Origin of the sequence: Luteimonas sp. 100069, assembly GCF_003813845.1 — a bacterium.
Classification (GTDB): Bacteria; Pseudomonadota; Gammaproteobacteria; order Xanthomonadales; family Xanthomonadaceae; genus Luteimonas; species Luteimonas chenhongjianii.
The window spans coordinates 1-112,188 of record NZ_RPFN01000005.1; the positions used below are offsets into that span (position 1 = coordinate 1).

At 69.5% G+C, this 112,188-nt stretch carries 103 protein-coding genes, 4 tRNA genes and 1 pseudogene (1 of these 108 only partly in view); 46 read left to right on the plus strand and 62 right to left on the minus strand.

Annotated elements, in window-relative coordinates; all coding sequences use genetic code 11:
• The 12 genes from EGK76_RS11375 to EGK76_RS11430 all read right to left on the minus strand — a co-directional run.
• Window positions 1–93, minus strand: a 93-nt coding sequence (locus EGK76_RS11375) for a GTP-binding protein (protein ID WP_005434227.1), incomplete at its 3' end; no start/stop codon positions are given.
• A gap of 77 nt (window positions 94–170) precedes the next feature.
• Window positions 171–246, minus strand: a tRNA-Thr gene (locus tag EGK76_RS11380).
• Window positions 247–282: 36 nt separating this feature from the next.
• A tRNA-Gly gene (locus EGK76_RS11385) sits at window positions 283–356 on the minus strand.
• Between the two features lie 63 nt (window positions 357–419).
• A tRNA-Tyr gene (locus EGK76_RS11390) sits at window positions 420–505 on the minus strand.
• A 325-nt stretch (window positions 506–830) separates the two neighbouring features.
• Window positions 831–1,922, minus strand: coding sequence for a redox-regulated ATPase YchF (ychF, locus tag EGK76_RS11395; protein WP_123832705.1), 1,092 nt, complete (start codon window positions 1,920–1,922; stop codon window positions 831–833).
• A 73-nt stretch (window positions 1,923–1,995) separates the two neighbouring features.
• Window positions 1,996–2,577, minus strand: a complete 582-nt coding sequence (gene pth / locus EGK76_RS11400; protein WP_096297395.1) for an aminoacyl-tRNA hydrolase — start codon at window positions 2,575–2,577, stop codon at window positions 1,996–1,998.
• A gap of 45 nt (window positions 2,578–2,622) precedes the next feature.
• Complete coding sequence (locus tag EGK76_RS11405; RefSeq protein WP_123832706.1) at window positions 2,623–3,267, minus strand: 50S ribosomal protein L25/general stress protein Ctc; 645 nt, start codon at window positions 3,265–3,267, stop codon at window positions 2,623–2,625.
• An 83-nt stretch (window positions 3,268–3,350) separates the two neighbouring features.
• Window positions 3,351–4,310: a ribose-phosphate diphosphokinase gene (locus EGK76_RS11410; protein ID WP_096297393.1), complete on the minus strand. Its 960-nt coding sequence runs from the start codon at window positions 4,308–4,310 to the stop codon at window positions 3,351–3,353.
• Window positions 4,311–4,389: 79 nt separating this feature from the next.
• Window positions 4,390–4,462: transfer RNA gene (locus EGK76_RS11415), tRNA-Gln, on the minus strand.
• Between the two features lie 69 nt (window positions 4,463–4,531).
• Complete coding sequence (gene ispE / locus EGK76_RS11420) at window positions 4,532–5,398, minus strand: 4-(cytidine 5'-diphospho)-2-C-methyl-D-erythritol kinase (protein WP_123832707.1); 867 nt, start codon at window positions 5,396–5,398, stop codon at window positions 4,532–4,534.
• Window positions 5,399–5,403: 5 nt separating this feature from the next.
• Entirely contained in the window at window positions 5,404–6,069 is a 666-nt protein-coding gene (lolB, locus tag EGK76_RS11425) for a lipoprotein insertase outer membrane protein LolB (RefSeq protein WP_123832708.1), read from the minus strand.
• A complete protein-coding gene (locus EGK76_RS11430) occupies window positions 6,066–7,763 on the minus strand; it encodes a tetratricopeptide repeat protein (protein WP_123832709.1) in 1,698 nt (565 codons plus the stop codon). Before EGK76_RS11430 ends, lolB begins: the two co-directional genes overlap by 4 nt.
• 92 nt (window positions 7,764–7,855) lie before the next feature.
• Between EGK76_RS11430 and hemA the strand changes: the two genes are divergently transcribed.
• The 4 genes from hemA to ppk2 all read left to right on the plus strand — a co-directional run bounded on the left by hemA (window position 7,856) and on the right by ppk2 (window position 11,806).
• Window positions 7,856–9,154 carry a glutamyl-tRNA reductase gene (gene hemA / locus EGK76_RS11435; RefSeq protein ID WP_123832710.1) on the plus strand — a complete coding sequence of 433 codons (1,299 nt, stop codon included), beginning with the start codon at window positions 7,856–7,858 and terminating at the stop codon, window positions 9,152–9,154.
• Window positions 9,132–10,214 (plus strand): peptide chain release factor 1, encoded by a 1,083-nt coding sequence (gene prfA / locus EGK76_RS11440; protein ID WP_096297388.1) that lies wholly within the window; start codon window positions 9,132–9,134, stop codon window positions 10,212–10,214. Before hemA ends, prfA begins: the two co-directional genes overlap by 23 nt.
• A 160-nt stretch (window positions 10,215–10,374) precedes the next feature.
• The gene (gene moaB / locus EGK76_RS11445) at window positions 10,375–10,893 is read left to right on the plus strand and encodes a molybdenum cofactor biosynthesis protein B (RefSeq protein ID WP_096297387.1); all 519 of its coding nucleotides are present in this window, start codon (window positions 10,375–10,377) and stop codon (window positions 10,891–10,893) included.
• Between the two features lie 136 nt (window positions 10,894–11,029).
• The gene (gene ppk2 / locus EGK76_RS11450; RefSeq protein ID WP_096297386.1) at window positions 11,030–11,806 is read left to right on the plus strand and encodes a polyphosphate kinase 2; all 777 of its coding nucleotides are present in this window, start codon (window positions 11,030–11,032) and stop codon (window positions 11,804–11,806) included.
• 33 nt (window positions 11,807–11,839) lie between these two features.
• Here the strand turns inward: ppk2 and EGK76_RS11455 are convergent, their stop codons facing one another.
• Together EGK76_RS11455 and EGK76_RS11460 are read right to left on the minus strand one after the other, a co-directional pair.
• Window positions 11,840–12,412 (minus strand): TlpA disulfide reductase family protein, encoded by a 573-nt coding sequence (locus EGK76_RS11455; protein ID WP_123832711.1) that lies wholly within the window; start codon window positions 12,410–12,412, stop codon window positions 11,840–11,842.
• The gene (locus tag EGK76_RS11460) at window positions 12,409–13,683 is read right to left on the minus strand and encodes a YihY family inner membrane protein (protein WP_096297384.1); all 1,275 of its coding nucleotides are present in this window, start codon (window positions 13,681–13,683) and stop codon (window positions 12,409–12,411) included. The genes EGK76_RS11455 and EGK76_RS11460 overlap by 4 nt, the downstream gene beginning before the upstream one ends.
• Before the next feature lie 332 nt (window positions 13,684–14,015).
• Between EGK76_RS11460 and wrbA the strand changes: the two genes are divergently transcribed.
• From wrbA to EGK76_RS11475, 3 genes are all read left to right on the plus strand, one after another.
• Complete coding sequence (wrbA, locus tag EGK76_RS11465) at window positions 14,016–14,609, plus strand: NAD(P)H:quinone oxidoreductase (protein ID WP_123832712.1); 594 nt, start codon at window positions 14,016–14,018, stop codon at window positions 14,607–14,609.
• A complete protein-coding gene (locus EGK76_RS11470; protein ID WP_123832713.1) occupies window positions 14,606–14,971 on the plus strand; it encodes a DUF2069 domain-containing protein in 366 nt (121 codons plus the stop codon). Before wrbA ends, EGK76_RS11470 begins: the two co-directional genes overlap by 4 nt.
• A gap of 64 nt (window positions 14,972–15,035) precedes the next feature.
• Entirely contained in the window at window positions 15,036–15,524 is a 489-nt protein-coding gene (locus EGK76_RS11475; protein WP_123832714.1) for an asparaginase domain-containing protein, read from the plus strand.
• A gap of 3 nt (window positions 15,525–15,527) precedes the next feature.
• Here EGK76_RS11475 and EGK76_RS11480 read toward each other — a convergent pair whose 3' ends face one another.
• The 4 genes from EGK76_RS11480 to sufT form a co-directional block, all read right to left on the minus strand.
• On the minus strand, window positions 15,528–15,977 hold the full coding sequence (locus tag EGK76_RS11480) for a hypothetical protein (RefSeq protein WP_096297381.1): 450 nt from the start codon (window positions 15,975–15,977) through the stop codon (window positions 15,528–15,530).
• An 84-nt stretch (window positions 15,978–16,061) separates the two neighbouring features.
• Complete coding sequence (locus tag EGK76_RS11485; protein WP_123832715.1) at window positions 16,062–18,380, minus strand: pre-peptidase C-terminal domain-containing protein; 2,319 nt, start codon at window positions 18,378–18,380, stop codon at window positions 16,062–16,064.
• A 125-nt stretch (window positions 18,381–18,505) separates the two neighbouring features.
• Window positions 18,506–20,239 (minus strand): S8 family peptidase, encoded by a 1,734-nt coding sequence (locus EGK76_RS11490; RefSeq protein WP_123832716.1) that lies wholly within the window; start codon window positions 20,237–20,239, stop codon window positions 18,506–18,508.
• 257 nt (window positions 20,240–20,496) lie between these two features.
• Window positions 20,497–21,048 carry a putative Fe-S cluster assembly protein SufT gene (gene sufT / locus EGK76_RS11495; RefSeq protein ID WP_096297378.1) on the minus strand — a complete coding sequence of 184 codons (552 nt, stop codon included), beginning with the start codon at window positions 21,046–21,048 and terminating at the stop codon, window positions 20,497–20,499.
• A 97-nt stretch (window positions 21,049–21,145) separates the two neighbouring features.
• Here sufT and EGK76_RS11500 point away from each other — a divergent pair, with 97 nt between their 5' ends.
• Window positions 21,146–21,568 carry a hypothetical protein gene (locus EGK76_RS11500; protein WP_123832717.1) on the plus strand — a complete coding sequence of 141 codons (423 nt, stop codon included), beginning with the start codon at window positions 21,146–21,148 and terminating at the stop codon, window positions 21,566–21,568.
• 4 nt (window positions 21,569–21,572) lie between these two features.
• Here EGK76_RS11500 and EGK76_RS11505 read toward each other — a convergent pair whose 3' ends face one another.
• Together EGK76_RS11505 and EGK76_RS11510 are read right to left on the minus strand one after the other, a co-directional pair.
• Complete coding sequence (locus tag EGK76_RS11505) at window positions 21,573–22,970, minus strand: NAD(P)(+) transhydrogenase (Re/Si-specific) subunit beta (protein WP_123832718.1); 1,398 nt, start codon at window positions 22,968–22,970, stop codon at window positions 21,573–21,575.
• Window positions 22,971–23,136: 166 nt separating this feature from the next.
• Entirely contained in the window at window positions 23,137–23,436 is a 300-nt protein-coding gene (locus EGK76_RS11510) for an NAD(P) transhydrogenase subunit alpha (RefSeq protein WP_096297375.1), read from the minus strand.
• A 204-nt stretch (window positions 23,437–23,640) separates the two neighbouring features.
• On the opposite strand from EGK76_RS11510, the gene EGK76_RS11515 reads away from it, so the two are divergent.
• From EGK76_RS11515 to EGK76_RS11525, 3 genes are read left to right on the plus strand one after another with little or no spacing between them, the layout of a single operon-like run.
• Window positions 23,641–24,192, plus strand: a complete 552-nt coding sequence (locus EGK76_RS11515; RefSeq protein ID WP_233580282.1) for an RNA polymerase sigma factor — start codon at window positions 23,641–23,643, stop codon at window positions 24,190–24,192.
• Complete coding sequence (locus EGK76_RS11520; RefSeq protein WP_123832720.1) at window positions 24,189–24,578, plus strand: hypothetical protein; 390 nt, start codon at window positions 24,189–24,191, stop codon at window positions 24,576–24,578. The genes EGK76_RS11515 and EGK76_RS11520 overlap by 4 nt, the downstream gene beginning before the upstream one ends.
• A 2-nt stretch (window positions 24,579–24,580) precedes the next feature.
• Window positions 24,581–25,021: a DUF3106 domain-containing protein gene (locus tag EGK76_RS11525; protein WP_096297372.1), complete on the plus strand. Its 441-nt coding sequence runs from the start codon at window positions 24,581–24,583 to the stop codon at window positions 25,019–25,021.
• A 103-nt stretch (window positions 25,022–25,124) separates the two neighbouring features.
• Here EGK76_RS11525 and EGK76_RS11530 read toward each other — a convergent pair whose 3' ends face one another.
• The 3 genes from EGK76_RS11530 to EGK76_RS11540 all read right to left on the minus strand — a co-directional run bounded on the left by EGK76_RS11530 (window position 25,125) and on the right by EGK76_RS11540 (window position 30,855).
• Window positions 25,125–26,234: an NAD(P) transhydrogenase subunit alpha gene (locus tag EGK76_RS11530; protein WP_123832721.1), complete on the minus strand. Its 1,110-nt coding sequence runs from the start codon at window positions 26,232–26,234 to the stop codon at window positions 25,125–25,127.
• A gap of 81 nt (window positions 26,235–26,315) precedes the next feature.
• The gene (locus EGK76_RS11535) at window positions 26,316–28,445 is read right to left on the minus strand and encodes a DUF1631 family protein (RefSeq protein ID WP_158613496.1); all 2,130 of its coding nucleotides are present in this window, start codon (window positions 28,443–28,445) and stop codon (window positions 26,316–26,318) included.
• 79 nt (window positions 28,446–28,524) lie between these two features.
• On the minus strand, window positions 28,525–30,855 hold the full coding sequence (locus tag EGK76_RS11540; protein ID WP_123832723.1) for a DUF1631 family protein: 2,331 nt from the start codon (window positions 30,853–30,855) through the stop codon (window positions 28,525–28,527).
• Between the two features lie 68 nt (window positions 30,856–30,923).
• Between EGK76_RS11540 and EGK76_RS11545 the strand changes: the two genes are divergently transcribed.
• From EGK76_RS11545 to EGK76_RS11555, 3 genes are read left to right on the plus strand one after another with little or no spacing between them, the layout of a single operon-like run.
• A complete protein-coding gene (locus EGK76_RS11545; protein WP_233580283.1) occupies window positions 30,924–31,520 on the plus strand; it encodes a nitroreductase in 597 nt (198 codons plus the stop codon).
• A gap of 11 nt (window positions 31,521–31,531) precedes the next feature.
• The gene (locus tag EGK76_RS11550; RefSeq protein WP_233580284.1) at window positions 31,532–32,452 is read left to right on the plus strand and encodes a 5'-3' exonuclease H3TH domain-containing protein; all 921 of its coding nucleotides are present in this window, start codon (window positions 31,532–31,534) and stop codon (window positions 32,450–32,452) included.
• Between the two features lie 40 nt (window positions 32,453–32,492).
• On the plus strand, window positions 32,493–33,053 hold the full coding sequence (locus tag EGK76_RS11555; protein ID WP_233580285.1) for an NUDIX hydrolase: 561 nt from the start codon (window positions 32,493–32,495) through the stop codon (window positions 33,051–33,053).
• Between the two features lie 13 nt (window positions 33,054–33,066).
• Here the strand turns inward: EGK76_RS11555 and EGK76_RS11560 are convergent, their stop codons facing one another.
• The 4 genes and pseudogenes from EGK76_RS11560 to prmC all read right to left on the minus strand — a co-directional run bounded on the left by EGK76_RS11560 (window position 33,067) and on the right by prmC (window position 35,996).
• On the minus strand, window positions 33,067–33,846 hold the full coding sequence (locus EGK76_RS11560; protein ID WP_199730905.1) for a class I SAM-dependent methyltransferase: 780 nt from the start codon (window positions 33,844–33,846) through the stop codon (window positions 33,067–33,069).
• A gap of 10 nt (window positions 33,847–33,856) precedes the next feature.
• Window positions 33,857–34,066, minus strand: a pseudogene (locus tag EGK76_RS11565) (alkylphosphonate utilization protein); the annotation flags it as partial.
• Between the two features lie 100 nt (window positions 34,067–34,166).
• Complete coding sequence (gene pip, locus EGK76_RS11570) at window positions 34,167–35,108, minus strand: prolyl aminopeptidase (RefSeq protein WP_123832726.1); 942 nt, start codon at window positions 35,106–35,108, stop codon at window positions 34,167–34,169.
• Between the two features lie 36 nt (window positions 35,109–35,144).
• Window positions 35,145–35,996, minus strand: a complete 852-nt coding sequence (gene prmC, locus EGK76_RS11575; RefSeq protein ID WP_123832727.1) for a peptide chain release factor N(5)-glutamine methyltransferase — start codon at window positions 35,994–35,996, stop codon at window positions 35,145–35,147.
• 61 nt (window positions 35,997–36,057) lie between these two features.
• On the opposite strand from prmC, the gene EGK76_RS11580 reads away from it, so the two are divergent.
• The 5 genes from EGK76_RS11580 (at window position 36,058) to rnk (ending at window position 41,118) form a co-directional block, all read left to right on the plus strand.
• Window positions 36,058–36,921 carry an alpha/beta hydrolase gene (locus EGK76_RS11580; protein WP_123832728.1) on the plus strand — a complete coding sequence of 288 codons (864 nt, stop codon included), beginning with the start codon at window positions 36,058–36,060 and terminating at the stop codon, window positions 36,919–36,921.
• Between the two features lie 317 nt (window positions 36,922–37,238).
• A complete protein-coding gene (gene ahpC, locus EGK76_RS11585; RefSeq protein WP_096297362.1) occupies window positions 37,239–37,802 on the plus strand; it encodes an alkyl hydroperoxide reductase subunit C in 564 nt (187 codons plus the stop codon).
• Between the two features lie 180 nt (window positions 37,803–37,982).
• On the plus strand, window positions 37,983–39,575 hold the full coding sequence (gene ahpF, locus EGK76_RS11590) for an alkyl hydroperoxide reductase subunit F (protein WP_096297361.1): 1,593 nt from the start codon (window positions 37,983–37,985) through the stop codon (window positions 39,573–39,575).
• A gap of 82 nt (window positions 39,576–39,657) precedes the next feature.
• Window positions 39,658–40,575 carry a DNA-binding transcriptional regulator OxyR gene (gene oxyR, locus EGK76_RS11595; protein WP_096297360.1) on the plus strand — a complete coding sequence of 306 codons (918 nt, stop codon included), beginning with the start codon at window positions 39,658–39,660 and terminating at the stop codon, window positions 40,573–40,575.
• A gap of 120 nt (window positions 40,576–40,695) precedes the next feature.
• Window positions 40,696–41,118: a nucleoside diphosphate kinase regulator gene (gene rnk / locus EGK76_RS11600; protein WP_096297359.1), complete on the plus strand. Its 423-nt coding sequence runs from the start codon at window positions 40,696–40,698 to the stop codon at window positions 41,116–41,118.
• Window positions 41,119–41,173: 55 nt separating this feature from the next.
• On the opposite strand, the gene msrA is transcribed toward rnk, so the two are convergent.
• Together msrA and EGK76_RS11610 are read right to left on the minus strand one after the other, a co-directional pair.
• The gene (msrA, locus tag EGK76_RS11605) at window positions 41,174–41,824 is read right to left on the minus strand and encodes a peptide-methionine (S)-S-oxide reductase MsrA (protein WP_096300356.1); all 651 of its coding nucleotides are present in this window, start codon (window positions 41,822–41,824) and stop codon (window positions 41,174–41,176) included.
• Window positions 41,825–42,053: 229 nt separating this feature from the next.
• Entirely contained in the window at window positions 42,054–44,231 is a 2,178-nt protein-coding gene (locus tag EGK76_RS11610) for a diguanylate cyclase (RefSeq protein WP_123832729.1), read from the minus strand.
• 219 nt (window positions 44,232–44,450) lie between these two features.
• Here EGK76_RS11610 and EGK76_RS11615 point away from each other — a divergent pair, with 219 nt between their 5' ends.
• The 6 genes from EGK76_RS11615 (at window position 44,451) to EGK76_RS11640 (ending at window position 49,764) form a co-directional block, all read left to right on the plus strand.
• A complete protein-coding gene (locus EGK76_RS11615) occupies window positions 44,451–46,223 on the plus strand; it encodes a glutamine--tRNA ligase/YqeY domain fusion protein (RefSeq protein ID WP_123832730.1) in 1,773 nt (590 codons plus the stop codon).
• Window positions 46,224–46,267: 44 nt separating this feature from the next.
• Window positions 46,268–46,672 (plus strand): hypothetical protein, encoded by a 405-nt coding sequence (locus tag EGK76_RS11620; protein WP_123832731.1) that lies wholly within the window; start codon window positions 46,268–46,270, stop codon window positions 46,670–46,672.
• A 38-nt stretch (window positions 46,673–46,710) separates the two neighbouring features.
• Window positions 46,711–47,268, plus strand: coding sequence for a nucleoside deaminase (locus tag EGK76_RS11625; protein WP_123832732.1), 558 nt, complete (start codon window positions 46,711–46,713; stop codon window positions 47,266–47,268).
• A gap of 97 nt (window positions 47,269–47,365) precedes the next feature.
• Window positions 47,366–48,415 (plus strand): 23S rRNA (cytidine(2498)-2'-O)-methyltransferase RlmM, encoded by a 1,050-nt coding sequence (gene rlmM, locus EGK76_RS11630; RefSeq protein WP_123832871.1) that lies wholly within the window; start codon window positions 47,366–47,368, stop codon window positions 48,413–48,415.
• A 16-nt stretch (window positions 48,416–48,431) separates the two neighbouring features.
• Entirely contained in the window at window positions 48,432–48,770 is a 339-nt protein-coding gene (locus tag EGK76_RS11635; RefSeq protein WP_123832733.1) for a hypothetical protein, read from the plus strand.
• A 58-nt stretch (window positions 48,771–48,828) separates the two neighbouring features.
• On the plus strand, window positions 48,829–49,764 hold the full coding sequence (locus tag EGK76_RS11640; protein WP_123832734.1) for a DUF808 domain-containing protein: 936 nt from the start codon (window positions 48,829–48,831) through the stop codon (window positions 49,762–49,764).
• Window positions 49,765–50,059: 295 nt separating this feature from the next.
• Here the strand turns inward: EGK76_RS11640 and EGK76_RS11645 are convergent, their stop codons facing one another.
• Window positions 50,060–51,238: an FAD-dependent oxidoreductase gene (locus tag EGK76_RS11645; protein ID WP_123832735.1), complete on the minus strand. Its 1,179-nt coding sequence runs from the start codon at window positions 51,236–51,238 to the stop codon at window positions 50,060–50,062.
• The gene (ubiH, locus tag EGK76_RS11650; RefSeq protein ID WP_123832736.1) at window positions 51,235–52,491 is read right to left on the minus strand and encodes a 2-octaprenyl-6-methoxyphenyl hydroxylase; all 1,257 of its coding nucleotides are present in this window, start codon (window positions 52,489–52,491) and stop codon (window positions 51,235–51,237) included. The genes EGK76_RS11645 and ubiH overlap by 4 nt, the downstream gene beginning before the upstream one ends.
• A 39-nt stretch (window positions 52,492–52,530) precedes the next feature.
• Here ubiH and EGK76_RS11655 point away from each other — a divergent pair, with 39 nt between their 5' ends.
• The 10 genes from EGK76_RS11655 (at window position 52,531) to EGK76_RS11700 (ending at window position 62,052) form a co-directional block, all read left to right on the plus strand.
• The gene (locus EGK76_RS11655; RefSeq protein WP_123832737.1) at window positions 52,531–53,127 is read left to right on the plus strand and encodes a DUF6580 family putative transport protein; all 597 of its coding nucleotides are present in this window, start codon (window positions 52,531–52,533) and stop codon (window positions 53,125–53,127) included.
• Window positions 53,128–53,180: 53 nt separating this feature from the next.
• On the plus strand, window positions 53,181–53,732 hold the full coding sequence (locus tag EGK76_RS11660) for a cob(I)yrinic acid a,c-diamide adenosyltransferase (RefSeq protein WP_096297348.1): 552 nt from the start codon (window positions 53,181–53,183) through the stop codon (window positions 53,730–53,732).
• A gap of 45 nt (window positions 53,733–53,777) precedes the next feature.
• Entirely contained in the window at window positions 53,778–54,689 is a 912-nt protein-coding gene (locus EGK76_RS11665) for a histone deacetylase family protein (protein WP_123832872.1), read from the plus strand.
• Window positions 54,690–54,833: 144 nt separating this feature from the next.
• Window positions 54,834–57,302 (plus strand): LPS-assembly protein LptD, encoded by a 2,469-nt coding sequence (gene lptD / locus EGK76_RS11670; protein ID WP_123832738.1) that lies wholly within the window; start codon window positions 54,834–54,836, stop codon window positions 57,300–57,302.
• Complete coding sequence (locus EGK76_RS11675; RefSeq protein ID WP_123832739.1) at window positions 57,299–58,612, plus strand: peptidylprolyl isomerase; 1,314 nt, start codon at window positions 57,299–57,301, stop codon at window positions 58,610–58,612. The genes lptD and EGK76_RS11675 overlap by 4 nt, the downstream gene beginning before the upstream one ends.
• Before the next feature lies 1 nt (window position 58,613).
• Complete coding sequence (gene pdxA, locus EGK76_RS11680; RefSeq protein WP_096297345.1) at window positions 58,614–59,597, plus strand: 4-hydroxythreonine-4-phosphate dehydrogenase PdxA; 984 nt, start codon at window positions 58,614–58,616, stop codon at window positions 59,595–59,597.
• Complete coding sequence (locus EGK76_RS11685; protein WP_096300349.1) at window positions 59,594–59,935, plus strand: tRNA-binding protein; 342 nt, start codon at window positions 59,594–59,596, stop codon at window positions 59,933–59,935. The genes pdxA and EGK76_RS11685 overlap by 4 nt, the downstream gene beginning before the upstream one ends.
• A gap of 34 nt (window positions 59,936–59,969) precedes the next feature.
• Entirely contained in the window at window positions 59,970–60,779 is an 810-nt protein-coding gene (rsmA, locus tag EGK76_RS11690; RefSeq protein WP_123832740.1) for a 16S rRNA (adenine(1518)-N(6)/adenine(1519)-N(6))-dimethyltransferase RsmA, read from the plus strand.
• Between the two features lie 38 nt (window positions 60,780–60,817).
• Window positions 60,818–61,201 carry a Co2+/Mg2+ efflux protein ApaG gene (apaG, locus tag EGK76_RS11695; protein ID WP_096300347.1) on the plus strand — a complete coding sequence of 128 codons (384 nt, stop codon included), beginning with the start codon at window positions 60,818–60,820 and terminating at the stop codon, window positions 61,199–61,201.
• A complete protein-coding gene (locus EGK76_RS11700) occupies window positions 61,201–62,052 on the plus strand; it encodes a symmetrical bis(5'-nucleosyl)-tetraphosphatase (RefSeq protein ID WP_096297343.1) in 852 nt (283 codons plus the stop codon). Before apaG ends, EGK76_RS11700 begins: the two co-directional genes overlap by 1 nt.
• A gap of 233 nt (window positions 62,053–62,285) precedes the next feature.
• On the opposite strand, the gene EGK76_RS11705 is transcribed toward EGK76_RS11700, so the two are convergent.
• Genes EGK76_RS11705 through EGK76_RS11725 form a run of 5 tightly spaced genes read right to left on the minus strand, consistent with a single transcriptional unit; the run spans window position 62,286 to window position 65,769 of the window.
• Entirely contained in the window at window positions 62,286–62,840 is a 555-nt protein-coding gene (locus tag EGK76_RS11705) for a dihydrofolate reductase (RefSeq protein ID WP_123832741.1), read from the minus strand.
• A 19-nt stretch (window positions 62,841–62,859) separates the two neighbouring features.
• Window positions 62,860–63,654, minus strand: coding sequence for a thymidylate synthase (locus tag EGK76_RS11710; protein ID WP_123832742.1), 795 nt, complete (start codon window positions 63,652–63,654; stop codon window positions 62,860–62,862).
• A 1-nt stretch (window position 63,655) separates the two neighbouring features.
• Window positions 63,656–64,552, minus strand: coding sequence for a prolipoprotein diacylglyceryl transferase (gene lgt, locus EGK76_RS11715; protein WP_123832743.1), 897 nt, complete (start codon window positions 64,550–64,552; stop codon window positions 63,656–63,658).
• A gap of 4 nt (window positions 64,553–64,556) precedes the next feature.
• Complete coding sequence (locus EGK76_RS11720; RefSeq protein WP_096297339.1) at window positions 64,557–65,336, minus strand: TerC family protein; 780 nt, start codon at window positions 65,334–65,336, stop codon at window positions 64,557–64,559.
• Window positions 65,337–65,388: 52 nt separating this feature from the next.
• Complete coding sequence (locus EGK76_RS11725; protein WP_123832744.1) at window positions 65,389–65,769, minus strand: diacylglycerol kinase; 381 nt, start codon at window positions 65,767–65,769, stop codon at window positions 65,389–65,391.
• A 213-nt stretch (window positions 65,770–65,982) separates the two neighbouring features.
• On the opposite strand from EGK76_RS11725, the gene EGK76_RS11730 reads away from it, so the two are divergent.
• The 3 genes from EGK76_RS11730 (at window position 65,983) to EGK76_RS11740 (ending at window position 69,061) form a co-directional block, all read left to right on the plus strand.
• On the plus strand, window positions 65,983–66,693 hold the full coding sequence (locus tag EGK76_RS11730; RefSeq protein WP_123832745.1) for an SGNH/GDSL hydrolase family protein: 711 nt from the start codon (window positions 65,983–65,985) through the stop codon (window positions 66,691–66,693).
• Between the two features lie 427 nt (window positions 66,694–67,120).
• Window positions 67,121–68,344 (plus strand): S8 family peptidase, encoded by a 1,224-nt coding sequence (locus tag EGK76_RS11735; protein WP_123832746.1) that lies wholly within the window; start codon window positions 67,121–67,123, stop codon window positions 68,342–68,344.
• A 222-nt stretch (window positions 68,345–68,566) separates the two neighbouring features.
• A complete protein-coding gene (locus EGK76_RS11740) occupies window positions 68,567–69,061 on the plus strand; it encodes a hypothetical protein (protein ID WP_123832747.1) in 495 nt (164 codons plus the stop codon).
• 55 nt (window positions 69,062–69,116) lie between these two features.
• Here EGK76_RS11740 and EGK76_RS11745 read toward each other — a convergent pair whose 3' ends face one another.
• From EGK76_RS11745 to EGK76_RS11770, 6 genes are all read right to left on the minus strand, one after another.
• On the minus strand, window positions 69,117–69,776 hold the full coding sequence (locus EGK76_RS11745; RefSeq protein ID WP_199730906.1) for a LysM peptidoglycan-binding domain-containing protein: 660 nt from the start codon (window positions 69,774–69,776) through the stop codon (window positions 69,117–69,119).
• A gap of 166 nt (window positions 69,777–69,942) precedes the next feature.
• Window positions 69,943–71,178, minus strand: a complete 1,236-nt coding sequence (locus EGK76_RS11750) for an ABC transporter permease (RefSeq protein ID WP_123832748.1) — start codon at window positions 71,176–71,178, stop codon at window positions 69,943–69,945.
• Entirely contained in the window at window positions 71,175–71,930 is a 756-nt protein-coding gene (locus EGK76_RS11755) for an ABC transporter ATP-binding protein (protein ID WP_096297332.1), read from the minus strand. Before EGK76_RS11755 ends, EGK76_RS11750 begins: the two co-directional genes overlap by 4 nt.
• Window positions 71,927–73,465 (minus strand): efflux RND transporter periplasmic adaptor subunit, encoded by a 1,539-nt coding sequence (locus EGK76_RS11760; RefSeq protein WP_123832749.1) that lies wholly within the window; start codon window positions 73,463–73,465, stop codon window positions 71,927–71,929. Before EGK76_RS11760 ends, EGK76_RS11755 begins: the two co-directional genes overlap by 4 nt.
• 107 nt (window positions 73,466–73,572) lie before the next feature.
• Window positions 73,573–74,886 carry a HAMP domain-containing sensor histidine kinase gene (locus EGK76_RS11765; protein WP_096297330.1) on the minus strand — a complete coding sequence of 438 codons (1,314 nt, stop codon included), beginning with the start codon at window positions 74,884–74,886 and terminating at the stop codon, window positions 73,573–73,575.
• A 19-nt stretch (window positions 74,887–74,905) separates the two neighbouring features.
• Complete coding sequence (locus tag EGK76_RS11770; protein ID WP_096297329.1) at window positions 74,906–75,619, minus strand: response regulator transcription factor; 714 nt, start codon at window positions 75,617–75,619, stop codon at window positions 74,906–74,908.
• A gap of 144 nt (window positions 75,620–75,763) precedes the next feature.
• Here EGK76_RS11770 and EGK76_RS11775 point away from each other — a divergent pair, with 144 nt between their 5' ends.
• Window positions 75,764–76,108: a DMT family protein gene (locus EGK76_RS11775; RefSeq protein ID WP_096297328.1), complete on the plus strand. Its 345-nt coding sequence runs from the start codon at window positions 75,764–75,766 to the stop codon at window positions 76,106–76,108.
• A gap of 64 nt (window positions 76,109–76,172) precedes the next feature.
• Here EGK76_RS11775 and EGK76_RS11780 read toward each other — a convergent pair whose 3' ends face one another.
• From EGK76_RS11780 to nudE, 5 genes are all read right to left on the minus strand, one after another.
• Window positions 76,173–76,475, minus strand: coding sequence for a DUF962 domain-containing protein (locus tag EGK76_RS11780; RefSeq protein ID WP_123832750.1), 303 nt, complete (start codon window positions 76,473–76,475; stop codon window positions 76,173–76,175).
• 61 nt (window positions 76,476–76,536) lie between these two features.
• Window positions 76,537–76,860 (minus strand): YnfA family protein, encoded by a 324-nt coding sequence (locus tag EGK76_RS11785; protein ID WP_123832751.1) that lies wholly within the window; start codon window positions 76,858–76,860, stop codon window positions 76,537–76,539.
• Window positions 76,857–77,684, minus strand: coding sequence for a nucleoside triphosphate pyrophosphohydrolase (gene mazG / locus EGK76_RS11790; RefSeq protein ID WP_123832752.1), 828 nt, complete (start codon window positions 77,682–77,684; stop codon window positions 76,857–76,859). The genes EGK76_RS11785 and mazG overlap by 4 nt, the downstream gene beginning before the upstream one ends.
• Before the next feature lie 89 nt (window positions 77,685–77,773).
• Window positions 77,774–78,598, minus strand: a complete 825-nt coding sequence (gene cysQ, locus EGK76_RS11795) for a 3'(2'),5'-bisphosphate nucleotidase CysQ (RefSeq protein WP_123832753.1) — start codon at window positions 78,596–78,598, stop codon at window positions 77,774–77,776.
• Entirely contained in the window at window positions 78,591–79,142 is a 552-nt protein-coding gene (gene nudE / locus EGK76_RS11800; RefSeq protein ID WP_233580286.1) for an ADP compounds hydrolase NudE, read from the minus strand. Before nudE ends, cysQ begins: the two co-directional genes overlap by 8 nt.
• Window positions 79,143–79,195: 53 nt before the next feature.
• On the opposite strand from nudE, the gene bioA reads away from it, so the two are divergent.
• Window positions 79,196–80,599, plus strand: a complete 1,404-nt coding sequence (bioA, locus tag EGK76_RS11805; RefSeq protein WP_096297323.1) for an adenosylmethionine--8-amino-7-oxononanoate transaminase — start codon at window positions 79,196–79,198, stop codon at window positions 80,597–80,599.
• Window positions 80,590–81,327 (plus strand): 16S rRNA (uracil(1498)-N(3))-methyltransferase, encoded by a 738-nt coding sequence (locus tag EGK76_RS11810; protein ID WP_123832754.1) that lies wholly within the window; start codon window positions 80,590–80,592, stop codon window positions 81,325–81,327. Before bioA ends, EGK76_RS11810 begins: the two co-directional genes overlap by 10 nt.
• Window positions 81,328–81,343: 16 nt before the next feature.
• Here the strand turns inward: EGK76_RS11810 and EGK76_RS11815 are convergent, their stop codons facing one another.
• The 7 genes from EGK76_RS11815 to pilG form a co-directional block, all read right to left on the minus strand.
• The gene (locus tag EGK76_RS11815) at window positions 81,344–81,814 is read right to left on the minus strand and encodes a chemotaxis protein CheW (RefSeq protein ID WP_123832755.1); all 471 of its coding nucleotides are present in this window, start codon (window positions 81,812–81,814) and stop codon (window positions 81,344–81,346) included.
• On the minus strand, window positions 81,811–83,325 hold the full coding sequence (locus EGK76_RS11820; protein ID WP_123832756.1) for a chemotaxis protein CheB: 1,515 nt from the start codon (window positions 83,323–83,325) through the stop codon (window positions 81,811–81,813). Before EGK76_RS11820 ends, EGK76_RS11815 begins: the two co-directional genes overlap by 4 nt.
• Window positions 83,318–89,824, minus strand: coding sequence for a response regulator (locus tag EGK76_RS11825; protein WP_123832757.1), 6,507 nt, complete (start codon window positions 89,822–89,824; stop codon window positions 83,318–83,320). Before EGK76_RS11825 ends, EGK76_RS11820 begins: the two co-directional genes overlap by 8 nt.
• Window positions 89,825–89,897: 73 nt before the next feature.
• Window positions 89,898–91,919, minus strand: coding sequence for a methyl-accepting chemotaxis protein (locus tag EGK76_RS11830; protein WP_096297318.1), 2,022 nt, complete (start codon window positions 91,917–91,919; stop codon window positions 89,898–89,900).
• A gap of 40 nt (window positions 91,920–91,959) precedes the next feature.
• A complete protein-coding gene (locus tag EGK76_RS11835; protein WP_096300343.1) occupies window positions 91,960–92,490 on the minus strand; it encodes a chemotaxis protein CheW in 531 nt (176 codons plus the stop codon).
• Window positions 92,491–92,516: 26 nt separating this feature from the next.
• Entirely contained in the window at window positions 92,517–92,882 is a 366-nt protein-coding gene (locus tag EGK76_RS11840) for a response regulator (RefSeq protein WP_096297317.1), read from the minus strand.
• Window positions 92,883–92,893: 11 nt separating this feature from the next.
• A complete protein-coding gene (gene pilG / locus EGK76_RS11845; protein WP_096297316.1) occupies window positions 92,894–93,298 on the minus strand; it encodes a twitching motility response regulator PilG in 405 nt (134 codons plus the stop codon).
• Between the two features lie 185 nt (window positions 93,299–93,483).
• Between pilG and gshB the strand changes: the two genes are divergently transcribed.
• Together gshB and EGK76_RS11855 are read left to right on the plus strand one after the other, a co-directional pair.
• Window positions 93,484–94,446 (plus strand): glutathione synthase, encoded by a 963-nt coding sequence (gshB, locus tag EGK76_RS11850; RefSeq protein ID WP_123832873.1) that lies wholly within the window; start codon window positions 93,484–93,486, stop codon window positions 94,444–94,446.
• A gap of 14 nt (window positions 94,447–94,460) precedes the next feature.
• The gene (locus tag EGK76_RS11855; protein ID WP_123832758.1) at window positions 94,461–95,333 is read left to right on the plus strand and encodes an energy transducer TonB; all 873 of its coding nucleotides are present in this window, start codon (window positions 94,461–94,463) and stop codon (window positions 95,331–95,333) included.
• Window positions 95,334–95,420: 87 nt separating this feature from the next.
• On the opposite strand, the gene lepB is transcribed toward EGK76_RS11855, so the two are convergent.
• Genes lepB through mrcB form a run of 5 tightly spaced genes read right to left on the minus strand, consistent with a single transcriptional unit; the run spans window position 95,421 to window position 101,945 of the window.
• Window positions 95,421–96,062 (minus strand): signal peptidase I, encoded by a 642-nt coding sequence (lepB, locus tag EGK76_RS11860; protein ID WP_123832759.1) that lies wholly within the window; start codon window positions 96,060–96,062, stop codon window positions 95,421–95,423.
• A 29-nt stretch (window positions 96,063–96,091) separates the two neighbouring features.
• Complete coding sequence (gene tsaB / locus EGK76_RS11865; RefSeq protein WP_123832760.1) at window positions 96,092–96,829, minus strand: tRNA (adenosine(37)-N6)-threonylcarbamoyltransferase complex dimerization subunit type 1 TsaB; 738 nt, start codon at window positions 96,827–96,829, stop codon at window positions 96,092–96,094.
• Window positions 96,826–98,922 carry an ATP-dependent DNA helicase gene (locus tag EGK76_RS11870; protein ID WP_123832761.1) on the minus strand — a complete coding sequence of 699 codons (2,097 nt, stop codon included), beginning with the start codon at window positions 98,920–98,922 and terminating at the stop codon, window positions 96,826–96,828. The genes tsaB and EGK76_RS11870 overlap by 4 nt, the downstream gene beginning before the upstream one ends.
• A 21-nt stretch (window positions 98,923–98,943) precedes the next feature.
• On the minus strand, window positions 98,944–99,477 hold the full coding sequence (locus EGK76_RS11875) for a hypothetical protein (RefSeq protein ID WP_123832762.1): 534 nt from the start codon (window positions 99,475–99,477) through the stop codon (window positions 98,944–98,946).
• Window positions 99,477–101,945, minus strand: a complete 2,469-nt coding sequence (gene mrcB, locus EGK76_RS11880) for a penicillin-binding protein 1B (protein ID WP_096297309.1) — start codon at window positions 101,943–101,945, stop codon at window positions 99,477–99,479. Before mrcB ends, EGK76_RS11875 begins: the two co-directional genes overlap by 1 nt.
• A 123-nt stretch (window positions 101,946–102,068) precedes the next feature.
• On the opposite strand from mrcB, the gene EGK76_RS11885 reads away from it, so the two are divergent.
• Window positions 102,069–104,183, plus strand: coding sequence for a glycosyltransferase (locus EGK76_RS11885; protein ID WP_123832763.1), 2,115 nt, complete (start codon window positions 102,069–102,071; stop codon window positions 104,181–104,183).
• Here EGK76_RS11885 and EGK76_RS11890 read toward each other — a convergent pair.
• Window positions 104,180–105,631: a hypothetical protein gene (locus EGK76_RS11890; protein WP_123832764.1), complete on the minus strand. Its 1,452-nt coding sequence runs from the start codon at window positions 105,629–105,631 to the stop codon at window positions 104,180–104,182. The genes EGK76_RS11885 and EGK76_RS11890 overlap by 4 nt on opposite strands.
• A 135-nt stretch (window positions 105,632–105,766) precedes the next feature.
• On the minus strand, window positions 105,767–107,923 hold the full coding sequence (locus EGK76_RS11895) for a bifunctional (p)ppGpp synthetase/guanosine-3',5'-bis(diphosphate) 3'-pyrophosphohydrolase (protein WP_123832765.1): 2,157 nt from the start codon (window positions 107,921–107,923) through the stop codon (window positions 105,767–105,769).
• A 61-nt stretch (window positions 107,924–107,984) separates the two neighbouring features.
• Between EGK76_RS11895 and EGK76_RS11900 the strand changes: the two genes are divergently transcribed.
• Window positions 107,985–108,518, plus strand: a complete 534-nt coding sequence (locus EGK76_RS11900) for a hypothetical protein (RefSeq protein WP_123832766.1) — start codon at window positions 107,985–107,987, stop codon at window positions 108,516–108,518.
• 115 nt (window positions 108,519–108,633) lie between these two features.
• Complete coding sequence (locus EGK76_RS11905) at window positions 108,634–109,038, plus strand: hypothetical protein (RefSeq protein WP_123832767.1); 405 nt, start codon at window positions 108,634–108,636, stop codon at window positions 109,036–109,038.
• Here EGK76_RS11905 and hrpA read toward each other — a convergent pair.
• Window positions 109,031–112,188 carry the 3' portion of an ATP-dependent RNA helicase HrpA gene (gene hrpA, locus EGK76_RS11910; RefSeq protein WP_123832874.1) on the minus strand. It continues 757 nt past the right edge of the window, so only the last 3,158 of its 3,915 coding nucleotides appear in the window; the start codon falls outside the window, past its right edge — the gene reads right to left on this strand; its stop codon occupies window positions 109,031–109,033. The two genes, EGK76_RS11905 and hrpA, sit on opposite strands and share 8 nt — an antisense overlap.

Consider the following 112,188-nt stretch of genomic DNA (forward strand, 5'->3'; position numbering starts at 1 on the left):
CGCCGCCGTCAGCGTCGTCTTGCCGTGGTCGACGTGACCGATCGTGCCCACGTTCACGTGGGGCTTGGTGCGCTCGAACTTACCCTTTGCCATGGCTGCCTGTCTCGAAATCTGATGAAAGTGGTGATTGCGTGCCGCGTCGGAACCGCTTCATGCGGGACCGCGGAGGATGGTGCTCACGAAAGGAATCGAACCTTCGACCTCCTCCTTACCAAGGAGGTGCTCTACCGACTGAGCTACGTGAGCAACGATGTGGAACGGGGAGCCGCGTGGAATGTTCAATGGAGCGGGAGACGGGAATCGAACCCGCACCATCAGCTTGGAAGGCTGAGGTTCTACCGTTGAACTACTCCCGCACCGGGACCCGCTTGCCGCATTACAACCTAATCGCACCGCAATTTGTTTCCACCAAGCCGAAATGGTGGAGGGAGGTGGATTCGAACCACCGAAGGCGTAAGCCAGCAGATTTACAGTCTGCCCCCGTTGGCCGCTTGGGTATCCCTCCGGCTTTCGTCTTGCCGGTGAAAACAGCCCGCGATTTTGGGGCCATTTCCCGATTCTGTCAACGCCGGATGACATTAATTTCATCGGACCGCCGCAGCCTGACCGCGACGTGCGACGGGCGCGCATCTTAACGTCTGCGGCGCGCGAACGCCATGGGTCTGACGCTGGATCGGCACTGAAATCGCGTTTCCGCATCCGGAGCGCGCGCGTTGCGGGAACGCCGCCGCCATCGACCAATCGCGTGACGCGCGCCCCCGACGGGCGGCAGCGACGCGTCGACACGAAAAAGGCGCCCTCGGGCGCCCTTCTCGACACGTCCGCGCAGATCAGACGTTGAAGCGGAAGTGCATCACATCACCGTCCTTGACGATGTACTCCTTGCCTTCGAGCCGCCACTTGCCGGCTTCCTTGGCCCCGCTCTCGCCGTTGTAGCGGATGAAGTCGTCATATCCGACAACTTCTGCGCGGATGAAGCCCTTCTCGAAATCGGTGTGGATGACCGCGGCCGCCTGGGGCGCGGTCGCACCGATCTTCACCGTCCATGCGCGCACTTCCTTGACGCCGGCGGTGAAGTAGGTCTGCAACGCCAGCAGGCCGTAGGCCGCGCGGATCACGCGGCTCAGGCCGGGCTCGTTCAGCCCCAGGTCGGTCAGAAACGCGTCGCGGTCGGCATCGTCGAGCTGCGAGAGCTCTTCCTCGATTGCCGCCGATACCGGCACGACCTCGGCGCCCTCGCCCGCCGCGCGGGCGCGCACGGCATCGAGATGCGGATTGTCCTCGAAGCCGTCCTCGAGCACGTTGGCGATGTACAGCACCGGCTTGGCGGTCAGCAGGAACAGGTCACGGATCACGGCCTGATCGTCATCCGACAGCTTGAGCGCGCGCACCGGCTGGCCATCCGCCAGACCCTTCTGCACGCGACCCAGCACCTCGGCGCGCACCTTGGCGTCCTTGTCGCCGGTCTTGGCCGAACGCTCGGCCCGCTGCAGCGCGCGCTCCACCGAGTCGAGATCGGCGAGCGCGAGCTCGGTATCGATGGTCTCGATGTCGGCGATCGGGTCGACCTTGTTGTTGACGTGGATGACGTCGGGGTTCTCGAAGCAGCGCACCACGTGGGTGATCGCATCGACCTCGCGGATGTGCGACAGGAACTTGTTGCCCAGCCCCTCGCCGCTGGCCGCACCGGCGACGAGGCCGGCGATGTCGACGAACTCGACCGCAGTCGGCAGCACCTTCTGCGGTTTGACGATGGCGGCCAGCGCAGCCAGGCGCAGGTCCGGCACCGGCACAATGCCGACGTTCGGCTCGATGGTGCAGAACGGGAAGTTGGCCGCGGCAATGCCCGCCTTGGTCAACGCGTTGAAAAGGGTCGACTTGCCGACGTTCGGCAGGCCGACGATGCCGCATTTGATGCCCATTGGCGATCCGTCATTCGTGACTCGCGACTGGCGACTCGCCCCTTGCGGGCAAATCGCCAGTCACCAGTCCCGGTCAGGGTTTCGCGGTGTGCAGGCGGGTCATCGCATCCATGAAATTGCCGTCCATCGCCAGCGGCAGCACGTCGATGGCATCGTCGATCGCGCGATCGATGAGGATGTCGTCCTCGGCACTGGGGCGCCCGAGCACCCAGGGCGTGACCTTGTCCTTGTGGCCCGGATGGCCGATGCCGATGCGCAGGCGGTGGAAGCCGCCATGGCCCAGCAGTTTCATCGTGTCGCGCAGCCCGTTCTGTCCGCCGTGCCCGCCGTCGAACTTGAGACGCGCGGTCCCGGGCGGCAGGTCCAGCTCGTCGTGGGCCAGCAGCGCCTGCTCGGGTTCGAACTTCCAGAACCGCAGCGCGGCGGTGACCGACTTGCCGCTGAGGTTCATGAAGGTCGCGGGCTTGAGCAGCCAGACCGACCGACCGGCGATGTCGATCTTCGCGGTCTCGCCGAAGAGCTTGCTGTCGAGCCGGAATGACGCGCCCGCCTTCGCGGCGAGTTCGTCGACAAAACGGAACCCGGCGTTGTGCCGGGTCCTTGCGTATTCGGGACCGGGATTGCCCAGCCCGACGATGAGTCGCAGTCCTGCCATTGCTACGGCGACGCGGGCGCGCCCGAAAGCGCGCCCGCGCGACGATTACTCGTCGGCCTTGGGGGCCGGAACGGCGGCGGAATCCTCGTCCCCGGCCGGCTCGGCCTCGACGCGACCGTGCTTGGCGACGACGACAGCGACGTCGTGATCCGCGCCCAGCGCCAGCTCGGGGATCTCGACGCCCTCGGGCAGCTTGATCTGCGAGAGGTGGACGATGTCGCCGAGGGCCAGCGACCCCAGGTCGACCTCGATGAATTCCGGCAGGTTGCCCGGCAGGCAGGTCACGGTGACTTCGTTGAGCTCGTGCGTGATCACGACGTCGGCAGCCTTGCCGGCCGGCGAGGCATCTTCGTTGATGAAGTGCAGCGGCACGGCGGTGCGGATGACCTCGTTCTCGTTCACGCGCTGGAAATCCAGATGCATGATCTGCTGCCTGAACGGGTGGCGCTGCATGTCACGCAGCAGGACCTTCTGGATTTCGCCGTTGAGGCTCAGCTCGAGGATCGAGGCGTAGAACCATTCGTGCTGGCTCGCGAGCCAGACGTCGTTGTGGCTCAGCTTGATGCTGACGGGCTTGAGGTCGCCGCCGTAGACGACGGCAGGTACTTCACCGGCATGACGGAGGCGGCGGCTCGCACCCTTCCCCTCGTCTTCCCGGCGCTGCACCTTGATTTCATGGGTGATGGCCATTTGCAATATTCACTTTTCTGGATTGAAACCGCCTCGCGGCGGTGATGCGTCTCGTCCGCGACCAGACGAGACGTTGCAGCAGGTCAGTCCACGTAGAGCGAACTGACCGATTCTCCGAATGCGATCCGGCGGATCGTCTCGGCCAGCAGCTCGGCGACGCTGAGCTGGCGGATGCGCGCGCAGTTGCGGGCGGCCTCCGACAGCGGAATGGTGTCGGTCACGACCATCTCGTCGAGCTGCGATTTTTCGATGTTGTCGATCGCCGCGCCCGAGAGCACGGCATGGGTGCAGTAGGCCACGACCTTCTCTGCCCCGTTCTTCTTCAGTGCGGCCGCTGCGGCGCACAGGGTGCCCGCAGTATCGACGATGTCGTCGACCAGCACGCAGGTCTTGCCCTGAACGTCGCCGATGATGTTCATCACCGTGGAGACGTTGGCGCGCGGACGGCGCTTGTCGATGATCGCCAGGTCCGCATCGTCGAGCCGCTTGGCGATCGCGCGGGCGCGCACCACGCCGCCGACGTCGGGCGAGACCACCACCATGTTGTCGGTGCCGTGCGCGCGCCAGATGTCGGCCAGCAGCAGCGGAGAGGCATAGACGTTGTCGACCGGAATGTCGAAGAAGCCCTGGATCTGGTCGGCGTGCAGGTCGATCGTCAGCACGCGGTCGGCGCCGGCGACGGTCACCATCTTCGCCGCGACCTTGGCCGTGATCGGCACCCGCGACGAGCGCAGACGGCGGTCCTGGCGCGAGTAGCCGAAGTACGGGATCACCGCGGTGACATTGGTCACCGACGCGCGCTTGAGCGCATCGATGAGCACCAGCAGCTCCATCAGGTTTTCGGCAGAGGGCGCGCAGGTGGGCTGCAGCACGAACACGTCCTGGCGGCGGACGTTCTCCTCGATCTCGACCTGTACCTCGCCGTCGGAGAACGTGGAGACCAGGGCCTTGCCCGGACGCACGCCCAGCTCGCGGCACACGGCCTTGGCCAGCGGGCGATTGGCGTTGCCGGCGAAGATCAGGAGGTTGCGTTCTTCTTTCATGTCTGCTGCTCCGCGTCGCTCTGACCGAGCGGATTGGGAAAGGGGCCGTGCGGAACCCGGAAGACCGGTACACGGGTATCAGGGGCGGCAGGATTCGAACCTGCGAATGCCGGGATCAAAACCCGGTGCCTTAACCACTTGGCGACGCCCCTAGAAAGCGGTGATTCGTGGCTGTCGACTCGGCGCACCACGCCCGAATCGACATCCACCAGCCACCGCTTTCAGCCTTCCGCCTCAAGCGCATCGAGCAAAGGCGACCGCGCCGCGCCGCCGACCACGCGGGTGGAGACCCGCGATGCGACCCGCACCTGCGCGGCTTCGGCGAGTTCGCGGGTCGCGAATTCGACGAAGCAACCGCTGCCCGTGCCGGTCAGGCGTGGCGTACCGATCTCGGCGAGCACCTGGAACACCGCCTCGACGGCGGGTTCCCGGCGCCGCAGGACCGGCTCGAACGCGTTGCCGAGCGATACACCTGAAACGAAGTCGACCATTGTCGCGGGCGCAGCATTTCGCGTCAATTCAGCGGATTGGAACAGCGCACCGGTATTCACGTGGACGCCGGGATCCGCAAGCAGGTACCAGGCGGGCGACAACGCGATCGGCCGCAAGGACTCGCCGACGCCTTCGGCCCAGGCGTTGTGGCCGCGCACGAATACCGGCACATCGGCGCCAAGGGCCAGGCCGAGGGCGGCAAGCCGCTCCACGCCCAGATCGAGTTGCCAGAGCCGGTCGAGCGCGCGCAGCACCGTCGCCGCATCCGAGGACCCCCCGCCCAGGCCAGCGCCCGACGGGATACGCTTATCGACGCTGATGTCGACACCTTGCGCGCTTTTGCCCTCTCGTTGCAGGAGATTGGCGGCGCGCACCACCAGATCCTCATGCTCTGGCAGGCCGGGGACGGATGCCCCCACTCGGCGAATGGCGCCATCGTCGCGCAGTCGCAGGTGGATGGTGTCGCCCCAATCGAGCAGCCGGAACACGGTCTGCAGTGCGTGGTAGCCATCGTCGCGGCGCCCCGTGACGAGAAGAAAGAGATTGAGCTTCGCCGGCGCCGGCCAGCTCGACCAGCCGTCCGCTTTCGCATCCACGCCACTCACGGCGCCGGCATCGCCGCGTCGGCGCTCCAGGCATCGACGATCAGACGCACCCGCGCGTCGCCGCGCTGGGCGTTGATGCGGGTCGGCAGCGCGACCGCGGCGTTGCCAGGTTCGGGCTGCCACTCGAGGTAATCGATGGTCCAGCCGTCCTGCTGCAGCCGCGCCAGCTGACCACCCGCGTCGAACCCCAGCTCCGCCGTGCCGGCGATCGCTTCGGGCGCGCGCGTGCCGGCGGCCCAGGCAGCGAGCGCCGCCACAGGAATCTCGAACCCTGTCGCCTGCCACAGCAGGGCGCCGACGTCGGCCCCCGCGCGGGGGCCGCCTTCGAGACCCTCGATGCGTGCACCGCCCGGCCCGCCACGCAGCTCCCAGCTCTGCCGGGTGACCGGTGCACTGAGGGTGACGTGGTAGTCGGCGCCGGTCTGCACCCATTCGATGCGCCCGCTGCCGCCATCGCGACCATTGGACATCGCCACGCGCCCGGTGAAGCCGAACGCGGGCATCGCGCGGACCGCAGCCTCGCGCGCGGCCAGGCGCGCCTGCGCCTGCGCCTGCGAATCCGCGTCGAGTTCGACCGTCTGCAGCGGCGCGCGCACCGGCACACTGGTGCACGCGGACAGCGCAATCGCGAGCAACGCGACCCAGGCGATCCGCGGCCTCATGCGCCGGTCTTCTCGAGCGCACGCAGCAGCGAACGGTTTTCCGGATCGATCGCGCGCGCCTCTTCGAAATACTTGCGCGCTTCGTCGCGCCGGCCCAGCGCCCACAGCACCTCGCCGATATGCGAGGCAACCTCGGCGTCCTTCATCATCGAGAACGCGCGGCGGAGCTCGACCAGCGCCTCCTCGTTGCGCCCGAGCCGATAGAGCACCCAACCATAGCTGTCGATGATCGCCGCGTTGTCCGGCTCGGCCACGCGGGCGCGGTCGATCAGTTCCAGCGCCTCGGTGTAGCGCGTGGTGCGGTCTGCGAGCGTATAGCCCAGCGCATTGAGCGCGGCGACGTTTTCCGGATCGGCCACCAGCACGCGGCGCAGATCGGCCTCGGCGCGGGGAATGTCGTCGCGACGCTCCCACATCAGCGCGCGGGCGTACAGCAACGCCGGATCGTCCGGCCGCGCAGCCAGGCCGCGGTTGTAGACGTCGAGTTCGCCGGCATCATCGCCCTGTTGCCGCAGCTCGGCCTCGAGCAGGTAGGCATTGAGACGCAGATCCTCGTCGGCGGTCGCATCGGACTGCAGCTCACGCAGGCGCGCCCAGGCTTCATCGCGCCGGTCGAGCTCGTGGAGCACGCGGGCGCCGCGCAGCCGCGCCTGGGCGCGCTCGGGGCCGCCCGGCACGGTCCGGTACCAGTCGAGCGCTTCCTCGTACTGCTCGAGGTATTCGGCCATCTGGCCCAGCAGAAGGCGCTGCGCGGGGTTCGGGGTCAGCGCGACCGCCTTGACTTCGTCGTAGAGGGCCGCGAGCGCGGCCTTGTTCTCCCCGCGCGCCAGCAGCGAGGCGCGCAGCACGTAGGTGCGGCCGTCCTGCGGCCCCATCGCAAGGGTGCGCTCGGCATCGGCGAGATCGCCGAGGGCGTCGTACTCGGCGGCGATGGCCATGCGCAGATCCGGCGCGATCAGGGCTGCATCGCCAAGTGCAACCAGCGCCTGGCGGGCCTCGTCGGCGCGCCCCGTCTCGCGCAACTGGCTGGCGCGCAGCAGGGCGACGCGGGGCTCGCCCGGAAACCGCGCGACGATGCGTTCGAGGATGCGATCGGTGAGATCGCTGCGATCAAGCCGCTGGGCGAGCCCGCCGAACGCCATCCAGGCCTGCAGCACGTCGGGGATCGCGCCACCATCGACGATCTGGCCGAGCAGGCGCCCCGCCTGCTCCTGATCGCGCGCGCCGCCGCCGAGCACATTGAAAGCATGACGCCAGCCGGCCGGGGAATCGCTGCGCAACAGGGCTTCGAGCTGGCGGCGCGCTGCGCGGTCGCGGCCGCCGCGCAGCGACAGCGTGGCTTCCGCCGCGCGCATCGGCAACGAATCGGGCGCCCCGCGACGCCACAGCTCCAGCGCCTGCGCGGACCGGCGGTCATCGCCGGCGAGCAGGGCGATGCGGGTCGCCCGCTCGGCCAGGCCGACATCGCCGCCGGATTGGCGGGCGGCGTCGAGATACCAGTTGGCGGCTTCGTCCAGGCGGCCGGCCTGCACGGCGAATTCGCCGGCCAGGGTGGCGCCCAGCAGGTCCTGGTGCAGTGGATCGGTGCGGTCGGTATCGCCGCGCTGCGCCTGGGCCACGCCGGCCAGGCCAAGCAGGGGCACCAGCAGCGCCACGCGCAGCTGCGCGGCCGAGGGCAGAGGGAAAACGGGCATCTGGGGCAACCGGGCCGTAAAATGGGCGCCTTCGTCGGAAGCTTATCGCAAGCGCCTGAACGGGATGACCGTCCTTTCCAGGCACCCAGCACATGAGTCTCTTCGCCCTCGGCATCAACCACCAGACCGCGCCGGTCGCCCTGCGCGAGCGTGTCGCGTTCGCCGGCGACGCACTCGGCGCGGCGCTGGCGCAGTTGCGGGCGTTGCCACCGGTGCGGGAAGTCGCATTGCTGTCGACCTGCAACCGCACCGAGCTCTATGCGGTCAGCGATGACGACGGCAGCGCGCTGGCGAACTGGCTGGCGACGCATCCGGGCGACGATGCCGCCGCGCAGGGCGGCACCCTGCACGCCTATCTCTATTGCCACCAGGGCGCCGAGGCGGTGCGACACCTGTTCCGGGTGGCGACGGGTCTGGACTCCCTGGTCCTCGGCGAGCCGCAGATCCTCGGCCAGGTGAAGCAGGCCTGGGCCACCGCGCGCCAGGCAGGCACGCTCGGCAACGAACTCGATCGGGTATTCCAGCACGCCTTCGTCACCGCCAAGCGCGCGCGCAGCGAGACCCGCATCGGCAACAGCCCGGTCTCGGTGGCTTCGCTCGCGGTGCGCCTGGCACAGGAATCCTTCGCCAGCCCCGCCGATTCGGTGGCCCTGCTGGTGGGCGCCGGCGAAACCATCGAGCTGGCCGCGCGGCACCTCGCCCAGGCCAACGTCAAGCGTCTGCTCATCGCCAACCGCACCTATGCCCATGCGCAGGAGCTCGCCGGTCGCCATGGCGGCATCGCGCTGCCGCTCGACGAACTCGACCGCCACCTGTTCCTGGCCGACGTGGTGTTCTCGGCGACCGCCAGTCGTGAGCCGGTGATCCGCCGCGAGCAGGTCGCCGCGGCGCTTTCGGCGCGCAAGCACCGGCCGATGCTGCTGATGGACCTCGCGGTGCCGCGCGACATCGCGCCGGATGTCGCCGACCTCAACGACGTGTTCCTCTATACCGTCGACGATCTGGAACGGACGCTCGACAGCAACCGGCGCGGCCGGCGCGAAGCTGCCAGCGATGCCGAGGCGATCATCGACCTGCAGGTGACCCGCTTCCGCGAGTCTGTCGCCGCCCGCGGACGGCTGGCCCCGGTCAAGCGCCTGCGTGCGCATGGCGAGGCGCTACGCGGCCAGGCACTGGCCCGCGCCCGGCAACAACTGGCCGCCGGGCAGTCGCCGGACTCGGTGCTCGAGCTCCTCGCGCACACCCTGACCAACCGGCTGTTGCACCTGCCGACCGCCGCGCTGCGCGAAGCCGCCCTGCGCGGCGACGACACCCTGGCCGACAGCCTCGATGCCCTGCTGCCGCCCGACCCTGCCCCCCGGACCCCCGATGCTGCCGACCCTGCGCCGTAAACTCGAGGCGCTGGCCGAACGCCGCGAAGAACTCGAACGCCTGCTCTCCGACCCGGCAACCGTCTCCGACCAGGCCCGGTTCCGCGCACTCTCGCGCGAGTTCGCCCAGCTCGAACCCCTGGCCACGGCCTTGGCCGAGGAGCGCAGCGCGCTCGACGATCGCGAGGCGGCGCGCTCGCTGCTCGGCGATGCCGACATGCGCGAGATGGCCGAGGAGGAAATCGCGGCCGCCGATGCCCGGCTGGCGGCGCTCGAGGCGGACCTGCTGGCATTGCTGGTGCCCCGCGACGCCCGGGACGACGGCGGCTTCTATCTCGAGATCCGCGCGGGCACCGGCGGCGACGAGGCGGCGATCTTCGCTGGCGACCTGTTCCGCATGTACAGCCGCTACGCCGAGCGCCAGGGCTGGCGCGTCGAGGTGGAATCGGCGAGCCCGGGCGAGCACGGCGGTTTTCGCGAAATCATTGCCGCCGTCGACGGCGCCGGCGCCTATGCGCGGCTCAAGTTCGAATCCGGCACGCATCGCGTCCAGCGCGTGCCCGAGACCGAATCGCAGGGCCGCATCCACACCTCGGCAGCCACCGTGGCGATCATTCCGATCGAGGATGCAGGCGAGCCGATCGAACTCAATCCCGCCGACCTCAAGGTCGACACCTTCCGCTCCTCCGGCGCCGGCGGCCAGCACGTCAACAAGACGGACTCGGCGATCCGCATCACCCATCTGCCGAGCGGGCTCGTCGTGGAATCGCAGACCGAGCGCAGCCAGCACGCGAACCGCGACAAGGCGATGAAACGCCTGCGCGCGATGCTGGCCGAGGCGGAGGCAGACCGCCGCGCCGCGGCGACCGCGGAAGTGCGCAAGCTGCAGGTCGGCAGTGGCGACCGCAGCCAGCGCATCCGCACCTACAACTATCCGCAGGGCCGGATCACCGACCACCGGATCGAAGGCCTCACCCTGTACGACCTGCCGAACGTGCTCGAAGGCAATCTCGACGGCCTGATCGCGCGGCTGTCGCAGGAACACCAGGCCGACGAACTGGCGCGCATGACCGCGCAGTAACCCGTCGCCCGCCCGCGACCTGCGGGCAGACGAAGCGAGACGACTGCCCGCGCCGGGCGCGCCCCCGTGACTCGGCGGACGCGCCCCGTCGCACTCCCACTGCCGCAGCGCGAACGCTCGGCGTGCCGCGCGCTTGAGGGCCGTGCGGTAACCTCGCCGGATGAGCAACCAGACCGATTTCATCCCCCTGCAGATCTGCGTGCTGACGGTCTCCGACAGCCGCAGCCTCGAAACCGACAGCTCCGGCGACTATCTGGTCGAGGCGTTGACCGGCGCCGGCCATCAGATCGCCGAGCGCGCGCTGCTGCCGGACGACCGCTACGCGATGCGCGCACTGGTTTCGAAGTGGATCGCCGATTCCGCGATCGACGGCGTGATCGTCACCGGCGGCACGGGCTTCACCGGCCGCGATTCGACGCCCGAGGCCCTGCTTCCGTTGCTGGACAAACAGATGCCCGGTTTCGGCGAGCTGTTCCGGGCCATCTCCTTCGACGAGATCGGCACGTCGTCGCTGCAATCGCGTGCGTTCGCCGGCCTCGCCAACGCGACCTTCCTGTTCGCCCTGCCGGGCTCCACCTCGGCCTGCCGCACGGCGTGGGAGAAGATCATCCACCAGCAGCTCGACGCGCGTACCAGGCCCTGCAATCTCGCGACGATCCGGCCGCGCCTGAAGGAATGACCGTGCGCGGGCCGTGCACGCCGTCCAGCGCCTGCGGCGAAATCCCGACGGTGGCGCGAGGCCGCGGGGCGCCGAGTTCCGAACGACATTCCGCCCCGCGCCGGCCTGCATCGTCTGAATCGGAAGCGAGCCCGCCATGACCCCGATGAAACGCAAGGACTACGAGGCCGCACTGGAGCCGATGCAGGTGGAGCTGGCAGCGGCCGCCCGCTGGCTCAAGCACGCCGGCACACGTCTGCTGGTGATCTTCGAAGGCCGCGACACCGCCGGCAAGGGCGGCGCCATCAAGGCGATCTCCGAGCATCTCAACCCGCGCCAGTGCCATGTCGCCGCCCTGCCCAGGCCCAGTGACCGCGAGGCGAGCCAGTGGTATTTCCAGCGTTACGTTCCGTACCTGCCATCCGCGGGCGAGATCGCCCTGTTCGATCGCAGCTGGTACAACCGCGCCGGCGTCGAGTCGGTCATGGGCTATGCCACGCCCGCGCAGGTCGCCGCGTTCCTGGCCCAGACACCAGCGTTCGAACGGCAGCTGGTGGACGACGGCATCCTGCTGTTCAAGTACTGGCTGGGCTGTGACCAGGCGCAGCAGGAAGCCCGGTTCGCCGAACGCCTGCGCAACCCGCTCAAGCGCTGGAAGCTGTCACCGGTCGATGTGGCGGCCCGCTCGCGTTACGGCGAATACACCCGCGCCCGCGACACGATGTTTGCCGCCACCCATACCGGGCATGCGCCCTGGACCGCGGTCGATTTCAACGACCAGCGCCGCGGGCGACTGACCCTGCTGCGCAATCTGCTCGATCGGCTGCCCGATACCCGTGTCGACGCGCCATACATCGAATTTCCACCGCTAGCGCAGGCGCCACTGCCCGAGCGCTACGACGTGATCACGCCACTGCCGCCCTTCCGCGACTGAGCACCGCACCGCGATTACCGGGTCGCCCCGTCCTCATCCAGCGATCGCCGGCCCACCGGCGCCGGCGATCAGGGTTTCCAGACGCTCGGCGGTGACCGGCCCGAGGATCTTCTCGACCACCTGTCCATCCGGGCCGATCAGGTAGGTCATCGGCAGGCCCGGTGGCGTGTCGAAGTCGGCCGGCGGATCGAAGGTGTCGATGATCGCGATCGGATAGACCACCGGATGCTTCTGCAGGAAGGCCCGCATGTCGTCGGGCTCGATTTCCTCGTAGGCCAGGCCCACGACCTGCACGTGCTCGCGCATTGCATCCAGCGCGGAAAGTTCGGGCATCTCCTTCAGGCACGGTGCGCACCAGGTTGCCCAGAAGTTCACCACCACCCATTGGCCGCGATGCGCGGCCAGATCGAAGGTGCCGCCGTCGAGCGTCTCCACGCTCAAGGCCGGATGCGTCTTCGAGACGTCCGGCGCCGCCGGCGTCGCAGCCGGTGCCGGGGCCGGTGCCGGGGCCGACGCGGGCGCATCGGGCGCGGCGGGCGTGTCCGCATCGGGCTTGCAGGCGGCAAGCAGCAGGGCAAGAGCGATACAGGGCGCGAGGCGCTTCATGCTGATGTCTCCGTCGAATCGTAGAGGCTGGCGACGCGGCGCTTGAGCAGGTCGCGCAGCGGAATGCGCAGATCGTCGAGCGCGCCCGCCGCGGCGACGCCGAGCGCGTCGTCACGGCACGGCAGGCGCGCCTCGGCAATGGGAATACGCAGGTCGCAGGCTTCGTAGAGCTCGCCCATGGTCAGGGTGTCGAGATCGCGCGCAAGCAGCCACTCGCCCGATTCGGCCCGGCGCACCAGGGCGATTTCCTCGAGCTGCGCGAGCATCTGCTGCACCAGGGCATCGGTCAGCATCGGCTCGCATGCCTGGATGTCGTCGATGTGCAGGCCCCGACCCTCGCTGCGCGCCTGCGCAAATCGGCCGAGCATGCGCAGCAGGCCGTAGAACTCGAAACCGCGCGGCAGCCGCATGTGCGCGGGCTGGTAGCGGAACGCCGAGATCGACGAGGCGAACGATGCGCCCAGCAGGATGGCCACCCAGCTCAGATACACCCACAGCAGGAAGATCGGCAGGAAGGCGATCTGCCCGTAGATGCGCGCGTAGGCGTCGAAACTGCCCAGGTACAGGCCGATCCCCCACTTGATGATCTCCGACAGCACGACCGCCAGTGCGGCGCCGGCCAGCGCGTGCCGCCACTGCACGGTCCGGTGTGGCACCACGCGGAAGATCGTCGTGATCGCGGCGAGCTCGATCAGCATCGGCGCCGCCCACAGCATCACGCCGCGCAGCAGGCGCCCCGAATCGGTGTTGAAGATCTCCAGCGCGAAGAACCGCGCCGAGACCGCCAGGCTGGCCGTGGCGAGCAGCGCGCCGAGCGTGAGCACGGTCCAGTAGACGAGAAAGCGGGCGAAGGTGGGCCGCGCGGACTTGACCCGCCAGATCCGGTTGAACGTGGTCTCGACGCTGAGCAGGGTCACCAGCACGGAGATCACCAGCGCGATCACGCCGATCGTCGTCAGCTGGCCGGTATTGCTCAGCAGCTGCATCAGTACCGACTCCACCGCGCGGGCCGAGTCGGGCACGAAGTTGGAGAAGATGTAGTCGCTGAGCTGGTCGCGCCATTGCCCGAATGCGGGAAACACCGACAGCACGCCGAACACCACCATCGACAGCGGCACCAGCGCGAACACCGTGGTGAAGGCCAGTGCGCCGGCGGCTTCGAACAGCCGGTCGTCGAGGAACCGCCGCCACAGGAAGCGCGCGAAGCTCAGCGCGCGCGCGCGGTCGGCCATCCGTTCAGTCCAGCGGTTGAAGGTGGCGAGTGGCTCCATCGCGGGCAGCGTAGCAAAAGCGGTTTGTGGAGGGATGCATCAAGGATGGCGGTCGCACCGTCCCATGGCCATGCCCCCCATGGCGGAAGCCGCGGTCCGGCGAGCGCCCGGCGATTGCGGTGCCGGACGCGGCCCGTGTTGCGACCGGTTGCGCCGCCGGGAATCTGCCGGATGGTTTCCCACTCCTGCAGCAAGGGCAGCCCACCTCGCCCACGCCATGCGGAGTGGGCGAGAATGCCGGAATGCGCGGATTCCGATAGTGCTGCGGATTCCGCAGACGAAACCCGCGCGGTTTCCACGCGCGCAGCCCCCCATCCACACAGAGGCTCTCCATGCCCGACATCCTCGTCCTCTACTACAGCCGCAACGGCTCGGTCGCCCGGCTCGCCCGCCAGATCGCCCGCGGCATCGGCGAGGTCGACGGCATGCAGGCCCGGCTGCGGACCGTGCCACCGGTCGCCGCGATCACCCAGCAGGCGGCGCCGCCGGTGCCTGACGACGGGGCGCCCTACGTGGACCGTGCGGACATTGCCGAATGCGCGGGACTGCTGCTCGGCAGTCCGACCCGCTTCGGCAACATGGCCGCGCCGCTCAAGCATTTCCTCGACGGGCTCGGCGCGGAGTGGGCCAGCGGCACCCTGGTCGGCAAGCCGGCGGCGGTGTTCACCTCGACCGCGACCCAGCACGGCGGCCAGGAAGCAACACTGCTGACGATGCTGGTGCCGCTGCTGCACCACGGTTGCGTCATCGCCGGCATCCCGTACACCGAACCGGCTTTGACGACGACACGTGGCGGCGGCACGCCGTATGGCGCCAGCCACGTCGCCGGCCAGCAGGACGATCCGCAGCCGACCGACGACGAGGCGGCGCTTGCGCGGGCACTCGGCCGCCGGATCGCCACGCTTGCCGCGAAGCTCGCCGCGTGAGCACCCAGAGGTCGCGGCCGGACGCCGCGCGCAGCGTACTGGCGTGCTCGCTTGCGCTGATCGCGGTCCTGTACCTGCTCTGGCACCGCGATGATCCGCACTTCGGCGCCGCACTGATCGTGTTCGTGCTGCCCCCGCTGGTGCTGCTCGCCGGGGTACTGCGCGGGTTGCGCGCCGCGCCGTTGTGGTCGGGCATCGCCGCGCTGTTCTGGTTCTCGCACGGTGTCATGTACGCCTGGTCACACCCCGAGCTCGGCGTCCGCCCGTGGGCGGGCATTGCGCTGTCGCTGGCGGTGGTGTTCTCCGCCAGCCTCCCCGGCCTGCGCGCGCGCTTCGGGCGCAGGTCCGCGTCGGCGGACTGAGCACGCCGCAACGACCGCGGCCGGTATCATGGCGGGCCAGGCCGACCCGCAGGACCGCAACACGATGGACGAGCTGCTGATCGTCACCACCGGTGGCACGATCGACAAGATCTACTTCGACGACAAGTCGGACTTCCAGGTCGGCGACCCGCAGATCGGCCGCATGCTCGAGGAGCTCGGAGTCGCGTTCCGTTACCGCGTGATCCCGATCATCCGCAAGGATTCGCTGCACATCACCGACGAGGATCGCGAGTTGATCCGCGCGACGATTGCCGCGCAGCCGGCCAGCCACGTACTGCTGACCCATGGCACCGATTCGATGGTGGAGACGGCGAAGGTCCTGGCCACGATTCCCGACAAGACCATCGTGCTGACCGGCGCACTGAGCCCGGCCCGATTCCGCGGCTCCGACGCGGAATTCAATATCGGGACCGCCGTCGGCGCCGTGCAGTCGAAGCCGCCGGGGGTCTACGTCGCGATGAACGGTCGCATCTGGGATCCGCTCAAGGTCCGCAAGAACGTCGAGGCCAACCGGTTCGAACCCCTGGGCTGAGGCTCAGTCGCTCCCGGGGCGCTTCGTCGGCATCACCGGCCCCGGGCCGATCGTCATGCGACCGTCCGGCTCGGCGTATTCGACGTCGGGTTCGGCCTCCAGTGCCTGCAGTAGACGCTGCGCCTGCGCGGCATCGAGCTCGGGATCGACCGAGACCACGTCGGCCCCCACCGCCAGCCGCCGCAGCCACGTCACCCTGGCGGGCACGCCCTTCGCATCCACCAGGCCCGCGGCGCGCGCCGTCTGCGCGATGCGGTCGGCGACCAGGCCAGGGTCCCGCTCCGGCGCGGTGCCCGGCGCGTAACGGACGATGAAACGCTGCTGCATCGGATCGATCTCGGTATTGGCGTCGGTCTGCGGATCGCCGCCCATGGCGCAGGCCGACAACAGCAGGGCTGGCAAAAAGAACGCGGCGCCGAAGCGCCGCGCGGGATTACGGGGAACCTGCAACATGACGGTCTCCGCCGGGAATGCGTGGGGCGCGGGACCGTGATGATGCCCGCACCCCGGGCGCGCCCGGGGTGAACGCCGCTTGCCTCACCAGGTGGCGGTCAACGTCGCACCGCTGAAGGTGGAGTAGGCATTGACCAGCACGTGATAGGTGCCGGCCTGCGGATTGGCGACCGTGCAGGTTTCGTTGTTGCCGCTCAGGAACGGGCGACAGTCGTAGGCGGTGGTGGTCGGCTGCGCGCCATAACGCAGGTAGAGATCGGCATCCCCCGTCCCGCCGGTCATCGCAACCCGCAGGCTGGCGGTACCGGCCGGCACCTGGATGGTCCAGAACTGCTGGGTCCCCGCCGCCCCGGCCAGACCGGTCACCGGCACACCATTGCGCAGGCTGCCTTCTCCGCCACCTTCGCTCGGCAGGTTGTGGCGCGCCTGCACGGTGACGTTGGCGAACGCCGACTGCCCGACGACCTTGATGTAGTAGATCCCGGCTTCGACGTCGGCGATCCGCACCACTTCGTTGTTGCCCGGACGCTGGGAGATGAAGTCGTAGGCATCGGCCTGCGGTTCCACATCGCGGCTCACGTACAGCGTCACGTTGCCGCTGCCACCGGAGGTGGTGATCGACAGCGGCCCGCTGACGTTCTCCGGCACTTCGATGCTGTAGAGCAGTTTGGTCCCGGCCGCGCCCGACTGCCCGGAGAGCGGTGTGCGATTGGTCAGTTCAATGGCATCCGGCGAGAGGTCGCCCACTTCCACCTGTCGGGTGCGGGTGTGGGTATTGCCGTCGTCGTCGGTGACCGTCAGCGAGACCGAGTACACGCCGGCCTCGGCGTAGGTCTTCACCGGGTTGGCTTCGCTCGAGGTGGTGCCATCACCGAAGGCCCATGCGCGGGAGACGATTTCGCCGTCGTCGCTGGAGGTGTCGGTGAAGCTCACCGTCAGGGTGTCGTTGTCTACGCTGAAGTCGAAACCGGCGACCGGATCGCCCGGCTCGGTGCCGCCATCGGCGCCGATGGTGTCGATGAACTCCGCGCCGGTGCCGGCTGCGTCGAGCCAGTCGCTCAGTCGCGTGGCCGCGGTCCCACCGCCACTCCACGAGGTGAACAGACGGCCGTACCAGTCGACGTGGTCGTCGCCGGTGGTCGAACACGAGGCATAACCGCCGTGCAGCTGTCCGATCACCCGGCCTTCGGGGCTGTAGATCGGCGACCCCGACGAACCACCCTCGGTGGTCCCGCGCTGGTTCCACTGCACCCACAGGTGGGTGGTGCCGCTGCCGCCCAGATATCCCTCGACACGCAAGGGATTGTCCGAATGGGTGATGCGCTTCTCGGCGACGCGCGGATGGTGGATGCCCGTCGCGCCCGCGGGGGCGAGATCGCGGCGGTCCCAGCCCGACCAGCTCAGGTTGAACGCGGGATCTGCCGCGTCGTCGAGCTCGAGCAGGGTGAAGTCGGACGCGGCGTAGGTCGCACGGACCACCGCGCCGGTCTGGTTCTGGGCCAGGCTGCCGTCACCGTTGGCGCCGCTCTCGGCGCTGCCCGGCGTGCGGCAGGTCGTGTTCTGGTAGTTCCAGTAGACGACGATGCTGGCCGCGGCATCGGCCGTGCCCATGCCGCAGTGGTTGGCGGTCAGGAAGTACATCTTCTGGTCGCCAGCGGTGTTGTTGACCAGAGAGCCGCTGCAATAGAACGTGCCGAAGCGGGAATACGCGCCGACGGACGGGATCTCGTCGCGGAACTCGTCGCCATCGGGGCACACCACGTCGACATTGCAACTGCCCGAGACCCCCTTGGTCTGTGCCAGCGCGCCTTCGCGGGCCAGTCGGCCGAAGCCGACATAGTCGTGGTTGACGCTGGTCAGGCGCAGCTTCAGTGCGGAGGCCTGCGACTTCGGCACGACTACTTCGATCAGCGCGTTGTCGCCCGGCACGATCGGCGTCCACAGGCTGCCGGAGGGCCTGTTGTCGGCGGCGGTGAAGGTGTGGATGGCCTCGGGATTGGCATTGCGGTCGAGGCCCTCGGGATAGACCAGCAGGCGCGCGCCTTCGGGCAGATGGAACTCGGAGAAGCCGAAGTTCAAGGACAGCGCGTCCTTCGATTCCACACGCAGCCGCCAGACCAGGTTGCCGCCGGCGATCTCGTCCCAGTCGCCGGCGTTGTTCGGCGTGAGGTCCACGGCGTGCGGCGTGGCGAAGCGGATCGGCCGGAGGCCGAGCGCACGATCCTGCCTGGCGTCTTCAGCGCGCAGGCGCGCGATGTCGACCGCCGGCATGCGCTTGAGCTCGACGGTGTGTTCGGCCGGAAGCCGGTGGTCGAAGGCGGCCGGGCGCGCGTCCCGCCCTGCAGCTGCGGCAGCACCGACCGACAGCGTGCCGGCGGTGATGCATGCGATGAGTGTCTTCATCCTGATGTCTACCCCTCGTTGGTGACCCGCATGGAACGGCGCACGCCGCAGCGGCCTGCCCCGCCGGCACCGGGTCCCGCGACGCGGTGCCTGATGCCTGCCTGATTCCCTGGAGCGCCCTGCGGTCAGTTGTGGCTGGCGCGCAACGTGACCCCGGAGAACGACGTGTAGCCGCGGACCAGCACGTGCCAGGTGCCGGCCTGCGGTGTGGCGAACGAACAGCTCTCGGCGTTGCCGGACCGGTACGGGCGGCAGTCGTAGGTCGATGTCGTCGGGGCGCTGCCGCGGCGCACGTAGAGATCGGCATCGCCGCTGCCGCCGGAGATCGCGATCACCAGATTGCGCGCGCCAGCGGGCACCGTGAACGTCCAGCGCTGGGCGCTGCCCGCGGCGCCCGACACGCCGGTGACCGGCACTCCGTTCTGCAGCCCGCCATCGCCGGGATCGGGCTCCGGATCCGGTGTCGGACCGGTGCCACCCGTGGCCGCCGCGACCGCGGCGGCGGCGTCGACGATGCCGGCGCCGATCGGCTGCGAGGGTGTGGACGGGAACGCGCGCGCGGTGCTCGTCAGCAGCGTCTTGATCTGGGCCGGCGTCCGCGCCGGATTCGACACCGACTGGATCAGCGCGACCACGCCCGCCACGTGCGGCGCCGCCATCGACGTGCCGTCATAGGACGCGTAGCTCTCGCTGCCGGGCGTGGTCCGGCCGCTGTTGAGCGTGGAGACGATGCCCGAGCCCGGCGCCGAGATCGTGATGCCGCCGCCGTAGTTGGAGAAGCTCGACCGAGCTCCGGTGCTCGTATTGGAGGCCACCGCGATCACGTTGCTGCAGTTGGCGGGGGAGAATCCGGAGACGTTGGCGTTGCTGTTGCCCGCCGCGATCACCAGCGTCGTCCCGCGCCCGACCGCACCGTTGATCGCGCTCTGCATCGCATTGCCGCAGGCGCCGCTGCCGCCGAGACTTAGGTTGATGACCTCGGCCGGATTCTGGTTTGCGGGTACGCCGGTGACGCTGCCGCCCGAGGCCCACACCACCGCATCGGCGATATCGGAGTCGTAGCCGCCGCCCCGGCCGAGCACGCGGACCGGCACCACCCTGGCTTCGGGCGCGGTGCCGGCGACCCCGACCCCGTTGTTGCTTACCGCCGCCACCGTGCCGGCGACGTGGGTCCCGTGCCAGCTGGAGCTGCGGCCGCCGTAGAAATCGCCCGGATCGCTGGGGTCGGCATCGCGCCCGCCGCCATCGCCCGCCACCGTGGCATCGATGATGAAGTCGTAGCCCGGCAGGATGTTGGCATTGAGGTCGCTATGGCTGGCGATGCCGGTATCGAGCACTGCGACCACGGCGCCGGCGCCCCGGGTGACGTCCCAGGCCTGGGTGGCGCGGATGCCGCCCGGCCCGGTCCCGAAGCCGTACTGGCTGCTGAAGCGCGGATCGTTCGGCGTCCAGAACGCCTGGTTGAGCTTGTCGACCTCGACGTACTCCACATCGGGATCGTCGGCGATCTGCCGCATCAGCGACTCGGCATCGGCGCGATCGAGCTTGCGGCTGGTGCGTACGACGTCCGCGCCCTGGGTCATGCGACGCAGGTGCTCGACACGCAGTTGTTGGCCGGCACCGACCGCGATACGCGCAGCCGGCGCGCGAAGCGCGCTGGCAACCGCCGCGGGGCTGGTCTGCGCCGCCGAGCCTTCACGGTATTTGACGATGAACCGGTCATGGGCCTCGGCCGACTGCAGGCCACCGAGATTGAGCCGGTCAGTGGCCTGGGAGGCCGGTGCGAGAGCGGCGAGCGCGAGCGCGGTGGCCACGACGAGCAGACGATGGCGCGGCGCGTGATGCGGAAGATTCGGCATCTGACTATCCCCAACGGGTGGGTGGGCCGCACGGGCGGCATCTCCGGAGCGGCGCCTCAATGTCGGGCAACACTGACTCCGTCGCGATGCGGACATGACAAAACTGACCGCAAACTGACGCTACGCGACAGCACGGCTCGGGAGCAACGCAAAAATCGGCTTGGCGCGCTCCAAAAAAGCGCACCACGTCACATATTGACGATTCACGTCAGATTTATTTGCGGAACGTCCGCTGAATGGAGGCCCGAGATTGGGCCTCAGAGCATTCCGGTCTCGAGGCGCGCGGCCTCGGACATCATCGTCCGGTTCCACGGCGGGTCGAACACCAGCTCGACGTCGGCCTCTTCGACGGTCGGGATCAGTTCGAGCTTGCTGCGGACGTCGTCGACCAGGATGTCGCCCATACCGCAGCCCGGCGCGGTCAGCGTCATCTTGACCTCGATCCTGCGCTGGCCGTCCGTTGCGGGCTGCACATCGGCCTCGTAGACCAGGCCCAGATCGACCACGTTGATCGGAATCTCGGGATCGAAGCACGTCCGCAGCTGCTCCCAGACCATCCGCTCGACCGCGGCGTCGTCGGCACCGTCCGGCAGTTCCAGCGGGACCGGCGGCTCCTTGCCGATCGCATCGGCATCACGGCCGGAAATGCGGAACAGGTTGCCTTCCACGAACAGCGTGTAGCTGCCGCCGAGGGCCTGGGTGATGTAGCCGGCGCTGCCGGCGGGCAGAGTCACGTGTTCGCCTGCCGGCACGAGAACGGCGGCGCAATCGCGCTCGAAACGGACGGGTTCGCTGCTACGGGAATACATGGCCTGGAAGATTGTGGCGGATGGCGGCCACGCAAGTGCTGTCATTGTATCGTCGCCCGCCGGTATGCTGGCCGCCCGTTTCGCCCTGCAGCCCGCCATGTCGTCGAGGCAACACCCCGCCCGCACCCGGCGTTGGCCCCTGGCAATCGGCCTGCTCCTGCTCGGCAGCGCCGGCATCGCCGCTGCGTGGATCCTGCTGGCCGATGCAAGCGGCGCCCAGTCGAGCTGGATGGCGGTGATTGCCGCGCTCGATGCCGCGTGGCTGCTCCGGTTGGCGCGGGCCCGCCCGGGCATGGCCCGTGCACTCGCCGGCTGCGCGGCGACACTGCTGGCGATCGTCATCGCCAACTGGGGCATCGTCGCCTCGCAGCTCGCCAGGCCGATGGGCATGATGCCGTGGGAATCAGCGCTCAAGCTCGGCACGCACCACGCCTGGACGCTGGCCTCGCTGGCGAACGCGCCGGCCGACCTGGCCTGGCTCGGCGCCGGACTGTTGATCGCGCTGGTGCTCTCGCGCTGAGGGCTCAGTGCCCGCCGTCGAGCGCCTTGAGTTCGGCGACCAGGGCGCCGGCCGCCTCCGCCCCGTCCCCGTAGAGCATGCGGGCATTGTCGGCATAGAACAGCGCGTTCTCGATACCGGCAAAGCCCGTGCCCTTGCCGCGCTTGATCACCACGACGTTCTTCGCCCGCACCACGTCGAGAATCGGCATGCCGTAGATGGGTGAGGCGGGATCGGTCCTGGCAGAGGGATTGACCACGTCGTTGGCGCCGATGACCAGCGCCACGTCGGTGTTGGGAAATTCCGGATTGATGTCGTCCATGTCGACGATCAGGTCGTAGGGCACCCCGGCCTCGGCCAGCAGCACGTTCATGTGGCCGGGCATGCGGCCGGCGACCGGATGGATCGCGAACCGCACCTTGACCCCGCGTTCGATCAGGCGTTGAGCGAGTTCCCAGATCTTGTGCTGGGCCTGGGCCACGGCCATGCCATAGCCCGGCACGATGACCACGCGTTCGGCATAGGCCATCAATGCCGCGACATCCGCGGCCTCGACGGGTTTCTGGCTGCCCTCGATCGCGGCGCCCGCGCCCCCCGCGCTGAAGCTCGAGAACAGCACGCTGCCGATCGAGCGGTTCATCGCCCTGGCCATCAGGCGGGTCAGCAGCATGCCGGCCGCGCCCACCATGGTGCCGGCGATGATCAGTGCCTCGTTGCCGAGCACGTAACCTTCGAACGCGACGGCCAGGCCGGTCAGCGCGTTGTAGAGCGAAATCACGACCGGCATGTCGGCGCCGCCGATGGGCAGCGTCATCAGCACGCCCAGCAGCAGCGCCAGCGCAAAGAACACGACGATGGCCGGCATACCCAGCGTGTGCGCCGCCAATCCTCCGGCCAGCAGCGCGCCCGCGAATACGACCAGGTTGAAGAGCTGCTGTCCGCGGAACACATAGCGCCTGTCCATGCGCCCGTCGAGCTTGGCCCAGGCGATCACCGAGCCCGACAACGCGATCGCGCCGATCAATGCCCCCAGCATCGCCAGCACCAGCGACAGCCGCGCCGGCGCGATGCCGGCAGCAGACCAGCGCAACAGCTCGACCGCGCCGATCGCCGCCGCGGCCCCGCCGCCCAGGCCGTTGTAGAGCGCGACCATCTGCGGCATGTCGGTGATCGCGACCTTCCGGCCCGACATCCAGGCGAACCCGCCTCCCAGCGCGATCGCAAGCAGCATCAGGCCGATGTTCCCGAGCCCGGGCACGAAGAACGTGGCCACGGTCGCCAGCACCATGCCCACGCCCGCCCATTGGATGCCAGACCGTGCCGAGCGCGGGGATGCCATGCGCTGCATGCCGAGCAGGAACAGCGTCGCGGCAATGAAGTAGCTGGCGGCGACCAGGCCGGTCCGCAGGTCGAAGCCGCTCATGGCACCGCCGCCCGGGTCCGCGCCCGGCCGGGATGCGCAACCGCGCCGGCCGCGACTCGCCCGATGACGGGACGCCATGGCGCCATCAGCGGCGACGAGTACGGCAGGCAGATGATCCGCCGGAACGCCGCGCGGGCCCGATGCTTCCCGCGCGCAGCCACGCCACTCACGATTTGCCGCCCGGTCTGGCGCTCGGCTTGAACATCTCCAGCATCCGCTCGGTCACGACGTAACCGCCGGCCGCGTTGCCCGCGCCCATCAGCACCGCGATGAAGCCGATGATCTTCTCGAGCGTCGTGTCCGCGTGCCCGAGCACCAGCATTGCGCCGATCAGCACGATGCCGTGAATGAAATTGGAGCCCGACATCAGCGGGGTATGCAGGATCGTCGGCACCCGCGAAATGATCACGTGGCCGGCGATGGCCGCCAGCATGAAGATGTACAGCGCCACGACACCATCGATCATCGCGATTCCCCGGGGCCCTTGCCCGCATCATAACCACCGGTGAACGCGGCGCCACCCGGGCGTCGCCCACCTCGGGCCAGGTCAACCACGAGGCCGGCGACGCGTTGATCCCACATACCTCCCGCCACTGGCGACGACGCGACGATGGATGGCAGCCATTTCCCTGACCGGGCAGCGCACACCGTGCACGGTAGGCTTGCAGCCGTGACCGACGCCCCCGTCGCGGCCGATGCCGCCAGCCCAGCCCTGCCGTCCACGCTCGCGGAATTTTTCGCAAGCGTGGAGCGGCGGGCCTTCCGATTCGCCGAGCTCGGCCTGCGCAACCGCGACGATGCCCTGGACGCGGTCCAGGACGCGATGACCAAGATGCTCGGCTATGCCGATCGCCCGGCGAGCGAATGGACACCGCTGTTCTGGACCGTGCTGCGCAGCCGGATCATCGACGTGCAGCGACGACGGACGTTCCGCCTGACCTGGCTCAGTGATGCGCGGATGCCCGAGGGCGACGAGATCGACTGGGCCGATAGCGGCCCCGACCCCGAGCGCACCCAGGAGGGACGCGAGGCCTGGACACAGCTGACGCAGGCCCTGCGGCAGTTGCCGCGCCGCCAGCGCGAGGCGTTCACGCTGCGCGTCCTCGAAGAATTCGATGTCGAGACCACCGCCCGCATCATGGGATGCAGCGCTGGCTCGGTGAAGACCCATCTGTTCCGCGCCCGCGAGGCGTTGCAGACGCAACTGGAGGAGTACCGATGAACCGGCAGCAAGATCCGCTCGACGATGCCGCCCTGCGCGCGCTTTATCGCCGGTCACAGGGCACGATCAGCCCGCAGACGACTGCGCGCCTGCACCGCGGGCGGCATGCGGCACTGCAGGTGGCCGATACACCGCGCTTCGGTTGGCGCTTGCCTCTGGCAGCCGGCTTCGCGGCCGTGTTCGCGCTTGCGATCGGTCTGCGCCTGGCGCTGCCGGGCGATACGCCGGGCGTGCCTGCCCCGGCCCCCGCGCCTGCGCTCGCGGCGGCCACACCGGCGGGGCCGCTCGATGACGAACTCGGCGACGCCCTGGCCGGGCTGGAGGAGTCGCCCGACTTCTACCGCTGGCTGGCCGACAACGAAACCACCCTGCTTGCCCTGGAATGACCATGTCCGCTTCCCGACTCCGCCTGATCGCCGTGACACTCCCCCTGCTGCTGTGGGGCCACGCCGCAATCGCCCAGTCCGCGCCGCCCGCGGCGTGGGACCAGCTCACGCCCGCACAACGCGACCTGCTGATCGCCCCCGTGCGCGAGCGCTGGAACAGCGCCGACGCGCCGACGCGTGAGCGCATGCTCGAAAATGCCCGGCGCTGGGAGGCGATGACTCCCGCCGAGCGCGCACAGGCGCGGCACGGCATGCACAGCTGGAAGCACCTGCCGCCCGAACAGCGCGAGGAAGTGCGCGCGCTCTACAACAAGCTGCGCACCCTGCCCGAGGCGGACCGCCAGGCGCTGCGCGAGCGCTGGAAGGAGATGTCGCCCGAACAGCGTCGTCGCTGGGCGGCCGAGAATCCCGCGCCATCGCGCGACAGTGGCCGCGAGCGCTGAACGAAGCGCGCACGCGCCCGGCCCCGGTTGCGGTGGTGGACGCGCAGCCTCGCGCGGGCTCCCATCGCGTTCCGCCGGAATCCGCTGCACCACGTCGGCCGGCTCAGCCCTCGCGGGGCCCGGGCGGGGGTGCCGGCCACACCGTCTTCGCCAGCAGCTCGTCACTCCAATCCGGCGCCAGCCCGTCGTCTCCCAGCAGCAACCGGGCGAAATTGAACACGTTGCGGGCGAACATCTCGCTGGACTGGGTTGCACCCATTGATGCCAGATCCAGTGGCCCGGCAATGGTCACACCATCGACGGCGATCGTTTCGCCGGGCCGGGTCGCTTCGCAGTTGCCACCACTATCTGCCGCCAGGTCGACGACCACGCTCCCAGGGCGCATCCCGGCCACCATCGCCAACGTGACGATGGTCGGTGCCGGCCGCCCGGGGACCGCGGCGGTGCATACGAGGACGTCGATACCCTTGAGGTGCTCGCCGAGGCGCCGTTGCTGTTCGGCACGCTCGGCCTCGGTCAGCGCGCGGGCGTAGCCGCCTTCTCCGGCGGCGCTGACGCCCAGATCCAGAAAGCGTCCGCCCAGCGACTCGATCTGCTCCCGCGTCTCGGGCCGCACGTCGAAGCCTTCGACCTGCGCGCCCAGGCGCTTGGCGGTCGCGATCGCCTGCAGGCCGGCCACGCCGGCGCCGATCACGAGCACCTTGGCCGGCCGGATGGTGCCGGCCGCGGTGGTCAGCATGGGAAAGAAGCGCGGCGCCAGCTGGGCGCCAATCAGCATCGCCTTGTAGCCCGCCATACCGGCCTGTGAACTGAGTACGTCCATCGACTGCGCGCGGGTCGTGCGTGGCAGGCGCTCGAGCGGAAAGGCAAGCAGGCGCCGCTCGGCGATGATCTGTCCGCGCGCCGCATCGGCCTCGGGCTGGAGCATTCCGACCAGTGCCGCGCCCGGCTGGACCCATTGCAGGCGCCCGGCGTCCGGCGGCCGCACGCACAGCACCAGCGCGGCGCCGGACAATGCAGCGCGGGCATCCCCGACGATCCGGGCACCGGCGTCGGCATAGTCGGGGTCGGGAAAATGCGCCCCGGCGCCGAGGCCGGTTTCCACCTGCACGGCAGCGCCCGCTGCCACGAACTTCCTGCAGGTCTCGGGCGTCAGCGCAACGCGCGCTTCCCCCGCTGCGGTTTCACGCGCCACGCCGATCGTCACCGCCATCGATCCCGCCCTCGCCTGGAGTCGGAGTCATCCTAGGACATGTGCAGGACCGCTGGTCGCCAGTGGTGCTGTGACGTGCCCTCAGGCCCCGCTGGCCTGCGCAGCGAGGGTGGCCAGGGCGCCGGCGACCGCGCCACCGCTCGGCCGCGACCGCAATTGGCCGGATTCGACCATCTCCCGCAGCGCCGACGGCATCAGCAGGAACTCGCGTGCGCCGGTGGTGTTCACCAGCAGGCAGGCGCCGCTGAGCGAACTGCGCCAGGCCAGGCGCAAGGTGCGCGAGGCGCCGAGCGCATCGGTCCTCACAAAGCGCTGACCTTCGGCGAAAGTGGTGTCGGCGAGACCGGCCACCGGGTCGGCATCGTCGGGCAGCAAGGGCGCATCGTCCCCGGCCGGCGGAGTGGGCACATGCGTCTGCCGCGTCGTCGGGCTCGCGTGTTCGGCCACCACGCCGGCAAGCCGCGTCTCGGCCGCGCCGGCATCCGCGCCATGCTGCGCGCAGCACTCGCGCAGGGCCGGCAGCATGCCGAGCAGGCGATCGGCCACCGCGCTGCCACCATCCCTGGCGGCAAGACCGTCGGATTCGATGAGCGCGTCACCGAGCGACAGCACCTCGCGGTAGCGATCGGAGTCCGCGCCGTCGCGCAACCAGGCCTGGGCCAGTGCCTGGCGCCATTCGACGTCAAGAAAACCCGCCACCGACGGCAACAGGGCGCGCCCATGCAGTCGACGTTCGAGTTCCAGCCGGGCCTGCCGGCGGGCCGCGTCCAGGCGCTCGCGGCCACGCAGCGCCTGCCAGGTGCGACGCTCCACCGCTTCGGCGCGGCGCCGGCCGGCCGCGAGCGCTGCATCGATCTGCGCGAGTTGCGCCGCGAATACGCGCCCGTCTCCCTGGGGACCATCGAGCACCGCATCCGCAACCCGGTCGGCCAGCACCTGCAGCTCGGCCGACTGCGGATCGCCCGGATCGCCGCTGTCCCAGAGATCGACCAGCTGCGACAGCAGCTGCATCGCGGGTGGGGAAGAAGCTTCGAACAGGTGCGGATCGTCGAGCGCCAGCTGCAGCCAGGGTACCGTCAGCAGCGCGAGTCGTTCGCGCGCGGTGGGCTCGATCTGGTGCCGGGTTGCGAGCAGGTCGAACAGCGCACCCACGAGGGTCAGCGCATCGTCCTGCTCGCCATCGAATGCGACCTCGTTGCGATCGGTGCCCAGGCGCGCGGCGACGATGTACAGGCCTTCGCGCAGTCGCGCCGCGTGCGAGGGCCCGGGCGGCAGAGCACGATCGGCCTGCAGCAGCGCGAGCATCGACATGAATTCCTCGCGACGGAAGGTCCGCGCGGCAGCGTCGATCTCGGCCCGGCGCGCATCGCGCTGACGCCGCGCATGCCGCCGCAGCAGATTGCCGCGCGGCGCATCCGCCTGGGCAGTGGACGCGGCGCCCGCGGCCACCTGGGCGACCGCATTGCCCTGCTCCCACAGCCGGGTCTTGCTGGCCGGCACTGTGCCCACCGGGGCGCCAAGCCCGGCAATCAGCGCCGCCTGGTCGCCGTCACCGGCCAGTGCACAGCCCGCATCGCCCAGGCGGGTGTTGCACCAGGCGTAGAGCGCCGCAAGATCGCGCTCGAGCAAAGTTTCATGCCGTCGCAGCAGTGCGGCGCGCAACCGGCGTCCACAGTCGCCAGCCTCGAAGGCCTGCAGGAACGTGTCGATCAGGAACCGCGCCGCGAGCGGGTTGCTCGGACGGGTGCGGTACTGGAGCCGGGCAGCCAGTGTGTACAGGCGACGGTCGATCACATCGCGAGCACTTTCGAAGCGCCGGTCGAGCGCCTCGGCCACGGGCTGGCCGATCAGCTGCGCCTGCAACTCGTCATCCGACAACAGCGAATACCCGCTGCGATGTTGCGCCACGGGGGGCTCGGGCCAGACTGCGAACACATCGGCAAGCGCCTTCTGCCAACGGTGCTCATGGCGGATCAGTTCCGCCGAGAGCACGGTGAGGCCGGTCAGGTCTTCCGCCAGCGCCTCACGTGTCCGCGGAGTGGTCGCAGGATCAACGAGCTCGCGCTGCAGCCGGTCCCGCTCGATACGCAGACCCTCGCCGAGCAACGGCAGAAGTCGCGCGGCGGCTTCGCGGCGCAGGCTGTCCATGAGCTGGGCAGGTGTTTCCACCCGCATGCCATCGCCCGGTCCTTGTGCTGTCGACACGGGCATTGCGCCCACTCCATCCCTGTGTACCGCGGGGACAATAACGCAAGCACTTTGCGCGCGTCTTAACGCGCGCAGTCGGAAATCAGGCCGTCGCGACCTCGCCAGGTGCATCGTTGGCCGCGTTGAGCTGCTGCCACACGTGCTTCATCGCTTCGTCGAACGGCGCATCCACCGCGCGCACCACGGCGCGTCCGGCACCGACCAGTGCCGCCAGCTCCTCGGGCGAGACCACCATGCGCCGCACACCGCGCCGATTCACGATCAACAGCCGCTGGGTGATCGGGCTGATCCATGCGACACGCGCGGCCGATTCGCGGCCGTTGTCGTCGACCAGGCGCAACCACTGCCCCACGCGCAGCTGACGCATCCGCGCGGCGATGGTCGGATCGAACGAGAGCCCGTCGTGACCGCCGGCAAGGCGCAGCGCGGGATCGGGTGCGTCGTCGTCGATGTCCGCAGCCTGGGGCACATGGACGCTGCGGGGCGTGTCCGGCATCGCCAATGCGGCGATGAGCCGGGCCACCGCATCGCGGGCGGCAGCGGCGTCCAGACCACAGCTCGAATAGCATTCCGCCAGCGGTTCCTGCAGCGCCAGCAGCTCGTCGGCGACTGCGCTGCCGAGCGCATGGGCGGCGTCGAAGTCGACCTGCACCATCGCGTCGCCGACGCTGATCGCAGCGAGATGGCGTGCCGAATCCGGCCCGTTGCGCAGCCAGGTCTGGGTGAGATGGTGGCGCCAGTGCCGGTCCAGGAAGAACGCTACGGCAGCGGTCAGTGGACGGTCGGCCAGGCGCGATGCGACCAGATCGTCCACGCTCCGGCGCGCCTGCTGCAGCCGCTCGCGGCCGTGGATGGATTCGGCGGCGCGTCGCTCCGCGACCTCGGCGCGGCGGCGCTGCTGATCCAGCCGCTCGCGCAACTCCGCGGCCGCCAGGGCGAAGACCGCCTGGTCACTTTCGTATTCCTCGACCACACGGTCGACAACGCGGCCGGTCTGGTCGAGCAGGTCGCGGTCCTGCGGGGTTTCGCCGGCATTGCCGTCGCAGGCTTCGGTCACCGCGTCGAGCAGCCGGCGCGCCGGATGCGCACGCTGGTTGAACATCGAATCGTCGGTGAGCGCGACCTTGACATAGGGCACCACCAGGCGGCCGTAGACGTCGCGCGCCTGCTGCAGGAGATCGTTGGCGTCGAAGAGCGCCTGGAACAGGATGCCGACCAGATCGATCGCATCGTCGTCCTCGGGGCTGAGCGGCGTTTGTTCGGTGTCCACGCCCAGTTCGCGCAGGCCGCGCATCAGTTCATCGCGGATCACATCGCCGAGCCGGCGCCGATCATCGCCGACCAGCGCACGCGCGAACGGCGCAGGATCATCGCCCTGGAGCATGCGCGCCACGCTGAGCAGCTGCGACATGCCCAGGACCTGGCCGCCGGCGCCGTCCGCGCCGGCCTCGGGAATCTGCGCATGCGCCTGCCGCGCACGCCACTGGTGCAGCTGGGTGCGCACGAGATCGCGATAACGCGGCGTCGCCGGGTCGGCCTGCGGCGGACCGTGGGCAGCCAGCAGGTCCAGGAGTTCGGCTGACAGCGGGGCGCCTGCCGGCGCATCCGGCCCGGCGGACCCGGCAGGCGCGTCGCTGCCCGCGTGCTCGACGACCCCGCCGTCGGGCACCCAGGCGGTCTCGGCGCCCCGCCCGCCTCGCTGCCGGCCTGCCGGCGGCGCGGAATGGGACTGGGACCGGGAGGACGGGGCCACGCCCGCAGGCCCCATACCGGCCGCGTCGAGCGTGGCATTGGCGCGCGCGTAGACCTCACCGAGAATGCCCGGCAAGCGTTTGTCGAACTGGTTGAACACCAGGGTGCGCAGACCGGCGGGAAGCTCGTCGGCATGGAACAGGCGCATGAACGCCCGCACCGGGACTTCCGGGCGCAACGGGTTGGCATGGATGCCCTCGATACCGAGACGCTGCGCCAGCGCATCCAGGCGATCACCGAGCGCCGCAAGGGGATGCATGAACTGGTGGTCCATCAGCTCGATGATCTGCTGGGCGGCCAGGTGCACCTCGAGCTGACCTTCCGACATCAGCGACAGGCCGTCCGGGCCCGGCGGCCCGGGGCGATCGGCCAGCCACAGGTCGAACTCGGCTTCAATCGCGGCACGGAAGCGCGTCGCGAGCTCCAGCGCGCGTTGGCTCAGATCGAGCACGGCCATGCGCTCTTCCTGGGCGACCATGTAATCGTGGCGCGCCAGGGCGGCCAGCCGCACCTGCTCTTCGATCGTGCTCCAGAACCCCGACAGCACCCCGCCCAACGCCGTTACCGCGTCGTGGCGCAACGTCTCGAGGACTCGCGCAGCGTCGCGCGCCGAGCCCGCGCGCGTGCCGGAACCCGCGCCGATGTCGTGGTGATGCGTCATATGGAGGACAATCAGGGAAAGGGCAGACTGCCCCGCACATAAGATTCCCCAAGCGTGACCCTAGGTCTGTGACGATCTCCGCAAATCCTGAACACGACATACTCGCCGCGCTCGACGCCCGGCGATCAGTCCCGGCGCGCCAGCTCGACGAGCCCGGTCCGGACGATGCCACCCTGCTGCGCATGCTGCGGTCCGCCGTGCGCGTGCCCGATCACGGCAAACGCGTGCCGTTCCGCTTCCTGCGGATCACCGGCGACGCTCGCCAAGCGCTTGGCGAGCGGGTCGCGGCGCGCGCCCTGGCGCGCGATCCGGCCATCGGCGAGGGCGCCCTCGAGAAGGAGCGCCGACGGTTTTCCCATGCGCCGCTGGTGCTCGTCGTCATCGCCGTCCTCGACCCCGACGACAGCAAGATTCCGGAGGTCGAACGGCTGTTCACCGCCGGCAGCGTGTGCTTCGCACTGCTGCAGGCGGCCCAGGCACTGGGGTTCGGCGCGTCGTGGCTGACCGGGTGGCCGGCCTATGACGCGGAGATCCTCCGCCTGCTGGGCCTGGGCGCGCACGAACGCATTGCCGGCTACATCCATATGGGCACGCCGCGTCTCGAAGCGCCCGAGCGCGAGCGCCCCGACCCGGTCGCACTGCTGTCGGACTGGCACGCGCCATGACGCAGCCAGTGATGCCTCCGACCACCCCGCTTTATCTGATCGACGCCAGCCTCTACGTGTTCCGCGCCTGGCATTCGATGCCCGACGAGTTCCGCGACGCCGAAGGCTGGCCGACCAATGCCGTGCACGGCTTCGCACGCTTTCTCGCCGAGCTGGTCGAACGGGTGCAGCCGCGCCATGCGGCGATCGCCTTCGACGAGGCGCTCGACAGCTGTTTCCGCAACCGCATCTATCCGGCCTACAAGGCAAACCGCCCGCCGGCGCCGGACGAGCTGCGGCGCCAGTTCGGGCACTGCAAGGCGCTGTGCCGCGCGCTCGGCTTCGTTGTACTGGCCGATACCGAGTACGAGGCCGACGACCTGATCGGGACCGCAGTGAAGGCTGGCCGCGACCGCGCGCACCACGCGGTCATCGTTTCGGCCGACAAGGATCTGTCGCAGTTGCTCCAGGGCGCCGACGAGCAATGGGACTATGCCCGGGGCGTGCGCTGGACCGCGGCCGGGGTGCGCGCACGGCACGGCGTCGAGGCGCACCAGATCCCGGACTACCTCGCGCTGTGCGGCGATGCGGTCGACAACATTCCGGGCGTGCCGGGCATCGGCTGCAAGACCGCGGCCAGCCTGCTGCACCACTTCGGCACGCTCGACGCCCTGCTCGCGCGCAGCGACGAGATCCAGTTCCTGCGCTTTCGTGGAGCCGGCCAGGTCGGCGCCAAGCTGAGGGCGCATGCCGCCACCGCGCTGCTGTGCCGCCAGCTCACGACCATTGCCTGCGACGCGCCGCTCGGCGAGGGCACGAACGGATTCGCGCGCCGGACCGCGGATCCGAACACGCTGTCGCGGCTGTGCGAGGCCCTGCGCTTCGGGCCGCTCACGCGCAGGCGCCTGTACACGGTTGCCGGTCTGGAATACGCGCCGACGGCGATGGCCTGAACGGCTGTCGGTCGCCGGCCCGCCGCGTTAGCATCGCCGCATGACCGACCCCTCGATGCGCGACGATACCGAGATCCTCTACCAGGGCGACTGGCTGCGGCTGGTCCGCCACGGCAAATGGGAGGCCTGCGAACGCACCCACGGTGGCAACGGCATGGCCGTGCTGGTGATCGCGGTGACGCCGGACGATGAGGTGCTGTTCGTCGAGCAGTACCGTGTGCCGCTCGGCGCGCGCACGATCGAGATGCCTGCCGGACTGGTCGGTGACGGCGGCGGCAGCGATTCGCTCGAGGACGCCGCCAGGCGCGAGCTGATCGAGGAGACCGGCTGGTCGGCCGGGCGGGTCGAAGTCCTGCTGACCGGACCGACTACCGCCGGCATGAGCAACGAACGCGTGGCCTTCGTGCGCGCCCGCGAGCTGACCCGCGTCGGCGAAGGCGGCGGCGTGGATGACGAGGCGATCATCGTCCACACCGTGCCGCGCGCGACCGCGCCGGCATGGCTGATGCAGAAGCACGCGGAAGGTTTCGAGCTCGATCTCAAGCTCTGGGCCGGGCTGTGGATGATCGACTTCAATCCGGACGGATCCCCCGCCGATTGAGCGACCGACAAGGTTATGGCGCGCGGAGCGCCAGCGTTGCGAGGGCGACCGGCATCAGGCGATTGAGCGGGGTGACCGCGTCCTCCCAGTCGTCCTCGTACAGACCGGCGAGACGGAACCCGGCTGCCAGTTGCCCGCCGATCTGGGTCTGCAGCGAATGCCCGAACTGGGCGGCGCGTCCGCTCGCGTCCCACGCGGCACGCGCGTCGGGCCTCAAGCTGTCCGGCTCCGCATACGGCTGGCGGTGACGTGCGACGCAGGCACCCGTGTCCGTCGCCTCGTCATGATCGAACAGAAAGAAAGCTGGATTCATGAAGCCGGCCAGCAGACGTCCGCCTGGGCGCAGTACACGGGCGCACTCGCGCCACACCACGTCCACGTCGGGGACGAAGACGTTCGACACCGGATGGAACACGATGTCGAAGCTCGCATCGGCAAACACCGACAGGTCGGCCATATCGCCGCGTACGCAGTGCAGCGCCAGCCCGTCGCGCTCGGCGACGGCCCGGTCCTTTTCGAGTTGCACGTCCGACAGATCGAAACTCGTGACGCGCGCGCCTGCCGCGGCCAGTACCGGCGCCTGCTGTCCGCCGCCAGACGCCAGACACAGGACATCGCGTGCATCCAGCGTGCCGAACCAGTCCCGCGGCACGGCGCGGTTCGGCGTCAGGATGACGGACCAGTCGCCCCGACGCGCCGCCGCGATGACGGCCGCGTCCACAGGCATCGTCCACGCGCTGCCGGATGTGGATTCGCGATTCCACGCCGCCCGGTTGTGTTCGAGCACATCCATGCGATGGCCCTCAGGCCTTCTTGACGAACTCCGTCCGCAGCACGAGTCCCTTCACCTTCTCGACGTTGCATTCGATGAGGTCGGGGTCGTCGGTGAGGCGGATGTTCTTCGCCAGCGTGCCGCGCTTGAGCGTGACGCTGGTGCCCTTGACCTTCAGATCCTTGATCACGGTGACCGCATCACCGTCGGCAAGACGGGTGCCGTTGCTGTCCTTGACGATGAGTTCTTCTTCAGACATCTGGATTTCCTGCGCACGACGGGGCCACCGTCGTGCATCGATGGATGGAATGCAGCGCCGCAGATCGGCTGCGACGCGCGCTTCAGGCGAAGCTGTCGGTCGCGCGCACCAGGGCGTCGACGTTCTCGGCCTCGAATGCCGAATGGCCCGAGGCCGGAGTGACGACGAGTTCGGCCTTGGGCCAGACCTGATGCAGATCGAAGGCGTTCTGCACCGGACACACCACGTCGTAGCGGCCGTGGACGATGACGCCGGGAATGTCGACGATGCGGTAGGCATCACGCAGCAACTGGTCGTCGACCTCGAAGAAACCGCCGTTGGTGAAGTAGTGGTTCTCGATACGCGCGAAGGCGAGCGCGAACTGCGCATCGGCGTGACTCTCGGCGAAGTCGGGATCGATGTGCAGGAAGCTCGTCGCACCCTCCCAGACGCTCCACGCACGGGCGGCGGCCAGGCGGATCGACTCGTCGTCGCTGGTCAGACGCTTGTGGAACGCGGCGATCAGGTCGCCGCGCTCGGCCTCCGGAATCGCGGCGATGTACTGCTGCCAGGCCTCCGGGAACAGGCGCGACGCACCCTCCTGGTAGAACCATTCGAGCTCCCAGCGCCGCAGCATGAAGATGCCGCGCAGGATCAGTTCGGTGACCTGGCGGGGATGCGTCTGCGCGTACGCCAATGCCAGCGTCGAGCCCCAGGAGCCGCCGAAGACCTGCCAGCGGTCGATGGCCAGATGCGTCCGCAGCCGTTCGATGTCGGCGACGAGGTCCCAGGTGGTGTTGCCCACCAGGTCGGCGTGCGGCGTCGAGCGCCCGGCCCCGCGCTGGTCGAACAGCACGATCCGGTATTTCGCAGGATCGTGGAAGCTGCGCATCTTGGCGCTGCAGCCGCCGCCCGGACCGCCGTGCAGCAGCACCACCGGCTTGCCCTTCGGATTGCCGCACTGCTCGTAATAGAGCGTGTGACGGTCGTCGACGGCGAGCATGCCGGTGTCAAAAGGTTCGATCTCGGGATAGAGCTGACGCATGCGCTTGGATCCGGGGCAAAAGCAGCGGCCAGTCTATCAGCCGGGCTCCGGCGACCCCGGAGCGCGGCCGAAGGTGACGCGCTCGCGCGCCTCGAGATCGCGGGCCGTGCCGACCCCGCCCAGCCCTGCGTCGGCCAACAGCGCCCGCACCGCCGGGCCCTGCGAGAGTCCGTGTTCGACCAGCAGCCAGCCGCCGGGCTCGAGGTGGGCGACGGCGCCCGCGGCGAGCACCCGGATCGCGTCCAGGCCATCCGCTCCCGAGGCCAGAGCCGCCGCCGGTTCAAAGCGCAGGTCGCCCTGCTCCAGGTGCGGGTCGGCATCCTCGATATATGGCGGATTGCTGGCAATGAGATCGAAGCGCTCGCCGGCGAGGGGCGCATACCAGTCCCCCTGCACGAACCGCAGATTGGCCAGCCCGAGGCTCGCTGCGTTGGCGCGGGCGACGTCGAGCGCCCCTGCGCTGGCATCCGTCGCGAGTACGCAGACATCCGGCCGCTCACGGGCGATGGCCAGGGCGATCGCCCCGCTTCCGGTGCCCAGATCGGCGATGCGCGCGGGGCCCGGCGGCAACCGCGCGAGGGCGAGTTCGACCAGCAGTTCGGTTTCCGGGCGCGGAATCAGGGTCTCGGGGGACACCTTCAGATCCAGCCCCCAGAAGCCGCGCGTGCCGGTGAGGTAGGCCACCGGCTCGCCGGCGACGCGGCGCTCGACCAGTGCGTCGAAACGCGCGACGACATCCGCCGGCGCGGGGTCACGCGCATGCGCGAACAGCCAGGTCTGCGAACGTCCCGCAGCGTGGGCCAGCAGCCAGCGGGCATCGGTCGGGTCGATGCGGCTGCTGGCGGCACGCAGCAGGGCATCCAGTTCGGTAGGCGGGCACAGGTTCATCGCTTCACATCGTAGCCGGGGGGCGGGCGGCGATGGTGTCGCACCTTGATGGAGATCGCCGATGCGCCGTTCATCCCGCGCCTGCATAGCTGCCGCGCTTGCCCTGCTGGTGTGCGGCTGCCAGAGCGCCTTCTTCGGATACGTCAACCGCGGGACCGGCGAGCCCGACGCCACCGCGGTCTACGACGATACCCGTGGCCTCGCCCTAGATATCTACCAGCCGCAGGACGCCGCACCCGGCGCGCCGGTGGTGCTGTTCTTCTACGGCGGCGCCTGGCAATACGGTGAGCGGGACCAGTACCGCTTCGTCGGCCGTCGCCTGGCCGAGAACGGCGTGGTGGCCGTGGTCGCCGATTACCGCACCTGGCCCGATAGCGGTTTTCCCGGCTTCGTCGAGGATGGCGCGCGCGCCGTCCGCTGGACCCGCGACCACGCCGCGGAATACGGCGGCGATCCCGAGCGCCTGCTCCTCGCCGGACACTCGGCCGGCGCGCAGATCGCTGCACTGCTGGGCACCGATGCACGCCGCCTGGAGGCCGTGGGCCTCGAACCCGTGGACCTCGCCGGGATCATCGGACTGTCCGGGCCCTACGATTTCACGATCAACGGCAAGTACGAGGCGATCTTCGGGCCTCGCGCCCAGTGGCCCGAGGCCATGCCGGTGCGTTTCGTCGATGGCGATGAACCGCCGTTCCTGCTGATCCACGGCGACGCGGATCACACGGTCGATATCGGAAACAGCCGCAAGCTCGACTTCGCCCTGCGCCGCAAGGGCGTCGCTTCGACACTGATCGTGCTCCCCGGCGGCAACCACTTCCTGCCGGCCGCCGCGTTCTACGATCCCGAGCGGAGCCCGGAGGTCCTGCAAGCTGTCTTGCGGTTCATCGGCACTGATGCGGCGGAGGCCGACGCGCAGGCAAAATGAAGGCGGCCGAAGCCGCCTTCGAAATTCCGTGCCACGTGTGGGAGGGAGATACGGACACGGAAATGCCTGACGCGGCCGGGCCGCGTGGCGCGCAATCGTTGATTCACTGCCGCGCCGACAAGCCGATATTGCTGCAGCGCAGCAGTGCTTGCAAGGGCCCGGGGCATGGAAGTTCCTGAACCATGAACCGATAGGCGCGGACTATTGATTGAATTCCTATTATCGATTTCCCATATCGATAGGCGATGCCTACTCTATGGGCAGCCGGATCAGCCAGTCGGCATCCGTCCGTTAGATCCCCACCACCAGGAGCCTTCATGTCCCTCATCAACACCCAGGTCCCCGTCTTCAAGACCACCGCCTTCCACAACGGCGAATTCGTCGAAGTCAGCAACGAGACGCTGAAGGGCAAGTGGTCGGTCCTGATCTTCATGCCGGCCGCCTTCACCTTCAATTGCCCGACCGAAGTCGAAGACGCCGCCGATAACTATCCCGAGTTCCAGAAGCTGGGCGCCGAGGTCTATATCGTCACGACCGACACCCACTTCTCGCACAAGGTGTGGCACGAGACCTCGCCGGCCGTCGGCAAGGCGCAGTTCCCGCTGGTCGGCGACCCCACCCACCAGCTGACCAACGCCTTCGGCGTGCATATCCCCGAGGAAGGCCTGGCCCTGCGTGGCACCTTCGTGATCAACCCGGAAGGCGTGATCAAGACCCTCGAGATCCACGACAACGCCATCGCGCGCGACGTCACCGAGACCCTGCGCAAGCTCAAGGCTGCCCAGTACGTCGCCGCCAACCCCAACGAGGTGTGCCCGGCGAAGTGGAAGGAAGGCGAGAAGACCCTCGCGCCGTCGCTGGATCTCGTCGGCAAGATCTGATCCCGCGCCATGACGACGCAGTCCATCGCGTCGTCTTCGCCCCCATCCCGCGCATGCGGATGGGGGTGAACCGGAGCCGGCCGCGCGCAGTCGCCGGCTGCGGTTCACCCCTCTCCCCGGTCCCGATGCCTCGCACGCCGATGCGTCGCGGACGCCCCCACCCGTTTCAGGAGCGTTGCCATGTTGGAAGCCGATCTCAAGGCGCAGTTGAAGGCTTATCTGGAGCGCGCGGTGCGCCCGATCCAGATCGTGGCCTCGGTCGACGACAGCGAGAAGTCGCGCGAGCTGCTCTCCCTGCTCGAGGACCTGAAGGAAGCGAGCCCGAAGATCAGCGTCGATGCCACCGGCACTGACCCGCGCAAGCCCTCGTTCCTGATCACCTCTCCCGGCCTCGACATCGACGTCCGCTTCGCCGGCCTGCCGATGGGCCACGAGTTCACCTCACTGGTGCTGGCCCTGCTACAGGTGGGCGGCCATCCGTCGAAGGCGGCCAAGGACACGATCGAGCAGGTGATGGCCCTAGAGGGCGACTATCTGTTCGAAACCTACTACTCGCTCTCGTGCCAGAACTGCCCGGACGTGGTGCAGGCGTTGAACCTCGCCGCCGTGCTCAACCCGCGGATCCGCCACGTGGCGATCGACGGTGCGCTGTTCCAGGCGGAAGTCGAGGCGCGCGAGATCATGTCGGTGCCGACGGTGTTCCTCAACGGCAGCAAGTTCGACCAGGGCCGCATGACGCTCGAGCAGATCGTCGCCAAGCTCGATACCGGCGCCGCCGATCGCGCGGCGCAGGCGATTGCCGGCAAGGCTCCGTTCGAGGTGCTGGTGGTGGGCGGCGGCCCGGCCGGCGCGGCGGCGGCGATCTATGCGGCACGCAAGGGCATCCGCACCGGCGTCGCGTCCGAACGCTTCGGTGGCCAGGTGCTCGACACGATGGCGATCGAGAACTTCATCTCGGTCAAGGAGACCGAGGGCCCGAAGATGGCGGCCGCGCTGGAGCAGCATGTGCGCGAGTACGACGTCGACATCATGGACCTGCAGCGCGCGGTGCAGCTGGTGCCGGCCGGCGACGACGGCCTGGTCGGAATCGGGCTCGAGAACGGCGCCACGCTGCGCTCGCGCACCGTGGTGCTGGCCACCGGCGCCCGCTGGCGGCAGATGGGCGTGCCCGGCGAGGACCAGTACCGCAACAAGGGCGTGGCGTATTGCCCGCACTGCGATGGCCCATTGTTCAAGGGCAAGCGTGTGGCGGTGATCGGCGGCGGCAACTCCGGCGTCGAAGCCGCGATCGATCTGGCCGGCATCGTCGCCCACGTCACCCTGATCGAGTTCGATGCCCAGCTGCGTGCCGACGAGGTCCTGCAGCGCAAGCTGCGCAGTCTGTCGAACGTGCGCATCGTCACCAGCGCGCAGACCACCGAGGTCCTCGGCGACGGCGCCAGGGTCAACGGCCTGGTGTACAGGGACCGCGTTGGCGGCGACAGCCACCGTATCGAACTTGAAGGCGTGTTCGTGCAGATCGGCCTGCTGCCCAACACCGAATGGCTCAAGGGCACGGTCGAGCTGTCACCGCGCGGCGAGATCATCATCGACGAGCGCGGCCAGACCTCGGTGCCGGGCGTGTTCGCTGCCGGCGACGCGACGACGGTGCCGTACAAGCAGATCGTCATCGCGATGGGCCAGGGTGCGACCGCTGCGCTCAGCGCTTTCGACCACCTGATCCGCACCTCGGCGCCGGCCGCCGCGACGACGGCACAGACCGAATCCGCGTGAGCGTTCGGTCGCCCCGGTCGAACGAGACCGCGCGCCTGCGCAGGCAGGCGTGCGGCGCGCCGGCCCGGGCTCGGCGCTACGCATGAATCTGCGCGACCTCCGCTATCTCATCGCCCTTGCCGACCACCGGCATTTCGGGCGTGCGGCGGCGGCCTGTTTCGTCAGCCAGCCAACGCTGTCGACGCAGGTGCGCAAGCTCGAGGAGGAGCTCGGCGTCATCCTGATCGAACGCGCCCCGCGCAAGGTCATGCTGACGCCGATCGGCGTGCAGGTCGTCGAACGTGCTCGCGGGATCGTTGCCGACGTCCAACAGATGAAGGAAGTCGCGCGGCGCAGCCAGGATCCCGAGGCCGGGGCCATCCGCCTCGGAATTTTCCCCACGCTGGGGCCCTACCTGTTGCCGCATGTCGTGCCGGCGATCCGGGAGCGGTTCCCGCAGCTCGAGCTGCTGCTCACCGAGGAAAAGAGCGATCTGCTGCTGGCCCGGCTGCGCGAGGGTCGTCTCGACGCGGCGGTGCTTGCGCTTCCGGTGAACGACGAACAGATGCATGCCGAAGCGCTGTTCGAGGAACCCTTCGTGCTGGCGGTCCCCCAGGCGCACCCGCTGGCCGGTCGCCACAGCATCACCCTCGACACGATCGCCGACCAGCGCCTGCTGCTGCTCGAGGACGGCCATTGCCTGCGCGATCAGGCGCTCGACGTCTGCCATCTCGCTGGGGCCTCGGAGAAGTCGGGCTTCCAGGGCACGAGCCTGGAAACCCTGCGCCAGATGGTGGCCGCCAACGTCGGCGTCACCCTGTTGCCGATGCTGGCGGTCCAGCCGCCGGTCGCCCAGTCACGCGATATCGCGCTGGTCACGTTCGCCGACCAGCCGCCGCCCAGCCGGCGCATCGCGATGGTGTGGCGGCGCAGCTCGGCAATGACGGACTTCCTGCAGTCGCTCGCAACGCTGTTCAGTGCCCTGCCCGAGCATCTGCTGCGGACCCCGGCGCGGCCCTGAACCGTTCCGACGCCCGCGGCGTCGCAACCTGCACGCAATCGCGGCACAATCGGATCCGGCGGCGCACTGCGTCGCCTTTTTCATGGGCGGGCCCGCCCACCACCACCCCAGGAGACCCTGATGTCATCGCAATCCAAGAGCGGCCTGCCGCCATCCGACGCACCGTCGATCCGCCTCACCGCCCACGATCTGGCCCGTCTCGAGGCCGTGCTCGACTCGCCCGCCTATCGCCAGCATCCGGGCACCGCCGCGCTGCAGCGCGAACTCGACCGCGCTGAAGTCCTGCCGGGCGCCGAACAGGCCGCGGACATCGTCGGCATGAACGCACGCGTCGAGTGCGTGGACGAACACGACGGCAGCCGTCACATCCTCACCCTGGTCTACCCGCACGAAGCGGATGTCGACTCCGGGCGCATCTCGGTCCTGGCGCCGGTCGGCACCGCCCTGCTGGGGCTGACGGTCGGCCAGCGGATCGACTGGCCGGTCAATGGCCGCACCCTGCGCCTGCGCGTGCTGTCGGTTTCGCCGCCGGACGCGACCTGAGGCCCGGACGCGAGCGGCGGCCTCCCTCCGCCGCCGCATCTCTGGCAGGCATCCTTCAGAGCACCAGGCCCACCGGGCAGCTGACGCCGGTGCCACCGAGACCGCAGTAGCCACCCGGATTCTTGTGCAGGTACTGCTGGTGCTCGTCCTCGGCGTAGTAGAACGTCGGCGCCGGCTGCACGATCTCGGTGGTGATGGCTCCCAGGCCCGCGGCCTCGAGCTTCCCGGCGAAGACATCGCGGCTGCGCTGCGCCATCTCCAGCTGCGCTGGCGTTGTGCAGTAGATCGCCGAGCGGTACTGGGTCCCGACGTCATTGCCCTGGCGCATGCCCTGGGTGGGGTCGTGGCCCTCCCAGAAGGTTCGCAACAGGGTCTCGAACGCGATCCGCGCGGGGTCGAAAACCACCAGCACCGCCTCGGTATGTCCGGTCTGGCCTGAACACACTTCTCGATAGGTCGGATTGGGCGTGAAGCCTCCGGAGTACCCCACAGCCGTGGTCACGACGCCCGGCAGCGTCCAGAACAGGCGCTCGGCGCCCCAGAAACAGCCCATCCCGAACTGCACCTGCTCGAGGCCTGCGAAGTCGTCGCGCAGGGGGCGGCCGTGCACGGCGTGGACGTTGTGCAGCGGCAGGGGCGTGTCGCGACCGGGCAGCGCGTCCTCGCGCCGCGGCAGGCGTTGTTTCCAGGCTCCGATTCCGGGCATCACGATGTCTCCTGATGCGGCCATGCGCCGCGGGTTGTGGATGCGGCCGCACGCGCCCGCTTCAAGGTCGGGGGCCTGCAAGCTCCGCCCGCTTCAGACGGCCGTCCGAGGCGACACGCGCTGTGGCTGCGGTCACCCCGCCGATTGCAGCGGTGTCGCAGCGCCGCGTGGCGATGGGATGCGAACTCACGAACCGGGCTGGCGACGCGCGCCTGGCCGCGCGCGACCGTCAGCTGAAGATCGCTGGCGCCACCTGGATGCAGTTGCGCCCCTGCCGCTTGGCTGCATACAGCGCCTTGTCGGCCCGCGCGATCGCGGCAGCCGGGGTGTCTTCGCCACGCTGTCGGGTGGCGATCCCGATGCTCACCGTCAGCCGGATGCGCTGGTCGTCGTGACGTACCTCTCTGTTCTCGACAGCAATGCGCATGCGCTCGCCCAGCGCCCGGGCATCCGCGCCGTCGCGGCCAGGCAGCACCGCGATGAATTCCTCGCCACCGTAACGGCCGAACATGTCGGCCTCCGACAGCACGCCGCGCAATGCGCTGGCGACCTCGCGCAGGCACTCGTCGCCACAGGCATGGCCGAACCGGTCGTTGACCGACTTGAAATGATCGAGGTCGATGAACAGGACCGACACCGGACGGGCGCTGCGCTCGGCCTCGGCGAACGTGCGCTCGGTCCACAGGTCGATCGTCCGGCGGTTCATGCTGCCGGTCAGCGCGTCCATCTCCGCCGATAGCCGCAGCTTGACGGCAGCGGCAGCCTGGCCGACCTGCAGCTGCACGACGCGCGCCAGTTCGCCGATCACCGACATCTCCTCGGTGGTGAAGCCTTCGCCGCCCTCGCGGCGCAGCAACAGCACGCCCCAGCCCGGGGCGCGCACCTGGAATGGGACCAGCGCTTCCATCGCCACGACCGGACCGCCGGGCGAGGACCGCACCGGCTGCTGCAGCGCGAGGCCTGCGGTGGCCTGGCGCCGCAGGATCAGGCTCCGCCGGTTGATCTCGTGCTCCGCCGATGGGAGCGCGATGGAGGGCTCGACAAGCAGATGATCACGGCCCTGATAGTCACGCAGCACTGCGATGCAGGACTCGCTCGGCACCAGCGGCAGCAGGTGGTCCATCAGCAGGCGAAAGCCCTGCCAGGGGATCTCGCCCGGATCGAGGCCGTTGAGCTGGATCTGCAGCGCCGTCGACAGATCGGCGCGCGCGGCCTCGCGGCGCATCCTGCGCTCGGTGTCCAGGCGCGCGAGCCGGTCGCGCTCACGCGCCTCGCGGTAGTCGCCGATGCGGTGGGTCAGGGCCAGGGCCAGCACGAGCGCGAATGCGACCGCCGCGCCCTGATACGCCAGGTAGAGCAGCGACCCGCCCGGGGCCAGGCCGTGTCGCGCAAGCGCCAGCCACAGGCCGGCGCCTATCGCCACCACGCCGACGGAGGCCAACGCCCAGGCCAGCGGCACGCCGCGGCGCCCGGCGTCGACGAGCATGGCCAATACCGCCAGGCCCGCGAGCGTCCATGCGATGGCGCTGACAGGCTGGGACAGGCGTTCCAGCCACGGCAGGTTGAGCAGGAACAACGCGGCCAACCCGATCAGCACAACGCTGCCGCGACGCACGAGCCGTGCATGGCGCGGCTCATGGCCGTTGCTGGTGTAGGCCTCGATCATCCACAGCGCGGCCGCGGCCTGGACCAGGGTCAGCGCGGCCAGCCCCTGCAACCCCCACCACCCGAACAGCCGCACGCCCGGCAGTCCGTAAAGATGGCCGTTGAGGGCCTGCAGCAGCAGCATCAAGGGGACGATGAAGCCGAACAATCCGATGAAGAGCCGGTCGCGGGACGCATACGCCAGCGCCAGGGCCAGGGCTGCCAGCGTCAGCAGCCCCCCGTAGACCGCGCCGGTCAGTGCGATACCCGAAGCTTCGACGCGGCGGATGTCGGCGGCTTCGGCAAGCACCGGGCGCAGCCCGTCATGCAGCCCGCCGTCGACCTGCGCCCTCAGGACCGTCGGCCCGTGCGCGTCGCGCGGCAGCACAAAGCGATAGCCGTGCGGCAGGAGGCCCTCACCCGCGCCCACCGCGAAAAATTCCAGGGGTTCGCTCTGCCAGCCGTCGGCGGCTAGGAGTTGCAGCCGGTCCACCGGCTCGCGGGGAAACCACAGCGCCCAGCGCTCCGAGACCTCGGCCGGCAGCTCGACGCGCAGTTCGAACACCCCGTCCGACAGGGGCCGGACTTCGACCGGGTGGCTCTCTTCCGGCTGCAGCCGGGTCGTCGACACCAGCGCCGCGAACAGGCCCAACAGCAGCAGCAGGCAGGCGGCCAGCACCCAGCCATGACCTGGCATCGCCCGGGAGGCGCTCAACTCCATCGACAGGTCCGGCTGCCGCCCCGGCCCGGCCAGGGCGGGCATGCCTCGATGACCGGACGCGCTGGCTCGCGCATGCACCGCTCCCCCTGTTGATGCCTGTCCATCGCAACTCGCGTGCCACGGTTTCCGTACCGTCGTCACGAAAGTATGGCAGGTACCGGGCGCGGAGCGCGCTGATGCCCCGATGACGCCTTCGGCCTGCGGGATTGGGGCAGTCCGCTACACTGCACGGCTCACATCCGCTTCCTCCCCTGAGTCCCCATGTCCTCCCCAGGCCCTGCCGAATCCGCCGTTCAGCCCTCCGACGCCAGCGCACCGGTGCGTCAGGACTTCATCCGGCAGATCGTCCGCGAAGACCTGGCCAGCGGAAAGCACACGAGCGTGCGCACGCGTTTTCCGCCCGAGCCCAACGGCTACCTGCACATCGGCCACGCCAAGGCGATCTGCCTGGACTTCGGCATCGCCGCGGAATTCGGCGGCCGCTGCAACCTGCGTTTCGACGACACCAACCCGGAAAAGGAAGATCTCGAGTTCGTTCGCGCGATCGAGGACGACGTGCGCTGGCTCGGCTTCGACTGGGCCGAGTTGCGCCATGCCTCGGATTATTTCGACGTCTATTACGCCGCCGCGGAGAAGCTCATCAGGCAGGGCGACGCCTTCGTCTGCGACCTGACCGCCGAGCAGGTGCGCGAGTACCGCGGCACGCTGACCGAGCCGGGACGCGATTCCCCCTTCCGTGACCGCGGCGTCGAAGAGAACCTGGACCTCTTCCGGCGCATGCGCGCGGGCGAGTTCGCCGACGGGACCCGCACGCTGCGCGCGAAGATCGACATGGCCAGCGGCAACATGAATCTGCGCGATCCGGCGCTGTACCGGATCAAGCAGGTCACCCACCAGAACACCGGCGACGCCTGGCCGATCTATCCCATGTACGACTTCGCCCACGCGCTGGGCGACGCGATCGAAGGCATCACCCATTCGTTGTGCACGCTCGAGTTCGAGGATCACCGCCCGCTGTACGACTGGGTGGTGGACCGGGTCGACCTGGCGGGCAATCCGGACCTGCTGGCGTCGCTGACCAAGCGCGGCCTGCCGAACGTCGCTGCCAAGCCGCGGCAGATCGAGTTCTCGCGCCTGAACATCAACTACACGGTGATGAGCAAGCGCAAGCTGACCCAGCTGGTCGCCGAAGGCCTGGTCGACGGTTGGGACGACCCGCGCATGTACACCTTGCAGGGCCTGCGCCGGCGCGGCTACACACCGGCCAGCCTGCGCCTGCTGGTCGACCGCGTGGGCATCAGCAAGCAGAACTCGGTGATCGACTTCTCGGTGCTCGAGGGCGCATTGCGCGACGATCTTGACGCGCGCGCGCCGCGGCGCATGGCGGTGGTCGATCCCCTCAGGCTGGTGCTGACCAACCTGCCCGAGGGCCATGCCGAGACACTGGTGTTCTCCAACCACCCCAAGGACGAAGCGCAGGGCACTCGCGAGGTGCCGTTCTCGCGCCAGCTGTGGATCGAGCGCGACGACTTCGCCGAGGTGCCGCCCAAGGGCTGGAAGCGCCTGGTGCCGGGCGGCGAAGTCCGCCTGCGCGGCGCCGGCATCGTGCGCTGCGACGAAGTGGTGAAGGACGACAGCGGCGCGATCGTCGAACTGCGCGGCACGCTCGACCCCGAATCGCGCCCCGGCATGGAAGGCGCGAACCGCAAGATCAAGGGCACGATCCACTGGGTCAGCGCAGCGCATGCGGTCGAGGCCGAGGTGCGGTTGTTCGACCGCCTGTTCGTGGTCGCCAAACCCGACGATGAATCCACCGGCAAGACCTATCGCGACCACCTCAATCCCGAATCCAGGCGCAGCGTGACCGGCTACGTGGAACCCGCCGCTGCGGCCGCCTCGCCCGAGCAGGCATTCCAGTTCGAGCGCCTCGGCTACTTCGTCGCCGACCGTTACGACCATGCGCCTTCCAAGCCGGTGTTCAACCGCAGCGTGACCCTGCGCGACACCTGGGCCACCGGCAAGGACGCAGGCTGAGCATGCGCACGCCGCGCACACGGCACGACGGTAGGATCGGCGACATGGGCGCTCCCGCCACCCGCCTCCGACACCTGTTGTCCGCGATCGTCGCGACCGCGCTGCTCGCGCTGGCCGCGTGCGCCGCGCCGGCCACGTCCGCCCCGGTCGCTGCCGATCCGGCGCCGGTTTCCGACGGAGGCTCGCGCGGCACGCCGTTGCCGGCCAACCCGCTGCAGCCGGACCGCAGCTGCCGCGCCGACGGCGACTGCGCCGTCAAGAACGTCGGCAGCTGTTGCGGCTACCAGCCAGCCTGCGTCAACGCCAATGCACAGGTCGACCCGCAGGCGGTCCAGGCCGACTGCGCCCGCCGCGGCATTGCCGGGGTCTGCGGCTTCGTCGAGATCGAGGCCTGCACCTGCGTCAACTCGCGCTGCGAAGCGCCGTCCCCGGGCAGCCTGCTGCGCTGAGCGCACGCGCCCTTCCTTTCGTTCTTTCCGGAATTCCGATGCTGTATGCCCAGGTCCACCTGACCCTGCCCGCGTGGGTGCACGAACACGTCGATGCGTCACGCACGCATGCCGGCGACGACGCCAAGGTCGCGCTCGCGATCGAGCTGTCGCGGCTGAACATCGAGGCCGGAAGCGGCGGACCGTTCGGCGCGGTGGTGTTCGATGCCCACGACCGGATCGTCTCGGTCGGCGTCAACCGCGTCATGCCGCTCAGCTGTTCGGTCGCCCATGCCGAGACCATGGCCTACATGCTCGCGCAGCAGCGGCTGCAGACGCCGCGACTCAACGAGCATGGTCCGATGACCCTGGCGACGTCGTCGCAACCGTGCTGCATGTGCTACGGCGCCACCGTCTGGGCGGGCATCGACCGCCTGCTGATCGGCGCGCGTGCGCAGGACGTGGAAGCCCTGACCCCGTTCGACGAAGGTCCGTTGCCCGAAGACTGGATCGGCGCGCTCAACCAGCGCGGCATCGAGGTCGTGCGCGACATCCTGCGCGACGACGCCCGGGCGGTGCTGCGCACCTACGGCGAAACTGACGGAGCCAAGTACTGACATGCACGATCACGACCCGAACCAGAGCGACGCGACCGAGGTGACTGCCGCGGAGCACGCGACCGATGGCGGCGACGCAGCCGCCTCCTCGCCGTCGATCAGCGGCCTGCTGTGCTACTGCCGCGCCGGCTTCGAACCGGACCTGGCGGCGGAGCTGACCGAGCGCGCGGCCGGCGTGCATGTCGCCGGTTACGCCCAGACCAGCCGCAACGACGGCTATGTGCTGTTCCATTCCGACAACGGCCCGTCGCTGACCCACGAGCTGCCCTTCGCCGAACTCGTCTTCGCCCGGCAGAAGCTGATGCTGCTGGCCGAGCTGCGCGACCTCGATCCAACTGACCGCATCACTCCGATCTTCGAGGCGCTGGCCGGTCGCGGACGCCACGGCGAGCTGATGGTGGAGCATCCCGATTCCGAGGAAGGCAAGCAGCTCGCCGGACTCGCCCGCAGCTTCGGCAATGCACTGCGCCCGGCGCTGCGCAAGCGTGGATTCCTGAGCCAGAAGGACGAAGCGCGCTTCCCGCGGCTGCACGTGTTCTTCGTGTCCGGCACCCATGCCTATCTCGCCCAGTCGGTCGTCGGCGACAGTGCCCCCTGGCCACTCGGCATCCCGCGGCTGCGCATGCACGCCGATGCGCCGTCGCGCTCGGCGCTGAAGCTCGAGGAGGCCTTCATGGCGCTGCTGACCGAGCGCGAGCGTCATGCCCGCATCAAGCCGGGCATGCGCGCGGTGGACCTGGGCGCGGCGCCCGGCGGCTGGACCTGGGTGCTGACCCGCGAACACATGCGCGTGACCGCGGTCGACAACGGGCCGATGCAGGCCGAACTGCTCGAGACCGGACTCGTCGACCATCACCGCGTCGACGGGTTCCGCTACCAGCCGGTCGGCGCGGTGGACTGGATGGTCTGCGACATGGTCGAACAACCACGCAAGGTGGCCGAGCGCATGGCCACCTGGTTCCGCGAAGGCTGGTGCCGCAACGCGGTGTTCAACCTCAAGTTGCCGATGAAGAAGCGCTGGCAGGAAACGCTGCTGGCGCTGGACACCTTCGCCAACAACGCCGGCGAGCACGACAAACTCACCATCCGCGCCCGCCAGCTCTATCACGACCGCGAAGAGATCACGGTCTACGCGAGCGTCGAATAACCGGAGCAGCAGCGTCATGGCCGCAGGCTGGATCACCATCGTCGCCCCGTACCTGCCGGAGATCGTGCGGCTGGCGCGGCCGATCTTCACCCGCACGCCGCCGCTGATCGATCCGGGACAGCTGCGCCGAAACGACGTGGTCGATGCGCAGATCGCGGAACTGCAGGACGCCGCGGACCAGAACGCGGACTCGATCGGCAAGCTCGCCGCGGACATGCAGAAGACCATCGAGGTGCTGCAACTGGAGGCCGCGCGCGCGGAGCGGCGGCTGGTGCGCGCGCAGGCCCTGGCGATCATTGCGACGACCATCGCGGCGCTGGCGTTCGGCCTCGCGGCGTGGGCCCTGGCGCACTGACACCGGCGCCACACCGGCGCTGCATACTGCGCGCGCCTTCCCTTCCGGATCTCTGCGCATGGCGTCCAGCCTGCTGACCCTGCTCGACGATATCGCCACCGTCCTCGACGACGTGGCCCTGATGACCAAGGTGGCCGCGCGCAAGTCCGCCGGCGTGCTCGGCGACGATCTCGCCCTCAATGCCCAGCAGGTGACCGGCGTCAACGCCGATCGCGAATTGCCTGTGGTCTGGGCGGTCGCCAAGGGCTCGGCGCGCAACAAGGCGATCCTGGTGCCCGCGGCGCTGGCGATCAGTGCCTGGCTGCCGTGGCTGGTCACGCCGCTGTTGATGGCTGGCGGGCTGTTTCTCTGCTACGAGGGCTTCGAGAAGGTGATGCACAAGCTGGTGCACCGCGCCGAGGACGATGCGGCCAAGGCCTCGCGCACCGCCGCCCTGGCCGGCGCGGACGTCGATCCGGTCGCCTACGAGCGCGACAAGATCCGCGGCGCGGTCCGGACGGATCTGATCCTCTCGGCCGAGATCATCGCAATCACCCTCGGCACCGTCGCCTCCGCCGCCTTCCTGACCCGGCTGGGCGTACTGGTCGGCATCTCGGTGCTGATGACGATCGGCGTCTACGGACTGGTTGCCGGGATCGTGAAGCTCGATGACGCCGGCCTGTACCTGAGTCGCCGCGCGTCCGCCGTGGCGCAGGCGCTCGGCCGCGGCATCCTCGGTGTTGCGCCGTGGCTGATGAAGGCGCTGGCGATCGTCGGCACCGCGGCGATGTTCCTGGTTGGCGGCGGCATCCTCACCCACGCCGTGCACGACGTGCAGAGCTGGATCGACGATGCGGCCTCGGGCCTGGGCGCCTTGCCGGAGATCGGCGCGGTACTGGGGGCGATGCTGCCGACCGTAATCAACGCGGTGGTCGGCGTGGTGGCCGGTGGTCTCGTGGTCGGCGTCGTCACGCTGGTCCGGCGCTTGCGCGGCAGGCCGGCGTCGGCGCACTGAGCACAGCAGCGCCGCCTGAGCGGTCCGCGCGGCGCAGCACTTCGCCGGACCGATATGCAGCGGCATCCCGTGCCGGCCGGGCTGCACCGGCCGCCGGCCATGGCCTGCGCAACTGCAGCCCTGCCCGATCGTGACCACGGCTCGTGACCGGGCCGCGAGAACGGTCAGCCGGCGGGATGACGATCGGCCGCCGACCGCGGTGCGGGATCGGCCACAACACCGGCGACGACCTCGCAGCGTGCCGGCCGTGAGCCATGGCCAACGCGCCCGCGCGTTGCCACCACTCCTTCGGCGGTCAGACGCCGGCGGCCCGCTTCCACAGCAGATTGCGCAGCGGCGGCAGCGCCCCCGCGATGCCCAAAGCATGGCTGCGCAGCAGCACGGGCAGCAGTGCCTCGTTCGAATAGGCGCGGTTGATCGTCTCGAACGCATGCGCAGCGACCGCACTCTCGCTGCGACGGATGCGCGCCCAGCGCGCGAGGCGCTGCGCGCCGTCCCAGCGGGCGCCGCGGCGGCGGGCATCGGCGATGCTGTCCGCCAGGCCGATCACGTCGCGCAGGCCCAGGTTCACGCCCTGCCCGGCCAGGGGATGCACGACATGGGCCGCGTCGCCGATCACCAGCACCCGCCCGCGGACGTGGCTGTCGGCGAGCTGACGTCGCAACGGGAACGCAACCCGCGCCGAGACCGGATCGAGCGCGCCGAGCCGGCCACCCGACGCGCGGGTCAGGGCGTCGCCGAACGCCGCATCGTCGAGCGCGACCAGCCGCGCGGCCTCGGCGGCCGGCACGGTCCAGACGATGGAACTGCGCCCGTCGGCAACCGGCAGCAGCGCCAGCGGGCCGGTCGGGAGAAAACGCTGCCAGGCGGTGTCGCGGTGCGGCGCTTCGCTCTCGATGTAGCCGACCACGCCGGACTGCCCGTATTCGTGGGCATCCACGCCGATGCCGGCGAGACCGCGCAGGGTGGAACCGGCGCCGTCGGCGGCGATCGCAATGCGGGCTTCGAGTCGGCCGCCGTCGGAGAGCCGCAGCGAAGCGCCGTCGTCGTGCTGCTCCAGCGTCTCGACCGAGGCCGGCGCCAGCACCTCGACGCCTGCTGCCGCGAGCCGCGTCCACAACCGGTCGACCAGCAGCCCGTGCTCGACGATCCAGCCGAGCTCGCGCATGCCCAGGGCGTCCGCATCGAACACCAGTTCACTGCCACCGCCGGCATCCCAGACCTGCATGCGCCGGTAGGGCTGGGCGCGGGTTTCGCGGACGCCCTCCCACACACCCAGCCCACGCAACAGCGCGGCGCTGTCGTGGGCGAGGGCGTAGACGCGCAGGTCCGGCGCCGCCGCCGACCAGCGCGCGGGCGCCCGCGCCTCGACCAGCACGACATCGAGATCCTGTGCGGCCAGGGCCAGCGCGCAGGCGGCGCCGACCACGCCACCACCGACCACGACGACATCCCGCCGATCACGCCGGCTCATGTGGCACCTCCGCGGCACAGGGCCGGCACGTCGCCGCGATAACCCATCGCGCCACCGGCGAGCATCGCCTGCAGGCTGCTGTCGCGATCGATCGCCAGCAGGCCGAGGCTGCGCAGCGGTCGCAGCAGCGCTGCGGGGTTGGCGGTGATGCGCGCAAGCCCGTCCGAGAACGCCAGCGTGCGTTCGCGATCCTCACGGCGACGCGCGGCGTAGTGCTCGAGCAGTTCGGGCGCGCCAGGATCCCCTGCGCCCGCGATGCACTCCGCCAGCGTCAACGCATCGCGCAGTCCCAGGTTGAAGCCCTGGGCGCCGATCGGATGCAGGCTCTGCGCCGCGTTGCCGACCAGCACCGCGCGCGCATCGATCACCCGCCCGGCCACGACCCGCCGCGCGGGATGCCGGCTGCGCGGACCCACGCCGAGCAGGCGCCCGGCGCGCCAGCCGAAGATCCGCTGCACGCGCGCCAGAAACGCCGAATCATCCAGCGCGGCCACCGCCGCGGCGTCGGCCGCGGCGACGCCGTGGACCAGGCCGTAGTGGCGATCGCCGCGTGGCAGCAGGGCGGTCGGGCCGTTGTCGGTCAGGCGCTCGAACGCGCGCCCGTCCGGCGGCCGCGCCGTGCGCAGGCGCGCAATGAACAGCGTCTGCGCGTAGTCGTGGAATTCGGCGTCGATGCCGAGGGACGCGCGGATCGCGCTGTCGCTGCCATCGGCACCGACCACCAGGCGTGCGCGCACGCGGTATTCGCCATCGGCGTTGGCCAGGCGGACCACGCGCCAGCCATCCTCGATGCCGTCAAAGCCGATGAAGCGCGCGGGCCGCTGCCGGACCAGCGCGGGCAGTTCCGACAGGCGCGCCTCCAGCGCTTCGCCGAAGTCCCGTGCGACCACGACCTGGCCGAAGGCTTCGCGACCGTAATCCGATGCAGCCAGCCGGACCCGGCCGAAATCGCCGGCGCGGCTGACGTGGATCTCGCGGATCGGCCCGGCCGGCGCATGCAGCTTCTGCAGCACGCCCAGCGCGGTGAGCGCATGGACGGTGGCCTCGGCGAAACTGAGGTTGCGCTGGTCGAACACCGCGGGCATCGCACCGGGCGGCGTCGCTTCGACCAGCGCGGCACCGACGCCGGCGCGCTCGAGCGCGATCGCAAGACTGGCCCCAACCAGGCCGCCGCCGACGATGAGCACATCGTGCCGGTCGGACGCAGCGTCGGCACGCGGGGAAATGCTGGATATCCGGGCATCTTCAGGCATTGCGCTATGCTAACGCCCCCATTGTCCGAACGCTGCCCGATGAACCGTCCTCTGTCCGATGCGTTGCTGGCTCCGGGTCCGCTGATGTTGGCCGTGATGATCGTCGTCGCCGCGCTCAGCCGGTTCCTGCCGATGCCGCCCAACTTCGCGCCTGTCGTGGCCGTCGCCCTGTTTGCCGGCGCCTTCTTCGCGCACCGCGGCCTGGCCGTTGCCGTGCCACTGCTGGTGATGGCGCTGTCGGATCTCGCACTGGGCCTGGTTCGCGGCGGAACGTTCATGGAGTACTTCACGACCTCGATGTACGCCCCCAGCCTGCTGATCAATTACGCCTGCATGGCGCTGATCGTGGTGCTGGCCTACGGCATGCGCGGCCGGGTCACCGGCGGGCGGGTCCTCGGTTACTCGCTGGCGGGTTCGGTGGTGTTCTTCGCGGTCAGCAATTTCGCGGTGTGGCTGACCGCCATGTCGGTGCCGGGCCACGCTGCCTGCATGGCTGGCCTGATGCCGTGCTACGTAGCGGCCGTGCCGTTCTTCAAGTGGACCGTGCTCGGCACGCTGTTCTACTCCGCCCTGCTGTTCGGCGGGTTCGCGATGCTCCGCGCACGCATCCCGATGCTGCGCGCACAGACGGTCTGACGCCGGCGGCATCGCGCTGCCGAGCGCTCCTGTCCTCAAGACCGGGAACGCCGATGGGTAACCGCCTCTCCAGGATCTACACCCGCACCGGCGACGACGGCTCGACCGGACTCGGCGACGGCGCGCGCGTCGGCAAGGACTCGTTGCGGGTCGCCGCCTACGGCACCGTCGATGAAGCCAACTCGACGCTCGGCCTGCTGCTCGCGGCGGAGGTTCCGGACGATATCCGTAGCCTGCTGACCACGGTCCAGCACCAGCTGTTCGACCTCGGCGGGGAGCTGTGCATCCCCGGCCATGCCGCGATCGAGGACGCCGACATCGAGCGTCTCGAGCAGCAGCTCGACCGCTACAACGACGACCTGCCTCCACTGAAGGATTTCATCCTGCCCGGCGGCGGCGAGGCGGCTGCGCGTTGCCACATCGCCCGCACCGTGGTCCGCCGCGCCGAACGCGAGGCGGTCGCGCTCGCAAGGGCGGAGGATGTCCGCCCGCAGGCGGTGCGGTATCTCAACCGGCTTTCCGATCTGCTGTTCGTGCTGGCCCGGGTCCTGGCACGCGCCAGCGGGCACGGCGAGGTGCTCTGGAACCACGAGCGGCGGCGCTGAACGATGCACCACCCGGTCGGCTTCGACGGCGGTGACCAGCGGCGAGTGCCGGTGTTCTCGCATCCGAGCTGCCTGGACCACGACACCGGCCCGGGTCATGCCGAGCGACCGGAGCGCCTCGCCGCTGTCATCGAGGCGCTGCGGGCCGCGTTCCCCGACCTTGATCTGCGCCAGTCGCCGCCCGCGACGCGGGGGCAGCTGCTGCGCGTCCACGGCCCCGCCCTGCTCGCGACCGTGCTCGATTCGCACCCCACCGGACGCATCCCCCTCGACAGCGACACCGTGCTATCGCCAGGCTCGGCGCAGGCCGCGCTGCATGCCGCAGGCGCCGGAGTCGCCGCCGTCGACACCGTCTTCGACGGCAGCGCCACTCGCGTGTTCTGCGCGGTCCGTCCACCCGGCCACCACGCGACCGGTGACATCGCGATGGGCTTCTGCCTGTTCAACAACATCGCCGTCGCCGCCGCGCATGCGCTCGACCGGTACGGACTGGCCCGTGTTTCGGTCGTCGATTTCGACGTGCACCACGGCAACGGCACCCAGGCGATCTTCGAGGCGGAGCCGCGGGTGCAGTACGTCAGTTCGCACCAGCTGCCCCTGTTTCCCGATACCGGCACGCGCCGCGAGCGGGGGGTGGGCAACATCGTCAATGTGCCGCTGGCACCGGGAACCGGCAGCCAGCGTTTCTGCGAGGCGTGGCGTGAGCGGCTGCTGCCGGAGATCGAGGCATTCGCACCGCAACTGATCCTGGTCTCGGCCGGTTTCGACGCGCACTGGCGGGATCCGCTGGCCCAGCTCCAGCTCGAGGCCGAAGACATCGGCTGGCTGAGCGGCGAGCTCGTGGCCCTCGCCGACCGGTTCTGCGAGGGCCGGCTGGTCTCGATGCTCGAAGGCGGTTACGACCTGCAGGCATTGCGCGAATGCAGTGTCGCCCACCTGCGCGCGCTGTCGACCTGAGGCCATCCGTCCGGTCTTGCCGGCGGTCCCGCGCAGCCAATCCGACCCGCAAATAACGTGAACGAGCCGTCACGGCGGCGCATTGCCGCTGTCCCGGTGATCGGTCATGCTGGCGCCCGTTTTCCCCTGCTGAACGAACCCACCGTGCGCACAGCCCTCCGCCTGCTTCCCCTGCCGTTCTGTATTGCGGTGTCGCTGTCCGCCCAGGCCGACGATGCATTGCGTCCGAACTACTGGGCCCTGTGCCCGATCGAGGATGCGGTGCCGGCGTTCGCCGACGCCCAGGCGCCTGTCGGCACGGTCGAGGATCGCGAGCGGCAGCCGACCGACATCGATGGCGATGCCCTCGATGGCCTGGCGGGCATGGACTCAGATTTCACCGGCAACGTGAGCGGCAACGTGACCCTGCGCCGCGGCGACCAGTTTCTGGGCACCGACGACCTGCAGTTCTCCCAGGAGGACGGCACCTTTGTCGCGAACGGCAACGTGCGCTACCAGGACCGCGGCATGCGCGTTGTGGCCGACCGTGTCGAAGGCGACACGATCTCCGAGTCCTACCGGATGGATGCCGTCCGCTACCAGCTCACCGAGCGGCGGGGCAATGGTGGCGCGGACCACATCCGCATGGACGGCGCCGTGGGCGCGCTGCTCGGTTCGACCTATTCGACATGTACCCCCAGCGACCGGTGGTGGGAGCTGCGGGCGGGCCAGATCGACATCGATACCGACATGGGCATGGGCACCGCGCGCAATGCGACCCTGCGCGTGGGCAAGGTACCGGTGCTGTACGTGCCGTGGTTCCGCTTCCCGATCGACGAGCGCAGGCTCTCCGGTCTGCTGTTCCCGCGGATCTCGCAGTCCAGTCGCAACGGATTCGACTACACCCAGCCGATCTATCTCAATCTCGCGCCCAACTACGACATGACGCTCGAACCGCGCTTCATGAGCCGGCGCGGCGTGCAGCTGGGCACCGAGTTCCGCTTCCAGACCAGCCGCGCGCGCGGTGAACTCGATGCCGCCTACCTGCCGTCCGACAAGCTGGCGGAGCGCGAGCGGGAGCGCGAGGCCGAGGAAGTACCGATCGTCGAGAACCGGCGCAAGGACGACCGCGGCTTCTTAAACTTCGGCGGCTCGCTCGACATCAACCCCACCTGGCAGGGGCGCACCAACCTCACCTGGATGAGCGATCCGCGTTACCTGGAGGACGCGAGCAACAACGTCGACACAAGCTCGGCGATCAGCGCCGTCAGTCTCATCGGTGTATTTGGCCAGGGAAGGTCGGGCGAGCTCGGATTCTGGAATGCGAGCGTGCTGGCCGACTATCAGCTGCTGACCGATTACACGCTGCCGGAGTGGATCCTTCCCTACAACCGCTTGCCGCATGCGTCCTTCACCTGGCAACGGCCTTACGGCCGCTGGATCAACGCCGGCGTCGACAGTACGGCTACCCGGTTCTCGCATGTGGATCCGGCCTTTCGACCTGGCGGCAGCCGCGTCGACCTCAAGCCCTATCTGTCTCTGCCGTTCGAAGGGGCGGCCTGGTTCGTGCGCCCGACCCTCGCCTGGCGCCACACCGCGTATTCACTCGACCGTGAACTCACCGAAGCGCTCGCCGCACAGCGCGCGCGGGCCGAGCTCGGAATTCCTGGCGACCAGGCCGTTCCCGCCGACACGCTCGCGCTGTACCGCAACAGCTCACCCAGCCGCAGCCAGCCGATCAGCTCGATCGACGCAGGCCTGTTTTTCGACCGCAACACCCGCTGGCGCGGCGAGGACTACCTGCACACGCTCGAGCCGCGAGTGTTCTATCTCCACTCGCCCTACCGCGACCAGTCCGCACTGCCGCTGTTCGACACCAGCCCGCTGACGTTCGGCTGGGGCCAGCTGTTCCGCGACAACCGCTACTCGGGCGCCGACCGCCAGGCCGATGCCAACCAGGTCACGATGGCCGTGAGCACGCGGCTGATCCGCGAATCCGACGGGTCCGAAAAGCTCTCCGCAAGCCTCGGCCAGATCGTCTACCTGTCCGATTCTCGGGTCACGATCCCCGGCGAGATGCAGGTCGAACGGGGGCGTTCGGCATGGGTTACCGATGCCACCTATGCAATCAATGATCGCTGGACGGTCAGCGGCGCCTACCAGTGGGATCCGAAGTTCCGCCGTGAAGACCTGATGTCGCTGCGGACGCGCTACCTGATCGGCGAGGAGGGCATCGTCAATTTCGCCTATCGCCGCCGCGCCGACCTGATCGAGCAGGCCGACCTGTCGTTCCTGTATCCGATCAGCCCGGCCTGGAGTGTGGTCGGGCGCTATTACTATTCGTTTACGGACGCGCGTCTGCTCGAAGCGATCGCCGGCGTCCAGTGGGACAGCTGCTGCCTGGCGGCCCGCGTCGTCGCTCGCCGCTACCTGCGCAATCGCCAGGGCGAGCTGAACAACGCGATCATGTTCGAGCTGGAACTCAAGGGCCTGGGCTCTGCCGGACCGAACACGGAGGACCGTTTGCGCCGTGCTATTCTCGGTTATTACCGCGACGATCTCTATCTCGTGCCGCCGTCCGAGCTGCGCAACAGCGACGACGATGAGACCCTCACCCCCGGCCTGAGCCAATGAAGACACTCATCCTTTCCCTCGCGGCCGCAGCCGCGCTGTTTGCGGCGTCCGCGAGCGCCCAGGACCTGCAGCCACTCGACCGCATTGCCGCCGTCGTCGACGAGGACGTCATCCTCGCCAGCGAACTGGAGCGGGCCGTGGCCAACATCCGTGGCCAGTACGCGACGCGCCAGGACCAACTGCCACCGCAGGATATCCTCGAGCGTCAGGTGCTCGAGCGCCTCATCACGCTGCGCCTGCAGACGGCGACCGCCCAGCGCACCGGCGTGCGCGTGAGCGACCAGGACGTCGACCAGGCGATTGCCGCGATCGCCCAGCAGAACAACTTCACGATCGACCAGCTGCGCCGCCAGCTCGCCGGCGACGGGATGTCCTTCGATGATTTCCGCGACTCTCTGCGCGACGAGTTGCTGATCCAGCGCATGCGCCAGCGCTTCGCGCAGACCCGCATCTCGGTCAGCGACGCCGAGGTCGAAGCCGCCCTGTCGGCACAGGCCACCGGTGCCCAGTACCGTCTGGCGCACATCCTGGTGGCTTTGCCGGAAGGCGCGACACCCGAGCAGATCCAGACCGGCCAGCAGAAGATCGACGGCATCAAGTCGCTGCTCGACCGCAACGAGATGGAGTTCTCCGCCGCGGCCGTTCGCTATTCCGACAGCCCCAACGCCCTCGAAGGCGGTGATCTTGGCTGGCGCCGCGCCGACGAGATCCCGGCTGCGTTCGCCACTGCGGTCACCGACCTGCAGCCCGGTCAGATCATCGGCCCGATCCGCGGCCCGAGCGGCTTCCAGCTGCTGCAGCTGGTGGACCGGCGCGATGCTGCGCAGTCGTCCGGGGCCGGCTCGGTCACTGAATTCCAGGCGCGCCATATCCTGCTGCGTGCGCAGCCGGGTGACGATGCCGCGGCCAAGGCCCGCGCCGACAGCCTGCGTGCCCGCATCGTCGGCGGCGCCGACTTCGCCGAGCTTGCCCGTGAGAACTCGGACGACGCCAGCACCAAGGCCAGCGGTGGCGATCTGGGCTGGTTCACCCAGGACCAGTTCGGCCCGGATTTCGGCAGCCAGGTCGCGGCGATCGGCGACGGCGACGTGTCGCAGCCCTTCCGCACCCAGGCGGGCTGGCACATCGTCCAGCGTCAGGCCACGCGCCAGACCGCCGGCAACGCCGACAACCGCCGCGCCCAGGTCCGCGAGGCCATCGGCCAGCGCAAGCTCGAGGACGAGTGGGACCGTTACGTGCGCGAACTGCGCGGCGAGGCCTACGTGAGCGTGCGCGTCGGGCCGAATCGCGACCCCGAGATCGGCGGCTGAAATGACCCGTCCGCGGTTGGCGCTGGTCCCGGGCGAACCGGCCGGCGTCGGCCCGGAGTTGTGCGTGCGCGCCGCCTGGCGCGCCAGCGACTGCACGCTGGTCGCCATCGGTGATCGTGACAGCCTGCAGCGCGCGGCCGATGCGATCGGCCTGCCCATCGCCTTCACCGATCCCGATGCCATCGACGTGGCCCCCGGGACCTTGCGCCTGATCGACATCCCCCATCTGGCCCCGGCTGCGCTCGGCAGGCCGGATCCGCGCAATGCGCGCAGCATCATCGAGGGCCTGCTCTTCGCAGCCGCGGGCTGCCGCCAGGGCGACTTCGATGGCATGGTCACCGGACCTGTCCACAAGGCCGCGATCAACGCCGGCGGGGTGGCCTATACCGGGACCACCGAGCTGCTGGCGACCGACGCTGGCTGCGAGGTCGTGATGATGCTCGCCAATCCGCTGCTGCGGGTCGCGCTCGCGACCACGCATCTGCCGCTGCGCGCGGTCCCCGACGCGATCACCGCGCCGTTGCTGGAGCGGGTCATCGGCATCCTTGATGGCGCGCTGCGCCGCGACTTCCGCATCGAGAGCCCGCGCATCGCGGTGCTGGGGCTCAACCCGCATGCGGGCGAAGCGGGCCATCTCGGCCATGAAGAGCTGCAGACCATCGAGCCGGTACTGGCGCACCTGCGTGATGCGCGCGGCCTGATGCTCGAAGGGCCGCTGCCCGCGGACACCGCTTTCCTCCCCTCACGGCTGGCGAATGTGGATGCGGTGCTGGCGATGTACCACGACCAGGGCCTGCCCGTGCTCAAGTACAGCGGCTTCGAGCATGCGGTGAACATGACCCTCGGCCTGCCCTACCCACGGGTCGCGGTCGACCACGGCACGGCGCTCGAGCTGGCCGGCAGCGGCCGGGCGGATCCCTCCAGCCTGTTCGCGGCCATCGACCAGTGCGCGCGCCTGGGCCGCAATCGTATGGCGGGCCGGTGAGCGGGACGATCCACTGGGACGACTTCATGCGGGTGGACCTGCGCGTCGGCCGCGTGATTTCCGCCGAGCCCTTCGCGGCTGCACGCCGTGCCGCCTATGTGCTGCATGTCGACTTCGGCCCCGACATCGGCGTGCGCAAGTCCAGCGCACAGGTCACCGCGCACTACACGCCGGAGTCCCTCGTCGGGCGCCTCGTGGTGGGCGTGGTCAATTTCCCGCCCAAGCAGATCGGGCCGCTGATGTCGGAATGCCTGGTCACCGGCTTCCACGACGCCGACGGCCATGTCCGACTGTGCATTCCCGACGGCGATGTCGCCCCCGGCACGCGCCTGCTGTAAGCCTTCCCATTCGTCCGCAACGGCTGTTCCCACGATGACGCGTTCCCCTGCAACTCCCGGCACTTTCTCCGAGCCGGCGAAAAAATCGCTCGGCCAGAACTTCCTGCACGAGAGAGGCGTCGTGGATCGCATCGTGCAAGCGGTGAATCCGAAGCCCGGGGAGCGACTCGTCGAGATCGGACCAGGTCAGGGCGCGATGACATTCCCGCTGCTGGCGCGCCACGGCGCGCTGACCGCGATCGAGTTCGACCGCGACCTGCTCGAGCCACTGACGGTGCAGGCGGCGCCGCACGGCGCGCTCACCCTCATCCACGCCAACGTGCTGGATGTCGACTTCACGGCGCTCGCGGACGGCGCGCCGATCCGGCTGGTCGGCAACCTGCCCTACAACCTCTCGTCGCCGATCCTGTTCCACGCGCTCGACCACGCCGCGGCCATCACCGACATGCATTTCATGCTGCAGAAGGAAGTGGTCGAGCGCATGGCTTCGGGCCCTGGCAGCAAGGTCTACGGGCGCCTGAGCGTGATGCTGCAGGCCTATTGCGAAGTGACGATGCTGTTCGTCGTCGGTCCCGGCGCGTTCCGGCCGGCGCCCAAGGTCGACTCGGCCGTCGTGCGGCTGACCCCGCGTCCGGCCGAGACGATCGGAGTCGTCGATCCACGCCGCTTTGCCGACATCGTGCGCGCCGCGTTCGGACAGCGCCGCAAGACACTGCGCAACGCGGTCTCGACACTGATGGACAGCGATGCCATCGCCGCCGCAGGCATCGATCCGCAGTTGCGTGCGGAGCAGCTGTCGGTCGCCGATTTCGTGCGGCTGGCGAACCATCCGGTAGCGGCGTAGTCGAAGCATTCATGGCCTCCGGATACACTGTGCGCGACATGGACGAGACTGCCGACTACACACTGGAAATCCAGATCGCGACGCGATTCCTCGATGAGGAATCGCAGCCCGATGACGACCGTTACGTCTTCGCCTACACGATCCGCATCCGCAACGTCGGTCGCCTGCCGGCGCAGCTGCTGGGGCGCCACTGGGTCATCACCGATGCCAATGGCAAGACCGAGGAAGTCCACGGCGACGGCGTCGTCGGCGAACAGCCGCGGCTCGAGCCGGGTGAGGACTTCATCTACACCTCCGGCGCGGTGCTCTCCACCGCGGTCGGAACAATGGAAGGCTCGTACGACATGATGGGCGACGACGGCGCGCATTTCGACGCTCCGATTCCGCCGTTCACGCTGTCGATCCCGCGAACCCTGCACTGATGGCGATCTGGGCGATCGGCGATCTGCAGGGCTGCTACGGCCCCACCCAAAGGCTGCTCGAAGCGATCCGCTTCGATCCGGCGGTCGACCGCCTGTGGTTCTGCGGCGATCTGGTCAATCGTGGCGGCGAATCGATCGAGACGCTGCGCCTGGTGCACTCGCTGCGTGAGAACGTCGTCAGCGTGCTGGGCAACCACGATCTGTCGCTGCTTGCGATCGCCGAGCGCCGGGAGGAAGACCAGCGCAAGGTCAACTCGGACCTCCAGGGGGTACTGTTCGCCCATGATCGCGACGTGCTGCTCGACTGGCTGCGCACCTGCCCCTTGCTGCACGTGGACCGCGAGCTGGGCTGGATGATGCTGCACGCGGGCCTGGCGCCGCGCTGGGACGTCGAGCTCGCTCAGCGCCACGCGCGCGAGGTCGAACACAAGCTCCGCGGCGAGGGCTATCGCAAGCTGCTGCGCAACATGTACGGCGATCGACCGGCATGGTCACCCAACCTCACCGGCCATGACCGCGACCGCGCGATCATCAACGTCTTCACGCGCATGCGCTACTGCGCCCCGCGTGGACGTATCGCCTTTGACGAAAAGGGCAAGCCCGGGACCCAGCAGCCCGGCCTCTACCCCTGGTACGAAGTGCCCGGCCGCGCCGATCGCGATCTCAAGATCGCCTGCGGCCACTGGTCGACGCTGGGACTGTTCATCGGCCACGGCGTGCACGCACTCGACACCGGTGCGGTGTGGGGCGGCAAGCTCACGGCCTTGCAGTTGGACGCCGAGACCCTGCGCGTGGTGCAGGTGCCGGGCCGCGACGTTTCCGGCCTGCCGCCACGCAAGGGACACGACTGAGTCAACCCGCGCCGCAGTCCCGCGAGCGGCCGCATTTCATCAGCATCCGCCCTCGCGCCGGCAGCGCTTGACGCAGGGCGCGTCGGCGCATTCGCCACACGCCCGGTGACTCGCCGACCGCTCGTCAATCGACGGCACCACGACGCTCCCGACCCACTGCGTCACACGACGGTGCCGGCAGGCATTGGCGCGCGTCGCGAGCGCTGACGTGCGTGGCTTGTGATCAGGCCCCGTCAACGCCGCCGATATTCTACGAACTCGAATGCATGTGCGTGCCGTGCGTCGCTCGCATGCATCTGGCGCGAGACCTCGCGCCACTGGCCAGCGTCCCAGGCGGGGAAGAAGGCGTCCGCGTCCTCCACGATCGTGTCGACATGGGTCAGTTGCAGCACGTCTGCATGCGGCAGCGTCAGCGCGTAGACCTCGCCGCCGCCGATCACGCACAACTCCTCAGCGTGTTGCTGCCCTGCGATGGCGACCGCCGCGTCCAGCGTGGCCACCGCCTGCATGCCCTCGAAGGGCACGCGGCCACTCCGCGTCAACACCAGGTTGGTCCGTCCCGGCAGGGCGCGGCCGATCGCCTCGGCGGTGCGTCGGCCCATCAGCACCGGCTTGCCGAGCGTCAGTCGTTTGAAGTGGCGGAAATCGTCCGGCAGGTGCCAGGGCATCGCATTGCCGCGGCCGATCGCGCGATTGCGGTCGAGCGCGGCGACCAGCACGACGCGCGGCGCCGCGCGGCGCGTGTAGGCATCGCCCGTTTCATGAGGCTGTTGGCCGGGATCGCCCATCTGCTGTTGCCTGTCGGCGTCAGACCGCGACCGGCGCCTTGATCGCCGGCAGCGGGTCGTAGCCATCGATCGCGATGTCCTCGAAGCGGAACGCGAACAGATCGGTCACCTCGGGGTTCAGGCGCAGCGTCGGCAGCGGCCGGGGCGCACGTGCGAGCTGCTCGCGCGCCTGCTCTAAGTGGTTCGAGTAGAGGTGGGCGTCACCGAGCGTGTGCACGAAATCGCCGACCCCCAGCCCCGTCACCTGCGCAACCATGTGGGTCAGCAGCGCGTAACTGGCGATGTTGAACGGCACCCCGAGGAAGATGTCTCCGCTGCGCTGGTAGAGCTGACAGCTGAGCTTTCCGTCGACCACGTAGAACTGGAACATCGTGTGACAGGGCATCAGGGCCATGTCCGGAAGATCGGCGACGTTCCAGGCACTGACGATCAGCCGACGCGAGTCCGGGTTGCGGCGGATCTCGTCGACGACCCAGCGGATCTGGTCGATCTCGCGGCCGTCGCTGCCGGTCCAGCGCCGCCACTGCTTGCCGTAGACCGGGCCGAGATTGCCGTGGGCATCGGCCCATTCGTCCCAGATGCCGACCTTGTGCGCCTTGAGATACTCGATGTTGGTGTCGCCCTGCAGGAACCACAACAGCTCGTGGATGATCGAGCGCAGGTGCAGCTTCTTGGTCGTGACCAGCGGGAAGCCCTGCGCCAGGTCGAAACGCATCTGCCAGCCGAACACGCTGCGGGTGCCGGTGCCCGTGCGGTCGGCCTTGTCGTTGCCGTGTTCGAGTACGTGGCGCAGCAGCTCGAGATACGCCTGCACGTCAGTCCACCCTCGCCGTCGCGGGTACCAGCGGCAGCAACACCGGCGCGGTGCGCGAACGCCACAGCAGGAACAGACCCAATGCGATCAGCGGGATCGACAGCACCTGCCCCATCGTCAACCAACCGAAGGCCAGATAGCCGAGGTCGGCATCGGGCACACGCACGAACTCGACCAGGAACCGGAACACGCCGTAGAGCAGCGCGAACAGGCCCGAGACCGCGTAGCGGCGGCGCGGCTGCCGCGAGAACCCCCACACCAGCACGAACATCACCACGCCCTCGAGGAAGGCCTGATAGAGCTGCGAGGGATGCCGGGCGAACTGGTCCAGCGCGCCGGCCGCGAACTCGGCCTGCAGCCGCTCGGCGGACCAGCCGCGGAACACGGGGTCGGTCGGGAACACCACGCCCCAGCCGGCCTGCGTGTACTTGCCCCACAGCTCGGCGCCGATGTAGTTGCCGATCCGGCCCAGGCCCAGGCCCAGCGGCACCAGGGGAGCGACGAAATCCATGACGTCGAAGAAGTGCAGCCGCTGCCGGCGCGACCACAGCCATGCCGCCACCAGCACGCCCAGCAGGCCCCCGTGGAAGCTCATGCCGCCATCCCAGACCTTGAACAGCATCAGCGGGTCGGCCAGCAGCTCGCCGGTCGCATAGAACAGCACGTAACCGATGCGGCCGCCGAGGATCACGCCGAGGATGCCGTAGAACAGCAGGTCGCCGAAGGCCTCCTCGTCCACGCCGGGCAACCGGCCGGCGCGGATCCGCGCGCGCCCGAGCAGCCACGCACTGGCGAAGGCCAGCAGGTACATCACGCCGTACCAGTGCACCGAGGGCTGGAAGGGACCGATCTGTGGCAGCTGCAGGGCGATCGGATCGATCTGGTGGAGAATCGTCATCGGATCAGCGCGGCATCGGGTCGGTGGGCTCATCCACCGGCGGCGTGCGCTCGCCGCGCACGCGCATCGCGTTGCGCTTGGCCCACAGGTTCAGCAGCTCGACCGCGGCGGAGAACCCCATCGAGCCATAGATGTAGCCCTTGGGAATGTGCACGCCCACGCCATCGAGCAGCAGGTACGCGCCGATCAGCACGATGAAGGCCAGCGCCAGCATCTTCACCGTCGGGTTCGCGTCGATGAACTTGCCGAGCGGTTGCGCCGCCACCAGCATCACCGCCACCGCCAGCAGGATCGCGCAGACCATCACCGGCACGTAGTCGCCGGCCATGCCGACCGCGGCGATCACCGAGTCGAGCGAGAACACGATGTCGATGACCGCGATCTGCGCGATCACCGTGCCGAACGACGCGGTCGCCTTGCCGAGCGTGCCGTGCGCTTCGCCGTCCTCGCCCTTGAGCTGCTCGCGGATCTCCATCGCGCCCTTCACGATCAGGAACAGGCCGCCGAGGATCAGCACCAGATCACGCACCGATATGCCGCGTCCGAATACGGCGAACAGCGGATCGGTCAGCCCTGCGAGCCACGCGAGCATCAGCAGCAGGCCGATGCGGGTGACGCAGGCAACCGCGATGCCGAACTTGCGCGCGAACTCGCGCTGTTCCAGGGGCAGCTTGGCGACGGCGATCGAAATGAACACCAGGTTGTCGATGCCCAGAACGATCTCGATCGCGCTGAGGGTGATCAGCAGGATCCAGACCTGCGGGTCGGTAAGCAATTCCATCATGGGGAAGAGGTCCTCGATTGTGTTTCCATCGGTGCGGGGCAGTCTGTCGCGCTCAAAGCCAACGCGGCAGCAGAATCAGGCCCCACACCACCAGTACGTTGAGCATCGCGACGAACACAGCGGCCGAACCCATGTCCTTGGCCCGGCCCGCGAGCTCGTGGTGCTCCGGCCCATAGCGTTCGATCACGGTCTCGATCGCCGAATTGAGCAGTTCCACCGATAGCACCAGCAGGCAGCTGCCGAGCAACAGTGCGCGCTCCAGCCCGTTGACACCCAGCCACAGTGCCAGCGGCGCGAACACCACCAGCAGGTAGACCTCGAGCCGGAACGAAGACTCGTGCAGCCAGGCCGCGCGCAATCCCTGCCACGACCAGACCGTCGCCCGGAAGATGCGGCCCAGACCGCGTGGCCGATGACCGATTCCGTCCGCCATCGGTCACCGCGCCTCCGGCGGAGCGCGACACGGGGCGCGGACGCCAAAACGGCCCGACACGGGCCGCGCAACAGTCGGTGACATGGGGGACCGCGCATACAGTCGTGAAGCGCCAATTCTGACACGTCCACGGCGCCACGTCGGCCGCTCGCGGTTTGCATCGCCCGTCCGTGGCTGTTGAACTGGCGTGGCGACCGATCCGGAGACTCTGCAATGCGCACGCAACATCTCCCTGCAGCCCGCGCCTTGCTGGCCGCCGCGCTCATCGTTCTGGGCCTGCTGGCCGGCTGCGCCGGGCGCAACGTGGTCCAAGCCCCGCTGGATCCCGTGTCGTCGCCCGAATGGGCCACGGACATGGCGCGATTCGCCGCCGAGGACGTCGCCACGCCGCCGCCCGCGCGGCCCGTGGTCTTCACGGGCAGTTCGTCGGTGCGCATGTGGGAGAGTCTCAAGCGGGATTTCCCGGGCGTCACCGTGCTGAACAGGGGCTTCGGGGGCTCCCAGGTTCGCGATGCGGTCTGGTACGCCGAGGAAGTGGCCCTGCGTTATCGGCCGCGCCAGATCGTGCTCTATGCCGGCGACAACGACATCTCCGAAGGCCGCACGCCGGCCCAGGTCGTCGCCGATACCCGGGCATTCGTTGCCCGCGTCCAGTCGGCCCTGCCCGGGACGCCGGTCGCCCTGCTCGGGATCAAGCCGAGCCCGTCGAGAGTGCACCTGCTCGGGATCCAGCGCGAGACCAACGAGGCGCTGCGCACCTGGGCTTCGCGCCAGCGCAACATCGCCTACATCGATGTGTTCACGCCGATGCTGGGCGCCGACGGACTGCCGCGCGAAGAACTCTTCATCGCCGATCGCCTGCACATGAACGCCGCGGGCTATGCCTTGTGGCGCGAGATCATCGGACCCTATCTGCTGCGCTGACGGCGGTCGCGGCACGCTGACAGCAGGATCACAGCGACCAGCAAAAGGCCGGGGTCGACCGCGACTGCGGCTGTGAAGCAGGGCCACACCGCGCGCCGTGGTCGGGGGTCGGGGGAATCGCCGGAAAATGTGCTCGGGCGAGAACGGGCGGGCCTTCAGCGCCAGGCATACGCGCGCCTCCAGAGGTGGCTCGCCCATCGGCGCTGCGCACTGGGAATGAGTCGCGTCAGCACTTGAAACGATTACAGCCCGATTTCCGTGTCCCGCCGCACAGTGCAAAAGGGCATGGCGTGTGGAGGGTTCCCCGTTCATTGACAGTCGGCGCCGCACTTGCCAGCGTCCTCGGACCGGTATGCATTCGCGTGCCTTGAACTGCAGGAACAGGGAAACAACCGCCGACAGACCAACTTCGTCAAGGAACCCAGCCATGATCCGCAAGCACCTGCTCGTCCTCGCCGTGTCCGCCGTGCTCGCCGCGCCCGCCTTCGCCGCGGAATTGCGCAAGGTCGAGAACGCCATCCCCGGCAAGTACATCGTCGTCTTCAACAGCGGCGACATCCGAGAACAGGTCGATGCAGACCGCCAGGCGGGTCGTCTCGACAAGGCCCTGGCCGGCTCGGCAGATGCGGCGATCGCTGCGGAGGTGGAGAAGCGCGTGGTCGACATCGCCGCCCGCTACGACCTGCCGGTCAGCCAGCTCTATACCCACGCCCTGCACGGCATGGTCGTCGATGCCGACGAGCGCAAGCTTGCGCGCCTGCTCAACGATCCCCGTGTCGAGTTCGTCGAGGAAGACGGCTACATCGAGCTGTCGGCCACCCAGACCGGCGCGACCTGGGGACTGGACCGGGTCGACCAGCGCGACCTGCCACTCAATGGCAGTTACATCTACACCCCGCTGGCCGCGAACGTGCGCGCCTACATCATCGACAGCGGCATCCGCGCCGGGCACACCCAGTTCGGCTCGCGCCTGCTCTCGGGCTATTCGGCGATCAACGACGGCCGCGGCACCAACGACTGCAACGGGCATGGCACGCACGTCGCGGGCACGGTCGGCGGCACCACCTGGGGCGTCGCCAAGCAGGTGCGGCTGGTGCCGGTCCGGGTGTTCGGCTGCTCGGGGGGAAGCTCCAACTCGACGATCATCGCCGGCATCGACTGGGTCCGTGCGAACCGTGTGCTGCCGGCCGTGGCGAACATGAGCCTGGGCGGACCCGCATCGTCCGCGACCGACACCGCGACCAACAACCTCATCAGCAGTGGCGTGACCGTGGTTGTCGCCGCGGGCAACGACAACGGCGCCAATGCCTGCAACTACTCGCCTGCGCGCGTGGCCAATGCGGTGACCGTCGGCTCGAGCACGCGGACAGACGCGCGCTCCTCGTTCTCCAATATCGGCAGCTGCGTGAACATTTTCGCGCCCGGCAGCGCCATCACCTCGGCCTGGCACACCAGCACCTCGGCGTCCAACAGCATCAGTGGCACGTCGATGGCGTCGCCCCATGTCGCCGGTGCGGCGGCGCTGTACCTGACCAACAACCCGTCCGCTTCGCCGGCCACGGTACGCAACTGGCTCTACAGCAATGCGACGACGAACCGGCTGAGCGGCGTCGGCTCGGGCTCGCCGAACCGCCTGCTTTATACCCGCTGAGCGTCGTGATCGTTCGAGGGCGTCCCGACCGGGGCGCCCTCGTCGCGTTCGGGGTTCGATCGCGCGGCCAGCGCACCCGCTGCAGCTTGCGTGGCCACCCGCGTGTTTCACCGTCCGGAAATCCGCGTCGGGCCACACTGCATCCCACCTGGCTTTCCGCTGGAGTCGTCGATGCGCCATCCTGTTCCCGCAGCCCTTGCTGCGTTGCTACTCGGAGCCGTCATGCAGCCTGTATTCGCCCAGTCCACCGTGTCGCCGCAACGGCCGGGAGATCCCGGCTACGAAGCACTGCTGCAGGCAGCCACCGAGCCGGTGCGGGCCCGATTCGGCGACGCCATCCATGTGGAGGTGGAGCGCCTGGACCGCCTGGGCCAATGGGCCTTCCTGCAGGGCACGATGCATGGGGCCGATGGCGGACGTCCCGATTACGCAGGCACGCCCTATGCCGAGCGCGCTGCCGCGGGCGGGATGTCGGATGTCTACGTGGCCCTGCTGCAGGCGACCGCCCCTGCGGCTGAGGGTGCGGCGGCGGTCGCGCCCGAGCGCGTGCTCGACGTCGCGGAGGATGCGGGCGGTGCAGATGTCCCGAGCGCGCAGGCCGGCGATGGCGAGCCGGTGGAATGGACTCTCGTCGATCACTCGATCGGTCCATCCGACGTGAGCTGGCTCACCTGGCCACAGGCGCATGCCGCGCCGCGTCAGCTGTTCGGCTTCTGACCGGCGAACCCGAAAAAGGCCGGCGAAGGCCGGCCTCTGGTTCGACGCCCGTCGGTCAACGTGACGGGGTGATGATCTCGTAGTTGCCCGACGCGCCACCCCAGCTCACCCGCTGCGAGCCGTCGGCATTGACGTTGTTGGAGCCGATGAAGGTCGGCCGGCCATTGTCGAAGCCGGCGAACAGCACGACGTGCGACTGGCCATCGCGTTGCATCAGCACCACGTCGCCCGGTTTCGCGTTCTGCAGCGAGACGGTCTGCCACCCGTCCCCCTTGAGATTGTTGGCGAGCTGGTCGACCGATGCGCTGGCCTGCCCCGGTTCGATCAGGCCTGCCTTCTGCAGCACGGCGGACACGAAGTTGGCGCAGTTGACGTTGTTGGGTACCCAGGACTGCATCGGCAGCTCGTCGCTGTACTTCAGTTCGCCGGCGTTGCGCCCGATGAACTGCTCGGCGATCGCGGCCGCATTGTTGCCGGTAACGGTCCCAGGACCTCCCACCGCGCCGGGCCCGGCAACGGTATCGGCCGGCGCGCCCCGGCCTGCGCCGGCCGCGCCGGGCACCACCAGGGTGTCGCCTGCGTAGATCAGATCAGGATTGCTGATCTTGCTGTTTGCCGCCATCAGGGCGTCGACGGAGGTCCCATAGCGGGCCGCGAGCCCGGAGAGGGTGTCTCCCCAGGCGATGTTGTGGGTGCCACCTGCAATTGCGGTCATTGCATCGTCTCCAGATCGGAAGCTGCGGGCCGCGACGCGCATGCGCGCGGTCGCGGCCGATACGCCACCTTCGCGTTGCCCGGCGCGCGGCTCAATCTGGGAGCGACCCTAGGTCGGCGGCCGCACCTGTTCAGCGCACGGCGCTCACCGAGCAGACGACGCGCCGTTACTGCTGGCGCAGCGCCTCGATCGGATCGAGCTGGGACGCCTTGCGCGCCGGGTAATAGCCGAAGAACAGCCCGGTGGCGACCGAGAACCCCGCAGCAAGCAGCACCACCTGGCTGCTGAGCGCGGTCGGCAGGTCGCTGAAATGGCCGACCAGCAGGGCGCCGCCCACTCCGATCGCGATGCCCAGCACACCGCCGCCAAGCGAGAGCAGCATCGCCTCGGCGAGAAACTGGCGACGGACATCGGTCGGCCCGGCGCCGACCGCCATGCGCAGCCCGATCTCACGGATCCGCTCGGTCACCGACACCAGCATGATGTTCATGATGCCGATGCCGCCGACGATCAGCGAGATCGTCGCGACTGCGCCCAGCAGCAGCGACATCAGCCGGGTAGTCGCCGTCCGCGTGGCGACGATCTCGGAAATGTTGCGCACGGCGAAGTCATCCTCGCCGCCGGGCGCGATGCGATGGCGCTGGCGCAGCAGGGCTTCGACCTCGCCCTGCACGTAGGGCAGGGCGTCGGCGTTCGCGACCGTGAGTGCGATCTGCATCACTGCCCCGGCCGGCAGGCCCATCGCCCCGAGCAGCCGGCGGCGACCGGTTTCCAGGGGGACCATCATCACGTCGTCCTGGTCCTGGCCGAAGCCGCCCTGGCCTTTGGAGTTCAGCACGCCGACCACGGTGAATGGCGTGCGCCCGATCCGCACCGTCTGCCCGACGCCGCTGTCTTCGCCGAACAATTCGCGGCGCACGGTCTCGCCGATGATCACGCTCTTGCCGGCGCCGCTGTAGTCGTGGGGCTCGAACCCCGATCCTTCGACGATCGTCCAGCCGTTGATCTCGAAGAAGTCGGGCTGCACGCCCTGCCAGGTGCTCGCCCAGTTTTTCTCCCCGAATACGATCTGGCTGTTGCCACGCAGCGAGCCCGACACCAGCTGCACTTCCGGAATCTCTTCGCGGATCGCCTCGGCGTCGCCCTCGCTCAGGGTGAAGAAGCTGCTGCTGGCCTGGCGCGCGCCCCCCGTGGTACGCCGCGAACCGGGCGAGATGTCGAGCCGCTGCGAACCCAGCCCCGACACCATGCGATCGATCTCGGCCTGCGTGCCCTGGCCCACCGACACCATGACGATCACCGCAGCGATGCCGATGATCACGCCCAGCGACGTCAGGGCGCTGCGCATCCAGTTGCCGCGCAGTGCAAAGATCGCCGTGCGCAGTACGTCGAGATAGGTCATGGCGTGACTCCGGCGGACGCCTGCGCGATGCGGGTATCGAAGGGGCCTTCCTCGTGCAGCTCGCCGTCACGCATCACCATCGTGCGATCGGCATGCGCGGCGATGTCGGGATCGTGGGTGATCAGCACCACCGTATGTCCCTCGACGCACAGGCGTTTGAACAGGGCGAGGATCTCCTCGCCGGTCTTCGTGTCGAGCGCGCCGGTCGGCTCGTCGGCCAGCAGGACCGGCGGACGGTTGATCAGCGCGCGCGCGATCGCCACGCGCTGCTGCTGTCCACCGGACAGCTCGCTCGGCCGATGGCCACCGCGGTTCGCCAGGCCTACGGCTGCCAGCGCGTCGCGCGCCCGGCCGGCGCGTTCGTCGTGGGGCACGCGTGCATAGCCCAGTGGCATCGCAACATTCTCCAGCGCACTCATACGCGGCAACAGGTTGAAGCCCTGGAAGACGAAGCCGATCTTGTCCCGCCGCAGCTCGGCCAGTTGCTCACGGTCGAGCGTGGCGACGTCGATGCCGTCGCACAGATACTGGCCGCCGGTCGGCGTATCGAGACAACCGATCAGGTTCATCAGCGTCGATTTGCCCGAACCCGACGGGCCCATGATCGCGACGAACTCACCGTGCGCGATCGTCAGGTCCACGCCCTTGAGCGCGACGACCTCGGCCTCGGTCCCGGCCGAATAGACCTTCTCCAGCGCGCGGGTCTCGATGACCGGCGGCCGGACCACGGGCGGCGGCGTGGACGCACTCATCGGGCGGCCGCGCGCTCGCCGGTGACGATCAGGTCGCCCTCGGCCACCGCGCCCGCGATTTCGGTCGCGCTGCCGTCGCTGGCACCCAGTCGCACCGGTACAGCTTCGCGGCGACCTCCGACGAGGCGGTAGATGGTCACGCGGGTCGCGCCGACGGTGGCCGCCAGCGTCCGGTTCCACTGCGCGCGCTGCGTCGCATCGAGCGTTGCGGTGAACTCGGCGAACGTCTGCTGGAAGCGATCCATCATCCGCTGGCGGATCTGCGCCTGGACGCCGGGATCGCTGCGGGCGCTGCCGCCCGGTGGCATGCCGGGCGGTGGACCACCGGCCGGCATACCGCCGGAACGCCCGCCACCCCCCTGGCCGCCCTGCCCGCTCGGGCGCGCCGCCTGCTGGCTTTCGCGCATCGTCGCCAAAGCGCTGTCGAACGCCGCCTGCTGGCGTGCATCGAGCTGCATGGCGGCGGCAGCGGCAGCCAGGTCGTCGGCAAGGCCGCCGCCGCGCGGCGCCGAACCGCCGGCAGGCTGCGCAGCCGGGATGTCGGCGGCATCGGCCGGCCGATAACGCAGCGCGGCATTGGCGACCTTCAGCACATTCTCGCGATTGCTGACTTCGATCTCGGCATTGACCGTCAGCCCGGGCAGCAGGGTGCCGTCGGCGTTGTCGACGGCCACGACCACCGGATAGGTCACCACGTTGTTGGTCGTCGTCGCCGCCAGCCGGACCTGCTCCACGGTGCCGCTGAAACGCCGGTCGTTGAACGCGTCAGAGGTGAACGTCACGGCCTGGCCCACCTGCACCTGGCCGATGTCGGCCTCGTCGACCGCCAGTTCGATCCGCATCTTGCGCAGGTCCTCGGCGATCGTGAACAGCTCGGGCGCCTGCAGGCTCGCCGCGACCGTCTGCCCGGGCTCGATCGAGCGGGTGAGGATGGTGCCGTCCACCGGCGAGCGGATCACCGTACGCTCCATGTTGATGCGCGAGGTCTGGGTGGAGGCGGTCTGCTGCACGATCTGCGCCTGCGCCGAGCGTACCTGCGCGCGGGCCTGCTCGAGCGCGGTGCGCGCGAGGTCGACATCACTTCGCGCGACCAGCTGCTGCCCGGCCAGCGCGGTTTTGCGCTCGTAATCCAGCTCCGCATTGCGCAATGCCGCCTGGGCCTGCGCCAATGCGGCGCGGGCGCTGTTGATCTGGGCCGAGCCCTGCTCGATCTGCGCCTGGTAGGTCGCCGGATCGATGCGGGCCAGCACCTGGCCCTGCTCGACGGTGTCGTTGAAGTCCACCAGCACCTCGGTGATCTGGCCGGAGACCTGGCTGCCCACGGTCACCGTCGAAGTCGCACTGAGCGTGCCCGTGGCCGAGATCACCACGCGGATGTCGCCGCGCTCGACCGGCGTCGTGCGCCAGGCGTCCTCACCGCCTGCGGCCGTGCGCTGCGACCACCACCACATGCCGCCGGCAGCGACCGCGGCGATCAGGAGGACGGGAACGAATCGCGGCACGGCGCGACGGCGGGGCTTGGTGCTCTTCGACATGGGTCAGGTCTGGAGTGACGACTGCACACGCTAACGCACCAGGCACGAAACAGTTGACTGCGCGTCGCAGTTTCCCTGATCGGGCGCTCAGCCGCGGCTCAAGCGGTTCAGACCAGGCGGTCCCGGAACACGACGGTGACCGTGGTGCCCTCGCCGGCGGCACTTTCCAGTGCGACCGGCCAGCCGAAGCGCGTGCCCAGACGGCGCACGATGGACAGGCCGATCCCCTTGCCCGACTGTGAAAACGGGTCTGCGCGATAGAACGGGTCGTAGACGCGCTTGAGCACGTCGGCGGTCATGCCGATGCCGCTGTCGCGCACGATGATCCGGTCGTTCATGACGATCACTGCCACGCCACCGGTCTCGGTGAATGCCCAGGCGTTGCGCAGCAGGTGACCCAGCATCACGCCGAGCACGCGCGGCGGGGCGTCGAGCCGCGGGCGGGCCTGGACGTCGAGTTCGAGCGTGAGGTGCTTGCCCTCGAACAGCGGCCGGACCTTGTCGAGTTCTTCCTCGACCACCTCGACCACACCGAAGATCTCGCTCTGTGGCATCACGCCGCGCTCGCGAGCAAGCACCAGCAGCGCATCGATGACCGCTTCCATGTCCTGGGTGGCGCGCCGGATCCGCAGCAGCGGCCGTTGCTGGTGCGGTGGCGTGGCCGGGTCGGACGCGATCATGTCGCTGGCCACCCGGATCACCGTCAGCGGGGTACGCAGCTCATGGCTGGCATCGCGGGTGAACTCGCGCTCACGCCGCACGAAGGCGCTGATGCGCTCGCCCAGCCCGAGCAGCGCACTGGTGAGCGCGCGCGCCTCGCGGCCGGTGTCCTCGCGGGTCGACAGCGGCGGCGGCACGCCGTCGCCGTCGTCGGACGGGTTCCAGCGTGCAACCTCGTCGGCCAGCCGATGGATCGGCAACACGATCCGCCTGGAAGTGCGATAGGTCATCCAGGAGACGACGAACATGGTCGCCATCATCAGCAGCGCCAGCGCTCCGGCCGCGAGCGCGAGGATACGATCGAACAACGACAGCGAAGCGGCGAGGTAGAGGGTGCCGCCCGGCCGACGGTCGACGAGCAGCACGCCTTCGGTGTCGCTACGCGGCGAAAAGCCCTCGGGGGCATCCTTGAAGCGCACGACGCTACCCATCGCCCGCTCCGCGCCGACGATCGACTGCAGCGCGCTGCCGTCGTCGGGCACGAAATATCCCTGCAGGTTGACGCCGAAGGGCGGCGGATACGCCACGTCGGTACCGCGCGCCTGCCACCAGACATCGGCCTCCGCGCGGAGCCATTGCCGCGCGACGACCTCGCGGCCGATGAAGGCCGCGGTCATGACGCAGACGATCAGCGTCAGACCGGCAATGACCGCCTGGAACGTGAACGCATCGCGGATGCGGTTGGGAAGACCTTGGGGCATCGTGGAGCGCTAGATCGGCTCAGGCCGGCGACTGTTCGATGTCGGCGATCCGGTAGCCGGCGCTCTGCACGGTGTGCAGCAACTGCTTCTCATAGGGCTTGTCGATGATCTTGCGCAGGTTGTACAGGTGACTGCGCAGGGTGTCGGAGTCGGGCAGGCTGTTGCCCCAGATCTCGCGCTCGATCTCCTGGCGGTTGACCACACGCGGCGATTCGCGCATCAGGATCGTCAGCAGTTTCATGCCGATCGGCGAGAGCTGCAGCTCGGTACCTCCGCGCGTGGCGCGCATGCTGGCCGGATCGAGCACCAGATCGGCGACCTTGAGCACTTCCGAGCCGACCTGGCGGCGTTCGCGGCGGATCAGCGCCCGCAGGCGCGCCTCAAGCTCCTGGATCGCGAACGGCTTGGTCAGGTAGTCGTCTGCCCCCGAACTCAGCCCGGTGAGCTTCTCGTCCAGGGTGTCGCGCGCGGTCAGCATCAGCACGGGCGTCGACTTGCGCGCGTCCTCGCGCAGCCGCTTGCAGACTTCGATGCCGTCCAGGCGCGGCAGCATCAGGTCGAGGACGATGACGTCGTAGTTGTTCTCGGTCGCCAGGCGGTAGCCGTCGAGGCCGTCGGCGGCATAGTCCACCTCGAAGCCCCGACCTTCCAGATATTCGCCGACCATCTCGGAGATGTTGCGATTGTCCTCGACGATGAGGACGAGACCCCCGGGTTCCTGACCTGCGCGCATGAACAAACTCCAGACCTGGTGCAATGGATTAAGGTTTGTGAAACTCTCATTTTTGAAGTGCACGAGTTGTGAAGATTCCGTATGTCGCCATGGCTGGGGCCTCCGGCGCTACGATCGGCGCTCCCCCGTCCCTGACCCTGCGCCATGACCGGCTACGAACGTTATCTCCCGATCCTGTTGCTGGTGGGCTCGAACATCTTCATGACGTTCGCCTGGTACGGGCACCTCAAATACCGGAGCGCGCCGATTCTGACCGTCATCGTCGTCAGTTGGGGCATCGCGTTCTTCGAGTACATCCTGATGGTGCCGGCCAACCGCATCGGCGCAACGGTCTACTCCGCGCCGCAGCTCAAGGGCATGCAGGAGGTGATCACCCTGCTGGTCTTTGCCGGTTTCTCCACGTGGTACCTCGACCAGCCGCTGAAGTGGAACCACTGGGCCGGCTTCGCCCTCATCATCGTGGCGGCCTGGCTGATCTTTCTGGAATGACCGTTCGCGTGGACGGTCGAACGAAGACGGGCGCGTCGCCCTGCCGCGCGGGGAGCCGACGGCCTCAGAAGCGGATGCGTCCGGTCAGGATGTCCTTGAACATCACCCAGTCGCCCATGAAGGAATACAGCGGGTGCCGGAACGTGGCGGGCCGGTTCTTCTCGAAGAAGAAATGCCCCACCCAGGCGAAGCCATAGCCGCAGACCAGCGCCGCGAGCAGCCACCAGGCGTTGCGCTGCCACAGCGCGACGCCGAGCAGGACCAGCACGCCGCAGCTGCCGATGAAATGCAGGCGCCGCGACACCGCGTGCGCATGTTCGCCGAGATAGAACGGATAGAACTCGCGAAAGCTGGCGAATCGCTGCATCGGTCTGCCCGGAGAGTCGTTGCACCATTGATCGCACCGGGCCCGGCGCGCGTCAACCGGCTCAGCCGCTGCGCGGCGCGAGCATGATGATCGCCATGCCCGCCAGGCACAGCCCGGCGCCGAGCAGGTCCCAGCGGCTCGGCGCGACGCCATCCACGCGCCACAGCCACAACAACGCGACCGCGACATAGACCCCGCCGTAGGCCGCGTATACGCGGCCCGTTGCAGTGGGATGCAGGCTCAGCAGCCAGACAAAGGCCGCGAGCGCGAACGCTGCCGGCACCAACAGCCAAGGGCTGCCGTTCTGGCGCAGCCACAGCCACGGCAGATAACAACCGACGATCTCGGCCAGCGCCGTCGCAACGAACAGCAGCAGGACCTTCATGGATCGCGTTCAGCCTGCTTGGCGCGCAGCCAGTAGCCGTCCTGGGCGTCGAGCCCCTGCCCCGCCAGCGGCGTGCCATCGGCTTCCGCCATCGCTTCCATCGCGCGGAACCTGCGCTCGAACTTGTGGTTCGCGCGGCGCAGCGCGCTGCCGACATCGACCTTCGCGTGTCGCGCCAGGTTTGCCGCGACGAACAGCAGGTCGCCGATCTCCTCTTCCAGCCGCGCCTGCGCCCCGCTGTCGCCGGGGTCGGCGGCGATCGCAGCGAACTCCGCGCGGACTTCATCGATCTCCTCGTGCAGCTTGTCGATCACCGGCGCCGGCCCCGGCCAGTCGAAACCGACCCGCGCGGCACGCTGCTGCAACTTCACCGCGCGCTGCCACTCGGGCAGTCCACGGGCGATGCCGGCCAGCGCCGAGACATCGGTCTCGCCCGCCGCCGCGCGTTCGGCACGCTTGATCGCCTCCCAGTTGCGCAGCACCGTCTGCGCGTCACCGGCACAGGCGTCGCCGAAGATGTGCGGATGACGGCGGATCATCTTGTCGCTGATCGCGTCGACGACCTCGCCGAATGCGAAGGCGCCCTGCTCCTCGGCCATCCGCGCATGGAACACGACCTGGAACAGCAGGTCGCCCAGTTCGTCGCACAGGCCGGGAAGATCCTTGCGATCGATCGCGTCGGCGACCTCGTAGGCTTCCTCGATGGTGTAGGCGGCGATCGATGCGAAATCCTGCTCCAGATCCCAGGGGCAGCCGGACTGCGGATCGCGCAGACGCGCCATGATCTCGAGAATGCGGCGGATGTCGCCCGGGGCATGCGGCATGGGAATTCCTGTGGCGAGACGGAAGGTGGCGCCGAGTCTAGCGAGCGGTGCAGCGCGTGGCAGCGCGCGTCCGCTGCGTGGGATGGCGCTCAGCCGCGGGACCCGACCCAGTCGCGCCATGGCAGGCCCGGATCGCCCAGCGCGATGAAGTCGCCATTGAGGATCGTGTCGCGCTGGTTGTAGCGGAACGGTCGGCCGCGCGGGTCGAGCACAACGCCGCCGGCGCCCTCAAGGATCGCCTGGCCGGCCGCCGTATCCCATTCACTGGTCGGACCGAAGCGGGGATAGACGTCCATGCCGCCTTCGGCGAGGCGACAGAATTTCAATGACGATCCCAGCGCCACCGGCATTGCATCGCCGATACGGGCGAGCAGCGCGGTCGTCCGTGGATCGCGATGTGACCGGCTCGCGGCGACACGCAGCCCGCAATCGCCATGGCGCCGCGGCGCGTGCAGTGCGATGTCGCGCGCACCTTCGCGCTTGAAGGTGCCGAGCCCGGGCGCGCCATGCCACAGCTCACCCGTCACCGGTGCCTGGATCACGCCGAAGGTCGCGAGCCCCGCTTCGATCAGCGCGATGTTGACCGTGAATTCGCCGTTGCGCTTGACGAACTCCCGCGTGCCGTCGAGCGGATCGACCAGCCACATCCGCGTCCAGCTGCGGCGCGTCGCGGTCGGCACGGTGTCGGCCGATTCCTCCGACAGCACCGGGATCCCCGGGGTGAGCGCCTTCAGGCCATCGACGATGATGTGGTGCGCAGCCAGATCGGCGGCGGTGACCGGGCTGGCATCGGCCTTGCGGACGACGTCGAACTCGTCGGCGTAGATCCGCAAGATGGCCTCGGCTGCGGCGCGGGCGATCGCTATGACGCCCTCGCGCACATGCCCGGATACGGGGGCGGCGGCCTCAGCCACCGTGGTGGCGCAGCCAGTCGCGGACGATGAACAGGGCAGCGATCGAGCGGCCCTCGGAAAAGTCCTCGCGCAGGATCAGCTCGTGCAAGGCATCGAGCTTCCACGGCACCACTTCAAGCTCCTCGGGCTCGTCGCCGGCCAGCCGCTCGGGATAGAGATCGCGCGCGAGGACCAGCGTAGCCTGGTGGCTCATGTACTGCGGCGCCAGCGAGATCGATCGCAGCGCCTCCAGGCGCCGGGCGCCGAATCCGATCTCTTCCTTGAGCTCTCGGTCGGCCGCCTCGAGCGCGGTTTCGCCGGCATCGATGCGGCCCTTGACCAGGCCCAGCTCGTAGCGGTGAAAGCCCGCGGCGTACTCGCGTACCAGCAGTACGGTATCGGCGTCGGCCATCGGCACCACGATCACCGCGCCGTGGCCACGCCCGTGCAGCCGTTCGTAGAGCCGGCGCTCGCCATTGGAGAACTCGAGATCGAGCCGCTCCGTGCGATAGAGCGCGGCATCGTGTTCGGTGACCTCATGGATGGTCGGCAGTGTCTTGCTCACGCCGGCACGCTCCCGCCTGCACGGGCGCGGCGATGCGGGGCGATAATGCGCGGATGACAGGACAGATTCACGATCCGGCCATTCTAGCCGACGGCAATGACTGGCGGACCCGCGACCTCGCCGCGGTCTGGCATCCATGCACGCAGATGCGCGAACACCCCGACGTGCAGCCGCTGCTGCCGATCGAGCGCGGCGAAGGCGCGTGGCTGATCGAAAGCGGTGGCCGCCGCATCCTCGATTCGGGCAGCAGCTGGTGGACCAACCTCCATGGGCACGCCGAACCCCGCATCGCCGAGGCCATCGCCACGCAGGCGCGCACGCTCGAACAGGTGATCCTGGCCGGCTGCACGCACCCGCGCGCGGTCGAGTTGGCCGAACGCCTGCTCAGGCTCGCACCCCGTGAGCCGGGGCGCGCGCCACTGACGAAGGTGTTCTATGCCGACAACGGCTCGGCGGGTGTCGAGGTCGCGCTGAAGATGGCGTTCCAGTGGTTCCAGAACCGCGGCGACGCGCCGCAGCGGACCAAGTTCGTCGCCCTGCAGAACGGCTATCACGGCGAAACCCTGGGCGCGCTCGCGGTGGGCGACATCCCGCTGTATCGACGGGTCTATGCACCGCTGCTGTGCGAGTCGGTGTTCGCGCCCTCGCCCGATGCCTACCTGGCCCGCGACGGCCTGAGCGCCGCAGGCCAGGCCGAGGAGGCCGCCGATGCGCTGGCGCAGCTGCTCGACGAGCACGCGGGCGAGATCTGCGCGCTGATCCTCGAGCCGTTGATCCAGTGCGCCGGCGGCATGCGCATGCACGATCCGGTCTATCTCAAGCGCGTGCGCGAGCTGTGCGACGCGCACGGCATCTTCCTGATCGCCGATGAGATCGCCGTCGGTTTCGGTCGCACGGGCACTTTGTTCGCGTGCGAGCAGGCGGGCATCCAGCCCGACCTGCTGTGCCTGTCGAAGGGCCTGACCGGCGGCTTCCTGCCACTGTCGACGGTGCTCGCGACCCAGGCGCTCTACGATGGCTTCCTCGATGCCTCGCGCGAACGTGCCTTCCTGCATTCGCACAGCTACACCGGCAACCCGCTGGCCTGCGCCGCTGCGCTGGCCTCGCTCGACATCTTCGAGAGCGACGACGTGCTCGCGCGCAACCGCGGCACTGCGGCGAAAATGGCGACACTGGCGGCCGAGGTCGGCATGCACCGGCACGTGGCCGACACCCGCCGGACCGGCATGGTCGTGGCCTTCGAACTGACCCGCGATGGCGACCGGCGCACGCCCTTCGACCCTGCGCTGCGCGTGGGCCTGCGCGCCTACCGTCATGCGGTCGAGCGCGGGGTGCTGCTGCGTCCGCTCGGCGACATCCTCTACTGGATGCCGCCCTATTGCATCGACGATGCCCAGCTGCAGCTACTGACCGCGGTCACGGCCGAGGCGATCGAGGAGGCGACCGCATGCGCGTGATCCGGGCATTCGTCGACCGTCCGCTCGGCCCCGGTGCGTCCATCGAGCTGCCGGACGATGCCGCCGCGCATCTGGTACGCGTGCTGCGCCTGCGCGAGGGCGACGCCTGCGTGTTGTTCAACGGCGACGGTTTCGATCACGACGCGCGCCTGGTCAAGGTGGGCAAGCGCGGTGCGAGCGCCGAGATCGTCGGTACGCGCGCGGTGGATGTCGAATCGCCGCTGCGGATCACCCTGGTCCAGGGCATCGCGCGCGGCGAGAAGATGGACTGGATCCTGCAGAAGGCCACCGAACTGGGCGTCGCAGCCTTCCTGCCGGTGTCGAGCGATCGCAGCGAGGTCAGGCTCGACGCCGAGCGAGCGGCCAAGCGCCATGCGCACTGGCGCAGCGTGGTGACCTCGGCCTGCGAGCAGAGCTGGCGCGCGCGCGTGCCCGAGGTCTCGGCGCCGCAGCCGCTGGCCGCCGCGCTCGCCGCGTTGCCGGGCAGCAGCGCGCGCTGGCTGCTCGACCCCGAAGCGGAGACCGGGATTGCGGGCCTGGCGGCGCCAGCGGGTGACGTCGTACTCGCGATCGGTCCAGAGGGCGGCTGGTCGGCCAACGACCGCGCCGCCCTGGTTGCTGCGGGGTTCGGCGGCCTGCGCCTCGGACCGCGGATACTGCGGACCGAAACCGCGGGCATGGCCGCGATCGCCGCGCTCCAGGCGCGCTTCGGCGACCTCGCCGGCTGAGCGCCGGCGCACGCACTCAGGCGGCGAGCGCCTCGCGAACCGAGAGTTCGATCCGGTCGATGTCGGGAATCAGGGCGACATCGTCGTTGAGCCGCACCCGCGCGCGAACCGCGAACGGCAGGGCGTCCTCGTCATCGCCCTGGGATTCATCGAGCAGCTTGTCGGCCGCGATCGTCACCAGGCGCGGAAAGCCCTCGGTCAGCAGCGCGAAGAACGGCAGACGCGCATCGCCGCCGAGTGCCTTGAGCACCACGACCTTGCTCGACAGGTCCGCGCGTTCGTCGCCCTGCCCGGCGAGCACCGGGAACGCGACCAGCGGCAGGCGCCACCCGCGCCAGCGCAGACGACCGAGCAGCCAGTCCGGCGCATCGGCCACCGCTTCGGGCGGCGAGTAGGACAGCACCTCGGAGATCGAGGCATTGGGCAGCAGCAGCTGGGTGGTGCCGGCGCGGATCAGCACGCCGCGGATTTCGTCATGGGTGCTCACAGCGACAGTTCTCCGGAATCGAAACGCCCCGCGCCGGGCATCCAGCGCGCGATCAGCCAGTCGGCGATATCACCGGGTGTCCCGGACGGGCCGCCACGCTCGGCAACCGCCATCGCGGCGGCCGGGTCATAACAGCCATCCTCCGCCTGCCCGCCCACCAGTGCGCCCTGCCATGCCGGGCCCATCACCACGTCGACCAGCGCCGGATCAGCGCCGCTGAGGAACAGTACGGCGCTGTCGTCGGCCGGTACCGCGTCGGCAAGACCGCCAACATCGTCGCCTTCGGCGAACCGCAGCTCGCCCGCAGTCATGACAGGCAGCACGCCGGGCGGCAGGAAATAGACCTCGCCCGGGGCGACCGTCATCCCCGGCTCGGCCAGTTGCACCGGCATCGGGGTCACCCGCTCCATCTGCCGGACCAGGCGGTCATAGCGACCACCATCGAGTTGCAGGCGCACCAGTACCGGACGCGGGAAGCCTTCGGGCAATGCAGCGAGCAGTTGCCGGACCGCGTCGGGCCCACCCAGACCGCCGGCGATGAGTACCACGCCCTTGCGCGGGCCGTGGCCGTAGCTGTCGGCATCGGCCAGGCTCAGCCCGGCGATGCGGGACTCGAGATCGGAGATGTCGCGCTGGAGCATGGTCGCAGGCGCGGCCGCGTCCGCTCCGAGCCCGGGGGCCTGCGCGGGCAGTGCATCGCCATCGAGCAGTGTCAGCGGGGACGTGCTGGCCTCCCCAGCCGCCGCCGGGCTGGCGACGGGCGTATCACCGGCATCCTCGATGTCCGCAATGCCGTCAGGCGTCGTTTCGATCGTCGACCCCGACCCCGGTGTCGACGCCTCGGACCAGCTGGCCAGGTTCTCGTCCAGGTCACGGACTTCGCCCGGTGGCGCGGCCGGCGGCGTGTAGCTGGCCTCGTCGTAGTCGGCCAGCTGGAAGTCGAAGCTGAATTCCACAGCAGGGGCCTGCGTGAGCGGCGCATCGAACTCGGCCGCGACCGGATCGAAGACGAGATGGGTCGAATCGTCGAGCGCCGGCCCGGGCTCGTGCGTGGTCTCGACATCCACAGGCGCGGCCGACGCCGCGAGCGCGAGCGCGCCTGTGTCGGTATGCGCGTCCAGCTCCAACGACAGCGGCTCCGGCACGGACGCCTCGTTCGCACTGGATGGAGGCAGCACGTCGCCGAAGCCATGGAGTTTCGCCGCGAGATGCCGCACCCAGCGCGCAGCGTCCCAGCCGCTGCGCTCGAGCACCAGCGCGGCCTCTTCGAAGATCACCGTCATCCCCGGCGCGGCAAAGCGCGGCTCGAAGGGCTCGAGCGCGGCTTCGTCGACGGGATCGAGCACCACGACCAGCACCGATGGCGCCAGGGCATCGAGGGCATCGGGCGCATGCTGCGCGGGATCGAGCGATGTGATCGGATCGGCTCCGGCCTCGACCAGGGCTTCGACCACGCGATCGCGCGCGGCGCCTTCGCGCGCCAGCACGACCGTCCGGATCGCGTCACGCATCGTCGCGCTCCAGGTTCAACAGCTCGTAGACGTGGCGCAGCAGTTCCGGCTCCTGGTAGGGCTTGCCGAGATAGCGGTCGACACCGATCTCGAACGCACGCTGGCGGTGTTTCTCGCCCGTGCGCGACGTGATCATCATGATGCTGACATCGCGCAGGCGAGCGTCGGCCTTCATGTGGGTCGCGAGCTCGTAACCGTCCATGCGCGGCATCTCGATATCGAGCAGCATCAGGTCGGGCACGCGTTCGTCCATGCGCTCGATCGCGTCGATGCCGTCCTTCGCTGTGATGACCTCGAAGTTGTGTCGCTCGAGCACGCGGCCGGTGACCTTGCGCATCGTCACCGAGTCGTCGACCACCATCACCAGCGGCACTGCGCGAGCCGCCGGCGCCGGTTCGGGCACGTGCAGCGCAGCGTCGGGATTGGCAGCGAGGTGCGCGCCATAGCGGCGCACCAGCGGTGCGACGTCGAGGATCACGACCACGCGACCGTCGCCCATGATCGTGGCGCCGAAGATGCCCGGGATCGATGTGACCTGCGGACCGACCGGCTTCACCACGATCTCGCGGTTGCCGATGATTTCGTCCACCGCGACGGCTGCGCGCAGCTCACCCGCACGGATCAGCAGCAGCGGCATCTGCAGCTGGCCTTCCGCGCGCGCCGGCGGCTGGCCGACGAGGCGACCGAGGTCGTGGAGCAGATAGTCCTCGCCGCCGTAGCGGTAGATCGCGCCGGGCGTTGCTTCGGCGCGACTGATGCGACCGACGCCGCGCACCGAAGCGATCGGCACCGCGAAGCTGGTCTCGCCGATACGCACGAACGCGGCCTGGGTGACGGCGAGCGTCTGCGGCAGGCGCAGGGTGAAGGTGGTGCCGGCACCGGCGCGCGAGTGGATGTCGAAGGTGCCGCCGAGCTGGCGGACTTCGCTGGCCACCACGTCCATGCCGACGCCACGTCCGGCAAGGCGGCTGACCTCGGTCGCGGTCGAGAAGCCCGGCTGCAGGATCAGCGCGTCCAGATCGGGATCGGCCACCTCGGCCCCGGCCTGCAGCAGGCCGCGTTCCTCGGCGCGACGGCGGATCGCGGCACGGTCCAGGCCCGCGCCGTCATCACCGACCTCGAGCACGACTTCCGAGCCCTCGCGACGCACCGCGATGCGCACCTGGCCTTCCGCCGGCTTGCCGGCCTTGCGACGTGCTTCCGGCGACTCGAGACCATGCGCGACCGCATTGCGCAGCATGTGTTCCAGCGGCGAGACCATGCGTTCGAGCACGTTGCGATCGAGCTCGCCCTGGGTGCCTTCGAGCTGCAGCTGCACCGGCTTGCCGGTGTCCTGCGCGGCCTGACGCATGACCCGGCGCAGACGCGGCACGAGCCCGTCGAACGGCACCATGCGCGTTCGCATCAGGCCTTCCTGCAGGTCCGAGCTGACCCGCGACTGCTGCGTCAGCAGGGTCTCGTACTGACTGGTCTGGTCGTCGAGCGTCTGCTGCAGGCTGCCGAAGTCGGATGCAGTCTCGCCAAGCGCGCGCGAGAGCTGCTGCAGGGTCGAGAACCGGTCGAGTTCCAGCGGATCGAACGTCGTGTCGGAGGTGTCGCCTTCTCGCTGGTAACGCGCGACGATCTGCGCTTCGGTCTCGATGTCGAGCCGGCGCAACTGGTCGCGAAGACGCGTATTGGTCTGCGCCAGTTCGTTCATCGCCGCGCGGAAGCCGCCCAGCTGCTGTTCCAGGCGCGCGCGATAGATCGCGACCTCGCCTGCGTAGGTAACCAGCCTGTCGAGCAGATCGGCGCGGATGCGGACCTGTTCCTGCGAGCCACGCAGCGCGGTCTCCTCGTCCTCAATGCCGGCATCGAGCGGCAGCGGTGCCGACAGCGGTGCCAGTTCGGCCTTCGCAGACGCCGGGGCGGGCGCCGGAGAGGCGGCCGGCGCATCGCCCGTGGCGGTGCCGTTGAACGCCTCGACCAGGGCCTGCGAGGGTCCGATCGCGCGGCGTTCGCCGGCACGGGTGACCATCGTGTGCAGACGATCGAAGCCGCGTTCGAGCAGCGACACATCACCACGCTTCAGGGTGCGATGGCGTTCGGCGACCGCTTCGAGCAGGGTCTCCATCGCGTGCCCGAGCTCGCCGATCTCCATCAGCCCGGCCATCCGCGCACCGCCCTTGAGCGTGTGCAGATCGCGCTGCAGGCCGGCCACCGCGTCACGGTTGTCGGGTGTCTCGCGCAGCTGCGCCAGCAACGCGTCGGAATGGTCGAGCAGGTCGATGCCTTCCTCGACGAAGATGTCGACCAGTTCCGGATCGAGGCCGTCGAGCGCCAGCGGCGCATCCGGGTCCTCTTCATGGGCCGGCAGATCAGGCGCGTCGTCGATATCGCTGCTGTCGGCGGGCTGAGCGGCTTCGGGCGTGACGGCCACGGACGGCTCATCCGCCGGCGCTGGCGAATTGACGGCGTTCACGATCGCCTCGTCGGCATCCGAACCCGTCGATGCGAAGGCAACCGGCATCCCCCCGTCGATCGCTTCGGCTTCGCCCTGCGCCGTCGCTGTCGCGGAGCGCTCGGTCTCGTCCTGCTCGAAGCGCAGGCGTTCCGATGCCAGCACAGCCGCATCGATCTGCGACTGCAGGTCGAGATGCTCGAGCCCGACCGCCGCAACGGCGGACGCCTCCGGATATTCCGGCTGCTCATGTCCAAACTCGGATTCGGCAACACGCTCCGACTCCTCGCGCGCGGCCTGTTCCTGCGCGAGGCGCTCGGCTTCGTTGCGCTCCAGCTCCAGGCGCTCCGCCTCGAGACGTTCGGCTTCAAGACCTTCGGCCTCGATGCGCTCCAGTTCCACACGCTCGGCTTCGAGACGGGCCTGCTCGGCACGCTCCAGTTCCAGACGTTCGGCCTCGAGGCGCTCGGCTTCGAGACGGGCCTGCTCGGCACGCTCGGCATCTTCGCGGGCAAGTCGCTCGGCTTCGAGGCGCTCGGCTTCGAGGCGCTCGGCTTCGAGGCGCTCGGCTTCGACGCGCTCGGCTTCGAGGCGCTCGGCTTCGACGCGCTCGGCTTCGAGGCGTTCGGCTTCGAGACGCTCCAGGTCCAGACGCTCGGCCTCGAGACGCTCGGCTTCGAGACGGGCCTGCTCGGCGCGCTCGGCGTCTTCGCGGGCGAAACGCTCGGCTTCGATGCGCTCCAGCTCCAGACGCTCGGCCTCGACGCGCTCGGCTTCGAGGCGCTCCAGGTCCAGACGCTCGGCCTCGAGGCGTTCGGCTTCGAGACGGGCCTGCTCGGCGCGCTCGGCGTCTTCGCGGGCGAGCCGCTCGGCTTCGATGCGCTGCTGTTCCAGGCGTTCGGCTTCGAAGCGTTCGGCTTCGAGTCGCATCTGCTCGGCGCGAGCCGGGTCTTCCTGCGTGGGAAGGCCCGGTTCCTGGCCAGTCAGCTCGTGCTCGACCGGATGTCCGCCGCCGTCCCACTGCGACGGCCCGATCCCGAATCCCGAGTCGCGCGCATCCCAGCCTTCGATCGAGGCGCCGGCGTCGTCACCGGCACCCACGCCGGAGTCCGTCGGCTCGCGATCACCTTCACCGGCATCGTCATTGCTGGCGATGGCGTCGATGTCCTCGCCCATGTCGAAGGCGAACCGCTCGACAGGGGCCTCAGGCAGTCGGTCACGCAGTTCACCGACCTGCGCCGAGAGCGCGGTCAGCACGGCGATCCGTGGCTCAGGCTGGTGCAGCTGCTGCAGCGCGTCGCGCGCAGCGTTGCAGACCGCTTCCAGCACCGGGCCGACGTCCGTGTCCGGCGCGACATCGGCCGCGACCAGGCGGCGGGCGTACTCCTCCGCGGGGCCCAGCAGCAGTCCGATCGCGGGCACTTCGGCCATCGCGAACGCGCCATGCATGGTGTGCAGCGCGCGCAGCAGGCGCTCGCCGTCGGCAGCCTCACCGGTCCGGATGGCGGCGAGCCAGTCGCCGACCGTCCGCAGATGACCCTGAACTTCAGTGTCGAGAATTTCCAGAAGCAACGCATCGACCGAGGCAGGCACGGTCTCGACCGTGCCACTGTCATCCGCGTCAGCCGCTGCACTGTCCACGGCGGTCAAAGCAGGTGCGTCGACGCTATCCGCGTCGACGTCGGCCAATTCGGCCTCGTGCGTGGCTTCGATCTGCAACGGCGCTGGGCGCGCCGGCATCGCATCGTCACCTGCGGCGATGCGCGCGGCATTGGCCTGCATCGTCTCGAGATCGGCGCGCAGCACGGTCTCGCCGCGCAGCACCGACTGCAGCTCCGGCAGGGTGTAGAAGGCCTGATCGATCATCTCGACCACCGCCGGGGTGGCCGGCCGCCCTTCGATCACGCGATTGAGCAGGCTTTCGATCGACCAGCTGAACTCACCCAGCGCCTTGGCGCCGACCAGGCGGCCGCTGCCCTTGAGGGTATGGAAGACCCGCCGGATCGGACGCACGAGCTCGATATTGTCGGGCTGCGCGCGCCAGCGCGGCAGCAACGCGTCGAGATTCTCGATCTCGCTCGCGAACTCCTCGAGGAAGACCTCGCGGATCTCGTCATCGATCTCGTCGCCGACCTCCTCGAAGCCGCCAACACCCATCGGCGTCGGGGCGCTACGCACTGACGCAGCGACATCCGTCGCCGCCTCGGCTGCCGGTGCCGATGCCGTTGCCGGCACCGATGCGGGCACGGTCATGGCATCGACCGGCGGCGTCCACGCCTCGATGCCGCGCGCGAGCTGTTCGACATCGACACTCGTGGCGTCGGGGGCGCCCCGGCCGTCGGATGCATCCGTTGCAGCGGCGCCGGTCGTTTCAAACGAAGCCGGCAGCGGCCAGTAGCCCAGCGCTTCGAGGCTGCTGCGCGCGATGTCGAGGATGTCCGCGCGGTTGGGCCGCTGTTCGCGCAGGGCCTCGAGGTAGTACTCCAGGCTCGCCAGTGCGTCGGCGAAGGTATCGAGCTGGCGACCGTTGGGCACGCGCCGGCGCGCGATCAGTTCGTGCTCGGCATACAGCCGCACGCCGTCCAGATAGCTGGCGGCCTGGGGCAGTTCCAGGATCGTCAGTGCCCCGCGGACCTCTCCCAGCAGCCGCGGCACTTCCTGCAGCTCGGTGTGGTCCCAGCCGGTCTCGACAAACGCCACGAGCGCCTGGCGCGCGTCGGAGAAGTTGGCGATCGCCTCGCGCATCAGCACCGTCATCGACAGCTGCGCTTCCATCGCGAGGGTGTCGTCGGAGGTCTCGGGGCCAGCGCCACCGAGCTGCGCGACCTGCTCGTCGAGCGTCGCATCGACATACAGCAGCGCGCCGGCCACATCGAGCAGGGTGTCCTCGCTCGCCGGCGCCGACCCGTCCACGATGGCACGCATGGTGTCGCGCTGCTGCTGGACGACGCTGCGCGCCGCAGCGAGGCCGAGCATGCCGAGCGTGTCGGCGACGCCGGTGAGCACTTCGACCTGCGGCTGCAGGCCGGCGGCATCGCGCGAGCCCATGCGCAGATGCAGGTCCAGGGCATCCTTGACCCTCAGGAGGTCTTCCTTGACAGCCGCGGATACGGTGTCGAGCAGCGCGCGGTTGCGGCCGCCGAGGCTGCCGCGCGCATGTTCGAGCTCGGCTTCGCTGGGCAACTGGGACTGCAGGTCGAATGTCTCGCGCAAGGCGTCGAGCGCCGGATGCGCGGCGTCGCTGTGGGCGACGTGATACAGCAGTTGCCGGGTCGGCTCCTGCGCCGCGTCCGACAACAGCGCGTCGAGTGGCGCCTGCGCGTGGTTGCGGATTTCACGCTCCACGCTCGCGAATACCTGGCGCAGCGGCGCGTGGCTTGCGGGCGGCAACGCCCCGTCCGCCAGCGCCTGGGCCACGCGAGACGCGACCCAGAGCATGCGCCGCTGTGATTCGGTGTCCGCACGGGCGGCCAGCGCGGACAGGCCGGCGACCAGCGCGGCGGTATCGCCCGGACTGCCCGTCTCGGGCCATGCCTGCAACGCGACCCGCAGCTGCCGCAGCGCGGCCTCGGGATCGCTGGAGACTTCTGCGGCCGGCATGGTGTCGGGCACCACGCGCGCCAGATCCGGCGCGAACAGGATGCTCTCGCTCAGCCCGCCCTCGCCGCGCGCTGCGCGCAGCTCGTTGAGCAGCGGAAGCAGCACGATCGGGATGTCACGGTGACCGCCCTGCAGACGCTCCAGATAATCGGGCAGCAGCAGCATGCCGCGCAGCAACGCCGCACAGGCCGCGTCGCGGTCGGCGATCAGGCCGTCGCGCAGGGCCCCGGCGAGGCGCCCCATCTCCTCGGCCACCATCTCCGGCGCGTACAGCTCCACCATGTGCAGCGTGCCCTGCGCCTGCTGCAGGTAGCCGGCACACAGGCGCATGCGGCTGGTGTCGACCGGATCCTCGGCGAAAGCCTCGAGTTCGACCCGCGCCTGACGCAGCACTTCGTCCAGCTCCGGCTTGATCCAGCCGAGCATGGTGTGATCGATGGCATCGCGCAGGCCGCTCATGCGGCGACTCCATGGCGGAGGCCACGCGCGCGTGCGCGAATAAGACTGGCGATCATGGAGTCCTTTCCGTGGCTCAAGCCGGCAGCTTGAAGTCGGCGACCGAGCGCCGCAGGTCGGCCGCGAGCTGAGCCAGGTTGCCGATCGACTCGGCGGTCTGGTTGGCGCCCTGCGAGGTCTGCTTGGTGATCGACTGGATGGTATGCATCGTGGTCGTGATGTTGGTCGCAGCGGAGGACTGCTGCTGCGCGGCCGACGAGATGCCCTGGATGAGGTCGGCGAGGTTGGTCGACACGCTCTCGATCTCGCCGAGCGCCGTACCGGCATCCTCGGCCAGGCGCGCACCGGCAACGACTTCGGACGTCGTCTGTTCCATCGAAGTCACCGCCTCGTTGGTATCGGACTGGATGGTCTGGACCAGCGTTTCGATGCGGCGCGTCGCATTGGTCGCGCGTTCCGCGAGGCGCTGCACTTCGTCGGCGACCACTGCGAAGCCACGGCCCGCCTCACCCGCCGAGGCCGCCTGGATCGCGGCGTTGAGCGCGAGGATGTTGGTCTGCTCGGAGATGTCGTTGATCAGTTCGACGATCGAGCCGATCTCCTGCGAGCTTTCGCCCAGCCGCTTGATGCGCTTGGAGGTTTCCTGGATCTGGTCGCGGATCGAGTCCATGCCGGCAATCGTCTCGCGCACCACGCCTGCGCCCTTGGTCGCGATGCGGACCGAGCGCTGCGCCACGTCGGCCGATTCGGCCGAGTTCTTCGACACCTGGTCGATGCTGACCGCGATCTCGTTGATGCGGTCGGACGCGGAATTGATCTGCTGCTCCTGATGCTCGGCCGCTTCGGCCAGATGCATCGCGGTGGCCTGGGTTTCCTGGGCGCTGGAGGCCACCTGAACCGAGGTGTCGTTGATCGTCTGCACGAGGCTGCGCAGCTGCTCGATGGCGAAGTTGATCGAGTCGGCGATCGCGCCGGTCATGTCCTCGGTGACCGTCGCCTTGACGGTCAGGTCGCCTTCGGCGAGCGAACCCATTTCGTCCAGCAGGCGCATGATCGCCTCTTGGTTGCGGTTATTGAGCTCCATCGTGGTTTCGTAGCGCTCGCGCTGGGCGCGGTTGAGCGAGATCAACAGGCCGGCGATCGCGACCAGGGCAAGCAGACCGGCAAGGATGCTGATCCAGATGTTGCCAAGCAGGCTGCGGTCGGTGAGCGAACCGAATGCGGTGAACGCGTTGAACAGCGACTCGCTGTCGCTGAGCAGCTGGTCGGAGCCGGCCACCAGCGCACCGGCAGCGGCCTGGGCCTGGAACAGCTGCTCGCTGCTGCCGAGGATCGCCTCGAGTTCGGCGCGCATCCGCGCCCAGGTCTCGTCGGCGCGGGTCAGTGCGGCAAGCGCATTGCCGTTGGTCAGCGCCTGCAACTCGCGCGCCGGATCCCCTTCGCGCAGGCCGGTCATGACCTGCTGGAAATCCTCGGCGTTGCGGCGCAGGCCCTGGCCTGCGATCGCGGCGCCGGGGCCGCCGGCCTGCACCTCGGTCACGCGGCGGGCCATGTCGCCGGCGATCACCACCTGGCGCAATGCCATGTAGACCTGCGACGACGGCGAGCCGCTGCTCGACATCGCGCGCACGAGTTCGTCGAGCAGCGCCTGCAGCTGCGGTACGCCCTGGCTGAAGCGCTCCGCCTGACCGGCGAACGCGGTCACCGCTTCCTCGCTGTCGGCCAGCCGCTGGGCACTTGCACCAAGTGGCTCCCAGGTGCGGGTCACCGTGGCGATGGGGCCGGCGACGCCGGTCGTATTGCCGAAGCTGTTGTTGAGCTGGCGGATGTCGCCATCGATCTGGGCGCGCGTTTCGTTGAACGCGGCGAACGCCGCGGCGTTGCCGCGCACCGCCTCGGTGCCCTGGTTGGCCAGCCGCTGGCTGTCCACGCGCAGGTTGGAGGCCGCCGTACTGGCACCGCCCAGCCGTGAGGCCTTCCAGGTGCTGTAACCGGTATTGAGGACCAGGATCGTGCCGGCGACAACAAGCATCACGACCCAGAAATTCGTGCCGAAGGTGCGGCGCGGTGCGACGAGAGTGTCGGCGGCTGTGCTCATGCTGGCGTTCCGTTCCTGATCTTGAGTGCGAGCGCGGCCATCAGGCCGCGGCGTGTCTGAATTCGGGGGTACGAGTGAGGCGGTCGAGACTGAAGACCCCCCAGGTCGCATTGGCGTGCGCGTAGGCGCGATCGACGAAGTGGCCGTAGCGGCCCTCGGCGACCCGGTCGGCGGAGACCTCGTCTTCCTCGAGGAAGCTGCGCTGGCCGAAGAGCTCGTCGATCGTCAGCGCGACGTCGCCGCCGGGCTGGCGCACGATCAGCACGCGCTGGCTTTCGTGCAGAACCGTGCGTTCGCCTTCGAGGAACTGCTTGAGGTCGACGATCGGCAGCAGGCTGCCGCGAACGTTGGCGACGCCGAGCATCCACGGCTGTGCCCCGGGCACCGGCGTGACCGGCGGTATCGGCATGATCTCGACGACCTCGTCGAACGAGGAGGCGAGCATGCGGCGGCCGACGCGATAGCCCACGCCGCGCCACAGGCCAGGCGCATCGAGTTCCTCGGGCAGGCCGACGCTGTGGGCGAGGCTGCGACGCTCGTACTCGGCCAGCAGTGCGAACACGCCGGCCACAGCGGCATCGGATGGCGAGGCCGACATCAGCCGGCCAGAACCGCGTTGACCTGCTCGATCAGCGCATCCTCGGTCGGCGGCTTGACGATGTAACCCTTGGCCCCCTGACGCATGCCCCACATGCGGTCGGTTTCCATGCCCTTGGTGCTGATGATGATGACCGGGATGCTGGCGGTGTCGGCATCCTTGGCCAGCGCACGCGTGGCATGGAACCCGCTCATGCCCGGCAGCACCACGTCCATCAGCACGAGGTCGGGGCGATCGCGCTTGCAGCTCGCGATGCCGTCCTCGGCGTTGTCCAATGCCGTGACCTGGTGCCCGTGGCGTTCGAGCCACTGGGTCAGCACGGCGGTGTCGGTCGGAGAATCCTCGATCAACAGGATGCGAGCCATGTCCTGCCCCCTCAGGCGGTGACGTGTGTGCGGATCGCGTCGAGGAGTTCCTCGCGCGTGAACGGCTTGGTGACGTACTGCTCGGAGCCGACGATGCGGCCGCGCGCCTTGTCGAACAGGCCGTCCTTGGACGACAGCATGATCACCGGCGTATTGCGGAACACCTGGTTGTTCTTGATCAACGCACAGGTCTGATAGCCGTCCAGCCGCGGCATCATGATGTCGACGAAGATGATCTGCGGCTTGTGCTCGGCGATCTTCGCCAGCGCCTCGAACCCGTCGACAGCCGTGACCACCTCGGCGCCCTCGCGGCGCAGCAGCGTCTCGGCCGTGCGGCGGATGGTGCGCGAGTCATCGATCACCATCACCCGGAGCCCGTCGAGGCTGCCGGAGGACGGCTTGTCGTCACTGGTCATGCGTTCTCCCCTGATGCGTGGCGCGGAGTCTTCGCGCGCCAGAGCAGGACGGAGTTATACCCCGGCTCGACATGCAGCTGTCAAGGTTTCGATGCGGTTTGTGCACATCGCCTCGAAATAGCCGCCGCAGCGCATGCGTGCGCCCCTGATAAGATCGTGCGCCTCCCAAGCCGCAGGTCATGCGCATGCCCCTGGATGTCGTCGTGGTGATGGATCCGATCGCGTCGATCACGATCGCCAAGGACTCCACGTTCGCAATGCTGCTCGAGGCCCGGCGGCGCGGCCATCGCCTGCATTACGTCATCCCCGGCGGCCTGGCCATGGTCGGGAGCGACGCGGTGGCGCGCGTGGCGCCACTGGACGTGCGCGAGGATCCCACCGACTGGTACACGCTCGGCGCGTCGAGCCTGCGCCGTTTCGGCGAGGGCGACGTGGTGCTGATGCGCAAGGATCCACCGGTCGATCCCGAGTTCGTGGGCGACACCCAGATCCTGAGCGTCGCGCAGCGCCAGGGGGCCTGGATCGTCAACGACCCCCAGGGCCTGCGCGACATGAACGAGAAGCTCGGCGCGCTGGCCTTCCCGCAGTGCTGCCCGCCGACGCTGGTCAGCCGTGACGCGGCCTCGCTCAAAGCCTTCGTCGCCGAGCACCGGGACGCGGTGCTCAAGCCGCTCGACGGCATGGGCGGACGCTCGATCTTCCGCGCCGTCGCCGGCGACGCGAACCTCAACGTGATCCTCGAGACGCTGACCGACGGCGGACGCCGGCTGGCGATGGCGCAGCGCTACCTGCCGGAGATCGTCGACGGCGACAAGCGCATCCTGCTCATCGACGGCGTTCCGGTCGACTATTGCCTGGCGCGGATTCCGCAAGGCGACGAGTTCCGCGGCAACCTGGCCGCCGGCGGCCGCGGCGAGGCGCGCCCGCTGAGCGAACGCGACCGCTGGATCGCGGCGCAGGTCGGCCCGGCGCTGGCCGCGCGCGGCATGCGCTTCGTCGGTCTCGACGTGATCGGCGACTGGCTGACCGAGGTCAACGTCACCAGCCCCACCTGCATCCGCGAGATCGACGCCGCCTACGGCACCAATATCGCCGGCCTGCTGTTCGATGCGATCGAGCGCGGCCCGGTCGCATCGTCCGCGCGCTGACAGCCGTTCGCGACGTGTCTACCGCTGCGCCGCCGCAGATCGACGACCGCGCGCGCCTGGGTGCGACGCTGGTCCTGTCGCTGCTGGTGCACGGCCTGCTGGTGCTCGGCATCGGCTTCGCCAGCGAGGATGCCGCGCCGGTGATGCCGACGCTGGATGTGATCCTCACCGAGACCACCAGCCCGCTGACCCAGGCCCAGGCCGATTTTCTCGCCCAGGCCAGCAACCAGGGCGGCGGCGAGCACGAACGCAGCAACCGCCCGCGCGAGGCCCAGCTCGGCCAGGTGCCGCAGGACAGCACCGGCGTCGCGCCGATGGAGATGCGCGCGCAATCGCCCGACGCGCAGCCACCGCCCCGCGACCGGGTGGTTGCCAGCACCCGCGGCGACACCGCCCTGCCGACCGAGGACCCGACCCGGCAGGCCGATCCTTCGACGCTGCCGCGCGGGCCGGAGAAGATCGAGCGCGATCTCGAGATGGCCCGGCTGGCGGCCGAGATCCACCTGCGTTCGGAGCGCTATGCGCGCAGGCCCAAGCGCAAGTTCGTATCGGCGAGCACGCAGGAGTACGTCTACGCTGCGTATCTGCGGCAGTGGGTCGACCGGGTGGAGCGCGTCGGCAACCTCAACTATCCCGACGAGGCCCGGCGCCGCCAGCTTGCCGGCGAGCTGGTGATCAGCGTGGCGATCCGTCGCGACGGCTCGGTCGAGCGTTCGGACATCATCCGCAGCAGCGGGATCCCGCTGCTCGACGACGCCGCGCTGTCGATCGCCCGCCTTGCCGAACCCTACCCGCCGCTGCCGGCCACCGGCGAGGAGGTCGACGTGCTGCATGTCACCCGCACCTGGAACTTCCTGCCGGGCGGCGAGCTGATCGACGATCGTTGAAGCAGCGCGCGTGCGGCGCGGCGGCCTGTGGAGCCCGCGCGACGGTGGCGAGCAAGCCGCATCGCTCGCCAGCCCGCTCGGCCAGGACTAGAGGCGGCGCCAGCCGAAGCCTTCGCCGCTGCGCCAGAACACGCCGCGGGCCTGGCCGTAGATCGACGCCGCGGGCACGAAACCGAAGTACCGCCCGTCGATGCTGGCGCCGCGATGATCGCCGAGCACGAGCACCTGGCCGTCAGGGACCACCACGTTGTGCAGATCGGGACCACCGCCATCGTCCAGGTTGAGCGCGACCTGGACGTCACCGAAATCTTCCGGTCCCCCCGGCCGCCTGGCCAACGGCATGCCATTGATCGCGAGGCGGCCATCGACGAGGTCGACGCGGTCGCCGGCCACCGCGACCACGCGCTTGATCAGGCGCACGTTGTCCGACGGCGAGCGGAACACCACCACGTCGCCCGGCGCGAGCGGATCGCCCGGCCACAGGGTCAACTGGCTGAACGGAACGCGCAGGCCATAGGCACGCATGTCGACGACCACCCGGTCGCCGGGTGCCAGCGCCGGTTCCATGGACCCGCTGGGCACGTAGTAGTGGTTGGCGAGCGAGGAGCGCGCGACCAGCAGCAGGGCGAGCAGGCAGATCATCGGCAGCGCTTCGCGGTGCAACCAGCGGCGCAAGCCGTCGCCGCGGTGTCCGGCGCGCCAGGGGGACGGGGCGGGCGTAGGTGTCATGCGGCGCTCCTGGGCGGTCAGGGAAAGAGTCAGGGCGCGTCCGGCGCGCCCGGTTCCGCGGCGCGCCGGGCCGCGCGCAGGGCCACCTGCTCGACGAGGGTCAGCGCGACGTTGTCGCGCAGATAGGCCGGCTCGACCCGCTCCGGGGCGACGGCCTCGCCACGCGCATACGCTGCCGCGGCGAGCCGCGCCAGATCGCCGGCACGCGGCAGCGCCAGCGCATCGACGGTCGAGAACCGCGGGGCCAGTCGCGTCTGCAGCGCCGCTTCCGCCGCGGAGAATCCGGTGCCCACCCCCGCCCAACCCGTCGCGTCACCCGGCAGCTCGATGACGTCGGGCGCACCGACGTGCGCAGGCGCCAACGGCCGCAGCCCTTCGCCCTCGCGCACGAAGGCCTGGCTGTAGACCTCGCCCATCCGTGCATCGATCGCCGCGAGTACCGGAGTGCCCGGGGCGACGTCGGCGCGCATCGCCAGTACCTCCAGCGACGAGAGCGCGACGACCGGCCGCTCAAGTGCCAGCGCGATCCCCTGCGCCAGCGCGATCGCCAGACGCACGCCGGTGAACGCGCCCGGCCCCCGGCCGACGGCGATCGCGTCGAGCTGTCCACGGGCGACACCGGCCTCGGCCAGCAGGGCCTCGGCCCAGGGCAGCGCGAGCTCGGCGTGCCTGCGCGGCGCGATCTCGAACCGTTCCAGTACCCGGCCGTCGTCGTACACGGCGACGGAGCAGGCCTCGGTGGCGGTTTCGAATGCGAGCAGTTTCATGACGGCAGGGTTTCCGGGAGCGGGACAGGCGCGGGCGCGCCCGCCGGCATTGTCGCAGGCGCAGCGAAGAACGCAGCGACCGTCGAGATTTCGCGCGTGCGCGGCAGCGGCGGCAGCGAGTCGAGGAAGACACCGCCATAGCTGCGGCCGAGCAGGCGCGGATCGCACAGCACCAGTACGCCGCGATCGTGTTCGGTGCGGATCAAGCGGCCGACGCCCTGCTTGAGGGCGATGACCGCCTGCGGCAACTGTTCGTCGCGGAAGGGATTGCCGCCACTGCGGCGGATCGCATCCAGCCGCGCTTCGAATACCGGGTCGTCGGGCGCGGCGAACGGCAACTTGTCGATGACGACGACACTCAGCGCGCCGCCGGCCACGTCGACCCCCTCGCGGAAACTCGCCGCGCCCAGCAGCACGCCGTTGCCGGATTCGCGGAAGCGCTGCAGCAGCACGTGCCGCGGGGCTTCGCCCTGTACGAACAGCGGCCATGGACAGTCGCGACTGCCGTCGCGCAGCAGGGCCGCGGTCTCGCGCAGGGCGCGGTGCGAGGCGAACAGCAGGAAGGCGCGACCGCCCGAGGCCTCGAGCACCGGCAGCACCGCATCGACCACCGCGCGCGTGTAGTCCTGCGACGCGGGCTGCGGCAGCTTCGGCGGCAGATAGCACAGCGCCTGGTGCGGCCAGTCGAACGGGCTCGGCGTCAGCAGCGTCTGCGGGGCCTCGATGCCGAGGCGTTGGGCGACGTGGTCGAAGCTGCCGTCGACCGCCAGCGTCGCCGAAGTGAACACCCAGGCCGCGCGCGAGGCTTCGCGATGCGCCCGCAGCGGCGCGGAGACGTCGAGCGGCGTGCGCTGCAGGCGGAAGCCGCGCGGTGTGAGCTCGTACCAAAGCACGCCGTCGTCGGCCGCAGGCGCGTCCACGGCCGAGGGTGCCGCGTCGGCATCCTCACCGTGGTCGTCGTCGAACATCGAACCGGCTGCGGCGCTGCCGTCGTTCCAGCGCCGCAGCCGGGCGACGAAGAGCTGCGCGCGGGCGTGGCAGCTGTCCAGTCCGGGGGAAGCCTCGCGCAGGGGCGCAAGCGCGTCGCGCAGATGCACCAGCGCATCATCGAGCGCATGCAGGGCGTCCTCGACCGCAGGCTCGTACAGCGCGCGGTAGCGGGTACCGCGGGCCGGAAGGCCGTCCATCGCGCTGCGCAGGCCGCGCGTCGCCACGTCGAGCAGATGCGCCGGTGCCTGCAGCACCGGCAGTGCGCCGGGCACGTCCTTGCATTCGGCGATCGCGTCGCGCGCCAGCTCGACCAGGGGCCGCGCGCTCATGCCTTCACCGAAGAACTGCGCGGCGAGCTCGGGCAGCTGGTGCGCCTCGTCGACGATGAAGACCTGCGCGCCCGGCAGGATCTCGCCGAAGCCCTCCTGCTTGAGCGCCAGATCCGCCAGCAGCAGATGGTGGTTGACCACGACCACGTCGGCTGCCTGCGCACGCTGCCGCGCCTGGACCAGGAAGCACTCGCTCCAGAACGGGCATTCGTTGCCGAGGCAGTTGTCGACCGTCGAGGTGACCAGTGGCAGCAGCGGCGTGTCCTCGGGCAGGCCGTCGAGCTCGGCCATGTCGCCCATGCGCGTGCGTCCGGCCCAGGCGACGATGCGCTGGAACTGGCGGCTCTGATCAGGATTGATCTGCTCGCGCGAGGTCAGTCGCGGTTCGCCGCGCGCCTGTTCGAGCCGGTACAGGCACAGATAGTTCGCGCGGCCCTTGAGCAGCGCACTGCGCAGGCCGCTGCCGAGCGCATCGCGTACCCGGGGCAGGTCGCGATGAAACAGCTGGTCCTGCAGGGCGCGGGTGCCGGTGGAGACGATGGTCTTGAGGCCCGACAGCAGTGCCGGCACCAGATACGCGAACGTCTTGCCGGTGCCGGTACCGGCTTCGGCCAGCAACGTGCTGCGTCGGTCGATCGCGTCGGCGACCGAGCCCGCCAGCGCCTGCTGCGCGGCGCGTGGCCGGAACGCGGGAATCCGCTCGGCCAGTGCCCCGCCCTCGACGAGCGCCGCGAGGCTGCGCGCGGCAAGCCCGGCGTCAGGTGCGTCGAGCACGGAGCGGGCCCGTCACCGCACTCAGTAGCGTGTGGGCCCGGCGACGCGACAGCCGTCGGCCTGGCCGCGCGCCTGCACCGCGCCAGCGGCATCGCCGGTGGACAGGCGGACCTGCTCGAGCGTGATCCAGTGGCGTCGGCACAGCGGGCCCACCTGCGCGCCGAGCGCATATGCGCGCTCGGCCAGCTCGGTGGCGCGCGTGAAGTCGTTCTGCAGGATCGCGACCTCGGCGCGCTCCTGCAGCAATGCCGGATCGCCGTCGACGATCTCCAGCGCCTGGTCGAGCGCGGCTGCGGCCCCGTCGAGATCACCCTGCCCTTCGAGCGCGACCGCACGCTCGCGCAGGTCCTCGACCATCGGGTCGCGCAGCGGCTGGACCGCGAGTTCGCCGTCGCCGTCGCCGGCTGCGGCGCGGATCGCCTGCACCATGGTCTGCGGCGGGATCATGGCCACGGGCGCGGCGTCCGCTGTCGTCGGCGACTGGCTGGCACAGGCAGCCAACGCAAGGGCTGCGCCAAGCGCGGCGAAGCGCGGCAGGAAACGGGCTGGACTCATCAGGGTGACTCCTCGGGAGACGGTACCGGCGCAGGCTGGCTCGGCGCGGTCTCTGCAGGCGGGGCTTCGGGCTCGTCGCGACCGAAGCCGAACCACTCGCGCCAGCCGCGGCGTTCCTGCTGAACCGGTGCGCCGGTGGCATCGACCAGGTTGCCGTTCTCGTCGATGAAGGTCTGCTCCGGATCATAGACCCGGCACGGCTGATACGGCGGCGCATAGCCGCTGACGAAGGCGAACCGGCGCGCGCCCGGGCAATCGGCGTCGGTGCTGTTGGACTGCACGATCCACTTCCACTCCAGGCCGTCGTTGCTGACCTCCAGCGGCGCGCTGGGCAGACGGGCGAACATGCCCGACCAGATGCGCATCGCGCCGGTCGCCCCGTAGAGGCCGGTCTGTTCGTTCTGGTCGTTGCCCACCCAGACCACGGCCAGATGGTCGCCGGTCCAGCCGGCGAACCAGCTGTCGCGGCCATCGTTGCTGGTGCCGGTCTTGCCGGCGGCATTGAGCCGGCCGAGGCCGTCGTTGACCAGTTGCCGGCCGGTGCCCGAAGTCACCGCCTCCTGCAGGCCGATGGTGACCAGACGCGCGGCGATCGCATCGCCCTCCTGCGCCGGCCGCGGGGCGTTGTCGTAGCGGCTGAGCACGCGACCCTGCTCGTCGATGACCCCGCGCACGCTGCGCAGCGGCTGGATCTCGCCGCCGGATGCGAGGAACTGGTAGAGCTGCGCCATCGCATACGGGCTCTGGTCCATCGAGCCGAGCGTCAGCGACGGATTGGGCGTGGCGCGTACGCCGGCCAGCACGTGCACCAGATCCGCCAGCGCCCGCGTACCTACCGCCTCGCCGATCCGCACCGTCGCCTGGTTGTAGGAACGGGCGAGCGCATCGATCAGTCGCACCGTGCCGTGGCTGCGGCCATCGGAATTGCCGGGTGACCATTTGCGGCCGTTCTCCAGCGTGATCGTGACCGGCGAATCGTCGACCCAGCTGGCGAGCGAATACTGCGTGGGATTGCCCAGGGCCAGCAGATAGACGAACGGCTTGAGCAACGAGCCGACCGGGCGCTGCGCCTCGACTGCGCGGTTGAAGCCGTGTTCGACCGGATCGCGGCTGCCGACCGCGGCCACGACCTCGCCCGAATGCACGTCGGTCACCAGCAGACCGGCCTGCAGTGGCGGCCGCTTGCCGGTGGACAGGTCCTTGATCGTGCGCACGGTCGCGCCTTCGGCGTAGGCCTGCGCGGAGGGCGCCATCGCGCTCATTACCGACAGTCCCGCGCCCTGCAGATCGCCGGCCGGATAGTCGCGCGCCAGCTGCCGGCGCACCAGATCGACATAGGCCGGGAACCGGTTGGCCGCGATGCTGCCGGGCGTCTCGGTGACGCCGAGCGGGCGCTTGATCGCGCGGTCGTGCGCGGCCTGGTCGATCAGGCCGGACTCGAGCATCTTGTCGAGCACGAAATTCCGGCGCTCGAGTGCACGCTCGGGATGGCGCCGCGGGTCGTAGTACGAGGGCCCGCGGATGATGCCGACCAGCAGCGCGACCTGCTCGATTTCGAGATCGTCGAGCCGACGCCCGAACCAGAATTCCGCGCCCGCGGCCACGCCGTGGATCGCCTGCGCGCCGCGCTGGCCCAGATACACCTGGTTGAGATAGGCCTCGAGGATCGGCCCCTTGCCGTAGCGTGCCTCGATCAGCATCGCGTACAGGATTTCATTGAACTTGCGCGTGTAGGTCTGCTCGCGGCCGATGCCGAGCAGGCCGCTACGGGCGAGCTGCTGGGTCAGCGTGCTCGCGCCCTGGCGTGTCTCGCCGGCGCGCAGGTTCACCATCGCGGCGCGTGCCATGCCGCTGAGGTCGATGCCGTGGTGGTGAGCGAAATCCTTGTCTTCGACCGCCTGCAGCGTATCGGTCAGCAGCGGCGGCACTTCGTCGATGCGCACCAGCCGGCGCTCTTCCTGGCGCTGGCCGTAGAGCGTGGCGATACGCGCCGGATCCATGCGCGCGACCTCGAGCGCACGCTCGCCGCCGCCATCGCGCAGGCGCGAGACGCGTCCGCCGGACAGGGTGAGCTGCACCCGGCCCGGCGCCACGACGCGGTCCACGTCGCGATAGCCGCGGCTGGAAATCGTCCAGCGCCCACCCTCGGTGGCATAGGTGCCGGGCTTGACGCCGTCGCCCTCGCGATACCCGGCTGCATCGAGTTCGGTCTTCAGCGTGGCGGCGTTCATGGCCATGCCGGGCGTGACCTGCAGCGGTCGCGCATACACGCGCGTGGGCACCTGCCAGGTCAGCGCATCGAACTTCTCGCTCACCTGGTGATTGAGATAGATCGTGTAGGGGATCAGAAAGCCCAGCCCCAGGGCCAGCAGCGCCAGCACCGCGGTGACCACCCGGCGCCGCCAGGCAGGCGGCGCATCCTCGGTCGGGTCGTCGGTGTCGTCGTCTTCGTAATCGATCCGGGCCATGGAGTTCCTGCACCCGCCACGGCGGGTCGATGTGGATGCGACAATGAGGACCGGGCAGTCTATCCCAGCGCTTCGGCGCAGGCCGTGGGCGCTCCTTGAACAGTCAGCTGGAGTTCCAAACGCATGTCGTTATCCCTGGCCGGCGCGCGATTCCAGTTCGAGCGCGCGCTCGGGCTGTACCGGCGGGGGCTCGCCAGCCTGCGCACCCGCGGTCCGGTCGCCACCTGGCAGCGCGTCAGTGCGCAACTTGGCCTGTTCGCGCCGGCAACCGCGCAGTCGCTGCTCGCCGCCGACATGTCGCCCTTCACGCCGTTTTCGGTTCCCGCGGCGCCGGAGCCGGAGCCGGAGCCGGAGGTCAGCATCATCATTCCGGTGCACGGCCATGCCGCGCAGACGATCGCCTGCCTGCGGGCCATCGCCGCTCATCCGCCGGCCAATTCGATCGAAGTGATCGTCGTCGACGACGCAAGCCCGGACGACAGTCTGTCGCTGCTGGGCCGGATCGACGGGCTGCGGCTGCATGCACTGGCCGCGAACCTCGGCTTCATCGGCGCCTGCAACGCCGGAGCCGCCATGGCGCGCGGCCGCTTCCTGTTGTTCCTCAACAACGACACCGTCCCCCAGCCCGGGTGGCTGGATGCCATGCGCGCAACCTTCGCCGCGCAGCGCGATGTGGGGATCGTGGGTGCGCAGCTCGTGTATCCGGATGGCCGACTGCAGGAGGCGGGTGCGATGCTCGCGCGCGACGGACGCGGGGAGAGCCGTGGACGCTTCGCCGACCCCACGCATCCCGAGTTCGCGTGGTGCGCCGACGTCGACTACGTGTCGGGCGCTGCACTGATGATCGAGCGTGCCCTGTTCTCGCAACTGGGCGGCTTCGATCCGCGTTACGCGCCGGCCTACTACGAGGACACCGACCTTGCGATGCGCGTGCGCGCCGCAGGCCTGCGGGTGCTGGTGCAGCCGGTGGCATGCGTCGTGCACCTGGAAGGCGCCACTGCCGGCACCGATCCGGCCAGCGGGATGAAGGCCGCGCAGGCGCGCAACCTTCCCGTCTTCGCTGCCCGCTGGCGCGATGCACTCGCCCGGCGTCCGCTCGAGCCGGTCGACGCCGGCCGGTTGCCGGCTGCAGGCACTCCGCAGGTGCTGATCGTCGACAACCTGACCCCCATGCCCGATCGGGACTCCGCCTCGCTGCGTCTGGTCAACCTGATGCGGCTGTTGCGCGAGGCGGGCGCGCACGTGGTGTTCCTGCCCGCCGACCTTCGCCACGCCGGCGGGGCGACCCGCGCGCTGCAGGCACTGGGTATCGAGGTGTGGCATGACCCGCATGCGGGCGGTGTGGCGCGCTGGATGCGCAACCACGGGCACCGGTTCCAGCGCGTCCTGCTGTGCCGGCACTACATCGCACGCGAGTTCCTGCCGCTGGTACGCGCGCATGCTCCACAGGCGCGCGTGGTGTTCGACAGCATCGACCTGCATTACGTGCGCGAACAGCGCGGCGCGGAGGTGGCCGGCGACGCGTCGCTGGCACGCGCGGCGGCCCGCACCCGCGCGCTGGAACTCGACGTCATCGCCCGCAGCGATATCACCCTGGTGGTCAGCGCAGCGGAAGCCGAGGTGCTGGCCACGGATGCCCCGGATGCGCGGGTGACCGTGCTGTCCAACCTGCACGAGATCGCCGACACGGGCGCCGCGTTCGCGGACCGTCGGGACCTGGTCTTTGTCGGCGGCTTCCGCCATCCGCCCAATGTGGATGGCGTGCGCTGGTTCCTTGCCGACATATTCCCGCGCATCCGCGCGGCGATGCCGGACGTGTCCTTCCACTGCATCGGCGGCTACGTGCCCGACGCGATCGCGACCTTTGCCGATGCGCCGGGCGTGCACATCCACGGCCACGTGCCCGACATCACCGCTTACATGGATGGCTGCCGGATCGCGGTCGCGCCGCTGCGCTTCGGCGCCGGCGTCAAGGGCAAGGTCAACCTGAGCATGGCGCACGGACAACCGGTGGTCGCCACTTCCTGCGCGGCCGAGGGCATGCATCTGCGGGCGGGCGAGGACGTGCTGCTGGCCGATGATGCCGATGCGTTCGCGGACGCCGTGGTGACGCTCTACCGGGACGCCGAACTGTGGTCGCGCCTGTCCGCGAACGGGCTGGCGAATGTGCAGGCGCATTTCTCGCTCGAGGCCGCGCGCGGAACTGTGCGCCAGGTGTTCCTCGAGCCGACCGGCTAGTTGCCGGGCGAGGCCGCGCGCAGGCGGCGGCCGAATTCGGCGAGACCGGGCACGCGCGGGTCGATGTCGCGCGCGAAACCCAGGGCGGCTTCCGCGCCAGCCACATTGCCTGCGCCCAGGCGCTCGTCGCCGATGGCCAGCCACCGTTGCGCCAACCGGCGTCGCGCGTCTGCCAGCGCGGCGGTGTCGTCACCGAGCAGTTCGCGTGCGTCCAGGCAGCTGCGCGCGCGCGCCAGGCTGTTGGCGCGCAGGCCGGCGTCGAAACATGCGCGCGCCGACGGCAGCAGGCGCGCCGACGCACGCGCCACCGCCGGGTCGTCCGGCGCGATCCGGCGCGCGGCGCGCAGCTTGTCGTAGGCGCTGTCGCCAGGAGGCTCGAGCAGATCGCCGCGCGCCTCTGCGGCCGCCGCCTGTTGCAGCAGGGCCGCGACCCGTTGGCGGCGCTGCTCTGGCGGCAACTGCGGGCCGAGCTGCGCATGGCGCGCGCGCGAGCGCTGGACGTGCTCGCCGGCGAGCCGTACCGCCTCGTTGTCGGGCGCCAGCAACCGGGCCTCGCGCAGCTGCGCATCGGCATCGGCGAAGTTGAAGTCGCGGGCGAACCGCTCGGCCCGGCGCGCATAGGCAACGCCTGCATCCGCGAGGCCGCGCGCCGCGCCCGGGTCGTCGGGATCGAACGCCTGGAGCATCCGCCACTCGGCAACCGCGCGTTCGATATGACCGGCGGCGAGATCGCGCTCGGCGCGCCGGCGCAGGGCATCGAGCTCTTCGGTCAACCGGGCCTCGGTGTCGGGCAGGTCCACGTGGCCGGCATCGTAGCTGCGGACCCGCACGATCAGTTCGGCCGCCTCGCGCAGATCACCGCTCCGCAACTGCGCGCGGGCCTCTTCGAGCAGCAGGGCCAGCGCGTCTTCGCGCCCGCGCAGCGCATCGGCATTGTCCGGCTGCAGCGCCAGCGCACGCGCATACAGCGGCAGCGCGCTGGACTCCGAGCCGTCGAGGTCGCCCGCCGCCAGCGCGGCCTGGGCTGCGGAGACGAGGCGATCGACCCCCGGGCCCACGGCTTCACGCCGCCGCAGCGCGGCCTCCACCGCGTCGACATGTTCGCGCGGCGCGGACAGTTCACGCGCAAGCGCCAGTTCGGTGCGCGCCTCCTCCAGCCGCCCCGCCTCGACGGCTGCCGCCGCCTGGGCCAGCGCGCGGCGCGCGACTTCGGCAAGGCCTTCGTGTGCGCGTTTGTCGTCAGGGTCGAGCGCGAGCGCGGCCTCGTAGAGCTGGCGGGCGCCGCTTCCGTCGGATGCGCTCAGGCGACCGGCCGCGCTCGCGACCGCCGCTTCGTCGAGCAGGGCCTGCACGCGGGTCTCCGGCCAGATCCGGTCGACCACCAGAACCCGGACGCCGACCACCAGTACCACCGCCGCCGCAAACACCGCCACTGCGGTCAACGCCATCCGCCGGGAGGCCTCGCGGTCTCCGGCACGCCAGCGCACACGCCATCGCGCGAGCGGAGCGCGTTCTACAGGGTCGCGATGGTCGGATGGGCGGTGCACTCGGCGCAGTATGGGAGCAGCTGCCGCATCCGGGCGTCATCGGCGTACGGCATCCACCCCGGGCAAGCCGTCGAGCTTGCCGAGCAGGCGCGCGAGCTGGCCGTAGTCGGCCACCCGCACACGCAGTTGCAAGCGCACCCGCGACAGGCCGAGCATCTCGCTCTGGATCGACAGCACGTGCACATCCTCCTGCGCGATCGCGTTGCTCAGGTCCTTGAGCAGATGCCGGCGATCCACCGCCTCCACGCGGATGTCCGATTCGTGCCCGCCGCCCGCGCGCCCCCACTCCACCGGCAATACGCGCTGCGGCTCGGCCGCCGACAGGCGCAGGAACGCCGGGCAGTCCTGGCGGTGCACGCTGACCCCGCGGCTGCGGGTCAGATAGCCGGCGATCGGCTCGCCCGGCAGCGGACGGCAGCAGCGTGCAACCTGCACGAGCAGGTTGTCGACGCCGACCACGTGGAAATCGCTGTCGGCGGCCTTCGGTGCGCGTCGCGGCTTGCGCAGCGGCAGCGTCGGCGCCGGCTCGGCCGGCGCGTCGCGTTCGCGCTCCAGCTCGAGCAGCGCGCGGGCGATCTGGTTGGGACCGAGATCGCCGAGCGCGACCAGCACATGGAGATCGTCGACGCTGGCCACATTGAAGCGGGCCAGCACCGGGGCGAGGTCCGCATGCAGCAGGCCCAGCCGACGCAGGTCCTTGTCGAGCAGTTCCCGACCGGCCTGCAGGTTGCGCGTCCGATCGAGCCGGTTGAACCACGCGCGGACCTTCTCGCGCGAACGCGTGCTGGCGAGGAACCCGTTCGCGGCCACCAGCCAGTCGCGCCGCGGCGCCGGTGTCTTCGCGGTCAGGATCTCCACGCGTTCACCGCTGCGCAGCACGGTATCGAGCGGCACGATGCGGCCGTCGACCTTGGCGCCACGGCAGCGGTGGCCGACCATCGTGTGCACCTGGTAGGCGAAGTCCAGCGGCGTTGCGCCCTGTGGCAGGTCGACGATCTCGCCCTTGGGCGTCAGCACGTAGACCCGGTCCTCGACCAGCTCGCTGCCGAGCGCCCCGACCAGCGAAGCCTCGCCCCCGGCCCCGGACTCGGTATGCGCTTCAAGCAGGCGCCGCATCCATTCGATCCGGCGCTCGAGCGCGGCGTTGCCTGCGGCGGAACGCTGCGAGCCTCCGGTCTCCTTGTAACGCCAGTGGGCGGCGACGCCGAGTTCCGAAGCTTCGTGCATCTCGCGCGTGCGGATCTGCACTTCGAGCGTCTTGCCTTCGGGCCCGACGACGGCGGTGTGCAGGGAGCGGTAATCGTTGTGCTTGGGGCGGGCGATGTAGTCGTCGAACTCGCTCGGGATCGGCGTCCACAAGGCGTGCACCACGCCCAGCGCCGCATAGCAGTCGGGTATGTCGCCGACCAGCACACGCACCGCACGCAGGTCGTAGAGTTCGCCGATCGGCACCTGTTTGCGCTGCATCTTCTTCCAGATGCTGTAGATGTGCTTGGGCCGGCCGGCCACCTCGCCCGGCACGCCCTGCGCTGCCAGCGCCTCACCCAGCTGCAGCCGGACCTGCTCGATATAGCGCTCGCGGCCGGTGCGATTGTCATCGAGCAGTCCGGCGATGCGGCGGTAGGTGTCGGGCTGCAGGTAGCGGAACGCGAGATCCTCGAGCTCCCACTTCAGCTGCCAGATGCCGAGCCGGTTCGCCAGCGGCGCATGGATGTCGCGCGTCAGCAGAGCCAGCGCACGCCGGGCGTCGTCGTCTTCGCTCCGCGAGGCCGCACGCATCAACGCGAGCTGCCGGGACAGCAGCAACAGCACCAGCCGCAGATCGCGGACCAGCGCCAGCAGCAGCCGCCGCAGCCCCTCTGGATTGCCTTCGCTGGCCTGCTCGGCATGCAGCGACCACACCTGCCGCGCGGCGCTCAGGCCGTCGAGCAGTGGCGCGACCGCGGGCGTCCCCGCCCGCACCGCCGGCTGCCAGGCCGGCACCGCATCGGCGATCGCGGTGGCGACCACTTCGCCATCGGCGCCGAGCAGGCCGAGCGAGGCGAGCGTGTCCAGCAGCACCGCCGCCGCGGCCTCCGTGAGCTCCACCTCCGGCGGCAGCGCGCCGAGCAGCGCGCGCAACGACGGCCCCGACGCGGCGATCGTCGGCGACGCCAGCAGGCGGTCGCGCAGGTTGTCCGGAACCTCGGGCATCGGCCACTCGATGCAGGCGGGACGCACTACACTAGCCCCGCCCGCACCGGAGGAACAGAGCATGCGCACAGTCCAGAGTGTCTTGATCGCGGTGTTGCTGACGGCCAGCTCGGCCGCGCTCGCGCAACACGCCGGGATCGAGGACCGCCTGAGCCCGGCCGAGTTCCGCGCCGCCGGTCTGGACAAGCTCAGCACGGCCGAGCTCGCGCGACTCAACGAACTGCTCGCGCGCGACTCCGCTGCGGCGCCGACGGCCGCGCCTGCAGCGCCGGTCGCCACCGACGTCGAAGCACGCATCGCCCAGGCCCGCGAGGAAGGACGTCGCGAAGCGCGTACCGCGGACCTGGGCAAGCGCCCGCCGCAGGCATCGCGCGAGCCGCTCGAAAGCACGATCTCCGGCCCCTTCCATGGATTCGCCCGCGGCCGCGAGTACGTCCTCGCCAACGGCCAGGTGTGGAAGCAGGTCGACAGTGCCTCGCTCGCAGGCGCGCGCGGCCAGGACGTGGCGGCGCGTATCCGTCCCGGCCTGCTGGGCGTGTGGTGGCTGCAGGTCGATGGCTACAACACCCAGGCCAAGGTCGAACGCGTCCGCTGATCCAGCCATTCCGAACACTCACTTACCCGGGAACCCAGAAATGCGCACCCTTGTCGTCCTTGCGGCCGCGGCCTCTCTCTCCCTTTTCAACTGCGCATGGGCGCAGGACTCGGACATGGAGACGCGCATGGGCAGCGCGCAGTTCCGCACCGCAGGCCTGCACAAGCTCGACCCCGACGAGCTCCGCGCGCTGGAACAGTGGATCGCCGCGCAGCCCCCCGGGCAAGCACAGCTGCGCGATGCCCGTGAAGCCGGTCGACGCGAAGCCGCCGTCGAGACCGCGCGCGCGCCGGAATCCGAACCCGTCGACAGCACGATCGTCGGCCGGTTCGAGGGTTTCGCCCGGGGCCGCGTGTTCAACCTCGCCAACGGCCAGGTCTGGCGGCAGGTCGGCGACCAGAACTGGCCCAGCGTCGCTGTCGAAGGTCCGCGGGTCGAGATTCGGCCAGCGCGCTTCGGTGGGTGGTGGATGCGCGTGGGCGACCAGAACACGCGGGCGCGCGTCGAACGCGTCAGGTAAGCGCCGCCACCCGGCTGGCCAGCTTCTTCGGCGACACACCGCCCTTCGCGCCCAGCTCCTGCGCGAACAGCGACACGCGCAGTTCTTCGATGTCCCAGCGCAGTGCCTGCCAGTCGGGATCGGCGCTGCGGCCACGTGCGGCGGCATCGGCGAGTGCGTCTACGAAGGGTTTGACGTCGAGCATGCGCTGCTGATCGCGCAGCGGGTCACGCTGGGCACGTTCGGCGCGTAGCGACAGCGCGCGCAGCCAGCGCGGATATTCGGCCAGCGCGGTGGCCGGCACCGAGCGCAGGAACCCGGGCGGCACCAGCGATTCGAGTTGCGCACGCATGTCGTCGAGGTTGGCCCGCGCCCAGCCCATCAGCTTCGACTCGAGCCGCCCGCGGATCTCGGCGACCAGGTCGAGGATCGCTTCGGCCTGGCGCAGGCGCGCCATCGCCTCGCCGAACAGCGCCTTGCCGACCGCATCGCGGTGCGCGGCGAACGCTTCGGCATCGCGGATCGTGTCGAGGCCATCGACCAGCAGCGCCGCCAGCGCGCCGTCGATCAGATCCTCGCGCAGGCGGTCGCCGGGTTTGCCGTCGCGCGGCGCGGCCGATTCGATCGCGGCATACAGCAGCGCAGTCCTGGGCTGGACCGGCAGCTGCCTGCGCGCCTGGCGCACGCGATCGGCGAGCGCGATCACCAGCAGGCGGCGCACGCCCTGCGGATGCAGGCGACGCGCATGGGCGGGATCGGCATGGACGGCCAGCGAGGCGGTTTCGCCATCGTCCTGCAACGCCGGATAGGCCGGCAGGCCGCCGGCGCCGGCGATCGATACCGGCACCGGCGTGTCGGGAAACTCGGTGAGTCCATGCTGCTGCAGGCCATCGGCCGCGTGCGCGGCGAAGGCGCGCGCGGCGAGCTCACCGAAACGGGCACGCAGTTCGGCGAGATCGCGCGATTCGGCGAGTACTGTCGAGCCCTTGCGATCGCGGCCGGTATCGACCAGGCGCAGATTGGCCCGCAGATGGGGCTCGAGGGTGGCCTCGTCGAAGTCCGAGGCGACGATCTCGACCCCCGCCAGCTTCTTCAGGAAACGCGCGAGCGTGCCGGCAAAGGTGTCGGCATCGCCATCGCGCCAGGCCTGCGCGAAGGCGCGCGCGAAATCCGGTGCCGGCACGAAATTGCGCCGCAGCGCCTTGGGCAGGCTGCGGATCAGCGCGGTCGCCTTGTCTTCGACGAACCCGGGCGCCAGCCATGACAGCCGTACCGGATCGATCGCATTGAGCAGGTGCAGCGGCACCGAGACCGTCATGCCGTCGTCCGGCGCGCCCGGCTCGAACCGGTACGAGACCGCAAGCCGCGCCTCGCCCAGTGCGATGAAGGCGGGGAAGAGTTCGGCGTCCACCCCGTCGGCGATGAGCAGATCGTCGCGGCTCCACAGCAGCCCCTGCTTCGCGGCCTCCGGCGCCCGGCGCCACCAGGCGTCGAGTCCCTGCGCGGAGATCACGTCGGCCGGCAGCCGCTGCGCGTACCACTGGGCCATCCAGTCCTCATCCACGACCAGGCCGGCGCGGCGCTGCTTGGCCTCTTCCTCGCGCGCGCGCTCCAGCGTGCGCAGGTTGCGCTCGAGGAACGCGGCGCGGGTATTGATCTCGCCCGCCACCAGACCATCGCGCAGGAACAGCGCACGCGCCTCTTCGGGATAGAGGCGTCCGTAATCGATCGGCTTCCTGGGGGCGAGCACCAGGCCGAACAGGCTGATCTGTTCGCTGCCGATCACCCGTCCCTGCGCGCGCGACCAGCGCGGATCCTGATGCCGGCGCGCGAGTAGGTGGTCGAGTTCCTGGATCACCCAGTCCGGCTCGATCGCCGCATTGGTCAGCGACCAGATCTTCTCGGTATCGAGCAGGGTTGCCGACAGCACCCACGGCGGCGGCTTCTTCGACAGCGGAGAGCCGGGGAATATCTGGAAACGGCGTCCGCGCGGCCCCTCGTACTGGCCCGAGGCGCGACCACCGCCGCCTGGATCAGCGCGGTGGCCGATCTGCGTCGGCAGGCCGGCGATCAATGCGCGATGCAGCGCGGTGTAGGCGGCAGCCTGCGCGCGTGCGATCGCGCGCGCATCGCCAGTCGCCAGCTCCGGCGACGGCGGATCCGCGGACCAGCCCAGCTCCTCGCACTGCAACCGCAGTTGGCGATGCAGCTCGCGCCACTCGCGCATGCGCAGGAAGCCGAGGAAGTTGCGCTCGCACCATTTGCGCAGCTGCGACTGGGTGAGGTCGGCATGCGCCTGCCGGTAGGCGTCCCACAGTTTCACGATGCCCACGAACTCGGACTTTGGATCGGCGAACTGCGCATGCGCGGCATCTGCCGCGCCGCGCTGGTCCGCCGGCCGCTCGCGTGGATCCTGGATGCCGAGGAACGACGTGATCGCGAGCATCTCGTGCAGGCAGCCGTGCTCGCGCGCGGCCACGAGCATGCGCGCGAGCTTGGGGTCGACCGGCAGCCGGGCCATGGTGCGGCCGGTCGCGGTGAGCCGGCGCTGCGCATCGACCGCCCCGAGTTCGGCCAGCTGCTGCCAGCCATCGGCGACCGCGCGCGGATCCGGCGGCTCGACGAAGGGAAAGGACTCGATGTCGCCCAGGCCGAGCGACAGCATCCGCAGGATGACGCCCGACAGCGACGCGCGGCGGATCTCGGGATCCGTGTAGCGCGGCCGCGATTCGAAATCCGCCTCGGAAAACACCCGGAAGCATGTGCCCGGGGCGATGCGGCCGCAGCGGCCCTTGCGCTGGTCGGCGCTGGCCTGGCTGATCGGCTCGATATGCAGGCGGTCGAGTTTCTGCCTGGGACTGTAGCGCTTGACGCGGGCGAGGCCGGGATCGACGACGTAGTGGATGCGCGGCACCGTCAGCGAGGTCTCGGCGACATTGGTCGCCAGCACGATGCGGCGCTGCGGCCCGGGATTGAACACCCGGTCCTGATCCTTGGCCGACAGCCGTGCATACAGCGGCAGCACCTCGGTATGCCGGTACTTGCGCCGCTCGAGCGCCTGGTGGGCATCGCGGATCTCGCGTTCGCCGGGCAGGAAGATCAGCGTGTCGCCGGTGCCGCGGATCTGCATGATCTCGTCGCAGACCGCGACGATGCCGTCGAGCACGCTGC

Excerpts from the sequence above, each read along its gene's own strand:
- ychF (WP_123832705.1), bottom strand. The coding sequence starts at position 1,922 with ATGGGCATCAAATGCGGCATCGTCGGCCTGCCGAACGTCGGCAAGTCG.
- pth (WP_096297395.1), bottom strand. The coding sequence starts at position 2,577 with ATGGCAGGACTGCGACTCATCGTCGGGCTGGGCAATCCCGGTCCCGAA.
- EGK76_RS11405 (WP_123832706.1), bottom strand. The coding sequence starts at position 3,267 with ATGGCCATCACCCATGAAATCAAGGTGCAGCGCCGGGAAGACGAGGGG.
- EGK76_RS11410 (WP_096297393.1), bottom strand. The coding sequence starts at position 4,310 with ATGAAAGAAGAACGCAACCTCCTGATCTTCGCCGGCAACGCCAATCGC.
- lolB (WP_123832708.1), bottom strand. The coding sequence starts at position 6,069 with ATGAGGCCGCGGATCGCCTGGGTCGCGTTGCTCGCGATTGCGCTGTCC.
- EGK76_RS11430 (WP_123832709.1), bottom strand. The coding sequence starts at position 7,763 with ATGCCCGTTTTCCCTCTGCCCTCGGCCGCGCAGCTGCGCGTGGCGCTG.
- hemA (WP_123832710.1), top strand. The coding sequence starts at position 7,856 with ATGAGTCTCTTCGCCCTCGGCATCAACCACCAGACCGCGCCGGTCGCC.
- prfA (WP_096297388.1), top strand. The coding sequence starts at position 9,132 with ATGCTGCCGACCCTGCGCCGTAAACTCGAGGCGCTGGCCGAACGCCGC.
- moaB (WP_096297387.1), top strand. The coding sequence starts at position 10,375 with ATGAGCAACCAGACCGATTTCATCCCCCTGCAGATCTGCGTGCTGACG.
- ppk2 (WP_096297386.1), top strand. The coding sequence starts at position 11,030 with ATGACCCCGATGAAACGCAAGGACTACGAGGCCGCACTGGAGCCGATG.
- EGK76_RS11455 (WP_123832711.1), bottom strand. The coding sequence starts at position 12,412 with ATGAAGCGCCTCGCGCCCTGTATCGCTCTTGCCCTGCTGCTTGCCGCC.
- EGK76_RS11460 (WP_096297384.1), bottom strand. The coding sequence starts at position 13,683 with ATGGAGCCACTCGCCACCTTCAACCGCTGGACTGAACGGATGGCCGAC.
- wrbA (WP_123832712.1), top strand. The coding sequence starts at position 14,016 with ATGCCCGACATCCTCGTCCTCTACTACAGCCGCAACGGCTCGGTCGCC.
- EGK76_RS11475 (WP_123832714.1), top strand. The coding sequence starts at position 15,036 with ATGGACGAGCTGCTGATCGTCACCACCGGTGGCACGATCGACAAGATC.
- EGK76_RS11480 (WP_096297381.1), bottom strand. The coding sequence starts at position 15,977 with ATGTTGCAGGTTCCCCGTAATCCCGCGCGGCGCTTCGGCGCCGCGTTC.
- EGK76_RS11485 (WP_123832715.1), bottom strand. The coding sequence starts at position 18,380 with ATGAAGACACTCATCGCATGCATCACCGCCGGCACGCTGTCGGTCGGT.
- EGK76_RS11490 (WP_123832716.1), bottom strand. The coding sequence starts at position 20,239 with ATGCCGAATCTTCCGCATCACGCGCCGCGCCATCGTCTGCTCGTCGTG.
- sufT (WP_096297378.1), bottom strand. The coding sequence starts at position 21,048 with ATGTATTCCCGTAGCAGCGAACCCGTCCGTTTCGAGCGCGATTGCGCC.
- EGK76_RS11500 (WP_123832717.1), top strand. The coding sequence starts at position 21,146 with ATGTCGTCGAGGCAACACCCCGCCCGCACCCGGCGTTGGCCCCTGGCA.
- EGK76_RS11505 (WP_123832718.1), bottom strand. The coding sequence starts at position 22,970 with ATGAGCGGCTTCGACCTGCGGACCGGCCTGGTCGCCGCCAGCTACTTC.
- EGK76_RS11510 (WP_096297375.1), bottom strand. The coding sequence starts at position 23,436 with ATGATCGATGGTGTCGTGGCGCTGTACATCTTCATGCTGGCGGCCATC.
- EGK76_RS11520 (WP_123832720.1), top strand. The coding sequence starts at position 24,189 with ATGAACCGGCAGCAAGATCCGCTCGACGATGCCGCCCTGCGCGCGCTT.
- EGK76_RS11525 (WP_096297372.1), top strand. The coding sequence starts at position 24,581 with ATGTCCGCTTCCCGACTCCGCCTGATCGCCGTGACACTCCCCCTGCTG.
- EGK76_RS11530 (WP_123832721.1), bottom strand. The coding sequence starts at position 26,234 with ATGGCGGTGACGATCGGCGTGGCGCGTGAAACCGCAGCGGGGGAAGCG.
- EGK76_RS11535 (WP_158613496.1), bottom strand. The coding sequence starts at position 28,445 with ATGCCCGTGTCGACAGCACAAGGACCGGGCGATGGCATGCGGGTGGAA.
- EGK76_RS11540 (WP_123832723.1), bottom strand. The coding sequence starts at position 30,855 with ATGACGCATCACCACGACATCGGCGCGGGTTCCGGCACGCGCGCGGGC.
- EGK76_RS11550 (WP_233580284.1), top strand. The coding sequence starts at position 31,532 with ATGCCTCCGACCACCCCGCTTTATCTGATCGACGCCAGCCTCTACGTG.
- EGK76_RS11555 (WP_233580285.1), top strand. The coding sequence starts at position 32,493 with ATGACCGACCCCTCGATGCGCGACGATACCGAGATCCTCTACCAGGGC.
- EGK76_RS11560 (WP_199730905.1), bottom strand. The coding sequence starts at position 33,846 with ATGGATGTGCTCGAACACAACCGGGCGGCGTGGAATCGCGAATCCACA.
- pip (WP_123832726.1), bottom strand. The coding sequence starts at position 35,108 with ATGCGTCAGCTCTATCCCGAGATCGAACCTTTTGACACCGGCATGCTC.
- prmC (WP_123832727.1), bottom strand. The coding sequence starts at position 35,996 with ATGAACCTGTGCCCGCCTACCGAACTGGATGCCCTGCTGCGTGCCGCC.
- EGK76_RS11580 (WP_123832728.1), top strand. The coding sequence starts at position 36,058 with ATGCGCCGTTCATCCCGCGCCTGCATAGCTGCCGCGCTTGCCCTGCTG.
- ahpC (WP_096297362.1), top strand. The coding sequence starts at position 37,239 with ATGTCCCTCATCAACACCCAGGTCCCCGTCTTCAAGACCACCGCCTTC.
- ahpF (WP_096297361.1), top strand. The coding sequence starts at position 37,983 with ATGTTGGAAGCCGATCTCAAGGCGCAGTTGAAGGCTTATCTGGAGCGC.
- oxyR (WP_096297360.1), top strand. The coding sequence starts at position 39,658 with ATGAATCTGCGCGACCTCCGCTATCTCATCGCCCTTGCCGACCACCGG.
- rnk (WP_096297359.1), top strand. The coding sequence starts at position 40,696 with ATGTCATCGCAATCCAAGAGCGGCCTGCCGCCATCCGACGCACCGTCG.
- msrA (WP_096300356.1), bottom strand. The coding sequence starts at position 41,824 with ATGCCCGGAATCGGAGCCTGGAAACAACGCCTGCCGCGGCGCGAGGAC.
- EGK76_RS11610 (WP_123832729.1), bottom strand. The coding sequence starts at position 44,231 with ATGCCCGCCCTGGCCGGGCCGGGGCGGCAGCCGGACCTGTCGATGGAG.
- EGK76_RS11615 (WP_123832730.1), top strand. The coding sequence starts at position 44,451 with ATGTCCTCCCCAGGCCCTGCCGAATCCGCCGTTCAGCCCTCCGACGCC.
- EGK76_RS11620 (WP_123832731.1), top strand. The coding sequence starts at position 46,268 with ATGGGCGCTCCCGCCACCCGCCTCCGACACCTGTTGTCCGCGATCGTC.
- EGK76_RS11625 (WP_123832732.1), top strand. The coding sequence starts at position 46,711 with ATGCTGTATGCCCAGGTCCACCTGACCCTGCCCGCGTGGGTGCACGAA.
- EGK76_RS11635 (WP_123832733.1), top strand. The coding sequence starts at position 48,432 with ATGGCCGCAGGCTGGATCACCATCGTCGCCCCGTACCTGCCGGAGATC.
- EGK76_RS11640 (WP_123832734.1), top strand. The coding sequence starts at position 48,829 with ATGGCGTCCAGCCTGCTGACCCTGCTCGACGATATCGCCACCGTCCTC.
- EGK76_RS11645 (WP_123832735.1), bottom strand. The coding sequence starts at position 51,238 with ATGAGCCGGCGTGATCGGCGGGATGTCGTCGTGGTCGGTGGTGGCGTG.
- ubiH (WP_123832736.1), bottom strand. The coding sequence starts at position 52,491 with ATGCCTGAAGATGCCCGGATATCCAGCATTTCCCCGCGTGCCGACGCT.
- EGK76_RS11655 (WP_123832737.1), top strand. The coding sequence starts at position 52,531 with ATGAACCGTCCTCTGTCCGATGCGTTGCTGGCTCCGGGTCCGCTGATG.
- EGK76_RS11660 (WP_096297348.1), top strand. The coding sequence starts at position 53,181 with ATGGGTAACCGCCTCTCCAGGATCTACACCCGCACCGGCGACGACGGC.
- EGK76_RS11675 (WP_123832739.1), top strand. The coding sequence starts at position 57,299 with ATGAAGACACTCATCCTTTCCCTCGCGGCCGCAGCCGCGCTGTTTGCG.
- pdxA (WP_096297345.1), top strand. The coding sequence starts at position 58,614 with ATGACCCGTCCGCGGTTGGCGCTGGTCCCGGGCGAACCGGCCGGCGTC.
- rsmA (WP_123832740.1), top strand. The coding sequence starts at position 59,970 with ATGACGCGTTCCCCTGCAACTCCCGGCACTTTCTCCGAGCCGGCGAAA.
- apaG (WP_096300347.1), top strand. The coding sequence starts at position 60,818 with ATGGACGAGACTGCCGACTACACACTGGAAATCCAGATCGCGACGCGA.
- EGK76_RS11700 (WP_096297343.1), top strand. The coding sequence starts at position 61,201 with ATGGCGATCTGGGCGATCGGCGATCTGCAGGGCTGCTACGGCCCCACC.
- EGK76_RS11705 (WP_123832741.1), bottom strand. The coding sequence starts at position 62,840 with ATGGGCGATCCCGGCCAACAGCCTCATGAAACGGGCGATGCCTACACG.
- lgt (WP_123832743.1), bottom strand. The coding sequence starts at position 64,552 with ATGACGATTCTCCACCAGATCGATCCGATCGCCCTGCAGCTGCCACAG.
- EGK76_RS11720 (WP_096297339.1), bottom strand. The coding sequence starts at position 65,336 with ATGATGGAATTGCTTACCGACCCGCAGGTCTGGATCCTGCTGATCACC.
- EGK76_RS11725 (WP_123832744.1), bottom strand. The coding sequence starts at position 65,769 with ATGGCGGACGGAATCGGTCATCGGCCACGCGGTCTGGGCCGCATCTTC.
- EGK76_RS11730 (WP_123832745.1), top strand. The coding sequence starts at position 65,983 with ATGCGCACGCAACATCTCCCTGCAGCCCGCGCCTTGCTGGCCGCCGCG.
- EGK76_RS11735 (WP_123832746.1), top strand. The coding sequence starts at position 67,121 with ATGATCCGCAAGCACCTGCTCGTCCTCGCCGTGTCCGCCGTGCTCGCC.
- EGK76_RS11740 (WP_123832747.1), top strand. The coding sequence starts at position 68,567 with ATGCAGCCTGTATTCGCCCAGTCCACCGTGTCGCCGCAACGGCCGGGA.
- EGK76_RS11745 (WP_199730906.1), bottom strand. The coding sequence starts at position 69,776 with ATGACCGCAATTGCAGGTGGCACCCACAACATCGCCTGGGGAGACACC.
- EGK76_RS11750 (WP_123832748.1), bottom strand. The coding sequence starts at position 71,178 with ATGACCTATCTCGACGTACTGCGCACGGCGATCTTTGCACTGCGCGGC.
- EGK76_RS11755 (WP_096297332.1), bottom strand. The coding sequence starts at position 71,930 with ATGAGTGCGTCCACGCCGCCGCCCGTGGTCCGGCCGCCGGTCATCGAG.
- EGK76_RS11760 (WP_123832749.1), bottom strand. The coding sequence starts at position 73,465 with ATGTCGAAGAGCACCAAGCCCCGCCGTCGCGCCGTGCCGCGATTCGTT.
- EGK76_RS11765 (WP_096297330.1), bottom strand. The coding sequence starts at position 74,886 with ATGCCCCAAGGTCTTCCCAACCGCATCCGCGATGCGTTCACGTTCCAG.
- EGK76_RS11770 (WP_096297329.1), bottom strand. The coding sequence starts at position 75,619 with ATGCGCGCAGGTCAGGAACCCGGGGGTCTCGTCCTCATCGTCGAGGAC.
- EGK76_RS11775 (WP_096297328.1), top strand. The coding sequence starts at position 75,764 with ATGACCGGCTACGAACGTTATCTCCCGATCCTGTTGCTGGTGGGCTCG.
- EGK76_RS11780 (WP_123832750.1), bottom strand. The coding sequence starts at position 76,475 with ATGCAGCGATTCGCCAGCTTTCGCGAGTTCTATCCGTTCTATCTCGGC.
- EGK76_RS11785 (WP_123832751.1), bottom strand. The coding sequence starts at position 76,860 with ATGAAGGTCCTGCTGCTGTTCGTTGCGACGGCGCTGGCCGAGATCGTC.
- mazG (WP_123832752.1), bottom strand. The coding sequence starts at position 77,684 with ATGCCGCATGCCCCGGGCGACATCCGCCGCATTCTCGAGATCATGGCG.
- bioA (WP_096297323.1), top strand. The coding sequence starts at position 79,196 with ATGACAGGACAGATTCACGATCCGGCCATTCTAGCCGACGGCAATGAC.
- EGK76_RS11810 (WP_123832754.1), top strand. The coding sequence starts at position 80,590 with ATGCGCGTGATCCGGGCATTCGTCGACCGTCCGCTCGGCCCCGGTGCG.
- EGK76_RS11820 (WP_123832756.1), bottom strand. The coding sequence starts at position 83,325 with ATGCGTGACGCGATCCGGACGGTCGTGCTGGCGCGCGAAGGCGCCGCG.
- EGK76_RS11825 (WP_123832757.1), bottom strand. The coding sequence starts at position 89,824 with ATGAGCGGCCTGCGCGATGCCATCGATCACACCATGCTCGGCTGGATC.
- EGK76_RS11830 (WP_096297318.1), bottom strand. The coding sequence starts at position 91,919 with ATGAGCACAGCCGCCGACACTCTCGTCGCACCGCGCCGCACCTTCGGC.
- EGK76_RS11840 (WP_096297317.1), bottom strand. The coding sequence starts at position 92,882 with ATGGCTCGCATCCTGTTGATCGAGGATTCTCCGACCGACACCGCCGTG.
- pilG (WP_096297316.1), bottom strand. The coding sequence starts at position 93,298 with ATGACCAGTGACGACAAGCCGTCCTCCGGCAGCCTCGACGGGCTCCGG.
- gshB (WP_123832873.1), top strand. The coding sequence starts at position 93,484 with ATGCCCCTGGATGTCGTCGTGGTGATGGATCCGATCGCGTCGATCACG.
- lepB (WP_123832759.1), bottom strand. The coding sequence starts at position 96,062 with ATGACACCTACGCCCGCCCCGTCCCCCTGGCGCGCCGGACACCGCGGC.
- tsaB (WP_123832760.1), bottom strand. The coding sequence starts at position 96,829 with ATGAAACTGCTCGCATTCGAAACCGCCACCGAGGCCTGCTCCGTCGCC.
- EGK76_RS11875 (WP_123832762.1), bottom strand. The coding sequence starts at position 99,477 with ATGAGTCCAGCCCGTTTCCTGCCGCGCTTCGCCGCGCTTGGCGCAGCC.
- mrcB (WP_096297309.1), bottom strand. The coding sequence starts at position 101,945 with ATGGCCCGGATCGATTACGAAGACGACGACACCGACGACCCGACCGAG.
- EGK76_RS11885 (WP_123832763.1), top strand. The coding sequence starts at position 102,069 with ATGTCGTTATCCCTGGCCGGCGCGCGATTCCAGTTCGAGCGCGCGCTC.
- EGK76_RS11890 (WP_123832764.1), bottom strand. The coding sequence starts at position 105,631 with ATGGCGTTGACCGCAGTGGCGGTGTTTGCGGCGGCGGTGGTACTGGTG.
- EGK76_RS11895 (WP_123832765.1), bottom strand. The coding sequence starts at position 107,923 with ATGCCCGAGGTTCCGGACAACCTGCGCGACCGCCTGCTGGCGTCGCCG.
- EGK76_RS11900 (WP_123832766.1), top strand. The coding sequence starts at position 107,985 with ATGCGCACAGTCCAGAGTGTCTTGATCGCGGTGTTGCTGACGGCCAGC.
- EGK76_RS11905 (WP_123832767.1), top strand. The coding sequence starts at position 108,634 with ATGGAGACGCGCATGGGCAGCGCGCAGTTCCGCACCGCAGGCCTGCAC.